Annotated in this window: 105 protein-coding genes (2 of these 105 cut by a window edge); 37 read left to right on the forward strand and 68 right to left on the reverse strand. The window is 35.8% G+C overall.

Annotated features, from left to right (window positions below; translation table 11 throughout):
* The 16 genes from BLT04_RS00245 to BLT04_RS00320 form a co-directional block, all read right to left on the reverse strand.
* Positions 1-596, reverse strand: partial view of an acetyltransferase gene (locus BLT04_RS00245; RefSeq protein ID WP_089752522.1) — the 5' portion only. It extends 7 nt beyond the left edge of the window; only the first 596 of its 603 coding nucleotides appear in the window; the start codon lies at positions 594-596; the stop codon falls past the left edge of the window.
* 19 nt (positions 597-615) lie between these two features.
* The gene (locus tag BLT04_RS00250; protein WP_089752524.1) at positions 616-1,221 is read right to left on the reverse strand and encodes a sugar transferase; all 606 of its coding nucleotides are present in this window, start codon (positions 1,219-1,221) and stop codon (positions 616-618) included.
* Positions 1,214-2,383 (reverse strand): glycosyltransferase family 4 protein, encoded by a 1,170-nt coding sequence (locus BLT04_RS00255; RefSeq protein WP_089752526.1) that lies wholly within the window; start codon positions 2,381-2,383, stop codon positions 1,214-1,216. The genes BLT04_RS00250 and BLT04_RS00255 overlap by 8 nt, the downstream gene beginning before the upstream one ends.
* Before the next feature lie 2 nt (positions 2,384-2,385).
* Positions 2,386-3,711, reverse strand: coding sequence for a polysaccharide pyruvyl transferase family protein (locus BLT04_RS00260; protein WP_089752528.1), 1,326 nt, complete (start codon positions 3,709-3,711; stop codon positions 2,386-2,388).
* Position 3,712: 1 nt separating this feature from the next.
* Positions 3,713-4,624 (reverse strand): glycosyltransferase family 2 protein, encoded by a 912-nt coding sequence (locus BLT04_RS00265; RefSeq protein WP_089752530.1) that lies wholly within the window; start codon positions 4,622-4,624, stop codon positions 3,713-3,715.
* Positions 4,624-5,787 (reverse strand): glycosyltransferase family 4 protein, encoded by a 1,164-nt coding sequence (locus BLT04_RS00270; RefSeq protein WP_089752532.1) that lies wholly within the window; start codon positions 5,785-5,787, stop codon positions 4,624-4,626. Before BLT04_RS00270 ends, BLT04_RS00265 begins: the two co-directional genes overlap by 1 nt.
* Before the next feature lie 360 nt (positions 5,788-6,147).
* Positions 6,148-7,185: an ATP-grasp domain-containing protein gene (locus tag BLT04_RS00275; protein ID WP_089752534.1), complete on the reverse strand. Its 1,038-nt coding sequence runs from the start codon at positions 7,183-7,185 to the stop codon at positions 6,148-6,150.
* 4 nt (positions 7,186-7,189) lie between these two features.
* A complete protein-coding gene (locus tag BLT04_RS00280) occupies positions 7,190-7,771 on the reverse strand; it encodes an acyltransferase (RefSeq protein ID WP_089752536.1) in 582 nt (193 codons plus the stop codon).
* Positions 7,749-8,999 carry an oligosaccharide flippase family protein gene (locus BLT04_RS00285; protein ID WP_089752538.1) on the reverse strand — a complete coding sequence of 417 codons (1,251 nt, stop codon included), beginning with the start codon at positions 8,997-8,999 and terminating at the stop codon, positions 7,749-7,751. The genes BLT04_RS00280 and BLT04_RS00285 overlap by 23 nt, the downstream gene beginning before the upstream one ends.
* Positions 8,999-10,099: a glycoside hydrolase family protein gene (locus BLT04_RS00290; protein ID WP_089752541.1), complete on the reverse strand. Its 1,101-nt coding sequence runs from the start codon at positions 10,097-10,099 to the stop codon at positions 8,999-9,001. Before BLT04_RS00290 ends, BLT04_RS00285 begins: the two co-directional genes overlap by 1 nt.
* Positions 10,096-11,472 (reverse strand): oligosaccharide repeat unit polymerase, encoded by a 1,377-nt coding sequence (locus BLT04_RS00295; RefSeq protein ID WP_089752543.1) that lies wholly within the window; start codon positions 11,470-11,472, stop codon positions 10,096-10,098. Before BLT04_RS00295 ends, BLT04_RS00290 begins: the two co-directional genes overlap by 4 nt.
* A gap of 123 nt (positions 11,473-11,595) precedes the next feature.
* On the reverse strand, positions 11,596-12,888 hold the full coding sequence (locus BLT04_RS00300) for a nucleotide sugar dehydrogenase (RefSeq protein WP_089752545.1): 1,293 nt from the start codon (positions 12,886-12,888) through the stop codon (positions 11,596-11,598).
* A 22-nt stretch (positions 12,889-12,910) separates the two neighbouring features.
* Positions 12,911-13,879: an SDR family oxidoreductase gene (locus tag BLT04_RS00305; protein WP_139166196.1), complete on the reverse strand. Its 969-nt coding sequence runs from the start codon at positions 13,877-13,879 to the stop codon at positions 12,911-12,913.
* Between the two features lie 2 nt (positions 13,880-13,881).
* Entirely contained in the window at positions 13,882-16,221 is a 2,340-nt protein-coding gene (locus tag BLT04_RS00310) for a GumC family protein (protein ID WP_089752548.1), read from the reverse strand.
* 8 nt (positions 16,222-16,229) lie between these two features.
* Entirely contained in the window at positions 16,230-16,946 is a 717-nt protein-coding gene (locus BLT04_RS00315) for a polysaccharide biosynthesis/export family protein (RefSeq protein WP_228421880.1), read from the reverse strand.
* Between the two features lie 308 nt (positions 16,947-17,254).
* Complete coding sequence (locus BLT04_RS00320; protein ID WP_228421881.1) at positions 17,255-18,976, reverse strand: polysaccharide biosynthesis protein; 1,722 nt, start codon at positions 18,974-18,976, stop codon at positions 17,255-17,257.
* Between BLT04_RS00320 and BLT04_RS19005 the strand changes: the two genes are divergently transcribed.
* On the forward strand, positions 18,975-19,241 hold the full coding sequence (locus tag BLT04_RS19005) for a hypothetical protein (protein ID WP_228421882.1): 267 nt from the start codon (positions 18,975-18,977) through the stop codon (positions 19,239-19,241). The two genes, BLT04_RS00320 and BLT04_RS19005, sit on opposite strands and share 2 nt — an antisense overlap.
* A 182-nt stretch (positions 19,242-19,423) precedes the next feature.
* On the opposite strand, the gene trxB is transcribed toward BLT04_RS19005, so the two are convergent.
* Entirely contained in the window at positions 19,424-20,365 is a 942-nt protein-coding gene (gene trxB, locus BLT04_RS00325; protein ID WP_089752554.1) for a thioredoxin-disulfide reductase, read from the reverse strand.
* Between the two features lie 163 nt (positions 20,366-20,528).
* A complete protein-coding gene (holA, locus tag BLT04_RS00330) occupies positions 20,529-21,566 on the reverse strand; it encodes a DNA polymerase III subunit delta (protein WP_089752556.1) in 1,038 nt (345 codons plus the stop codon).
* Between the two features lie 9 nt (positions 21,567-21,575).
* On the opposite strand from holA, the gene BLT04_RS00335 reads away from it, so the two are divergent.
* The 3 genes from BLT04_RS00335 to BLT04_RS00345 all read left to right on the forward strand — a co-directional run bounded on the left by BLT04_RS00335 (position 21,576) and on the right by BLT04_RS00345 (position 23,796).
* Positions 21,576-22,001 (forward strand): type I restriction enzyme HsdR N-terminal domain-containing protein, encoded by a 426-nt coding sequence (locus BLT04_RS00335; RefSeq protein ID WP_089752558.1) that lies wholly within the window; start codon positions 21,576-21,578, stop codon positions 21,999-22,001.
* Positions 22,002-22,075: 74 nt separating this feature from the next.
* On the forward strand, positions 22,076-22,687 hold the full coding sequence (locus BLT04_RS00340) for an HAD family hydrolase (RefSeq protein ID WP_089752560.1): 612 nt from the start codon (positions 22,076-22,078) through the stop codon (positions 22,685-22,687).
* Positions 22,688-23,052: 365 nt separating this feature from the next.
* Positions 23,053-23,796 carry a dienelactone hydrolase family protein gene (locus BLT04_RS00345; protein ID WP_089754144.1) on the forward strand — a complete coding sequence of 248 codons (744 nt, stop codon included), beginning with the start codon at positions 23,053-23,055 and terminating at the stop codon, positions 23,794-23,796.
* 54 nt (positions 23,797-23,850) lie between these two features.
* Here BLT04_RS00345 and BLT04_RS00350 read toward each other — a convergent pair whose 3' ends face one another.
* The 5 genes from BLT04_RS00350 to BLT04_RS00370 all read right to left on the reverse strand — a co-directional run bounded on the left by BLT04_RS00350 (position 23,851) and on the right by BLT04_RS00370 (position 26,507).
* The gene (locus tag BLT04_RS00350) at positions 23,851-24,207 is read right to left on the reverse strand and encodes a PEGA domain-containing protein (protein ID WP_139166197.1); all 357 of its coding nucleotides are present in this window, start codon (positions 24,205-24,207) and stop codon (positions 23,851-23,853) included.
* 214 nt (positions 24,208-24,421) lie between these two features.
* A complete protein-coding gene (locus tag BLT04_RS00355) occupies positions 24,422-24,787 on the reverse strand; it encodes a cupin domain-containing protein (protein ID WP_089752564.1) in 366 nt (121 codons plus the stop codon).
* A gap of 11 nt (positions 24,788-24,798) precedes the next feature.
* Positions 24,799-25,314, reverse strand: a complete 516-nt coding sequence (locus BLT04_RS00360; protein WP_089752566.1) for a GNAT family N-acetyltransferase — start codon at positions 25,312-25,314, stop codon at positions 24,799-24,801.
* Positions 25,315-25,360: 46 nt separating this feature from the next.
* Complete coding sequence (locus BLT04_RS00365) at positions 25,361-25,966, reverse strand: DUF2911 domain-containing protein (RefSeq protein ID WP_089752567.1); 606 nt, start codon at positions 25,964-25,966, stop codon at positions 25,361-25,363.
* A 28-nt stretch (positions 25,967-25,994) separates the two neighbouring features.
* Complete coding sequence (locus BLT04_RS00370) at positions 25,995-26,507, reverse strand: methylated-DNA--[protein]-cysteine S-methyltransferase (RefSeq protein ID WP_089754146.1); 513 nt, start codon at positions 26,505-26,507, stop codon at positions 25,995-25,997.
* Between the two features lie 398 nt (positions 26,508-26,905).
* On the opposite strand from BLT04_RS00370, the gene fucP reads away from it, so the two are divergent.
* From fucP to BLT04_RS19155, 10 genes are all read left to right on the forward strand, one after another.
* Positions 26,906-28,186: an L-fucose:H+ symporter permease gene (fucP, locus tag BLT04_RS00375; RefSeq protein ID WP_089752569.1), complete on the forward strand. Its 1,281-nt coding sequence runs from the start codon at positions 26,906-26,908 to the stop codon at positions 28,184-28,186.
* Positions 28,187-28,204: 18 nt separating this feature from the next.
* Positions 28,205-29,845 (forward strand): UxaA family hydrolase, encoded by a 1,641-nt coding sequence (locus tag BLT04_RS00380; RefSeq protein ID WP_089752571.1) that lies wholly within the window; start codon positions 28,205-28,207, stop codon positions 29,843-29,845.
* A gap of 81 nt (positions 29,846-29,926) precedes the next feature.
* Positions 29,927-30,691 (forward strand): SDR family NAD(P)-dependent oxidoreductase, encoded by a 765-nt coding sequence (locus BLT04_RS00385; RefSeq protein WP_089752573.1) that lies wholly within the window; start codon positions 29,927-29,929, stop codon positions 30,689-30,691.
* Between the two features lie 281 nt (positions 30,692-30,972).
* The gene (locus BLT04_RS00390; protein ID WP_089752575.1) at positions 30,973-31,824 is read left to right on the forward strand and encodes a fumarylacetoacetate hydrolase family protein; all 852 of its coding nucleotides are present in this window, start codon (positions 30,973-30,975) and stop codon (positions 31,822-31,824) included.
* Positions 31,821-32,150: an L-rhamnose mutarotase gene (locus BLT04_RS00395; RefSeq protein WP_089752577.1), complete on the forward strand. Its 330-nt coding sequence runs from the start codon at positions 31,821-31,823 to the stop codon at positions 32,148-32,150. Before BLT04_RS00390 ends, BLT04_RS00395 begins: the two co-directional genes overlap by 4 nt.
* A 27-nt stretch (positions 32,151-32,177) precedes the next feature.
* Complete coding sequence (locus BLT04_RS00400) at positions 32,178-33,002, forward strand: amidohydrolase family protein (protein ID WP_089752580.1); 825 nt, start codon at positions 32,178-32,180, stop codon at positions 33,000-33,002.
* Positions 33,003-33,170: 168 nt separating this feature from the next.
* Complete coding sequence (locus tag BLT04_RS00405; RefSeq protein ID WP_089752582.1) at positions 33,171-33,953, forward strand: L-fucose dehydrogenase; 783 nt, start codon at positions 33,171-33,173, stop codon at positions 33,951-33,953.
* Positions 33,954-34,081: 128 nt separating this feature from the next.
* Positions 34,082-34,336: a hypothetical protein gene (locus BLT04_RS00410; RefSeq protein ID WP_089752584.1), complete on the forward strand. Its 255-nt coding sequence runs from the start codon at positions 34,082-34,084 to the stop codon at positions 34,334-34,336.
* Positions 34,326-34,493 carry a hypothetical protein gene (locus tag BLT04_RS18820; protein ID WP_170828400.1) on the forward strand — a complete coding sequence of 56 codons (168 nt, stop codon included), beginning with the start codon at positions 34,326-34,328 and terminating at the stop codon, positions 34,491-34,493. The genes BLT04_RS00410 and BLT04_RS18820 overlap by 11 nt, the downstream gene beginning before the upstream one ends.
* On the forward strand, positions 34,486-34,620 hold the full coding sequence (locus BLT04_RS19155; RefSeq protein ID WP_394331107.1) for a type II toxin-antitoxin system RelE/ParE family toxin: 135 nt from the start codon (positions 34,486-34,488) through the stop codon (positions 34,618-34,620). The genes BLT04_RS18820 and BLT04_RS19155 overlap by 8 nt, the downstream gene beginning before the upstream one ends.
* Before the next feature lie 47 nt (positions 34,621-34,667).
* Here BLT04_RS19155 and carB read toward each other — a convergent pair whose 3' ends face one another.
* From carB to BLT04_RS00435, 4 genes are all read right to left on the reverse strand, one after another.
* A complete protein-coding gene (gene carB / locus BLT04_RS00420) occupies positions 34,668-37,847 on the reverse strand; it encodes a carbamoyl-phosphate synthase large subunit (RefSeq protein ID WP_089752585.1) in 3,180 nt (1,059 codons plus the stop codon).
* A 174-nt stretch (positions 37,848-38,021) separates the two neighbouring features.
* Positions 38,022-38,468 carry an IS200/IS605 family transposase gene (gene tnpA, locus BLT04_RS00425; RefSeq protein WP_089752587.1) on the reverse strand — a complete coding sequence of 149 codons (447 nt, stop codon included), beginning with the start codon at positions 38,466-38,468 and terminating at the stop codon, positions 38,022-38,024.
* A 24-nt stretch (positions 38,469-38,492) separates the two neighbouring features.
* Complete coding sequence (locus BLT04_RS00430) at positions 38,493-39,578, reverse strand: carbamoyl phosphate synthase small subunit (RefSeq protein WP_089752589.1); 1,086 nt, start codon at positions 39,576-39,578, stop codon at positions 38,493-38,495.
* Between the two features lie 168 nt (positions 39,579-39,746).
* Positions 39,747-40,637, reverse strand: a complete 891-nt coding sequence (locus BLT04_RS00435; protein WP_089752591.1) for an aspartate carbamoyltransferase catalytic subunit — start codon at positions 40,635-40,637, stop codon at positions 39,747-39,749.
* A gap of 244 nt (positions 40,638-40,881) precedes the next feature.
* Between BLT04_RS00435 and BLT04_RS00440 the strand changes: the two genes are divergently transcribed.
* The gene (locus BLT04_RS00440) at positions 40,882-41,343 is read left to right on the forward strand and encodes an Lrp/AsnC family transcriptional regulator (RefSeq protein ID WP_089752593.1); all 462 of its coding nucleotides are present in this window, start codon (positions 40,882-40,884) and stop codon (positions 41,341-41,343) included.
* A gap of 147 nt (positions 41,344-41,490) precedes the next feature.
* On the opposite strand, the gene argH is transcribed toward BLT04_RS00440, so the two are convergent.
* The 8 genes from argH to BLT04_RS00480 form a co-directional block, all read right to left on the reverse strand.
* The gene (gene argH / locus BLT04_RS00445; RefSeq protein WP_089752595.1) at positions 41,491-42,795 is read right to left on the reverse strand and encodes an argininosuccinate lyase; all 1,305 of its coding nucleotides are present in this window, start codon (positions 42,793-42,795) and stop codon (positions 41,491-41,493) included.
* Between the two features lie 272 nt (positions 42,796-43,067).
* Positions 43,068-44,150, reverse strand: coding sequence for a M20 family metallo-hydrolase (locus BLT04_RS00450; protein ID WP_089752597.1), 1,083 nt, complete (start codon positions 44,148-44,150; stop codon positions 43,068-43,070).
* A complete protein-coding gene (gene argB, locus BLT04_RS00455; protein ID WP_089752599.1) occupies positions 44,125-44,919 on the reverse strand; it encodes an acetylglutamate kinase in 795 nt (264 codons plus the stop codon). The genes BLT04_RS00450 and argB overlap by 26 nt, the downstream gene beginning before the upstream one ends.
* Before the next feature lie 121 nt (positions 44,920-45,040).
* Positions 45,041-46,015, reverse strand: a complete 975-nt coding sequence (locus BLT04_RS00460; protein WP_089752601.1) for an N-acetylornithine carbamoyltransferase — start codon at positions 46,013-46,015, stop codon at positions 45,041-45,043.
* Positions 46,016-46,036: 21 nt separating this feature from the next.
* On the reverse strand, positions 46,037-47,176 hold the full coding sequence (locus BLT04_RS00465; RefSeq protein ID WP_089752603.1) for an aspartate aminotransferase family protein: 1,140 nt from the start codon (positions 47,174-47,176) through the stop codon (positions 46,037-46,039).
* 313 nt (positions 47,177-47,489) lie between these two features.
* Positions 47,490-48,476: an N-acetyl-gamma-glutamyl-phosphate reductase gene (gene argC, locus BLT04_RS00470; protein ID WP_089752605.1), complete on the reverse strand. Its 987-nt coding sequence runs from the start codon at positions 48,474-48,476 to the stop codon at positions 47,490-47,492.
* 59 nt (positions 48,477-48,535) lie between these two features.
* Positions 48,536-49,729, reverse strand: a complete 1,194-nt coding sequence (argG, locus tag BLT04_RS00475; RefSeq protein ID WP_089752607.1) for an argininosuccinate synthase — start codon at positions 49,727-49,729, stop codon at positions 48,536-48,538.
* Positions 49,701-50,300: a GNAT family N-acetyltransferase gene (locus BLT04_RS00480; RefSeq protein ID WP_089752609.1), complete on the reverse strand. Its 600-nt coding sequence runs from the start codon at positions 50,298-50,300 to the stop codon at positions 49,701-49,703. Before BLT04_RS00480 ends, argG begins: the two co-directional genes overlap by 29 nt.
* A 441-nt stretch (positions 50,301-50,741) precedes the next feature.
* On the opposite strand from BLT04_RS00480, the gene acs reads away from it, so the two are divergent.
* The 4 genes from acs (at position 50,742) to nhaA (ending at position 56,719) form a co-directional block, all read left to right on the forward strand.
* Positions 50,742-52,652 (forward strand): acetate--CoA ligase, encoded by a 1,911-nt coding sequence (gene acs, locus BLT04_RS00485; protein ID WP_089752610.1) that lies wholly within the window; start codon positions 50,742-50,744, stop codon positions 52,650-52,652.
* A 200-nt stretch (positions 52,653-52,852) separates the two neighbouring features.
* Complete coding sequence (locus BLT04_RS00490) at positions 52,853-53,221, forward strand: hypothetical protein (RefSeq protein ID WP_089752612.1); 369 nt, start codon at positions 52,853-52,855, stop codon at positions 53,219-53,221.
* 108 nt (positions 53,222-53,329) lie between these two features.
* The gene (locus BLT04_RS00495; RefSeq protein ID WP_089752615.1) at positions 53,330-55,540 is read left to right on the forward strand and encodes a RelA/SpoT family protein; all 2,211 of its coding nucleotides are present in this window, start codon (positions 53,330-53,332) and stop codon (positions 55,538-55,540) included.
* A 3-nt stretch (positions 55,541-55,543) separates the two neighbouring features.
* Entirely contained in the window at positions 55,544-56,719 is a 1,176-nt protein-coding gene (nhaA, locus tag BLT04_RS00500; protein ID WP_089752617.1) for a Na+/H+ antiporter NhaA, read from the forward strand.
* Here nhaA and BLT04_RS00505 read toward each other — a convergent pair.
* Complete coding sequence (locus BLT04_RS00505) at positions 56,716-57,729, reverse strand: YihY/virulence factor BrkB family protein (RefSeq protein ID WP_089752620.1); 1,014 nt, start codon at positions 57,727-57,729, stop codon at positions 56,716-56,718. The genes nhaA and BLT04_RS00505 overlap by 4 nt on opposite strands.
* A gap of 125 nt (positions 57,730-57,854) precedes the next feature.
* Here BLT04_RS00505 and BLT04_RS00510 point away from each other — a divergent pair, with 125 nt between their 5' ends.
* A complete protein-coding gene (locus BLT04_RS00510) occupies positions 57,855-58,328 on the forward strand; it encodes a 23S rRNA (pseudouridine(1915)-N(3))-methyltransferase RlmH (RefSeq protein WP_089752622.1) in 474 nt (157 codons plus the stop codon).
* A gap of 52 nt (positions 58,329-58,380) precedes the next feature.
* Here the strand turns inward: BLT04_RS00510 and BLT04_RS00515 are convergent, their stop codons facing one another.
* From BLT04_RS00515 to secD, 6 genes are all read right to left on the reverse strand, one after another.
* The gene (locus BLT04_RS00515) at positions 58,381-58,836 is read right to left on the reverse strand and encodes a tRNA (cytidine(34)-2'-O)-methyltransferase (RefSeq protein WP_089752624.1); all 456 of its coding nucleotides are present in this window, start codon (positions 58,834-58,836) and stop codon (positions 58,381-58,383) included.
* A gap of 143 nt (positions 58,837-58,979) precedes the next feature.
* Positions 58,980-59,798: a tetratricopeptide repeat protein gene (locus BLT04_RS00520; RefSeq protein WP_089752626.1), complete on the reverse strand. Its 819-nt coding sequence runs from the start codon at positions 59,796-59,798 to the stop codon at positions 58,980-58,982.
* A complete protein-coding gene (locus BLT04_RS00525; protein ID WP_089752628.1) occupies positions 59,795-60,361 on the reverse strand; it encodes a phosphatase PAP2 family protein in 567 nt (188 codons plus the stop codon). The genes BLT04_RS00520 and BLT04_RS00525 overlap by 4 nt, the downstream gene beginning before the upstream one ends.
* 3 nt (positions 60,362-60,364) lie before the next feature.
* A complete protein-coding gene (locus tag BLT04_RS00530; RefSeq protein ID WP_089752630.1) occupies positions 60,365-60,700 on the reverse strand; it encodes a Sec-independent protein translocase subunit TatA/TatB in 336 nt (111 codons plus the stop codon).
* A gap of 449 nt (positions 60,701-61,149) precedes the next feature.
* Positions 61,150-62,376 carry a TCR/Tet family MFS transporter gene (locus BLT04_RS00535; RefSeq protein WP_089752632.1) on the reverse strand — a complete coding sequence of 409 codons (1,227 nt, stop codon included), beginning with the start codon at positions 62,374-62,376 and terminating at the stop codon, positions 61,150-61,152.
* A 385-nt stretch (positions 62,377-62,761) separates the two neighbouring features.
* The gene (gene secD / locus BLT04_RS00540) at positions 62,762-65,674 is read right to left on the reverse strand and encodes a protein translocase subunit SecD (RefSeq protein ID WP_089752633.1); all 2,913 of its coding nucleotides are present in this window, start codon (positions 65,672-65,674) and stop codon (positions 62,762-62,764) included.
* Positions 65,675-65,891: 217 nt separating this feature from the next.
* Between secD and BLT04_RS00545 the strand changes: the two genes are divergently transcribed.
* Positions 65,892-67,256, forward strand: coding sequence for a PQQ-dependent sugar dehydrogenase (locus BLT04_RS00545; RefSeq protein ID WP_089752635.1), 1,365 nt, complete (start codon positions 65,892-65,894; stop codon positions 67,254-67,256).
* A 156-nt stretch (positions 67,257-67,412) separates the two neighbouring features.
* Here the strand turns inward: BLT04_RS00545 and hemN are convergent, their stop codons facing one another.
* From hemN to BLT04_RS00565, 4 genes are all read right to left on the reverse strand, one after another.
* On the reverse strand, positions 67,413-68,771 hold the full coding sequence (gene hemN, locus BLT04_RS00550; protein WP_089754149.1) for an oxygen-independent coproporphyrinogen III oxidase: 1,359 nt from the start codon (positions 68,769-68,771) through the stop codon (positions 67,413-67,415).
* Positions 68,772-68,879: 108 nt separating this feature from the next.
* Positions 68,880-69,776: a sialate O-acetylesterase gene (locus BLT04_RS00555; protein ID WP_089752638.1), complete on the reverse strand. Its 897-nt coding sequence runs from the start codon at positions 69,774-69,776 to the stop codon at positions 68,880-68,882.
* 79 nt (positions 69,777-69,855) lie between these two features.
* Positions 69,856-70,869, reverse strand: a complete 1,014-nt coding sequence (locus tag BLT04_RS00560; protein ID WP_089752640.1) for a WD40/YVTN/BNR-like repeat-containing protein — start codon at positions 70,867-70,869, stop codon at positions 69,856-69,858.
* A 62-nt stretch (positions 70,870-70,931) separates the two neighbouring features.
* Positions 70,932-72,452 (reverse strand): APC family permease, encoded by a 1,521-nt coding sequence (locus tag BLT04_RS00565; protein ID WP_089752642.1) that lies wholly within the window; start codon positions 72,450-72,452, stop codon positions 70,932-70,934.
* A 164-nt stretch (positions 72,453-72,616) separates the two neighbouring features.
* On the opposite strand from BLT04_RS00565, the gene pnuC reads away from it, so the two are divergent.
* The 5 genes from pnuC to BLT04_RS00590 all read left to right on the forward strand — a co-directional run bounded on the left by pnuC (position 72,617) and on the right by BLT04_RS00590 (position 78,517).
* Positions 72,617-73,294, forward strand: coding sequence for a nicotinamide riboside transporter PnuC (pnuC, locus tag BLT04_RS00570; RefSeq protein WP_089752644.1), 678 nt, complete (start codon positions 72,617-72,619; stop codon positions 73,292-73,294).
* Positions 73,291-73,911 carry a hypothetical protein gene (locus tag BLT04_RS00575; RefSeq protein ID WP_089752646.1) on the forward strand — a complete coding sequence of 207 codons (621 nt, stop codon included), beginning with the start codon at positions 73,291-73,293 and terminating at the stop codon, positions 73,909-73,911. Before pnuC ends, BLT04_RS00575 begins: the two co-directional genes overlap by 4 nt.
* Positions 73,912-74,005: 94 nt before the next feature.
* Positions 74,006-74,773, forward strand: a complete 768-nt coding sequence (dapF, locus tag BLT04_RS00580) for a diaminopimelate epimerase (protein ID WP_089752648.1) — start codon at positions 74,006-74,008, stop codon at positions 74,771-74,773.
* 30 nt (positions 74,774-74,803) lie between these two features.
* Positions 74,804-75,829, forward strand: a complete 1,026-nt coding sequence (gene mltG / locus BLT04_RS00585; RefSeq protein ID WP_089752650.1) for an endolytic transglycosylase MltG — start codon at positions 74,804-74,806, stop codon at positions 75,827-75,829.
* Positions 75,830-75,997: 168 nt separating this feature from the next.
* Positions 75,998-78,517, forward strand: a complete 2,520-nt coding sequence (locus tag BLT04_RS00590) for a TonB-dependent receptor (protein ID WP_089752652.1) — start codon at positions 75,998-76,000, stop codon at positions 78,515-78,517.
* A 51-nt stretch (positions 78,518-78,568) separates the two neighbouring features.
* On the opposite strand, the gene BLT04_RS00595 is transcribed toward BLT04_RS00590, so the two are convergent.
* From BLT04_RS00595 to BLT04_RS00615, 4 genes are all read right to left on the reverse strand, one after another.
* The gene (locus tag BLT04_RS00595; RefSeq protein WP_089752653.1) at positions 78,569-79,021 is read right to left on the reverse strand and encodes an adenylyltransferase/cytidyltransferase family protein; all 453 of its coding nucleotides are present in this window, start codon (positions 79,019-79,021) and stop codon (positions 78,569-78,571) included.
* A gap of 12 nt (positions 79,022-79,033) precedes the next feature.
* Entirely contained in the window at positions 79,034-79,801 is a 768-nt protein-coding gene (locus tag BLT04_RS00600; RefSeq protein ID WP_089752655.1) for a methyltransferase domain-containing protein, read from the reverse strand.
* Positions 79,802-79,810: 9 nt separating this feature from the next.
* Positions 79,811-80,833 carry a UDP-glucose 4-epimerase GalE gene (gene galE / locus BLT04_RS00605; RefSeq protein ID WP_089752657.1) on the reverse strand — a complete coding sequence of 341 codons (1,023 nt, stop codon included), beginning with the start codon at positions 80,831-80,833 and terminating at the stop codon, positions 79,811-79,813.
* Positions 80,834-81,289: 456 nt separating this feature from the next.
* A complete protein-coding gene (locus BLT04_RS00615) occupies positions 81,290-82,414 on the reverse strand; it encodes a DegT/DnrJ/EryC1/StrS family aminotransferase (RefSeq protein ID WP_089752662.1) in 1,125 nt (374 codons plus the stop codon).
* An 85-nt stretch (positions 82,415-82,499) separates the two neighbouring features.
* Here BLT04_RS00615 and BLT04_RS00620 point away from each other — a divergent pair, with 85 nt between their 5' ends.
* The gene (locus BLT04_RS00620) at positions 82,500-84,113 is read left to right on the forward strand and encodes a S8/S53 family peptidase (protein ID WP_089752664.1); all 1,614 of its coding nucleotides are present in this window, start codon (positions 82,500-82,502) and stop codon (positions 84,111-84,113) included.
* A 228-nt stretch (positions 84,114-84,341) separates the two neighbouring features.
* Here BLT04_RS00620 and BLT04_RS00625 read toward each other — a convergent pair whose 3' ends face one another.
* Entirely contained in the window at positions 84,342-86,876 is a 2,535-nt protein-coding gene (locus tag BLT04_RS00625; RefSeq protein ID WP_089752667.1) for a phosphoenolpyruvate carboxylase, read from the reverse strand.
* Between the two features lie 123 nt (positions 86,877-86,999).
* Here BLT04_RS00625 and BLT04_RS00630 point away from each other — a divergent pair, with 123 nt between their 5' ends.
* From BLT04_RS00630 to BLT04_RS00640, 3 genes are all read left to right on the forward strand, one after another.
* Positions 87,000-87,449 carry an SLATT domain-containing protein gene (locus BLT04_RS00630; RefSeq protein WP_089752669.1) on the forward strand — a complete coding sequence of 150 codons (450 nt, stop codon included), beginning with the start codon at positions 87,000-87,002 and terminating at the stop codon, positions 87,447-87,449.
* A 135-nt stretch (positions 87,450-87,584) separates the two neighbouring features.
* The gene (locus BLT04_RS00635; protein WP_089752671.1) at positions 87,585-87,989 is read left to right on the forward strand and encodes a hypothetical protein; all 405 of its coding nucleotides are present in this window, start codon (positions 87,585-87,587) and stop codon (positions 87,987-87,989) included.
* 32 nt (positions 87,990-88,021) lie between these two features.
* Entirely contained in the window at positions 88,022-88,627 is a 606-nt protein-coding gene (locus BLT04_RS00640) for a hypothetical protein (protein WP_089752673.1), read from the forward strand.
* A 49-nt stretch (positions 88,628-88,676) separates the two neighbouring features.
* Here the strand turns inward: BLT04_RS00640 and lpdA are convergent, their stop codons facing one another.
* Entirely contained in the window at positions 88,677-90,077 is a 1,401-nt protein-coding gene (lpdA, locus tag BLT04_RS00645) for a dihydrolipoyl dehydrogenase (RefSeq protein WP_089754151.1), read from the reverse strand.
* A gap of 100 nt (positions 90,078-90,177) precedes the next feature.
* Here lpdA and BLT04_RS00650 point away from each other — a divergent pair, with 100 nt between their 5' ends.
* The 5 genes from BLT04_RS00650 to BLT04_RS00670 all read left to right on the forward strand — a co-directional run bounded on the left by BLT04_RS00650 (position 90,178) and on the right by BLT04_RS00670 (position 94,446).
* A complete protein-coding gene (locus tag BLT04_RS00650; RefSeq protein ID WP_089752675.1) occupies positions 90,178-90,579 on the forward strand; it encodes a winged helix-turn-helix transcriptional regulator in 402 nt (133 codons plus the stop codon).
* Positions 90,580-90,907: 328 nt separating this feature from the next.
* A complete protein-coding gene (locus tag BLT04_RS00655; RefSeq protein WP_089752677.1) occupies positions 90,908-92,071 on the forward strand; it encodes an iron-containing alcohol dehydrogenase in 1,164 nt (387 codons plus the stop codon).
* A gap of 216 nt (positions 92,072-92,287) precedes the next feature.
* Entirely contained in the window at positions 92,288-92,749 is a 462-nt protein-coding gene (locus BLT04_RS00660; RefSeq protein ID WP_089752680.1) for a lipocalin-like domain-containing protein, read from the forward strand.
* A gap of 62 nt (positions 92,750-92,811) precedes the next feature.
* Positions 92,812-93,465, forward strand: a complete 654-nt coding sequence (locus tag BLT04_RS00665) for a GDSL-type esterase/lipase family protein (protein ID WP_089752682.1) — start codon at positions 92,812-92,814, stop codon at positions 93,463-93,465.
* Between the two features lie 9 nt (positions 93,466-93,474).
* Positions 93,475-94,446, forward strand: a complete 972-nt coding sequence (locus BLT04_RS00670) for a tetratricopeptide repeat protein (protein ID WP_089752684.1) — start codon at positions 93,475-93,477, stop codon at positions 94,444-94,446.
* A gap of 28 nt (positions 94,447-94,474) precedes the next feature.
* Here BLT04_RS00670 and BLT04_RS00675 read toward each other — a convergent pair whose 3' ends face one another.
* The 3 genes from BLT04_RS00675 to BLT04_RS00685 form a co-directional block, all read right to left on the reverse strand.
* Complete coding sequence (locus BLT04_RS00675) at positions 94,475-95,827, reverse strand: DEAD/DEAH box helicase (RefSeq protein WP_089752686.1); 1,353 nt, start codon at positions 95,825-95,827, stop codon at positions 94,475-94,477.
* Positions 95,828-96,051: 224 nt separating this feature from the next.
* On the reverse strand, positions 96,052-96,555 hold the full coding sequence (locus tag BLT04_RS00680) for a hypothetical protein (protein WP_089752688.1): 504 nt from the start codon (positions 96,553-96,555) through the stop codon (positions 96,052-96,054).
* A 62-nt stretch (positions 96,556-96,617) separates the two neighbouring features.
* The gene (locus BLT04_RS00685) at positions 96,618-98,267 is read right to left on the reverse strand and encodes an ABC1 kinase family protein (protein WP_089752690.1); all 1,650 of its coding nucleotides are present in this window, start codon (positions 98,265-98,267) and stop codon (positions 96,618-96,620) included.
* A gap of 102 nt (positions 98,268-98,369) precedes the next feature.
* Between BLT04_RS00685 and BLT04_RS00690 the strand changes: the two genes are divergently transcribed.
* Together BLT04_RS00690 and BLT04_RS18825 are read left to right on the forward strand one after the other, a co-directional pair.
* Positions 98,370-98,591, forward strand: a complete 222-nt coding sequence (locus tag BLT04_RS00690) for a hypothetical protein (RefSeq protein ID WP_170828401.1) — start codon at positions 98,370-98,372, stop codon at positions 98,589-98,591.
* A 104-nt stretch (positions 98,592-98,695) separates the two neighbouring features.
* On the forward strand, positions 98,696-98,851 hold the full coding sequence (locus tag BLT04_RS18825; protein ID WP_170828402.1) for a bacteriocin-like protein: 156 nt from the start codon (positions 98,696-98,698) through the stop codon (positions 98,849-98,851).
* Positions 98,852-98,910: 59 nt separating this feature from the next.
* On the opposite strand, the gene BLT04_RS00695 is transcribed toward BLT04_RS18825, so the two are convergent.
* The 13 genes from BLT04_RS00695 to BLT04_RS00760 all read right to left on the reverse strand — a co-directional run.
* A complete protein-coding gene (locus tag BLT04_RS00695) occupies positions 98,911-100,410 on the reverse strand; it encodes a carbon-nitrogen hydrolase family protein (protein WP_089752691.1) in 1,500 nt (499 codons plus the stop codon).
* Positions 100,411-100,839: 429 nt separating this feature from the next.
* Positions 100,840-102,369, reverse strand: coding sequence for a glutamine-hydrolyzing GMP synthase (guaA, locus tag BLT04_RS00705; RefSeq protein WP_089752695.1), 1,530 nt, complete (start codon positions 102,367-102,369; stop codon positions 100,840-100,842).
* A gap of 219 nt (positions 102,370-102,588) precedes the next feature.
* The gene (purD, locus tag BLT04_RS00710) at positions 102,589-103,827 is read right to left on the reverse strand and encodes a phosphoribosylamine--glycine ligase (RefSeq protein ID WP_089752697.1); all 1,239 of its coding nucleotides are present in this window, start codon (positions 103,825-103,827) and stop codon (positions 102,589-102,591) included.
* A 128-nt stretch (positions 103,828-103,955) separates the two neighbouring features.
* Positions 103,956-105,473, reverse strand: coding sequence for a bifunctional phosphoribosylaminoimidazolecarboxamide formyltransferase/IMP cyclohydrolase (purH, locus tag BLT04_RS00715; RefSeq protein WP_089754153.1), 1,518 nt, complete (start codon positions 105,471-105,473; stop codon positions 103,956-103,958).
* 372 nt (positions 105,474-105,845) lie between these two features.
* A complete protein-coding gene (gene purN, locus BLT04_RS00720; RefSeq protein WP_089752699.1) occupies positions 105,846-106,409 on the reverse strand; it encodes a phosphoribosylglycinamide formyltransferase in 564 nt (187 codons plus the stop codon).
* Between the two features lie 154 nt (positions 106,410-106,563).
* Positions 106,564-107,556 (reverse strand): phosphoribosylformylglycinamidine cyclo-ligase, encoded by a 993-nt coding sequence (gene purM, locus BLT04_RS00725; protein ID WP_089752701.1) that lies wholly within the window; start codon positions 107,554-107,556, stop codon positions 106,564-106,566.
* 276 nt (positions 107,557-107,832) lie between these two features.
* On the reverse strand, positions 107,833-108,384 hold the full coding sequence (locus BLT04_RS00730; RefSeq protein ID WP_089752703.1) for an NADPH-dependent FMN reductase: 552 nt from the start codon (positions 108,382-108,384) through the stop codon (positions 107,833-107,835).
* Between the two features lie 181 nt (positions 108,385-108,565).
* On the reverse strand, positions 108,566-109,294 hold the full coding sequence (locus tag BLT04_RS00735) for a pirin family protein (RefSeq protein WP_089752705.1): 729 nt from the start codon (positions 109,292-109,294) through the stop codon (positions 108,566-108,568).
* A 181-nt stretch (positions 109,295-109,475) separates the two neighbouring features.
* Complete coding sequence (locus BLT04_RS00740; protein ID WP_089752707.1) at positions 109,476-110,876, reverse strand: MFS transporter; 1,401 nt, start codon at positions 110,874-110,876, stop codon at positions 109,476-109,478.
* Positions 110,876-111,391, reverse strand: a complete 516-nt coding sequence (locus BLT04_RS00745; RefSeq protein ID WP_089752708.1) for a nuclear transport factor 2 family protein — start codon at positions 111,389-111,391, stop codon at positions 110,876-110,878. The genes BLT04_RS00740 and BLT04_RS00745 overlap by 1 nt, the downstream gene beginning before the upstream one ends.
* A 105-nt stretch (positions 111,392-111,496) precedes the next feature.
* On the reverse strand, positions 111,497-113,353 hold the full coding sequence (locus BLT04_RS00750) for a glycoside hydrolase family 13 protein (protein WP_089752710.1): 1,857 nt from the start codon (positions 113,351-113,353) through the stop codon (positions 111,497-111,499).
* Positions 113,354-113,553: 200 nt separating this feature from the next.
* Positions 113,554-114,708 (reverse strand): hypothetical protein, encoded by a 1,155-nt coding sequence (locus tag BLT04_RS00755; RefSeq protein ID WP_089754155.1) that lies wholly within the window; start codon positions 114,706-114,708, stop codon positions 113,554-113,556.
* Between the two features lie 8 nt (positions 114,709-114,716).
* Positions 114,717-115,343, reverse strand: the 3' portion of a protein-coding gene (locus tag BLT04_RS00760; RefSeq protein WP_089752711.1) for a hypothetical protein. The gene runs 246 nt beyond the window's last position; the window shows 627 of its 873 coding nt (coding positions 247-873); its start codon lies off the right edge, out of view; its stop codon occupies positions 114,717-114,719.

Consider the following 115,343-nt stretch of genomic DNA (forward strand, 5'->3'; position numbering starts at 1 on the left):
TTTAAACTTCTACTTTTTATGATCTTACCTGGATTTCCGACGACTGTGCAACCATCCGGAACATCGCTGATAATAACAGCTCCGGCACCAATGGTACACCATCTTCCTATTCTTATTCCCTGGATTACACTTACTCCGATTCCGACATGGGTTCCTTCACCTACATATACATTCCCGCCGAGGGCAGCATTTGGAGAAATGTGCACATAGTCTTCAAGAACGCAATCGTGATCGATGGAAGCATTTGTATTCACAATACAGTGTTTTCCGACTCTTACCACTGCATTTATTGTAACACCGGCCATGACAATCGTTCCTTCTCCGATTTTTACTCTTTTAGAAATGACTGCTTTGGGATGAACCAGCGTAACGTAGCTGAACGATTCATTCTGCTCTACTATTCTTTTGCGTATTCTGTTATTGCCTATAGAAATAAGTATTTCTATGTCATGCTGCGGAACTTCGTGAAGAACCGGGTAACTCAATACCTTTTCTTTTGATAGATTTTCATCAATGTATGCTTCAATATCATAACCGCTTTCTTCAGCGACTTCAGCCACTACTTTCCCATGGCCGCTTGCTCCGTATAAATACATGCTCTATCTACATTTTAAATTAATTATTACCATTAAAAGCCTCTACTGTTGCCTGATCTGCCTGGTTTATGCCTTCTTTTTTAATCACTTTTTTTAAAGTAAGAAGTATCACCCTGCAGTCTGTTGCCAATGACATATGATCAACATACCATACATCCAATTCAAATTTTTTAACCCATGAAATAGCATTTCTGCCGTTCACCTGTGCCCAGCCTGTAATTCCCGGGCGTATACTGTGTCTGCGTTTCTGATTTTCATTATATAAAGAAAGGTATTGTGGCAAGAGAGGTCTCGGACCAATAATCGCCATGTCACCTTTCAGCACATTAATCAATTGCGGAAGCTCATCCAGGGAAGTCTGACGTATAAAACTTCCGACAGGTGTTAAGCGTTCCGAATCAGGGAGATAATTTCCCTGCCTGTCTTTTTTATCATTCATTGTCTTAAACTTGATGATATTGAATATCTTCTCATTCAAGCCAGGCCGTGCCTGTACAAAGAATGGTTTACCCTCATTTGCGAAATACAGTAAAACCGTGACCGCAATAAAAACAGGTGATAATACAATCAGCGCTGTTAATGCAATCAGAAAATCTATGACTCGTTTAAAAAAAAATTTATACACGATAATCCTTTTCTTTAATTAGTTTTTTGTATTCACTTAATATCGCATTCCAAACCTTTGACTGCTCGTAGCGGGATTCAATCATCGGTCGGGCATTCATTTTTAATTTTTGGTAATAATTCGTGTCCGATTTCATTCTTTTCATTGCCTGGCTAAGCTTTTCACTGTTTTTAACCGGAACGATCACTCCATTTTCACCTTCCACAATAATCTCGTTGCATCCGTTGATATCAGAAACTATGCTTGGTAATCCCATCGCTCCTGCCTGCATCACAACATTCGGAAAGCCTTCACGGTAACTTGGAAAAGCCAGCACATCCGAAATCGCGAAATATGGGCGTACATCCTTCTGAAAACCAACATCTATGATATCGGGATTATTCTTAATTTCATTTAAAATATCCTCAGGCAACGGATCTAAATCCTGCTCTAAAGGGCCGACCAGCAATAATTTAAATCGATCTTGCGAATTATTTTCCTTATTTAAAAGTGAAAAAGCTTTCACCAATTCATTAATTCCTTTGTCACCGACCAGACGGCCTACAAAAACAAAAACAAAGTCTTCATTTTTTATATGTAATTCTTTTTTTAAAAGCTCCTTCTGCGCTTCGGAAATCTGGTTGGATGAGAAATATTCAAGATCGATCCCATTTACATTACCATTTCCGATAACTTTTAAATATTTTGAAGTGATTTTATATTTAATCAAATCATTTTTCACGCCTTCGCCTTCCGGATAAATGTGGGTGGCAGCCGAGCACAATAATTTATCCATACCGATGAGAAGCTTCTGTACCGCACCCTTTCTCGTGGGAAAAATAAGCCCCGTAAAGGTGTGGATGCGGATCGGCACCCCCGCCATTTTCCCTGACAGCATTGTTAAAAGCCCTGCTTTAGGCGTTATAGAATGCACAATTACCGGTTTTTCTGTTTTTAAAATTTTATATAATTTATAGAGAGATGCCATATCTTTTAAAGGACTGATCCCTCTTTCCATATTTACTTTAATCGTTTTTATGCCTTCCCTTTGTTTTACTTCTTCGAGCAGCTCGCCTTCAGAAGAAATTCCTACAATATCATAAAACTCGTTTAAGAATTTCAGCTGCCCTTTCAACAAAACATTTAAGGACAATGGTATTGTTGATGTCCTGATTATCTTCATAATTAATACAAGGATTGAATATCTTTTATTAATCTGTTTCTGCTGTCTGTCACAAGACTCATCGACTGATCGAGCTGTGATTTTATAGTATCATATTCAGAGATGGCTTTATCAAACATTGTAATCAGCAAATCCGGCTGTACATCCTGAATCTGAACCACATAATCATCCAAATTAAAATCTCCCATAATACCCAAAGCCTTATTACCACCGTATCCGATCGCAATCGAAGGAACTAAAGAAGTCAATGAAAAAATAATTGAGTGAAAACGCGTTCCTATGAAAAAATAAAAATTGGAATACAGCGCTTTCAGTGTATCACAAGGCAGATTTTCATTAATCCAGATGATATTCGGATCTTGAACCTTTTCAAGCAAATCTTTGATGGCATTACGGTCGTCTTCATGAGAATTCGGGCCTAATGACTGATTGCATAAAGCCACTTTGTACCCTTTACTCAACATATGTTTTGTGAGCTCCACAACCGAGTCGATATACTTTTTGTATAACCCTTCCGGATTTGACAGCCCCGGAAAACGCCACGGCCGAATGGTAACCCCTACAATTTTGTCTTCTGGTGTTAAATTATATTTCTTTAAAACCTTCAAAGCTTCTTCCTGGCTTCCTTTTTCAAGGAAAAAACCAAGATCCATTTCTACCGGGATTTTTTTCTCTAACAATTCACCTAAACTTTTAGATGAAACATTTTCACGCGCGTACACCAAATCCAGTTGATTGAAAACCGTCCGTACTTGCTGCTTGACCGTCAATCCTATAAACGGACCATACGAATTGGGTAAAAAGACAACTTTCTTCCCTAATGCCTTCGCAAGCCTTACATAGAATAAAAAATACCACATTAAATACGGCGCCGTTTTTTCACCGTAAGCATGAATGAAACCGCCCCCTTTTACAAAAATGGTTTTCGCCTCATGAAACTGCTTAACCGTTTGATACGTTTTATTATCAAAGTCTTTCTTTACTTTTTCGAGATCATTACAGATTTTAATTAAATGCCTGGTGTTCTTAAAATCCAGCCCGGCATTTCTGATCTGCTTTAAAAGCTCTAATTTTGATTCTTTAATATGCTCTCCTGATTTATGCTGCCCTCTGCGGGGGTGTTTTAAAATATTATCTAATAACTTAAAACCGTGCTCCTCAGACTGTTTGCACAGCAATGCTCTTTCTTCCGCATTATCACCGGCATCCAAAATATACACTTCATCATACAGCCCGGTATCTTTGGCCAGCCTCCAGCTTTCCCAGACCAATGCCTGATCGCCTTTATTCAAATCTGTTACTCCGGGTACTATTATAGCATTATTCATTCTATATCAATTTTCCTTGTTTTATCCTGTGCGTATTTTGCTTTACCTTATAATTGATGTATACATTCAGCAGTATTCCGAAAGGAATGGCGATGAGCGTATATGTTTTGTTGGGGGAACCTTTAAAAAAATTCCATTTTTTGGCAAAAAGGCATGAGGATATGTAATGCACTGAGTTCTTTAGCACTACTTTTTTATTAATCCCATACTTCATTTTCATTTTTCTGTATTCTATGAATGAATTCGGGCTTTCTTTATATCTTTTATACAATCCGTTGGACAACCCGTCCTGCTGGTATTCTATGATACAGTAAATGTCATTGGACAAAAGAAATTTATACTCCTGATCAATCAATGGAAATATCCAGCTGACCTCATGAAAAATCTCATTTTCAAAATACGGGTACGGCAGATATTTTTTATATTTTTCTGTATCGAAAATATACTTCTTGTCCCCTTTAATTTTATAATGATCGACCAGGTCAGAATAAGTAGATTCTTTGATATCCGGTAAATGTTCACCCGCCACGGAACCGTCTTCATAGGCATCCAAACCGATAATTCCTGCAGAGTTGGCTTTCTTATTGGCCTTCCAGAATTTTATTATTTTTTCAACCCCTGCATCAGGCATATAATCATCAGAATCGATGCATGTAAACAATTCAGTATCAATATAATCCAGCGCTAATATCTGAGCTGCCAGCTTCCCTTTATTTTTCTGATAATGATATTGTATTTCTATCTTTCCTTCATCAATCCATTTTGCAACCTGGGCAGAAGTATTATCGCCTGAGCCATCATCCACAATGATCCATTTAAAATCCGGATTGCTCTGGCTGCACAAAGAGTCGTAAAGCCTTTTGAGAGTTTTTTCTCTGTTAAAGGTTGGGGTAAAAATGGTAATTGCCTTCATTACTGACCCAGTTTTTTAAATATTTTATCAAACTCTTCAACTTGATTTTTTTTACCGTAATTATTGACAATCAACGACTTTCCGTTGTTTGCAATGAATTGGTATAACTTTCTGTCATGATAAAGCTTATGGACATACTCGTAATAATCATCTACATTATTATGAGTCGTGATATAGCCCGTGAAGTTGTGTAAAATGTAATCGGTCACGCCACCCACAGGATTGGCGATAACGGGCATTTCAAAAGCCAGGGCTTCCATGATAACACGCGGTAAGCCTTCAGTATCAGACGGATGTATTAAAATATCGCTGTTTTTAAAAATGCTGTAAGGATCTTTTTGATTCAGAAGAATCTCTACATTATCTTCAAGCTTAGCCTGAATAATTTCACTTCGGATCTTTTTCAAAAAATTCTCTGAAACAGGCGTATCATAAACGGCACCCATTAAGATCATTTTGAAATTAATATTATTGTCTTTTAATCTTTTTGCCAGGGAAATTGACACATCCTGTCCTTTTGCCGGTAAAAAGCCTCCGCAATGTAAAATGACCATAGGATCATTCTCCTCACGTTTTTTTTTTCCGTTTCTGTATTGTTCAACTTTTGTTAAATCAATGGCATTCGGTACTACAAAAATCTTTTCCAAAGGCGCTAAACCTCCTGTATAAATCGCCTGTCTTGTAGATTGAGATACTCCGATAAAATAATCAGAATTATATTTAAACATTAATTTTTTAAGAAAACCGATAGAATTATACGCGAACCATCCTCTTGCAAAATAGGCTATCTTATAATCCTTCCCTTTTCTTAAGATAGAATTGGTTTTAATATTATTAACAATTACTACGTCGGGTTTAAAGGTCTTCTGAAAACTTTTAAACTCCTTTTTCAGCCTAAACCAGTCTGATAAAAACAAGGTGATATTTACAAATATCTTGACCGGATTTTTGGAGCTGAAAATCGCAATCGGGGTATCATTCTTTTTTAATATCCTGATTGAGATACCATTAGCTTTTACATCATCGACAAATTCGCTGCAATTACCCCAGAAATCTACGATAACCGAATTATGTCCCTCATCATTTAATCTTTTAGCCAATTCTATGGTACTCTTACGTGCACCTCCATGAATTTGAACGGCTTCAAGGAAAATTATATTCATTTTTTATATCACTTTCATTATTTATTATTGTCATAAGATAAAAATCGGTTATAGTTTTTTTAAGCTGACATGAATCAATAATTACAATTATTTAAAGGATATGAATCCTGAAAATGCTGTTATATTTTTATTAATGAAGATGATTTTTTTTCAGATCTGTGTGTTCAGATATCTATAGTAATGAAATAAAATTATTCCGAAAAAAACACAATTATATTAACATATTGCAATATAATTATATTTTATATTCATATATTTCTATATTTAAATCAAATATACAAAAAAAATAATAAATCACATCTTATAGAATAAATTTTAAGGCTGGATATCCGTAACACACTGATACTTATCAGACAAACATTAATATGTTAACGAAAATTCATTTAAGAAGCTTTCTATAATCTCAAATTCAAGATTAACCCTGGCTTCGTTCCAATTTAAATCTGTATCGTAAAAACCTACACACTGATCATACACATAAGGCTGAAAACCGTAGCTGATCTCCACCACCAGCGGCTGGTCTTCGGCATTAAATATAAAATCATATGCCACGCAAAACATATTGAGCTTCCTAGCTGCTTTAAAGGCTATATTTACTGCTTCAAGGTTGAATTTTCCGGGCACAAACTCAAGCATTCCGCTGCCCGAAGCCCTGAAATCATTATCTCTTGTATTTCTCTTCAGATAAAAGCACTTATTTCCGATAACGATAAGCCTTATATCATACGTAAGATCAGGAATAAACTCCTGAAAATAGACGTAATTTCTCTGTTTTGGGAAGACTTTGTACTGTTTATCCACAAAAATGCCTTTAAAACCCCATTTTATCACTCTCAGAAAATTGTGTGCGGTTTTCTGTCTCCGGAATCTTTCGATGGTGTCTGTAAAAACCGTCCATGAATCGAAAGCATCAAACCCACTTCCAAAAGCCTTTTTTACAAGCTTTCTTGCCTGTTCTTTTGTCTTTACAAGCTTTACATTGATCGATCCTGCGCCTCCTTTTAATTTAAAAACTTTCGGGAACGACGTATTTTCTATATATTTTTCCGCTTCTTTCTGATGATAAAAAACATCTGCTTTTACCAACGGGATATCGAGCGCTTCCAAAAGGTATTTCTGCGCCACCTTATCATCAAAATGCCAATATGCATCTTCATTAGGAAAGGTTTTTATACCGATCTGATTGACAGATCTGAACAAGGTTTTTGCATGCAGCATATCTTCAAAATAATTCTGATTGAAATGCCACATAAAATGCGTTACCTTATTTTCTTTTATCTGCTTAATAATATCATTATCAAAAGCATTTAATATCACATAAGGCATTTTTTTCTGTTCCAGATATTCAATCCAGCGGTCAGAAAAACTTCCTTTACGATGATGTATTCCTATCTTCATTTTCTTAATATTGTTTAATCACTTTAAATGCGTCTGTCCCGTAGATGCTTTTCGCGGGAACTTCGCCTTTAACCACGCTTCCTGCCATTATTACAGCGCCTTCTCTGATAATCGTTCCTGCCAGGATCATCACATTTGACCCGATCCAGACGTTGTCTTCAATGATAATCGGTCTTCCTTCATCAGCGATGCTCAACCGGTCAATCGGATTATTCATAGCCAAAATATGCCCATTGGAATCTATGATATTTGTATTGGCTGCAATCAGACAATTGTTCCCAATTTCAATTCTTTTTACGGCATGAATACAGGTACCGTGGATCCTGCAGTTTTCTCCAATAATTATCTCAGCTTGGGGTCTGTCTGCCAACAACTTACAAGGCGAGTGCATATTGATGTGATATTTCCTTTTTGAGGAATTGATCAACGTTTTTTTTCCTATTGTTATTTTGGCATCCTTATGCTTAAAAATCACAGGTATCCCTTTAAAATAGACTGTTCCTGAAAAATTAATTCCTTTTAATTTTTCATAATAGATACTTAAGAATAGGTTAACAGCCTTATTATAAATTTTGTTTATTATCATTTTTCAGCCATTTAAAAAAGAGGTTAAAACCGATCAGACATCTTACCAGGCTCAGGCTTATGGCAGACCCGAAAATGGTAAAATATTTTATCATTGGAATCGTAATAAAGAAGCCCAATAATGAAAATATTAATGTATTTTTCATTACCAATTTATCTTGTCGGTTCACAATAAAATAATTGAGCCCGAAAATATTATAAAGTGTGTAACCGAATAATCCTGCCGATAATATCAATAATATCCAAAAGGCATTATCATAGCTTACATTCAAATACCAGAAGATTAATTTATTGAAAACCAGCACCCCTAAAATCATAACACTTATCGTAATCAGCATCATTTTTTTATACCACTGGAATGCATCTTTTCTGCGATTCAAGAAAGGAAAAAATACACGGGAAAGAATTTCAATTAAGGTTACGATCAGATTTACAACCGTTAAAATAGCCTGATAAATACCTACCAATTTGGCTGTTCCTAAAATTCCCAGCACGAAAGTACTTGTATTGTTATATAAAGTCGGCACAAACTGATTGATGAAAATCGGAGAATTAACTTTAATAGATTTAACAATTGTTTTATAGGGCAGTAAAATAAATTTCAGCTTATATTTTTTCACCAATACATACTGTCCCACTAAACCGGCCCCAATATATCCGGCGCTCTGCAAAAGTGGGTAAATCCAGAAATCACTTTCTTTTTTAATGAAAATAAAAACACATAAGGTGAAAAAAAGTTTAATTCCTAAATTTAAATACGTGATATAACGCATTTTTTCAATGCCCTGAAAAAACCATTCAGGAAATAAGACGTAGCCCAATAAAAGCAAGCTTGTATAGAAATAAATTTCTTTATTTTCCCAAAAAGGCGGATAGAAAAACACCGCTATTGCAATTAACAGCCAGGAAAGTAATAAAAACAGGGTTTTAATGGTTAAAACTTTACTGTAGATAATATTCAGCTTTTTCGGGCTGTCTCTGTTGAGTGCCACATCACGGGTCGCTGTGATTCTAAAGCTAAAATCAGTGAGTGCTGTAAAATAGGCGATCAACGATGCCGAAAAAACGATAACTCCATATTTTTCAAACCCGATTACCCTTAAAATATAAGGCAGAGAGATCAATGGCAGCAACATTCCTATCAGCTGCAATGCAGATAATGAAACGAAGTTTTCCAGCAACGCTTTTTTATCTTTGGTATTAAAAATCTTCTTTATTCTGTTGATCATTATTTCAAAGTGATTGTTTCATCATTATTTTTAAACTTTTGATCATATCCATTTGCATTTTTTGAAGACGTACCACTTATTTTCTGTAGGTCAATATTCACATTTACCTGATGCGGAGCCCCTTTAAATGATCTGAATTTTGCCGTTGCGTTATTTTGTGAAGAAAAATTACTTACACTTATATTTCCGTTTAGCTGAGGAAAACCCTGACTAAGCTTGTCTCTGGTAACAGCCATTCCGAAGCCTATTTTAGAACCGCTGTCCTTAAAATTGTTAATTGCAATTGAAATCGCTTTTTGTTGTTTACCCACCATATTTCCGGGTGAAATGATGATTCCGTAGTTTCCGTTATTTTGGGTTTCTATGTTATTGAGCTTAACGTTTTTTACATCGTACGCATTGCTGTCCGGCTCGATATCAATTCCCGCCTGAGGATTGGTTCCTGATGTATTGGCAATGTAAGCGTTTTCTACAACCAGATTGGTGACACCTCCGATGGTCAATCCGTTTCTGCGGTTGTCTTTTAAAATTATATTTTTAAGCGTTATATCTGAAGAATTGATATTGTTTCTGCCACCGATGCAAATCCCGTCTCCCCACGTACTTTCGATGGAAGACCCTGTGATATTGATGTTTGTGGAGGACAATATGTAAATTCCCATTCCCCATTCTCCTTTCGTTGACAGGTGCTTGTGCTTGTCTCCGATCAGACTTGGATAATAAATATCGACATTCTGAATACCAAACAGATTAAGAATACCGTTACGGTCCTTAGCATTCGGTTTCATAATCAATTTTGAATTTTTCTGAAAAAGAATTTTCTGATTTGATTTTAATGTTAATCCGTTTTCATTAACCAAAACCGGGAAATCCGGCATGATAATCGTTGAATTTTCATTGATTCCTTTCTGAATAAATTCAGTATAATCTTTATCTCCTTTGTTCGAATATCCTTTCGGCAGATATGTCGTAAGATCTTTTGCTGTTTGAAAATATCCGCTTTTTACAGTTGAATAGCCCGAAAAACGGTCTTTAACATAATATTGACTACTTCCCAAAAAATATATCAATACAAACAATAACAATATTACATTTTTCATTTTGCTGAATTTAATTTATTAATCATCATAAAGAATGGTATAAATACAACCAGGTTGATAAACAGTGTCGCAGAAAGGGAACCAATATTAATCATCATTGAAGTTGCGCAGCCAAATGCCAGAATAACGTATAAAAAAAACAGCACCGGTGACTGTGTAGAATATGCTTTTTCTTCAAATTTAAAAGCTAAAATACTCAGGATAAATATATAGATGTAAAAGAAATATATCGAAAAATGATAAAGCCCCGCTACAGAAACCGGCACAATCTGATCTCTCGAACGTCCGGCTCCGTAAATCTGATTATTGAATTTAATGTTGGTCTTATAATTATCATTTGAAAATTTAGATAAAACAGGAATATTTTGCGTGATGTCAGAAATAAAATAATAATACTGATCAAAAACACTTACCTGATTCCTTTTATAAGAATCATAACCGATCGCATAATTGCCCACTCCGCCGAAATAAGCATTTAAATCATGCAGGCTGAAGAAACCTCCTACATCGGCTTTTTTTGTATTTCCGGAAAACTTGGCCACTGAAGCCAGCAATAAAATCAATCCAAAGAAAACAGAGGTATACGTAATCACTTTTCTCTTATAAGAAGGATAAAAGTAAATTAATAAAAGCACCAAAGGAAAAGTAGCATATACAATACTGAACCGGCTGATCCCGATAATAATCGTAGCATTGATTAACACGACAAGCACAGACAGCATAAGCTTTGTGCTTTGCTTTAGCTTAAATGAATTGATGACCGAAAAGATAAAAACAACAATATATGCCCTCATCACAGGAAACATAATGCTCACGATGGGCGAAATGGTTTCCAGATCACCAGAGACTTTAAGCTTTAAATACTTTGAAATATCCCAAACAAAGCTCAGTTTCTGCAAAAAGCTTGTGTTTGACACAATAATCAATATAAAAAGGAAAAATAATCCTGTATTAATGGTATTTAACCTTAAAAAATTTAACTTCCTTGCTTTGGCATTTATCTCTTTTGAATACATGCATATATGATATGCAATTAATATAAATACCAGCTCGATAAGCATCATCGAAACCGCATAAGGTTCATTAAGTGTCATGCTCCCGAACCTGAGCTCATCACCTGCTAAAAAAAGGCACGGAATAACAATATACCGTATCATCTGCTGCACTGTAATGATCCAGAAGATAAAATACGATTTAAGCTTTACGAAAATATCTGAAATAAATAAGGCAAAAAAGCCCAATCCTACCGGCAAAAAATAAACATCTGAATATGAAGTATTCGCCACCTTTCCATAGATCACAAAACCTATGAAAAAGAACAAAAAGCTTATCATGAATAAAGCTAATTTTGGTGACAATTTATTTACTTCCATACTCAATAGATACTTTCCTCCTAGCTAAAATATTTATTATTGTATTAATTTTACATGTGAATGAATGCTGTAAAAACCAAGAAAAAAGTAAATTTTACTTCTTTCTCAGCTTTATCTTTTTTATTATAATCTGGAATCACATTCTTCCAAAACTCCTTTTACATCATAAATTACCCCGCCTTCCTTGAGGTTATGATTAAGATCTATATTCATGAATTCGTTGTGCGCAACAGTCAGAATAATTGCATCAAACTTCTCATCCGGAATCTCATTCACGACCGTAAGACCGTATTCATGCTGTACCTCTGCAGGATCAGCCCAAGGGTCAAAAGTCGTTACCTGTAAAGCATAGTCCTCAAGCCCGTGAATTACATCTACTGCTTTTGTATTGCGTACATCCGGGCAATTTTCTTTGAATGTTATTCCGAGATTTAAAACTTTAGCATCATTAATGGTAAGCTTCTTTTTGATCATCGTTTTCACTAATTGAGAAGCCACGTACTGCCCCATCGAATCGTTCAGACGGCGTCCTGCCAATATAATTTCCGGATGATAACCGTTTTCCTGAGCTTTTTGTGCCAGATAATAAGGATCGACCCCGATACAGTGACCGCCTACCAATCCCGGTTTGAACGGTAAAAAGTTCCATTTTGTGCCTGCTGCTTTTAATACGGCGTGGGTGTCAATTTCCAGAAGATTGAAAATTTTCGCCAATTCATTAACAAAGGCAATATTGATATCTCTCTGTGAGTTCTCAATGACTTTGGCAGCTTCTGCGATCTTGATTGTCGGCGCCAGGTGAGTTCCGGCAACAATTACAGATTTATATAAAGAATCTACAATTTCTCCGATTTCGGGCGTTGAGCCGGACGTAACTTTTAAAATTTTCTCAACGGTATGCTCTTTATCTCCGGGATTAATACGCTCTGGAGAATATCCTGCAAAGAAATCTTCGTTAAATTTCATCCCCGAAACCTTTTCCAAAACGGGAATGCATTCTTCCTCAGTAGCACCGGGATATACGGTAGATTCGTAAATTACAATATCTCCTTCAGATAAGACCTTGCCCACCGTTTCCGAAGCTTTATACAAAGGCGTCAGATCAGGGCGGTTGTGCTTATCAACCGGAGTCGGAACCGTAATAATGTAAATGTTTGCATCCTTAATATCATTGATATCATGAGAGCAGTACAACCCATTTTTACCGGCTTGATTAAAAGGGTTTTCCTGTGTTAACACAGTTTCCAGCACGTCTTTTTCGACTTCCAGAGTACTGTCATTCCCTGTATTGAGTTCCTCAATCCTGTTTTGATTGATATCGAAACCTACAACCGGATACCGGGTTGCAAATAATCTCCCCAAAGGCAGACCTACGTATCCTAATCCGATAACGGCAATCTTAAATTGTTTTTCCACAAAGATTCGATTTAAAAATGTTTTATTTTAAATTTTCCCAATACCAGCTGATGGCTTCCTGTAAGCCTTTTTCTATAGTATGGGTAGGTTGATATCCTAATAACTTTTCTGCTTTTTCAACTGAAGCCAGCGAGTGCGGTATATCACCGACACGGTTCGGTCCATAAGTAGGCTCTATGCCGGCAATTTTTTCATCAAATTCGCTTAAATATTTTTTAAGGTATCCGATCAGATCATTCAATGTTGTACGATCGCCGACTGCTGTATTGTATACTGTATTGATCGCTTCGGGATTTTCCGTTAACATCGCCAGCTCATTCATCTGAATAACATTGTCAATGTAAGTGAAATCACGCGAATAATCTCCTGTTCCATTAATTTTAGGAGATTCATGATTCATAAATTGTTTTATAAATAATGGGATCACGGCTGCATAAGCTCCGTTAGGGTCCTGTCTGCGCCCAAACACGTTGAAATATCTTAAACCGATACACTGCATTCCGTATGTTTTTGAGAATACATCAGCGTATAATTCATTGACAAATTTGGTGATTGCATATGGTGACAATGGTTTTCCGATAACGTCCTCCACTTTAGGTAATGAGGCAGAATCCCCATAGGTTGATGAAGAAGCAGCATATACAAAACGTTTTACATTGGCATCACGCGCTGCGATAAGCATATTTAAAAACCCTGAAACATTAACATCATTGCTTGTTATAGGATTTTTAATAGACCTCGGAACAGATCCCAAAGCTGCCTGATGCAATACATAATCTACATTTTCCACTGCTTTTTGACAGGCTTCCAAATCTCGTATATCTCCTTCAATTAACTTATAATTCGGGTTTTGAAGAAAAGGCTCGACATTATGACGGTGACCTGTTTCAAAATTATCCAAACAAATGACGTAATGGCCTTTATTCAGAAAATATTCCGTTAAGTTGGAACCTATAAATCCTGCTCCGCCTGTAATTAAAATTTTATGCATTTCTATGATTTAAACATTTTCTTCCACCAATTTTTCTTATCCTTTGTCTGACTGTAGCCATAACCATAGCTGTAGTTGTAGCCGTAGCCTCCTGCGCGTTTTGAAACATCATTAATCACAAAAGAGACGTTGGTTAACTTAGAATCTTTCACAAGATCGTTTGCAAAATCGATCAATATGTTTCTGGATTCCCCGGATCTTACCACATATAATGTTGCGTCGGCAGTATCAGCGATACTCAGCGTATCCGAAACCAGCATAAGCGGTGCAGAGTCAATAATAATATAAGAATACTGAGAAGACATCTGCTCGATAAGCTTCTGATACCTTCCGTTAGAAAGAAGTTCCTGAGGATTTGGAGGAATTGTTCCTGCATAAATCACGTCGCATGAAGGATTGGTCGTTGATGTATGGATAAGCTCCTCTACCACTACCGAATCATCATATAAATATTCTGTAAGACCTTTTCTTTTTGTCGGTTCGCTGTCGTACCTCTGGATTTGAGGATTACGAATATCAGAACCGATCAGAAGAGCTCTTCCGTTTTTGTTGGCTAAAGTAAGGGCAAGGTTCACAGAGACAAGGGTTTTTCCTTCTCCTTTTACCGAAGAGGTCACTATAATTACTTTGGCAGAATCTTTTACCGGCAAAACAAATTTAAGGTTGGAAACAAGTACCCTGAATGCTTCCGCCAATTCCGAAAAGTCGTTTTTCTGTACCAGATGGCTTTCGCTGTCTTTAAGGGATGGTATATCTACTAAGATACCCAATGCGGAACGCTCTTTGATATCATCTCGAGAATAAATTTTGTCATCTAACCCAAATAAGATATAGAAAATAGCAAAAGGAATTAATAAACCCAGGAAAAAGGCTCCCGGAAGGATAATACCTCTTTTAGGCGATACCGGAGTGTCTTCTGTAAAGGCAGGATTTACAATTTTGGCTTTCGGTACATCGACAGAAAGATTGATTGCATTTTCTTCCCTTTTTTGCAGTAAAAATAGAAATAACTGCTCTTTAAGGTTTTGCTGACGCTCGATTCCTCTGTAGATCTTAGACTGTCCCGGAACTTTTTCTATAACACTATTGCTGGTTGTGATTTGATTTTGAAGCTGTGAAATACCCGCCTGAACGCTTTCTTTCTGCTCACTGATATTGTCACGGATGATATCTTTTAATGAAGCAATTTCTCTGTTCATTTCAATGACCGCAGGGTTTTCATTGGTTGCCTGCTTCATTGTTTTATTTCTTGTAATCAAAAGCTGGTTATATTGGGCAATTGATTGTTCCAGCGAAGGATTCAGTCCTAAATTTGAAGGCATAAGCTGGTTGTTGCTTTTTGAAGCTTCTGCCGTAAGAGAATTCAGGAGGTCAAGCTGCGTTTGCTGCAGAAGAAGAGCTTTTGTATTTTCACTTGTATTTTGAAGGGCTAATTCTGCCTGCGCCTGAAGATCAACAATACGGTTTCGGTTCTGGAAATCCTCTTTTTTATTTTCTACCCCGGAAAGGTCGCTGGTAATCACTTCCAGTCTTTTATCGATAAACTTTTGGGTATTCTCCGCCTGAAGGTTTTTATCTCTCTGGCCGTCAATATTATACTGTTTTGTAACTTCATTTAAAATGGCTTCAGATTTTTCAGGAAGAGATCCTACAAGGCTGATATCCATTAACATCGCCTTTTCATCCGGTAAATTTACCTGAATTGCTTTTTCAAGCTTTTTTACTTTTTCAATCGGATTCCAGAAAATGATTTTATATTCAGGCTTAAAAGCAAGAGAAGGATTTCTTTGTACGATTACGGTTCCAAAATCCAATTGTAAAGGAATATTGAATTTTCCCGTAAAGCTTCCTTTTTTCTCACTTTTAAGAGTAAACTCATCACCTTTTACACTTGTTACAGTGTAGGGAGAGGATACAAACTTTTTATTTTTATTGTAAGTAATGATCTTTGCCGTTATAGGGGCGTTGGCAAATAGCTGCGAATCTTTAATTTCTCCCGAATTGTAATATTCTACATTCAAGTTAAGATTTTTTACAACCTGCATCAATATGGGCCTCGAATTGACAACGGCGGCCTCACTTTTCAGCTCATCAGCATTCCCCAATCCTATTCCGAGGTTATCAAGATCTGCAAGAGCTGAGGAAAGATCATTTTGCTTTTTATCAAATTTAAGCGTTGTTTTCGACTGATACTGTGGAACGCTGTACCTTAAATAAATGTAAGCACCCGTCACAAATAACAAAACAGAGGCAATAAACCACGGCCATTTGTAGAGGTATTGAGAAACAGTTTTCCTAATGTTTAATTTTTCTTCCTTTGCCTGAAATTCTGTCTGCTGCATATTTCTTATTATCTTGTTAAAGCAACAATAAGCGTCCCCGCCGTTAATAATGCGCCAATAATCTGGAATGTAAGCGCTCTGTTAGGGTTTGTATTGGCCTGAACCTGTTTATTTTTATCCGGCTGCACATACAATATATCGTTCTGCTTCATGTAATAATAAGGCGAGCTTACAATATCGGACCTTGTAAGGTCAATATTCACGATCTGATCAACGCCGTCATCTCCTGTACGGATGAGCTTTACATTGGTACGGTCACCAAAATCCGTCATATCCCCCGCAAGACCCAATGCCTGAAAAACATTGATTTTTTGGGAAACACTTTCCTTCTGTCCCGGATCTTTTACCTCACCTAAGATGCTTACATTGAAATTTTTCAGCGTAATGGTCACCATAGGATCTGCAAGGTATCTTTTCAGACGGGTTTCCAGGTCTTGTTTTAGCTGTACCTGAGTCATTCCTTTGGCATAAACATTTCCAATAACCGGAAAATATATATAGCCTTCCTCATTGACCAAATACTCACTTGGCTGTACATATTGATTTATACCGGTCCCGGAATCGCTTCCTACTTTATTTACCGTATTAAGATTGAAAGGCTTTACCGCAATTTCGTCCAATGCGGAAACTAGAATAAGAAGAACATCCCCTTCCTGAATATGCAGGCCCTGGAATTTCGCTTTGGTAACTTCTTCTGTCATATCATGCTTTGATACATATACCATATTCTGTTTGGGCTTACATGATAATAAAGTAACCGATAAAAGGATTAGGTATGTAATAATAGTTTTGTTCATATGTATATAACCTTCTGGAGTATTACTCAATTTTTTATAATTATTTTATGAAAAAATAAATCAATTGAGTATAATTTTCTTTAATATTAGAAATTCACTTAAGTGTGAAACGTGTATTAATACAATATATTATTTTAAGATCAATTCTTTTTGTAGCAATTTTCGTTCCTATTTTATGTAAAACACTAAAAATATTTATTTATTTTTAATCAATTAACAGCATAATTTCAACTATGTTATTGATATACTTCATGTTCCGGTGTTTTATCTAGAACTTCAAATTCTGAGTTATTACTTATAAATTCCGGCACAATTGTTTTTAAAATCTTAACAACTTGTAGCCTGTCTTTTTTAATTGCAGACCGGATAATCTGTTTACATAAGATTTCTATATCTTCAAATTCCATTAAAGGATCTCTTGATATCATAATTTTCTCATGATGTGTAGGAATTGTAGTAGAATTATCCGTTAAAAGTTCTTCATACAGTTTTTCGCCAGGTCTTAAGCCTATAAAATCTATTTTAATATCAACATCCGGGGTAAATCCTGATAATTTGATCATTCTTTTGGCCAGATCAAGAATTTTGATCGGTCTGCCCATATCGAAAACGTAAATTTCACCTCCCTGCCCCATGGTTCCGGCCTGAAGCACCAACTCACAAGCCTCCGGAATTGTCATAAAATAACGGATAATATCGGGATGAGTAATGGTTACCGGGCCGCCTTTTGCAATCTGTTTCCTGAAATGCGGAATCACAGAACCGTTGGAACCCAACACATTACCAAAACGTGTTGTTATGAATTTCGTATTATTATCGTAAGAATTTTGCAAAGACTGCACAAAAAGCTCGGCCGCCCTTTTTGACGCTCCCATAACATTGGTCGGGTTCACAGCTTTGTCTGTGGATACCATGACAAATCGGTTGACATTATATTTCTTGGATAATAATGCTAAATTCCGGGTTCCGGCAATATTGACAAAAATGGCTTCATGCGGATTGTCTTCTATTAAAGGCACATGCTTGTATGCCGCTGCATGATAAACTATTGAAAACCGGTAATCTTCAAATAATTTTTCAAGCCTGTAGCGATTGGAAATATCTGCCAGCACAAATTTAAAACTCTGATTCGGAAACCTTTCAAGCAGCTCAAGCTCAAGCTCATACAAAGGAGATTCCGCCTGATCGACAACTACTATAACAGACGGATCAAGCTGAGAAACCTGCCTTACAATTTCGCTTCCTATAGAACCTGCGCCCCCGGTTACCAGAACGCTTTTATTAAAATGACGCCTTCTGACATCTTCGCTTTCTATTTTAATAGGGGTACGGTTTAATAAATCTTCAATCTGAAGCGGGCGAATCCCTCCAATAATACCGCCTTCATTCATTTTATTGATAACCGGCGCCTTTAATATTTTTAGCCCTTTTTCTAATGCAAAGGCCGTCCATTCTTCCATTACGGGATTTGATGTCATTTCTTTAATTAAAATTGCATCAAACTGTTTGGCAAGATTACTATCTGTAAGAAATTCTCTTTTATGATAAATTTTGTGCCCGAGAAGCATAGCTTTTTTGAAATCTGCCCTTGCGCTGAGAAATCCGGATAAATGATAAGGATGAGTGGGATTGTGAATAATCGCATTCGCTAAAGAAACAGATTCATCATCGATTCCTACTACAGCAATTCTTATTTTGGATGAAGAATTCTTAGAGCTCATAAATATGCTGAAAAACCTTTTGGTGAGCATTCTGAAAAAGAACATCAGAAAAACGGAAATGAAAAAAAATAAGAACAAACCAAGATACACATAGACCGTTTTACCTAATTTCTGTTCTGATACAAAATTGAGCACCAGCAATACAAAAAGTGTACTTCCGGATGACCAGACAATTTTAAAAAAATCAGAAAAAGTGGAATGTCTTATAATTCCTGCATATGTTTTAAACAGGAACATGAATAAAATATTAACACCAATAATTGCAGCTATTTTTTCTGGACCGTATTCGGTAAAATTAATTTTTACATTTAGATTTATTAAGGAAAAATGTGAAATTACTACAGAAAAAGATACAATTGAAACATCTATAAAAAAAACTAACCATCTGGGTATATACCTTAACTCCTTGATTTTAAAAACATTTCCCATACTACAAATTAACCTAAAAATATTATTTTTATTTAATTCATCATTTGGTGGCTTTTTTAATAAGCAAATATAACTAATTATTATTAATATTTTTCACTAGACATGTTAATTTTAATTAAAAATGTAAACTTCAAAATGGGAAATATTCTTACATTTTATTACCACAAATACTATTTTTGCTTTAGCAATTGCTTCAATTAAAAAACGCATCCTCAAAGAATGCGTTTAAATATGTAAATTAAAATTATTTAATTATTAGTTCAATTCTGCAAGATACTTTTCAGCATCCATTGCGGCCATACAACCGCTTCCTGCAGCCGTAATTGCCTGTCTGTAAATATGATCCTGAACATCTCCAGCCGCAAAAACTCCCGGAAGATTCGTTCTTGTAGAACCTTTTTCAGTTTCAATATATCCGTTTTCGTCAAGATTGATTTGTCCAACAAAAATATCTGTATTCGGCTTGTGACCGATTGCGATAAAGATCCCGTGCACGTCTACCGTTGATTTTTCCTGAGTCTGATTGTTGATGACAACTGCTCTTTCCACCAAATGATTTTCACCTTCAATTCCTATCAATTCATGATGGAATTTAACTTCAATATTCGGTGTATTTTCAACCCTGTGGATCATTGCTTTAGAAGCTCTGAACTCCCCTTTTCTCACCAACATCGTTACTTTATTCACCAGTTTTGCAAGATAAGTTGCTTCTTCTGCCGCTGTATCACCGGCTCCTACAACCACAACATCTTTTCCTCTGTAGAAAAATCCGTCGCAGGTTGCGCACGCAGAAACTCCGCCGCCGTTGTATTTTTTTTCGTCATCAAGACCTAAATATTTTGCAGTGGCTCCAGTAGAAATAATGACAGTTTTGGCTAAAATTTCTTTATTTCCTGCATATAATTTGTGGATGCCGCCTACTTCTTTAGACAATTCTACCTTAGTGATCATTTCGTAATGCACTTTGGTGTCGAATCTTTCAGCTTGTTTTTGCAAATCCATCATCATTTCAGGACCTGTAATTCCTGCCGGATACCCTGGGAAGTTATCAACCTCAGTAGTTGTAGTCAATTGTCCGCCCGGCTCCAAACCTGTGTATAATTCAGGTTTTAAGTCTGCTCTTGCTGCATAAATTGCCGCTGTGAAACCAGAAGGCCCAGATCCAACGATCACACAATCTAAAATGTTTTGCTCCATAATTTGCTTTTCAAAAGATTTAAAAATTTCCGAGTGCTAATTTCGTAATTTTTAATATGTAATTAAAGTTATTTTAATGATACTTGTCAATATCTAAGATGTCGGTTTTCGATTAAGAGTGTTAATAAGTCAATAGTCAATTTTTACTTTTACCATTCACCTCTTAAACTTTCATCTTAATCTTATCTACATTAATAATCTTGTAAACCAGCTCCTTAATCAGTTCAGCTTCACTCATATTCACGGCGCCCAAGCCTTTTCCTTTCATATCAAATTCCCTCAAAATTGAAATCACCCGTGTGGCATGCTTTAAAGGATATAATCGTGCGCTTTCCGCGTAATCTTTTATAAAATAAGGATTTACACCCATTTGAGACGCAATTACCTGCGGTGGCTGCCCGATCATCGTATTATAGATGATCACATTGGAAAAATAATTGTACAAACTCGCCAGCATCATCACAAAAGGATTGTTTTTAGGATTTTTACCCATAAAATGAGCAATTTTAAATGCCGCATTGGCATTTTTTGTTCCTAAAGCCTTCTGCAATTCAAAAACATTGTATTCCTTGCTGATTCCGATGTGGTTTTCGACGATGGTTCCGTCTAAAATTTCTCCCTGTTTAAGGATGATTTTTAATTTATTCAGTTCATTTGCGATTCTGGAAAGGTCATTTCCAAGATATTCTGCCAATAAATGAGAAATATTCGGGGCTGTTTTAATATTTAATTTAATGCATTCATCGGCGATCCATTTCGGAAGCGTATTTTCTTTGATCGATTCACTTAAAAATAATGCATTGGATTTATCTAAAGATTTCGTAACCTTTTTTCGGCTGTCTAACTTCTTGTGTTTGTGGGCAAAAACCAAAACCGTCGACGGAACAGGATTTTGAACATACATTTCTAAAGCGTTGCTTTCACTTTCGGTTAATTTCAAATCCTGCGCTTCTTTTACGATAATTACCTGCTTGTCGCCCATCATCGGAAACTGTCGCGCCAAAGAAAGAATTTCCTGATAAGTTGTATCTTTTCCGTAGACAACCGTTTGATTGAAAGCCTTTTCGTCTTCATCTAAAAAGTCGTGCTCAAGGGCTTTTACGGCAAGATCAATAAAGTAAGCTTCATCTCCGTGGAAAAAATAAATCGGTAAAACTTCTTTATTTTTAATATTTTTGAGGATTAAATCTAATTCTTTCATCTTATATTAATGGAACTTCCAAAACTCAATTTTCAGGAAACTTTTGATTTTAAATTCAAGAAGGACAAAGATAAGTTTTTTATTTATGATTTGGTTCGTAAAAGTTACCTTTTGCTCACTCCCGAAGAATGGGTACGACAGCACTGGATCCACTATTATCTCACCGTAAAATCCTATTCTCCATCGGCTTTAATTACCGAAAAGAAGATCGTTCTGAACGGTTTAACAAAGCGAATTGACCTTTTGATCACAGAAAAAGCACAACCCGTAATTTTGGTTGAATGTAAGGCTCCGCATATTAAATTAACCGAAAAAACGTTTGAACAAACGGCAAGATATAATTCCATTATCGGAGCAAAAGAAATTGTTTTGACAAATGGTTTACAGCATATCAATGCATTTTATGAAAATGAACAGTATCAATTTTATAAATAAATAAGATTGAGGTTGAGACTAAGATTAAAACTTTGCGTCAACCTTAACTTTAACCTTAACCTTAACCTAAAAGTATGAAAATTAAAAACATCGTATTCGATTTCGGAGGCGTTTTAGTGGATTGGAATCCAAGATATTATTTCAAAGAATACTTCAATGATGATGAAAAAATGGAATATTTCCTCACTGAAATCGCACAAACCGAATGGAATGAAGAACAGGACAGAGGAAGATTATTATCAGAAGGAACTGAAATTCAGGTTAAAAAATTCCCTGATTGGGAAAAAGAAATCAGAGCCTATTATGACAACTGGACAACCATGTTGAGAAGCGACATTCCGCATAATGTAGAAGTTTTAAAAAAGCTCGGAAAAACTGATTATCAGCTATTTGGATTAACCAACTGGTCAGAGGAAACTTTTCCTTACGCCTTGGAAAATTATGATTTCTTCAAATTATTTGACGGAAAAATTGTTGTTTCAGGAACAGAAAAATTAATCAAACCCGACCCGAAAATCTGGCATATTTTATTAGACCGATATAAAATTCACGCCAATGAAACGGTTTTTATTGATGATAATCCGAAAAATATTGAAATGGCAAAATCATTGGGTTTCGAAACTGTGCATGTAACTCCTGAGACAGATTTGGAACAGGAATTAATTGATTTAGGTATAAAATTCTAAAAAACAGAAACTTTATAATATTCTATTAATCCTCATTGTAAGTTATTTTTATTAATTTAGATGAGGATTTTTTGTTTTCCATGAACAACCACTCTGTTTGTCATCCTGAAAGGATCTAGACTCAGTTTTCAAATAATGCTGTTGAGATCCTTTCAGGATGACAAACAGAGTGTTGAATTGATTGAGAGCCTTGTCAAGGTTTTGGACGTTGAAGAAACAACAACTACCTAACCCCGATCGACTCTATATTTTATATTTATAGAATCGTCGAAACTCGTTCCTCGTTTTGCAGTGGAAATCCTTTTTTGAAAAAAAAGATTGTAACGGAAAGCGGGATTAAGCTCCTAAAAAATAAATTACAAAATATGATACGATCAACCTTATTAACAGCATTTCTTATGACTTCAGGAACAATTTTCAGTCAAAATCTCAAACCGGTTTCTTATCAGGACGGTTCACAAAAACTGAACGGTTTGGTGACTTCCAATGCAGGAAAAAAGCTTCCGGGAGTCTTGGTTCTTCCAGCCTGGAAAGGAATCGATGATGAAGCAAAAAATGCCGCCGCAGAACTTGAAAAACAAGGCTATATAGCTTTTGTTGCCGATATTTATGGTGAAGGAAACATTCCGGCGGATGGTGATGCTGCTGCAAAAACTTCAGGCTATTACAAAAAGAATTTTGAGGCTTATCAGAAAAGAATTTCGTTGGCTTTAGAACAACTGAAGAAAAGCGGTGCCACTTCAGATAAAATTGCCGTGATCGGATATTGCTTTGGAGGAACCGGAGCTTTGGAGTCTGCAAGAGGAAGTCTGCCTGTTGCAGGCGTTGTTTCTATTCATGGAAGTATCGGGAAAGATCAAACCAGAAAAAACGGACCGATTTCGACTAAAATTTTAATTGAAAATCCGGCAGACGACAAAGGTGTAACCCCGGAAGACTATAATAATCTGATCAAAGAAATGAATGAAGGAAATGCGGATTGGCAGATTATTACGTATGCCCACTCAAAACATACTTTTACCGATCCGAAATCACCGGACTACAATGCAGTAATGGCAAAAAGAGCCTGGAATCACACGCTGATGTTTTTAAAGGAGATTTTGAAGTAATTGTAAACTTGAAAAGATGCTTCGTGAACGAATGTTACGAAGCATCTTTTTTTATTATTTAGCTTCTAACTCAACTGTATATGCTTTTGGAGAATATTTGATTAAAGAGCCTGTTGCAGTATCAACCCCAAGGCCGATAACTCCACCAAGAAGTATATTCAATAATGTTACCGGGTTAAAAGTTTTTGTTAGTTTAACCTCTTTGTTGTTAAAACCTTCTTTTTCAAAGGTAGCCATTTGCTTACCTAATCCTCTCGAAATTTCGGTAGTACAAGGCGTAGTACATTTTTCGATTCCTTTGTGGAATACTTTGGCACCTTCAGGAGTTGAGCTAAAAGATATTTTATCTTTAGTTCCTGTAAAAATCGTTGCGCATGAAGTTGTGGAAAGTACAGTAACTGATACTGACACGATTAACAATGTTTTTTTCATCTTTTTGTATTTATAATTTAAAGGCGCGAAAATACAAATATTTTTTACAAAATAATCAAAAAAACCTCAAATTATTGAAGTTTTTTATTTTAACTGATTCACTGCAGCCCCAATTTGAAACACTGGAAAATTCATCATCAATATATCAAATGAAAGAATTTTTTTCACATTTTGGGCAAATTTAAGTTGCCGATTAATTCTCCTCTTCCCTATTCACCAACTCCATTGAAAATGCAGGGAGACAGATTGCAATATATTCACAAGGTTCTGAAAACGGATTGCTGTAGCGTACCCGAGCTCCTTTTTCAACCAAAATACTTTGTCCTTTTTCTAAAATAACAACTTCGCCGTCAATTTCAAATTGCTTTTTACCGGAAACAATAATGGTAAATTCGTCAAACTGTGGAGTCTGATGAGGCTCGCTCCAATCTGGCGGTGCAACCATGTGAGCGATTGAAATATTTGAATTTTGGGTAGAATTTCCCCAATGCTCTTCGATTAATTTTCCATCGGTTGTCGGAACTACAAATGGTGATTTTTGGATTTTAAATTTTTTCATATTGATATGGTTTATTTTTTTATTTCATACACGAAATTAGTTCTCGTCGGTTCGCCGAAATAGGCTACTTCTTCTTCCGCAATTTTCTGTCCGCCAAGTCTTTCCATCGCAATTTGTGAACGGAAATTTTCTTTTCCGATATGAAAATGAACCGTATCGACAAACTGGAAAATATAGTCCAGCATTAATTTCTTAATCTTCGGATTAATCCCTTTTCCCCAGGATTTTGTCCCGTAAAAAGTATATCCTATAAAAATGCTGTTTTTATTTTCGTCAAAATCATAAAAACGGGTACTTCCCAAGACATTTCCGGAGACTTTTTCTACGATTTTAAAAGCACCTTTGCTTTCCATTGCGCCTTTGAAAAAGTTTTCAAAAACTTCTCTTTTGTAGCGGTCTTTGTTAGGATGCTGTTCCCAGACTTCCGGATCGGAAGCCACTTCGTATAAAGACTCAAAATCCCCTTGCTGTAAGGGGATTAATTGGTATTCCTGATTTTCTAAAACAGGTTGAATAGAAAAATTCATCTGTATTAATTATTTTTTTAAGTCGATGAAATCTATGATTTCATTCTTAGCTTTTTGCTTTTGCAGCGTCAGATTCTATTTTTTTGATTTCCTTTAATTTGTCAGCAATTTTAGTGACTGCTTCAGGGCTTGAAGGCTTTAAAGCTACCTCAGCCTGAGCCATATCCCACTTCAATACAAGATTTGCAGAATTTTCACCTGTCGGGTTTAATGTAATTTCAAACCATTCCTGTTTGTCTGCCAACTTATTAACAGGCACGGTAACGTCTACCACATCCTGTTTTGGGTCATAAGTGTAAGCGCCCCACTGCTGGAAATCTTTATTTAGGATCACTTTCCATTCTTTTTCTGTAGGAACGATGAAAAGTCCGTAAGTTCCTGCAGGAACTATCTTTCCGCCGAAATTAACTGCCTGACCGAATGTAACTTTTGTAGATGAATTCGCTCCCGCTCTCCAAACCTGTCCGTAAGGCACCAGTTCACCAAAAATTTTACGTCCTTTTACGCCCGGTCTTCCGTAATCGATCGTAATTTTAGACATTGAAAACTGTTGCTCAACCTTCTGACGCGGGCTCGCTGCCGGGACAGAATAATCTTGTGCAAAACTTAAAACTGAAGCAGATATGCAAAGTGCAAATAGTAATTTTTTCACGTGTAAATTTTTGTTTAAAAATACGAAATCAAAACAAAATGGCCTTCTCCAATTCCAATAATTTTTGCTTTCTCCAGATTCCGCCTGCGTAGCCGACCAATTCGCCATTTGACCCGATTACACGATGACAAGGGATTAAAATGGCAATTTTATTAATTCCGTTTGCCGTTCCGACAGCCCGGATTGCTTTAAGATTTCCTAATTTTTCAGACTGTTGCTTATACGTTCTGATCTCTCCCATGGGAATTTCTCTCAATAATTGCCAGACTTTTTCCTGAAATTCAGTTCCGGTGATGAATAATGGAACTTCGAATCTTTCTCTTTTACCTTCAAAATACTCTTTTAATTCTTTTTTAAGCTGAATAAAATGATGGTGCTCTTTTTCAACAATTTCGACATTTAAACTTTTAGATAAAGACTTGAATTGTTTTTCCATATTTTTTCTGTCGGTGAACTCCAGCAGACAAATCCCTTCGTCAACGGCACACGCAAACATATCTCCTAGCGGAGTTTGTATGGTTGTAAGGTGTATGATTTCCATTGAATTAAAATTAATAACTTCTTCAATCAAAAACAAAGATTTAAAATAAATTTTAACTTAATCCCATATTTTAAGAATAAAATAAAATCTCTGAAATTTCTTCTGTCTTGAACAATCAAAATTGTAACAAATAGAAAACAAAATAATAAATTCTCAACAAATTGACAGTTTATTTAAACTATCTTGTACCATCCTGTACGATCAATTTTTTATTCGGAAAATTTTTATATTTTTAAAAAGTGGGAAATATCCAGGCTAAGAAATTAATAACAAGTTAAAAAAGTTATGCAATCGATTAACCTGTATTAAATTTTTTCTGAAAATAATAAAAACAGATTAAAATACACCATCAAATGCGATAAGATCATGGAATACAAATTTCATAAATAATATAACTAATGAATAATACCCAACCCGGAAATTCGTTTTCTTCTTCTTCAAAAAAGAAAAATTACTACTTTCCTTTAATTCTTATAACGAGCTTATTTTTCTTTTGGGGATTTATCCATAATCTTGATCCGATCTTAATCAAGCATTTGCGAAGTGCTTTTCATCTGAATCATTTTCAGGCTTCTTTGGTAGATTCATCTGTTTTTGCAGCCTACTTTTTACTGGCCATTCCCGCCGGTATGATTATTCAGAAATATGGTTACAAAACCGGAATTTTGGTGGGTTTGTTCTTTTTCGCGGCAGGATGTTTTCTGTTTGTTCCGGCAGCCAATACAATCAGCTATCCCTTTTTTCTGGGGGCTCTTTTTATCCTGTCATGTGGTCTTGCCATTCTCGAAACAGCAGCAAATCCTTATATTACCGTTTTAGGCGCACCTGAAAAGGCAACCCAAAGATTAAACTTTGCCCAGTCTTTTAACGGTTTGGCAGCTTCCATTGCCCCTATTGTTGGCGGAATTTTTATTCTAAGTGAAGAACCGAAATCACAGCAAGAGCTTGCCGGACTTGATCAGGCTGCAAAACAGGCCTACATTCACGCAGAAACCTCATTGGTAAAAGGTCCATACATCATTTTAGGACTAATTATTTTATTGGTGATGTTTTTATTTTTATTGGTAAAACTACCGGAGGTAACAGAAAATAAAGAAAAATCAACAAAAAGTTTTCTACAGGTTTTAGGCGTAAAAAATGTCGGATGGGGCGTTCTTGCACAGTTTTTTTATATCGGTGCACAAATTTATGTTTTCAGTTTTCTCTTGGTTTTTGCCGAAGATGCAGTCAATATGAAAGGTCAGGAAGCTAAATATTATGCGGGTGTAGCAGGATTTTTATTCATGGTCGGGCGTTTTGCAGGAACTTTTTTTATGAAATACATTTCACCACAGAAATTATTGAGAATTTACAGTATAATCAGTATCATTCTCAGTCTCTGGGTGATTGCTGGATCAGGAATTTCAACATTATATGCACTGGTTGCGCTTACCTTTTTTATGTCAATTATGTTTCCGACGATTTTTGCCTTAGGAATTGAAGGGGCAGAATCTGACACCAAGCCAGCCTCTAGCTTATTAATCATGTCCATTGTCGGAGGTGCTATCATACCACCGATAGCAAGTAAAATTACAGATATTTCAGGGAATATTCATTTTTCTTATGTTGTTCCTTTAGTATGTTTTATCATCGTTTTTCTGTTTTCATTAAGATTCAGAAATAAAAAAATCTCATCATAATAAATGTAGAAGCTTAAAATGAGCAATTTAATTTTAAAAATAAATCAAAAAGACAATGTTTTGGTCGCTTTGCAGGATATTCCGGCAGAAACCGAAATTATTTTTGAAGGAGTTACCTACACAACTTTAGAAGCTATCCCCGCGAAACATAAATTCTTCATGAATGACATGAAACAAGGAGACGAAATCTTTATGTATGGTGTTTTGGTAGGTAAAGTACAGTACGATCTCGCAGCGGGAATCCGAATGACGACAGATAACACAAAACACGCTGCCGAACCTTACTACTACCGTGATGTTGATTATCACTGGACAAAACCCGATGTGTCAAGATTTCTACATAAAACTTTTAAAGGCTATCACCGTTCAAATGGCGATGTGGGTACGGCAAATTATTGGCTTTTTATCCCTACCGTTTTTTGTGAAAACCGTAATCTTGATATTATTAAAGAATCCTTGTATAATGAATTGGGATACGCGGTGGATGCAAAATACAAAAGCTACACTCACCAACTGGTAGAAGCTATTTCAAAAGGAGAAAATTTGGATGATATTAATTTTTCACCCTCCAATATTCCTGCAAAAGACAGAGTTTTTAAAAATGTAGACGGCATTAAATTTCTCAATCACACAGGTGGTTGCGGTGGAACAAGACAGGATGCAGATACGCTCAGCAAACTTTTGGCAGCTTATGCAGATCATCCAAATGTCGCAGGAATCACTTTGTTAAGTTTGGGATGTCAACATCTTCAGATTGATAATTTTAAAAAGGATCTATACAATCGAAATCCCGATTTTGATAAACCTTTACTCGTTTTTGAACAGCAAAAGGCAGTAAGTGAAGAAACCATGATCAAGAATGCCATTTTTGAAACCCTGAAAGGTCTTTTAGAAATCAATAAAATTGAACGTGAAGATGCACCGATAAGTAAACTTTGTGTAGGTGTAAAATGTGGCGGAAGCGACGGGTTTAGCGGTATTTCAGCCAATCCGGCTGTTGGACATCTTGCCGATATCCTTTCGGTGTTGGGAGCTAAAGTGTTATTGGCCGAGTTTCCGGAACTATGTGGTGTCGAACAGGAATTAATAGATCGGTCTGTAGATCGACCAACTGCAGAAAAATTCATCAAGTTGATGACAGAATATGATGAACTTGCCCATGCAGTCGGTTCAGGGTTTTATATGAATCCTTCACCGGGAAATATTAAAGATGGACTCATCACAGATGCCATAAAATCCGCAGGCGCCGCGAAAAAAGGAGGTTCTGCCCCTGTTGTAGATGTTTTGGATTATACAGAACCTGCAACCAAACCAGGATTAAGCCTTGTCTGCACACCGGGAAATGACGTGGAAGCGACCACAGGAAAAGCGGCTTCAGGGGCAACTTTAATTCTGTTTACAACAGGTTTGGGTACACCGACAGGAAATCCGGTTTGCCCCGTTATCAAAGTGGCTACCAATACGGTTTTAGCAACAAAAATGTCGGATATTATTGATATTGATACGGGTGCGGTTGTTCGTGGTGAAAAAACCATTCAGGAAATGGGAGAAGATATTTTGGATTTCTGTATCGAAGTTGCCAGTGGAAATATCATTCCTAAAGCTGTAGCATTGAATCAGGATGATTTCATTCCCTGGAAAAGAGGAGTGAGTCTTTAAGAAAGTAAATCTTAATCTTTTAATCTTTTAATCTTTTAATCTTTTAATCTTTTAATCTTTTAATCTTTTAATTAAATAAAAATGTTTTCTTTAAAAAATAAAAAAGCAGTCGTAACGGGCGGCGGAAGCGGAATCGGACAAGCGATTGCGGTTCAGCTCGCAGCCAGTGGTGCAGAAGTTCACATTCTCGAAATAACAGAACAAAACGGACAAGAAACTTTGGAAAAAATACAATCTTCCGGAGGAAATGCAACAGTGTATGCCTGTGATGTTTCAAAACAGAAAGATGTTTTAGCCGTTTTCGAACAGATTGGAGCGATCAATATTCTTGTCAATAATGCCGGAATTGCGCACATTGGAAAAGCAGACACCACTTCAGAAGAAGATTTCGACAAAATTTATAATGTCAATATTAAAGGAGTTTATAATTGTCTATTTGCGGCGATTCCGCACATTAGAAAATCAGGAGGCGGTGTTATCATTAATATGGCTTCCATTGCTGCATTGGTGGGAATTCCTGACCGTTTTGCATACAGTACAGCAAAAGGTGCTGTGAAAGCAATGACAATGAGTGTTGCTAAGGATTACATATCTGAAAATATCCGTTGTAACTCTATTTCTCCGGCGCGGGTACATACGCCTTTTGTAGATGGATTTTTAAAGAATAATTATCCCGACAACATCGAAGAAATGTTTGAAAAATTATCAAAAACACAACCCATCGGAAGAATGGCTCAGCCTGAGGAAGTTGCTTCATTAGCATTATATTTATGCAGTGATGAAGCTTCATTTATTACGGGTGTAGATTATCCTATCGACGGTGGTTTTACAACTTTGAATAATTAAAAATAAACTATTTGTTATTTTCTTTAACACAATGCTCGCAAAGATTATAAAATTTAAACTTAAAAATTACGATCGCAAAGGCGTTTCACTCAGCGAATGATAGCAATATCCTTGTGTTAAAATTTTAACAGTATAATTAAAGTAAATATAAGAATCAGTTATCATTCGCTGAGTGAAACGCCTTTGCGAACGAAAAATACACATAATAATATTAAAAAAAATCTTTGCGAACTTTGCGTTAAAATTAATTTAGACATTTAAAACAGGCAAAAAAATTAAAAATGAAATTAATAAAATTCGGAAAACCTGGACAAGAAAAACCGGGAGTAATTATCGGCGAGAAAAGATATGATGTTTCCCATCTGGTAAAAGATTACGATGAAAACTTTTTCTCCGATGATGCTATAGAAAATTTAAAAGCAGAAATAAATACGCAGAATCTACCTGAAATTTCTGCTGATGAAAGGCTGGGTGCTCCTTTAGCTAGACCATCCAAAATTATCTGTGTCGGACTGAATTATAAAGATCACGCCGCCGAAACCAACGCTCCGATTCCGCAGGAACCTATTTTGTTTTTTAAGGCTACAACGGCAATTGTTGGTCCAAATGATAATTTGATTATTCCTAAAACCAGTACAAAAACCGACTGGGAAGTTGAATTAGCCATCGTTATCGGAAAAAAAGCAAGCTATGTTTCTGAGGAAAATGCGCTTGAACACGTTGCAGGTTACGTTTTGCATAACGATTATAGTGAAAGAGCCTTTCAACTGGAAAGAAACGGACAATGGGTAAAAGGAAAAAGCTGTGATACTTTTGCACCACTCGGTCCTTTCATTGCAACGCCGGACGAAATTGAAGATGTTCATAATCTACGTTTATGGCTGAAAGTTAACGGACAAATGCTGCAAGACGGAAGTACTTCCAATCTGATTTTTGATGTCCCTTTTATGATAAGTTATATCAGTCAGTTTATGACTTTGCTTCCGGGGGATGTTATCAGTACAGGAACGCCTGCTGGTGTAGGTTTGGGGCAAAAACCTGAGCCTTGGTATCTGAAATCGGGTGATGTAGTAGAATTAGGAATTGACGGTTTGGGAAGCAGTACTCAAAAAGTAAAAGCGTACGGAGAATGAAAAAATATTGTCTCGCTCTCGACTTGATTGATGATTCTGAATTGATTGCAGAATACGAAAAGTATCATGAAAATATCTGGCCGGAGGTCAAACAAAGTATTTTGAATTCGGGAATTATAAATATGGAGATTTATCGTATTCAGAACCGATTGTTTATGATGGTGGAAGCAGATGGAAATTTTTCTTTAGAAGCTAAAAATGAAGCCGATAAAAACAATTCAAAGGTTCAGGAATGGGAAGAATTGATGTGGAAATTTCAACAGCAGTTACCCAATTCTAAACCGGGAGAAAAATGGCAATTGATGGATAAAATATTTTCATTATAAATTTCATTTTAGAGAAAATTATTAAAAATGATTATTGATTCTCACGTACATTTTTGGAGATTTGATCCGATCCGGGATGCCTGGATTACAAAAGCTATGACCGCAATCCGGAAAGACTTTCTACCGGAAGATTTTTCTTTATATTTAAATGAAAACCATATTGAAGGCTGCATTGCAGTTCAGGCTGATCAAAGTGATGAAGAAACGGCTTTTTTGGTTAATTTAGCGAAAGAAAATCCTTTTATTAAGGGCATTGTCGGCTGGATTGATTTAACTTCTGACAAGCTTGAACAGTCACTTCAAAACTATCAGTCTGAAAAATTGATTAAAGGTTTCAGACATATCGCTGAGGGAGAAGAAATTGGTTTTTTACTTCAAAAAAATGTGCTTAACGGAATTTCTGCACTTCACAAATATAATTATACTTTTGATATTTTGTTAAGACAGGATCAGCTTTCTGATGCAGTAAAACTTTCGGAAAAATTACCCGATCAACCATTTATCCTGGATCATTGTGGAAAACCGGATCTTACAACCAATGATTTTAAGGACTGGAAATCTAATGTTTCTGAACTTGCTCAAAATCCTAATATCTATTGCAAAATTTCGGGACTTTTAACCCAAGGAAATTGGAATAATATTGAGGAAAAAACAATTTTTGAAATTTTGGATTTTATTTTTTCACAGTTTGGAATTAAGCGTGTAGTTTTCGGAAGTGATTGGCCTGTGATGTTATTAGGAGGAAATTATGCTTTGTGGCTGGAGTTGATTTCAAAATATTTAGGACAATTTTCAAAAGAAGAACAGAAACTTTTTTTCTCAGGAAGTGCAGTGAATTTTTACAATTTATAATTTTTATTACCGCAAAAGAGACAAAAGATTAACGTGATAAAACTCTGTGGTCTTTGCTGAGTGAAATCGAAGATTCGACGTAGTCAAACGCCTTTGCGAACTTAAAAACAGCTAGTAGTCAAAAAATCTTTGCGCCCTTTGCATTAAAAAAAAACATAACCCAAAATTATGAACCTAAATCTTGACCATAAAATAATCATCGTAAGCGGCGGTGCAAAAGGCATCGGAAACGCCATTGCCAAAATCTTAGCTGAAGAAAAAGCATTGCCAATAATTATCGGCAGAAACGAAGAAGACAACAAAAAAGCCATTCAGGAAATCGAAAATCTTGGAGGAAAAGCTGATTTTGTGACTGCCGAACTTTCCCAACCCGATGAATGCAAAAAAGCCATTGAAGAAGTTGTAAAAAAATACGGAAAAATTGATGGTATTGTCAATAATGCCGGTGTAAACGATGGTATTGGTCTGGAAAATGGCTCGTATGAAGGATTCCTTGCATCATATCACAAAAATGTGGTGCATTATTACCTTTTGGTGCACCATGCTCTTCCCTATCTTAAGGAAAGCAAAGGTTCAATTGTAAATATCGGCAGCAAAACCGCAGAAACCGGACAAGGCGGAACGTCAGGCTATGCTGCAGCCAATGGTGCAAGAAATGCTTTAACAAGAGAATGGGCGGTTGAACTTTTACCTTACAGTATTCGTGTAAATGCGATTATCGTTGCAGAAGCCTGGACACCGCTTTACCAATCGTGGATTTCTACCTTCGAAAATCCCGATGAAAAACTGAAAAGCATTACCTCAAAAATCCCATTCGAAAAACGCATGACAACCTCTGAAGAAATTGCTGATATGGTAGCATTTCTTTTATCGGAAAGATCTTCGCATACAACAGGACAACTGATTCATGTAGATGGTGGTTATGTGCATTTGGATAGGAGTTTGGGGTAATTCAGGACTTTTCATTCAATTTTAATGATACTTTTTGAAATTTAGAATTAAAAAATTGATTGAAAAATTTGAAGATAATAAACTTTATCTCTTATTTAAATTTATTAACTTTGATAAAAATAAAACCAATGAGTTCTAATACATTACATATCATCAACCAAAAACTTAAGGGTGAACCGGAGGAAATCCTCAAACAAGTTTTGGGATATTTAGATGGAATTCTTGAAAATAAATCTGAAAAAGATTGGTATGAGCACAATCTAAATTACCAATTGACAGACGAGCAAAAACGCGAATTGGATACAATGGAAAATTTGACAGATGGAGATTTTATGCCCGCTGAAGAATTCCATAAAAGGATAAAGGAAAAATATGGCTTTTAAGGTTGAATATACTCTTCAAGCTGAAAATGATATCGCAAAAGCTATTGATTATTATCTTGAAGCTGCTTCCAGCAAGATTGCAAAATCCTTCTATAAAAATCTTATTAGTGCCGAAAAAAGTTTAGTTAAAATTCAGCATTTTCAAAAAAATACATAATGACTTTCACAAATTACCACTTAAAATTTTTCCTTATGTCTTAATCTATAAAATAAACAAAGAAAAAAATATTATCAGGATTTATCGTGTTTTCCATACTTCACAAAATCCAGAAAAATATCCATAAAAAAAGCGGAAGAAAAAATCTTCCGCTTTTTATTTATCTTACTTCGATTACATCGTCTCCATTTTGAAGCTCATGCTTTCGATTACTTTCAAGATCGCTTCAACCGTATCCATTGATGTTAAACAAGGAACACCGTTTTCAACACTCATTCTTCTGATCTGGAAACCGTCTCTTTCAGACTGTTTTCCTTTCGTCATGGTATTGACAACATACTGCACTTTTCCTTTTTGGATCAAGTCGATTAAGTTGACACTTTCTTCTCCGATTTTGTAGCCTATTTTACAAGGAATTCCCTGTTCTCCGAAGAATTTTGCTGTTCCTTCCGTTGCCCAGATTCTGAAACCAACCTCATGGAATCTTGCTGCTAAATCTGCCGCTTCCTGCTTGTGCTTATCAGCTACAGTAAACAAGATTGAACCGTGCATCGGCACTTTTCTTCCGGCTGCGATTAATCCTTTGTAAAGTGCTTTTTCAAGTGTTGTGTCTTTCCCCATAACCTCTCCTGTAGACTTCATTTCTGGTCCCAGAGAGATGTCAACTTTCGTTAGTTTTGAGAATGAGAAGACAGGAACTTTTACAAAGACGCCTTCTTTCTTAGGGACCAGTCCGTTTTTGTAACCTAAATCTTTCAGTTTTTGGCCTAAAATAGCTTTTGTTGCCAGATTTGCCATCGGAACTTCTGTGATTTTAGATAAGAAAGGAACTGTTCTTGATGAACGTGGATTTACCTCAATTACAAACACATTTCCTTCAAAAAGAACATACTGGATATTCATTAATCCGATCACATTCAATCCTTTAGCTAATCTTTCGGTATAATCTACCAAAGTGTCGATTTCTGCCTGAGAAACATTCTGTGGCGGATAAACTGCGATTGAATCTCCTGAGTGAACTCCGGCTCTCTCGATGTGTTCCATAATTCCAGGAATGATTACTGTTTCGCCATCGCAGATCGCATCTACTTCAACCTCTTTTCCTGTGATGTAACGGTCGATCAAAACCGGCTGATCCGGGCTTGCTTCTACCGCAAATTCCATATAATGAGCGAGTTCACTTTCTGTGTAAACAATTTCCATTGCTCTACCTCCTAAAACGTAACTTGGACGAACCAACACCGGATAGCCGATTTCGTTGGCAATTTTTATCGCTTCTTCTTTTGAAGTTGAAGTTTTTCCTAAAGGCTGAGGAATCCCAAGTTCCTGAAGAGCTTTTTCAAATTTATCTCTGTTTTCAGCTCTGTCAAGGTCTTCCAGAGAAGTTCCTAAGATCTGAACCCCGTGAGCAGCCAATTTATCTGCTAAATTGATCGCCGTCTGACCTCCGAATTGAACCACAACTCCCATTGGTTTTTCAAGATCGATGATATTCATTACATCTTCTTCCGTTAAAGGCTCGAAATATAATTTATCTGAAATCGAGAAATCTGTAGAAACTGTTTCCGGGTTATTGTTGATGATAATTGCTTCGTAACCCATCTCTTTGATCGCCCAAACCGAGTGAACTGTCGCGTAGTCAAACTCAACGCCCTGCCCGATTCTGATTGGTCCTGAACCTAAAACGATCACTTTTTGCTTATCTGAAACTACACTTTCGTTCTCTTCTTCGTAAGTTCCGTAGAAATATGGGGTTTCACTCTCAAATTCTGCGGCGCAGGTATCTACCATTTTGTAAACCGGCATTACTCCGTTTTCTTTTCTGAAGTTGAAAATCTCACGCTCTTTCACCTCCCAAAGAACTGCAATATTGATATCTGCGAAACCTAATTTTTTAGCCTGAATTAAAGTTTCCAGGTCGAATTTATTATCAGCGATCACTTTTTCGAAATCAATTAATTTCTTGATTTTCCAGATGAAGAATTTATCGATTTTACTCCATTCTACGATTTGTTCCCAATCGTAACCTCTTCTTAAAGCATCTCCGATGATGAATAACCTTTCGTCATCACAAATTCTGATTCTTCTTTCGATTTCTTCTGCTGTTAAAGCTGCAGCCTGCTTGGTTTTTAAACCGATATGTTTAATTCCGGTTTCAAGAGAACGGATGGCTTTTTGTAAAGATTCCTCGAAATTTCTTCCGATTGCCATTACTTCTCCCGTCGCTTTCATCTGCGTTGACAATCTTCTGTCTGCCGTTTCGAATTTATCGAATGGGAATCTTGGAAATTTAGTCACAACATAATCCAAAGCCGGTTCGAAACAAGCATATGTTTTACCTGTTACCGGATTCATAATTTCATCTAAAGTTAATCCTACCGCGATTTTTGCAGCGATTTTTGCAATCGGATAACCAGTTGCCTTACTTGCCAAAGCCGATGAACGGGAAACTCTCGGGTTCACCTCTATGATGTAATATTCAAATGAATGTGGATCTAAAGCCAGCTGTACGTTACATCCTCCTTCAATTCCTAGGGCTCTGATGATTTTTAAAGAAGCATTTCTCAGCATCTGATATTCTCTGTCAGAAAGCGTCTGAGAAGGTGCAACAACGATCGAGTCACCTGTGTGAACCCCAACCGGATCTATATTTTCCATGTTACAAACCACAATCGCGTTGTCGTTTGCATCACGCATTACTTCGTATTCAATTTCTTTGAAACCTGCGATTGATTTTTCGATAAGACATTGAGTAACAGGGCTGTATTTTAGACCTAATTCTGCAATTTCTTTCAATTCAGCTTCGTTGGAAGCGATTCCGCCACCTGTTCCACCCATCGTAAAGGCAGGACGAACGATTACCGGATAACCGATATCATCCGCAAACCTCAATGCCCCTTCAACCGTAGTTACGATGTCAGATTCAGGAACCGGTTCATTTAATTCTCTCATCAATTCACGAAACAAATCTCTGTCTTCCGCTCTATTGATTGCGGAAAGCTTTGTTCCCAACACTTCAACTTTACATTCTTCAAGAATTCCCGATTTTTCCAGTTCTACCGCCATGTTCAAACCTGTTTGTCCACCAAGAGTCGGTAAAAGCGCATCCGGACGTTCTTTTCTGATGATGTGACTTACAAACTGAAGTGAAATCGGCTCGATATACACTTTATCAGCGATCTCAACATCCGTCATGATCGTTGCAGGGTTTGAATTAATCAAAATAACCTTGTAGCCTTCTTCTCTCAAAGACAGACAAGCCTGCGTTCCCGCGTAATCGAATTCTGCCGCCTGACCAATGATGATAGGTCCTGAACCGATTACTAAAATTGTTTTTATGTCGTTTCTTTTCATTTTTTCTTTTTATTGTTCCATGGATTTCATCCGTGGCTATTATTGTTGAACCATTTCATGGTTCTTTTATTTCTGGGCAGCCACGAAGTGGCTGAATTTTAATAGCCGTAGGTGAAACCTATGGATTTGATAATTAACCAATTCCGACAACCCATGAAATGGGTTGAATATTATTTACCACAGATATTTTTCATCAAATTCAACTCCATGAGAGATTAGCAAATTTTTATATTCATCTTCAAAAGATTCATTTTTATGATGTTCTTTTTGATTTTTAATATAATTGATGATCGTATCCTTTTCTCTTTCAGAATAAGTAAATGCACTGTAACCACTTTGCCATTCTTCAAAATCGGGAAATAATCCGCTTTGCTTAATCCATAAGTTGCTTGAAACCTTAATATCTTTTACAAAACTGCTTAAAGAAACTGATGGGTGTAGATCTGCAAATAAATGAATATGATCAGGCATTCCATTAATCCTATAAAGTTTACAGTTTTTATTTTTCACAATTCCCCAAATGTATTTATATAGTTGATCTTCATCTTCAATATTCAACACAGGATTTCTGTGCTTTGTACTGAATACAATCTGATAATATATTTGGCGAAAAGTTGACATTTATATTTTATTTTTTTAGATAACTTACTGATTCTTCTTATTCTTAAAATCTTCCATTAAGTGGATGAAATCATCAAACAAGTAGTTTGCATCTTCTGGGCCAGGGCTTGCTTCCGGGTGATACTGAACTGAGAAGCAAGGGTGAATTTTGTGCTTCAAGCCTTCATTTGTTCTGTCGTTCAATGCGATGTGTGTTTCAACTAAATCTGTTCCTTTTAAACTTTCCTGATCAACTGCATAACCGTGATTTTGAGAAGTAATGGCTACTTTATTTTTCTCTAAATCCAAAACCGGGTGATTTCCTCCTCTGTGCCCGAATTTTAACTTGAAAGTTTTCGCTCCACAAGCCAAACCTATTAATTGATGCCCCAAACAGATTCCGAAGATCGGAACTTTTCCTAATAATCCGCGGATCATTTCCAAGGCCTGTTGATTATCTTCCGGGTCACCGGGACCGTTTGACAACATGATCCCATCTGGATCCATTAATAAAATCTCTTCTGCCGTTGTATCTTGCGAAACAACGATGATGTCGCAGTTTCTTTGAGATAACTCTCTGATAATCCCTAATTTAGAACCAAAATCCACCAATACCACCTTAAAACCTCTTCCTGGGTTTGCGTAAGGCGTTTTTGTAGAAACCTGCTCCACCTGATTGGTTGGGAAGGTTGTTGATTTTAATTCTAAAACGATTGAATTTTCATCGGCATCATCGTTTACGATTTTTCCTTTCACAACGCCGGAATTACGTAGAATTCTTGTCAGTCTTCTGGTATCGATTCCTGAAATTCCTGAAAGGTTTTTCTTTTTAAACAATTCATCTAAAGTAATCTGAGTACGAAAGTTTGACGGCAAATCACAAATTTCTTTTACAATAAGACCTTTAATAGCCGGCTCAATACTCTCATAATCATCCCTATTAATCCCATAGTTTCCGATAAGCGGATACGTCATGCAAACAATCTGACCGCAGTACGACGGGTCAGAGATCAGTTCCTGATAACCTGTCATTCCCGTATTGAAAACTACTTCTCCTGCAGTTTCCAGGTCTGCTCCGAAACCTTCTCCATGAAATACTTCACCGGATTCCAGTATTAACTTTTTCTTCATTTTTTAAATTAGATATTAGATTTTAGAAATTAGAAGTTAGACTTCTTCATTCTGTTATTTTATTCTTATTCTTTCTATTTATCAGCATGGATTTCATCCATGGCTATTGATATTTCGCCCCTTCAGGGCTCACCAAACTTTATTTTAATCTGTAAACCTGGCTCTTTCTTATTTAAAAGTATATCCATCTTTTTCAAGAGCTTCCTTTAAAATGGCCATTCTTGCGAAAACCCCGTTCTGCATTTGTTTAAAAACTCTTGAACGTTCACATTCCACTAAATCAGTGTCAATCTCAACTCCCCTGTTGATCGGCGCCGGATGCATGATGATCGCTTGTTTTTTCATTGCTTTTTCTCGCTCTTTCGTCAAACCATATTTTTTGTGGTATTCAGAAGCTGAGAAGCTCATTTTTGCGTCGTGTCTTTCGTGCTGGATTCTTAATAACATTAAAACATCCACTTCTTTAATTAATTCGTCTACAGATAAATACGTCCCGTTAATTAAAGCTCCTTCATCAAACCATTGCTCAGGCCCTGAGAAATATACTTTTGCACCTAATCTTCTTAATGCTTCTGCATTTGAATTCGCTACACGGCTGTGTTTTACATCTCCTACAATTCCTACTTTTAAGCCTTCAAACTTTCCGAATTCCTGATAAATTGTCAATAAATCCAGCATACATTGTGAAGGGTGGTTTCCTGTTCCGTCGCCACCATTTATTATCGGGATTTTAATACCTTTCAATTCATCAAAATACCGGTCTTTCTTATCTCTGATCACGACTAAGTTTACGCCTAAGCTTTCAATTGTTTTTACAGTATCATATAAGCTTTCACCTTTGTTTACCGAACTGTGAGACGCATCGAAAGGAACAACCTGTAAACCCAATTTTCTTTCGGCAATATCAAAGCTCGTTTTGGTTCTCGTACTGTCTTCAAAAAAGAGATTTGAGCAAAAAACTTCTCCTTCAATTCTGGCAGTTTTTCCGCTTGCAAAAGCCATTGCTTCTTTTACTATACTGTTGATTCTCTCTGTGCTTAGTTCTGTAATCGTAAACATAATTTCTTAATTTTTCCACAAAAAAAAAAGCGAAGAAAATATCTTCGCTTAAAATAAATAAATATCGTAAAGGGCGTCTACGCCCGGTAATTCTAATGATATAAATACTGTGTTATTCATTAGGTGCAAAGATACAACAATTTTATAAACTGACAAAACCAAAGTTTTAAATAAATTAAAAAATCTTATTCTCTATATATTTTCATTTTTAAATACTATTTTTGTTAAAACTCAAAACCTTTTTATGGATTTAAAAGACAAAATGATTCTCAGTATTATTCAGGAAGACTCGACGTTATCTGTTAAAGAAATTTCAGAAAGAATCGGTCTTACCTTTACTCCGACGTATGAACGCATCAAACAACTGGAGAAACAGGGAGTTATTGAGAAATATGTTGGTCTTCTAAATCGTGAAAAACTGGGTTTAAATATTGTCGTTTATTGCAATGTCCGTCTCAAAGAACAATCCAAGAAAGTGTTGGAAACTTTTGAGAAAAATATCATGCAACACGATGAAGTTCAGGAAATTATCAGTCTTTCCGGCGAATATGATTATATGCTGAAAATCATTGCGAAAGATATTAATTCTTATAATGATTTTACGGTGAATGTGATCTCAAATATTCCTAATATCGGGCAATATCATAGCTCTATCGTGCTTCATGAGGTAAAAAAATCTACTAAGTTTAAGATTGATTTAGCTTAATTTTTTTAAATTAACACTGAATCCTTTCTTTTATAAATTAAAGATGCTTCGACAGGCTCAGCATGACACCGCTACAAATAAATCGCTGACAAAACGGTTGGTATTAGAGATGTCATGCTGAGCTTATCGAAGCATCTAGAAAATCCATCAACCAAATAATTTGTTTTTCAATTTATTAAACTGATATTCTATTTTATCCAAGCAAAGATTTCCTATACTTCCCTGATGGGTATGATTTAGGTTTCCGATTTCAAAATCAAACTCATTATTTTCAATTTCCTGCCCTACTTTTACATACGCATCACGGAATGAGCTTCCATTTTTCACCTCTTCATTAATTTTTTCAACACTGAAAAGATATTTATACTTTTCGTCTTCCAGAATTCCATCCTTTACCTGAATATTCGGTAATGTATAACTTAAAATTTCAAGACATTCTTTCAAAGAATCAATTGCAGGGAAAAGAATTTCTTTTGTCAGCTGCATATCCCGGTGATAGCCTGAAGGAAGGTTATTCGTCAACAAAATAAACTCATTCGGCAACGATTGAATTCTGTTGCAACGCGCACGAACCAACTCAAAAATATCAGGATTTTTCTTGTGTGGCATAATGCTGCTTCCGGTTGTAAATTCCTTTGGAAAGCTTATAAAATCAAAGTTCTGACTTAAATATAAGCAAACATCATACGCAAATTTCCCTAACGTTCCTGCTAAAGTCGCCATTGCCATCGACAGCATTTTCTCTGATTTTCCACGTGTCATTTGAGCATAAACGGAATTATAATTCATCGATTGAAAACCTAAATTATACGTTGTACTTTCACGGTCAATCGGGAAAGACGAACCATAGCCCGCCGCCGAGCCCAGTGGATTTTTATTAATGATATTTTTAACCGAATAAAGCATTTCTACATCATCCAGCAATGCTTCTGCATAAGCTCCAAACCACAATCCGAAAGATGAAGGCATTGCAATCTGCAAATGGGTATAACCAGGAAGAAGAACATTTTTATGCTGATCTGCTAATTTGATTAATATTTGAAAGAATTCGTCTGTCAATGTTGTTATTTCACGGATTTCATCTAATAAATACAGTTTAATATCCAATAAAACCTGATCATTTCTTGATCTTGCTGTATGAATTTTTTTTCCTATATCTCCTAATTTTTCAATTAAAATAGATTCAACTTGCGAATGGATATCTTCCGCGTTTTTATCAATTTCAAAAATACCATCTTCAATATCCTGCAATATCGTAGCTAAGACAAAAAGGATTTTTTCCGATTCTTCTTTTGTGATAATTCCCACTTCAGCCAGCATTATGCAATGTGCAATCGAACCTTTAACATCGTATTTTGCCAGACGCTCATCAAAGTCAAGATCTTTCCCTACTGTAAATTTATTAACTAATATATTGGTAGCATTATCGTCTTTTTGCCATATTTTTTTCATATTTTTTTCTTTAAAACATTAATTTTTCTTTTGTCTTGAAACAAAAGAAACAAAAATTCAAGACTGGAAACTCCGGCTAAAAATTGAAATTGAATCCTAAAATCCCCAAAACTTGCGCGAATTCAAAATTTGTTCTTCGGTTCAAAATTAGTGTCGCGCTTCAAACAGTGGGAATTTTTAACGGATTAAATTTCAATTTTATTAACGCCTCCGTTCCCTAAGTCATTTATGCGTACTACCAACCTTCTAGCATCCCTCTCCCATCTTCCGGCCTACAAAATCTTTTCTAAAATCTTAATATAAATATCAATTCCTTCTTTTATTTCATCTATATATATGTATTCATCTGCGGTGTGGGAGCGTGTGCTGTCGCCAGGACCAAGTTTTACCGATGTACAGGGAATAATCGCCTGATCGGATGAAGTTGGCGAACCGTAAGTTGTCCTCCCGATTTCCAGACCTGCCTGCACAAAAGGATGTTCCATTTCGATTTTTGAGGAATTTAGCCTGAAAGATCTTGCCATTAAAGTTGATTTCATCTGTGACTGAATAATTTCGAATGCTTCTTGATTAGAATATTCATCGGTAACCCTTACATCCAAGGTAAAAGTGCACGACTCCGGAACTACATTATGCTGAACTCCCGCATGAATTCCCGATAACGTAATTTTAACTTCACCCAAATAATCCGAAACTTTTGGAAATTTAAAGCTTAAAATCTGCTGCAAATCTTCCATACATTTTACAATGGAGTTATCGTTATTCGGATGAGCGGCGTGAGAAGGAGTGCCTTTCATTTCCCCATCAATAACCAATAATCCCTTTTCCGCAATCGCCAGATTCATCTGCGTGGGTTCTCCTACAATGGCAAGCTCGATATTTGGTAGTTGGGGAAATAAAGCTTCAATTCCTTCAAAACCTGAAATCTCCTCCTCCGCAGTCAAAGCAATCACTAAATTATAATGTAAATCTTCTTTATCATAAAAATGTAAAAAAACCTGCGCCATCGAAACCAAAGACGCTCCCGCATCGTTACTTCCCAATCCGAACAGCTTTCCGTCTTTTTCAATTGGTAAAAACGGGTCTAAAGTGTAAGCTTTGTTTGGTTTTACCGTGTCATGATGCGTATTCAACAAAATTGACGGCTTGAAAACATCAAAATTTTTGTTCACCGCCCAAATGTTATTTTTAAAACGTTTTGTCGGAATCTGATGTTTTTTGAAAAAATTTTCAATCTCCAAAGACGTATTATATTCATCTTTGCTGAATGACGGAATCTCAATCAGCTTTTTCAACAAATCCACTGCGTTATTCAGTAATTCTTCTTTACTATAAACAGATTTCAGTTCCTGCATGATGGTTTTCTATATGGTTTTTTAGTTCGGTTTCTTTAATCAAGAATACCTTATTTACATTATTTTTTATGGCTCCAAGAGCGTTTTCCAACTTAGGAAGAATTCCTTTATGAAGTTTTCCTCCATTTTTTAATGTTGAAAATTCTTCTTCCGAAATATTTTTAATGATAGATTCCGAATTATTTACATCTTCCAAAACACCTTCTTTATCAAAACAATACAATAATTCAACATCATATTTTTCAGATAAAGCCTGAGCAATTACCGAAGCAATCGTATCTGCGTTGGTATTGAAAAGATTTCCTTTTTTGTCATGAGTGATTGCTGAAAATACCGGAACCAACTCAAGTTTAATCAATTTAGAAATCAATTTTTTATTCACGCTTTTTTTCTCAATATCTCCCACAAATCCGAAATCTATCTCCGCATGCTGTCTTTTTTTGGCTTTAATTAAATTGGCATCAGCTCCTGAAAATCCTATTGCTTTGCATTTTTTCTGCTGAAGTTTTGCTACGATATTTTTATTGATACTTCCTGCATAAACCATTGCTACAATATCCAGCGTATCTTTATCCGTGATTCTTCGTCCGTTGATCATTTTCTGTTCAACACCTAATTTATCAGCTAAAGTAGTTGCTAATTTTCCGCCTCCATGAACCAAAATTTTTCGTTCTTTAATTTCAGAAAACTGATCGAGAAACTCGTTCAATAATTCTTCATCATCGATTAATGCTCCGCCGATTTTTATGATGTATAATTTGTTTTTCATTTTTTAACCATTTAATAGGATTGCATCCTATTCTGATTTAAGTCGTCCCTTCGGGGCTTCTAGTTGATTCGCAAATCCTTGTCAAGGTTTAAAACCTTGACAAGGATTGAAGGAGTTTCCATTATTTAGAATTCAATTCATCTAAAATTTCAGAAAATATCGCCTGAGCCGAGAAAATTCGGTTTTTTGCCTGCTGATAAATGATGGAATTCTCACCATCCATTACTTCATCACTCAATTCCACGTTACGACGAACCGGAAGACAGTGCATTACCTTTGCCTGATTGGTATTTTCTAATTTTTCATTCGTCAGCATCCAGTTTTCTTTCACTTCAGGCATTGCAGCATAATCATCAAAGGACGACCAGTTTTTCACATAAATAAAATCGGCATCTTTCAACGCTTCATCCTGATTGTGAACTACTTTCACATCTTTTGTGAAATTTTTATCCAAGTCATAGCCTTCCGGATTTGCGATTACGAATTCAACACCCATTTCCTGCATCCATTCTGCGAAGGAATTTCCCACCGCATGAGCAATCGGTTTGATGTGAGGCGCCCAAGTCAGCACCACTTTTGGTTTACGCTGCACACTGAGCTTGTCGAAGTGCCAGTTTTCTGTAATTGTGATACAATCAGCCAAGCTTTGTAAAGGGTGACGTGTAGCAGATTCCAGAGAAATAACCGGAACTTTCGCATGTTGTTCGAACTGACTTAAAATGCTTTCGTTAACATCATCTTCCTTGCTTTTCATTCCTGCAAAACAACGAACTGCGATGATATCACAATATTGATTTAATACTTCAATCGCATCTTTGATATGCTCTACCGTATCACCGTTCATTATGGCTCCGTCAGCGAATTCCAGATTCCAGGCCTCTTGAGCTGCGTTTAACGTTAATACATTTAAGCCTAAATTTTGCGCCGCAATCTGACTGCTTAAACGCGTTCTCAAACTTGAATTTAAAAATACCAGTCCGATTGTTTTTCCTTTTCCTTTCCCGGTTTCCGAAAGAGGATTTTCTTTAATTTGTAATGCTTTTTGTATGATTTCCTGTAAGTTTTTAACATCGCTTACAGAGGTGAATTTTTTCATTTGAGAATTTTTGAATTGATTTTAAAGATTTTCTAAAACAGTTTTCAAAGCACCGATAAATAAATCGGTTTCTTCTTTTTTAATGTTAAGTGCCGGAAGAATCCTCAACACAGCCTTATCATTGGAGTTTCCTGTGAAAATATGATGATTGTACAACAGGCTGTTCCTCACCTCTGAACAATCTCTGTCGAGTTCAATCCCAATCATCAGGCCTTTCCTTCGAATCGTTTTAATATGTGGAAAATCTTTAATTTTATTTTCAATATACTCGCCCATTTTCTGAGCATTTTCGATGAGATTTTCATCTTTCATAACGTCTAAAACCGCAATTGCAGCGACACAAGCTAAGTGATTTCCTCCAAAAGTTGTTCCCAGCAAACCGTTGCTTGCCTGAAATTTAGGGTGAATTAAAACGCCACCGATTGGGAATCCATTCCCCATTCCTTTTGCGGTTGTGATGATATCAGCTTCAATTCCAAATTCCTGATGTGCAAAGAAATATCCGCTTCTTCCGTAACCTGACTGGACTTCATCCAAAATCAAAACAGCATTATGCTTTTGACATAGTTCTTTGATTTTAGTTAAAAATTCAACAGTTGGAATCATAATTCCGCCAACTCCCTGAATTCCTTCGATAATGACAGATGAAATTTCATTTCCTTGTTTTTCGAAAACTGCTTCCAACTGTTCGATATTATTCCATTCAGATTTGATGAATCTTTCGTCATAATTTACAGGAGCTACAATTTTTGGATTATCTGTCACAGAAACTGCTGCCGAAGTTCTTCCGTGAAACGAACCTGAGAAATACAACACTTTGCTTTTCCCATTGTGAAAAGAAGCCAATTTTAAAGCATTTTCGTTCGCCTCAGCTCCTGAATTACATAAAAATAAGTTGTAATCTTCCAAACCTGAAAGTTTTCCTAATTTTTCAGCCAGTTCAGTCTGCAATTCATTCTGAACCGAGTTTGAATAAAAAGATATTTTATCTAACTGGTTTTTTAATTGAGTTTGATAATGCGGATGGTTGTGCCCGATAGAAATTACTGCATGACCTCCGTAAAAATCAAGATATTTTTCTCCTTTATCGTCCCAAAGAAATGATCCCTGAGCTTTTATTGGATTTATGTTAAATAATGGATATACGTTGAATAAATTCATGTCTATTTATAAATGATAATTGATGTTTGATGAATTATTTACAACTTCATCTTTAAATTCTATAATTTCTTTTGCCTTGAAAAAAGAAACAAAAGTTCAAGACTGGAAACTTCCGCTAAAAAATATTTTTGTTCTCTAAAAATTCTAAAACTTGCGCGAAATCGACATTTGTTCTTCGATTCGACGTTTTTCTCGCGCTTCGAACAGTAGAATTTTCTTAACGTTCACAAAAATATTTTTCTTAACGCTCTATTTTCCTAGGTCGGATTTGATTCGAGTTTTTAATTCACGATTGACTTATTGACAATTGACATTAAAACGCCACAGGCTTCAAGTTCAATCCTGAATTCTCTTCCCAACCCATCGCAATATTCATATTTTGAATGGCCTGTCCGGAAGCTCCTTTCAACAAATTGTCAATCGCTGAGTGAATTACCGCAACATTTCCACTCTTTTCGATATGAATCACACAGCGATTTGTGTTGACAACCTGTTTTAAATCAATTGCTTTCTCACTTACCTTTACAAAAGACTCATCTGCATAAAAATCCTGATACAATTGATAAATATCTGAAAGTTCTACATCTGTTTTCACCGTTGAACTCGTAAAAATTCCTCTCGCAAAATCCCCTCTCCATGGAACAAAATTCAGACTGATTTCATTTGTATTAAAAGAAATTAATTGCTGTAAAATCTCATCTACATGTTGATGTGTCAAAGTTTTATATGCTGAAATATTATCGTTTCTCCAGGTAAAATGTGTCGTTGCCTGTAAAGACTGACCTGCACCTGTTGAACCCGTAATTCCCGTTGCGTACACCTCATTCAACAATCCTTTTTGAGCTAATGGAAGCAAGGCCAGTTGAATTGCCGTTGCAAAACATCCCGGATTTGCAACACTTTTTGCTCCTAAAAGTTGTTTTTTGTTGATTTCGGGTAAACCATAGATAAAATTTCTGTTTCCTAAATTACCATCTAAACGAAAATCATTTCCTAAATCGATCACTAACGTTTCATCTTTTACAGCATTTTGAATCAGCCAATTTTGACTTTCTTTGTGAGGAAGACATAAAAATAAAATATCAACATCTTCAGGCTGATCTGTTAAAATCATTTCACAAACCGTCGTTAAATCCGGGTACAAATCTGAAATTTTTGTCCCGGAATTTGAACGACTATATAAAAAACTCAATGACACATAGGGATGAAAAGCCAGCAGACGAACTAATTCGCTTCCTGTGTAACCGTTGGCACCGATGATTCCTGCTGTTTTTATTTCTTTTTGATTAATCTCAATCATTTTATTTTTTCCACAGGTTATACCTGTGGCTATTGTTATTGAACCCTTCGGGTTCTCTGTTAAAATCCAGAATTTATCTGATGATATATATTTAAGGAATTGCTCACGATTTTTGTGTAGCCTTTCACATCTTCACCTGTCCATGCTCTGTTGGCCTCACCGTAACTTCCGAATTTATCAGACATTAGATCATGTTTAGACTCAATTCCGTTTAAGATAAATCTGTATGGATGAAGGGTCACAAATACTTTTCCGCTTACCGTTTTTTGAGAATTACTTAAAAAAGATTCGATATTTCTCATCACAGGATCTAAGAAAAGCGCTTCGTGAAGCCAGTTTCCGTACCAATCGGATAACTGAGACTTCATCATCTGCTGGTATTTTGAAAGCGTATGTTTTTCCAATAAATGGTGTGCTTTGATGATAACAGATGCCGCTGCCGCTTCGAAACCGACTCTTCCTTTAATTCCGACAATCGTATCACCAACGTGGATATCACGACCTATTCCGTACGCAGAAGCCAATTCTTCAATTTTCTGAATGGCATAGACTGAATGTTCAAAATTTTCACCATTTACACCCACAACCTCTCCATTTTTAAACTCAATTTCCAGTTCTGAAGGCTTAGTTTCTTTAATTTGTGATGGAAAAGCTTCTTCAGGAAGATAATTTCTGGAAGTCAACGTTTCTTTTCCACCAACTGAAGTTCCCCAAAGTCCTTTATTGACAGAATATTGTGCTTTCTGGAATTCCATTTCGTAACCGTGGTTTTTCAAAAATTCAATTTCTTCTTCACGAGATAAAGATAAATCACGTATAGGTGTAATAATCTCTACATTTGGGCACATTACCTGAAAAATTAAATCAAAACGAACTTGGTCGTTTCCTGCGCCTGTACTTCCGTGAGCAATGGCATCAGCTCCAATTTCAATGGCATATTTTGCAATTTCCTGCGCCTGAATGGTACGTTCAGCACTTACAGACAAGGGGTACGTATTGTTTTTCAACACATTTCCAAAGATCAAATATTTTACGCAAGAATTGTAATAATCTTCCTGAGCATCAACGCACCTGTATTCTTTTACCCCGAGATTAAAGGCTTTTTTTTCCAGTTCTTTTTCCTCTTCTTTAGAAAAACCTCCGGTATTTACAGTGATTGCATATACCTCATATCCAAGTGTTTCATTCAAATATTTGGCACAGTAAGAGGTATCTAAACCTCCGCTAAATGCTAAGATTACTTTCTTGCTCATTTTGATATTGATTTTCGGGTTGAATACTTACAACACCATTTACTTTATTATTATCAGGAACGAAAAGCATTGCTGTACAAAGGCAATTCTTACGTTCTTTTTTCATTAAAATTTCATAATTCACACAGTTTCTGCAACCGTTCCAGAATTCTTCATCCTGTGTTAATTCAGAATAAATTACCGGTTTATACCCTAAATCACTGTTGATTTTCATGACGGCAAGACCAGTCGTCAATCCAAAAACTTTTGCAGTCGGATATTTATTTCTGGACAGTTGGAAAACTTTGTTTTTGATTAAAGTTGCAGCACCTCTTTCCCTGAATTTTGGAGAAACGATCAATCCTGAGTTGGCCACAAACTGACCATGCGACCAGGTTTCTATATAACAGAAGCCCACCCATTCTCCGTTTTCAGTGGCAACAACAGCGTTACCCTCTGAAATTTTTCTGCTTAAATATTCTACGGAACGTTTTGCGATCCCCGTTCCTCTCCGTTGTGCAGAATCATACATTTCCTGCTGTATTTCACTCACATACATCAAATGTTCGCATGAGGAAACTTGTATTTCCATTTATTTATCTGAATTTTTTGGCAAATTTAAATTAAAACAACTTTAAAAACCAAATAAAAAAGATATTTTTTTTGTTTAATCAGGATAAACAGGTAAAATTATCTTAATTACATTTCCATCCTATCTCCTTTCAAATTTTAATTTTAAAATCTATAACCCTTTAGAAATAAACAAATTAAATAGTAAAAAATTAAAAGTCATTTTATTCAATAATAAAAAAATAAAACCGGAAGTAGTTTAAATGAATATTAAAATAATTTACTCTTATAAATTAAATTTAGTTTACATTAAATCCCATTCAGAAATAAATAAATTATCTGTTTAATATCAAAAGACAAGATAAATTATTGGAGAAAAGTTTAGAAAAAAATTGAGGATTGCAGGGCTTAATTCACAAATTAAACATAAATTTAAATTCAAATTTCAAAAAAGCGAAAGGATATGAGAAATTATCTAATAGAAGATCTGCCACATTATTTTGAGGAATATAAAAAGTCTATAAAAAATCCTAAAAAATTCTGGGACAAGATTGCTGATCAAAACTTCGTGTGGTATCAAAGATGGAGCAAGGTTGTAAAATACGACATGAATGAGGCCAAAATCACATGGTTTAAAAACGCAAAATTAAACATCACTAAAAATTGTTTAGACAGACATCTTTCCGTAAGAGGCGAAAAAACCGCAATTATCTGGGAACCAAATGATCCAAAAGAAAAAGCACAACATATTTCCTATAACGAATTATACGCCCGTGTTAACAAAACTGCGAATATTTTACGTGAAATGGGCATCGAAAAAGGCGACAGAGTATGTATTTACCTTCCCATGATTCCGGAGTTGGCGATAACGATGCTGGCCTGTGCAAAATTGGGCGCCGTTCATTCTGTTATTTTTGCCGGATTTTCCGCTTCTGCCGTTTCTTCAAGAGTCAATGACTGTGGCGCAAAAATGATCATCACATCAGACGGAAGTTATCGGGGGAACAAGGTTTTAGATTTAAAAAGCATTGTTGATGAAGCCGTTGAAAAAACACCAACCGTAGAAAGCATTTTGGTCGTCAAAAGAACCCACAACGAGATTAAAATGAAGGAAGGAAGAGATTTTTGGATGGCAGATTTATACGAAAAAGCTTCTCCGGATTTCGTGACCGTAATTATGGATGCGGAAGATCCTCTTTTTATCTTATATACTTCAGGTTCTACTGGAAAACCAAAGGGAATGCTCCACACTTCCGCGGGATACATGGTTTACACGGCTTATACTTTTAAAAATGTATTTAATTATCAGGAAAATGATATTTATTGGTGTACCGCAGACATCGGCTGGATTACAGGACATTCTTACATCCTTTACGGACCACTTTTAAATGGTGCAACAACCGTAATTTTTGAAGGTGTCCCGACTTATCCCGAGCCAGACAGATTCTGGGAAGTTATTGAAAAACATAAAATTACACAATTCTATACTGCACCAACAGCAATTCGTTCGTTAGCAAAAGAAAGTGCAGAATGGGTTGATAAACATGATTTAAGTTCGTTAAAAGTGATCGGATCTGTCGGTGAACCTATTAACGAGGAAGCCTGGCATTGGTTCAACGACCATGTTGGAAAGAAAAAATGCCCAATTGTTGATACCTGGTGGCAGACTGAAACGGGAGGAATCATGATTTCTCCGCTTCCTTTTGTCACCCCGACAAAACCGACTTACGCTACTCTACCTTTACCCGGAATCCAGCCTGTTTTAATGGATGATAAACGTAATGAAATCACCGGAAATCAGGTTACAGGAAATCTCTGCATCCGTTTTCCATGGCCGGGAATTGCCAGAACGATTTGGGGCGATCATCAAAGATATAAAGAAACTTATTTTTCAGCTTTTCCTGGGAAATATTTCACGGGCGACGGCGCGTTGAGAGATGAAGTCGGATATTACAGAATTACGGGTCGTGTGGACGATGTGATCATTGTTTCCGGGCATAACCTAGGAACTGCCCCGATTGAAGACAGCATCAACGAACATCCTGCTGTAGCGGAATCCGCGATTGTTGGCTATCCTCATGATATTAAAGGAAATGCGCTTTACGGTTTTGTTATTTTAAAGGAAACAGGAGAAAGCCGGCAGAAAGAAAACCTTAAAAAAGAGATCAACCAATTGATTTCTGATCAGATTGGTCCGATTGCAAAACTGGATAAAATTCAGTTTGTTTCAGGGCTTCCGAAAACGCGTTCCGGGAAAATTATGCGTAGAATTTTAAGAAAAATTGCGGAAGGAGATTTTAGCAACTTTGGTGACATCACGACTTTACTGAATCCTGAAATTGTAGAGGAAATTAAAAATGAAAGAATAGATTAATATTAAAATAAAGCTTAAAGAAGTCTAGCTAAAACTTAAATCTCACATACAGAAACTTAAACGCCCGTTCAATAGATATCCTCAAATATTTTAACATAATTCTATAGATAAAACAACTATATGTTAATTTTATTAAAAATAATTTAACATATATGAAATTTTATTAGTATCTTTAAAGTACAAATTTAAAACTATTGCTTATGTCAAATATATTAGCTGGATTATTTGAACACCGCAGCGATTACAAGAAACTCGAAACTGATCTCGAAAGCTCAGGTTTCGGAAATTCAGATTACATTGTATATCTTAATGACACAACTCATAACGGATCTCAGTATCTGGCGAGCGTTGTTGTAAAAGATAACGGACAGATAGATGATGCAAAAACTATTTTTACTCAAAATTCTGTTCTAAAAACGTACTTATTCGAAAATATGGGAATTGAACAGGCCCATTACAATAATTTAAAAAAATATATTGATGCCAGAAGCAAAGCCGAAATCCATAATAGTCCGGATGTTAAAATCAAAGCTTCCAGCAATGGCATTGACTCAGAAGTTAAATTCTAAAAATTAAAATCTAATAACCGAAAATCCGCAGAACCTTCTGCGGATTTTTTTGTGTTTGAAAAGTGCGAAAAAATTCGTATTTTCGTCTAAATATAGGCTTTCACACAAATGAGTTACGACTTAGAACAAGAAAACAAAGAAATCTTAGCAAGATATAAAGATCTGATTTCTAACACATACAGGACTTTGGATGAGGAAAACAATAAGCTTATCCGAAAGGCATTTGATATCGCATTAGATGCCCACAAAGACCAAAGAAGAAAATCAGGCGAACCATACATCTACCATCCCATCGCTGTCGCAAAAATTGTTGCCACAGAAATCGGTTTGGGAGCAACTTCTATTGCCTGTGCGCTTTTACATGATGTAATCGAAGATTCAGACTATACTTATGAAGATCTAAAAAAGATTTTTGGCGGAAAAATTGCTGACATCGTTAATGGATTGACGAAAATATCCATTATGAATCATCAGAATATTTCCGTACAATCCGAAAACTACAGAAAACTTCTGCTGACGCTTTCTGAGGATTTCAGAGTTATTCTGATCAAAATTGCAGACCGTCTTCACAATATGCGGACGCTGGAAAGCATGGCTCCCGATAAACAGAAGAAAATCGCTTCTGAAACGGTTTACATTTATTCTCCGATGGCGCACCGTTTGGGTTTATACAACATTAAATCTGAGCTTGAAGATCTTTCATTAAAATATAATAATCCGGAAGTTTACAACGAGATCACGGAAAAATTGGAATTAGCCAAAGAAAATCGTGAACGTTATATTGAGGAATTTAAAAAAGAGGTTTCTGAGAGATTAAAAGAAGAAGGTTTAAATTTCACCATAAAAGGCCGTGCAAAAGCAATTTCTTCGATTTACAGAAAAATGCTCAAGCAAGGCGTTTCTTTTGAAGAAGTTTTTGACAATTACGCGATCAGGATTATTTATAAATCTGATGCTAAAAACGAAAAATTCCTTGCCTGGAAAATCTACTCTATTGTAACGGATGTTTATCACAGCAACCCTTCAAGGATGCGAGACTGGATCACCCAACCACGTTCTACGGGCTACGAAAGCTTGCATTTAACGGTTCTTGGGCCTGACCGAAAATGGATTGAAGTTCAGATCCGTTCCGAAAGAATGGATGAAATTGCCGAAAAAGGCGTTGCCGCCCATTACAAATACAAGGAAGGCTACAAACAGACCAATGAAGACCGAAATTTTGAGAATTGGGTAGCAGAAATCCGCGATGTTCTTGAGCAGCAGCAAGATCTTTCTACTACCGAACTTTTGGATAATATTAAGCTAAACCTTTATTCAAAAGAAGTTTTTGTATTCACTCCTAAAGGTGAGATTAAAATTTTACCGACCAACGCCACGGCTTTGGATTTTGCATTTGCCGTTCACTCCGACCTGGGAATGAAATGTTTAGGCGCAAAAATCAATGGAAAATTGGTTCCGATTTCCTATACTTTACAAAATGGAGATCAGGTCGATATTCTTTCCTCACAAAACCAGAAACCAAAATCAGACTGGCTGGAATTTGTCGTTACTTCAAAAGCTAAATCTAAGATTAAGAGTTATTTAAACTCACAAAAAAATCAAATCGTAGAAGAAGGAAAGGAAATTCTGCAACGAAAACTTCGTCACGCCAAAATCAATTTTAATGATGAAGAAGTTAATAAGCTTCAGAAATTCTTTAATCTAAAAAGCTCACAGGAACTGTTTTTGAAATTCCAGACTAATGAATTGGATGCAAGCAGCTTAAGAAAATATATCGAAAGTAAAAATGTATTTAATAATTTACTTTCAAGATTCAGAAAATCTCCTGCAAAAAATCAACACTACGAAGAGCCGAAAGAGCAAAATCTCGACATGATCGTCTTCGGAAAAGATGAAGAAAGACTGAATTACAGCTATGCAAAGTGTTGTACGGTAATTCCTGGAGATAAAATTTTTGGTTTTATTACCATTTCAGACGGCATCAAAGTACACAGCGACAACTGTCCGAATGCGATTAATCTTAGGGCCCAATACGATTACAGGGTGATTCCTGCAAAATGGGTAAATGCTGAAAGCTTTAAAAACAGAGTGAAAATTGAGATCGAAGGGCTTGACAGAATGGGAATGATCAATGATATTACTACTGTGATCAGCGGCGCCATGGGAATGGATATGAAAAGTATGTCTATTGAATCAAACGATGGAATTTTTACAGGAAATATAAATCTTGAAGTAAAAAACAAAGGCCAATTAGAAGAAACGTTTAAAAAATTAAAGGATATTAACGGAGTTTCAAGAGTGAGACGATTACAATCCTAAAGCATGAATTTAAGCCTATATTTTAAAAGATTTTTCAACAGCAGCCAGTCATCAGGAATTATACTTATTTTTTGTGTAATTATCTCGTTGTTAATTGCAAACTCATCTGCCGGTGAAGGTTTTCAGAAATTATTAGATACAGAAATCGGCGTTCATCTTTTTCATTTCAAATATCCTGTAAGCATTTGGATCAATGACGGATTGATGGCTATTTTCTTTCTTTTGGTAGGTCTTGAAATCAAACGGGAGATGGTTGAAGGCGAGCTTTCTTCTTTTAAAAATGCGTCTCTTCCGATTTTTGCAGCTATCGGCGGAATGTTGGTTCCGGCGGTGATATATTCAATCTTCAATATCGGCACAAAATATGGTAATGGCTGGGGAATTCCGATGGCGACGGATATTGCTTTTTCACTGGCAATTATTTCCATGTTGGGAAAGAGAATTCCGAATTCAATTAAAATTTTTCTTGCAGCATTGGCAATTGTAGATGATTTGGGAGCCATTTTGGTAATTGCAATATTTTACACTGAACAGATTCATTGGATGTATTTATTACTATCTTTTGGAACAACCGTTTTATTATTTTTATTAAATTATTTAAAAGTAACTAAAATTATTTTCTATATTATTCCAGGATTGTTTTTGTGGTATTTTCTGCATCATTCCGGGATTCATGCGACGATTGCAGGTGTTTTACTGGCATTTTCGATTCCGACGAATGCTTCCCATGTAGAAATTTCACCTTTGGAAAAATTAGAACATAAACTCCATTTTCCTGTAAGCTTTTTAATTATGCCGATATTTGCATTAACCAATACAAATATTGCCTTCAATAGCGGAATGATTGCCGGCTTAACAAGCGCTTTAGGCCTGGGAATTATCGGAGGCCTGATTTTGGGGAAATTAATCGGAATTAACTTATTTTCTTTTATAGCCATTAAAGCAAAACTCAGTTCGCTCCCACAAAACAGCTCGTGGTCTCAGATGTTGGGCGTTGGTTTTCTGGCAGGAATCGGTTTTACAATGTCGATTTTCATTGCATTACTTTCATTCAGAGGAGAAATTGAAATTCAGGATGAAGCTAAATTTGCGATTTTAATTGCTTCTTTTATTGCGGCAGTCTTAGGATTTTTAATCTTAAAATTAAGCTCTAAAAAAAATCAGATCGAAGAAGATTAATCCTTTTTCTCAATATCAAAGGGTCTCTTGTGGTCTTCATCACTTTCTAAATTAGGCTCTGTATTTAAAGCCTGATAATAGGTGGCGCCTTTTTTAAGCTCATCAGACAGGAGTTTTTCTATCCGTAATTTTCTGATCGCCATATTCAGCTCATTTCCGAAAAGGAGGAGATAAACGTTTACATTTACCCAAACCATCAATAAAATCATGCTTCCGATGGACCCGTACAAAACGTTGTAGCGGGCAATATCTTTCACATAAATGGCAAAAAAATACGTTGTCACCACAAATAAAACAGTCGTCAGAATGGCACCCGGAACTGCCTGTCTGAATCTCATAATTTTCACGGTTCCCAACCAGTAAAATAAGGTCAGCAAAATGAAATAAAAGACTGGAAAAGAAACAAATCCGATGATTTTTGAAAGGTTTTTTGACAGCCAGGTTACGTCATAATTTGGGGTAAATAATTTCAGCACCACTTCCGAATAATAAACCCCGAAAAGCGTCATAATTACAATGGTTATAAAGCCGATTGTGATAAAAAATGAAAGAATAAATTCCTTTACATCAGTCAGTTTTTCTTCTGAATTTTCATTAAATCCGTTAATTAAAGAAAAAGTTCCGTTGGTTGCGAAAATCAAAGCCAGGACAATCGTTAAATTACTGATTCCCTTCATATTGGGAATGATATTGTGTTCGATATATCCCCGAACATCGGTTTCCATATTGGAAGGAAAAACATTATGAATCAAAACCTCGAAAATATAGAACTGAAGCTTATCATAATGTGGCATATATGGTAAAACAGAAAGCAAAAACAACAAAAACGGGAATAAGCTTATCGTAAAGCTCCACGAAATAGAAGCAGCCTTTCTCCCAATTTTGCCTTTAAAAATTCCTGAAATATAAATCTGGAACATCTGCCAAAGCGATATTCCTAAAACGGGAATATGTATATCGTCAAAAAACTCTTGAATTTTCAAGATAAATCTGGGAACTTTTATTGCCATGCTCAAATGCTGTGACTACAAAAATACTGTTTTTTATATTTAAAATTATACTTAAAACGTCCTTTATTATGTCGTTTTTTAATTTATGAATATCTTTGAGGCTTCAATTATTTTAAAGACAAAAAATGCAGATTAATTTGCTTTGTATCGGTAAAACAGACGATAAGGAAATCAATTCTTTAATCAATTATTATCTTAAACGTCTCCCAAAACACTGGAATTTCGAGATTATAGAAATTCCGGACATTAAAAATGCCAAAAATATTTCTTCTGATCTTTTAAAGAAAGAAGAAGCAAAATTATTTTCAAATCATATCGATAAAAATGACCTTGTTGTGATTCTCGACGAAAAAGGAAAACAATTTACCAGCCGTGAGTTTTCACAAAAAATTGACAGCTGGATGAATTCTTCTGTGAAAAAAATTCATGTTTTAATTGGGGGAGCTTATGGTTTTTCAGAAGAGATTTACAGCAGAGCCAATGAAAAAATGTCGTTATCTAAAATGACATTCACCCATCAGATGATCCGGTTGTTTATTGTGGAGCAATTGTATCGTGCAGATCAGATTCTGCAGGGAAAGCCTTATCATAACGATTAAACGAGATTTCAGATGATAGATTTCAGATATCAGACTTGGGATTTTTAATTATTTAAACTTTTAAACCAATCTGTCTTTTTGCTTCACCAACCACAAAAGCTACAGAATTTGCAATATTAAAGCTTCGGATTAAATTTGACATCGGGATCGTTAAATGATTATCAAAACGAGATAAAACGTCTTTGCTTAAACCAACACTTTCTTTCCCGAAAACCAACCAGTCACCATCCTGAAAATCAGTCTCTAAATATGATTTTTCAGCATGTGAGCTCATCAAAAAAACACGGGATTGATCAGGAATCTGTTGAATCCATTCATCAACATTTTCATATTCCGAGACATCAAGATGAACCCAATAATCCAGGCCGGAACGTTTCAGGTTTTTATCATTAATTATAAATCCAAAGGGATGAATAAGGTGTAATTTACTTTCAGTGCCTACACATAACCGTCCGATATTTCCAGTGTTATTCGGTATTTCAGGCTCTACAAGAACAATATTTAACATGTATATTTTTTATGGCTTCAAAAATAGGTAAAACTGAGGATTTTAACCCATTTAATCTTTAGATAAAGGCTTTCATTATCATTTAAAATAAATAAAAAAGTACCCAAAAGGATACTTTTAAGTTTTATATTAAAGTTGATTTATTATTTTACAGCAGTCGTACATTTAGCATATAAATCTACCAAAAGACCTTTTTCATAGCCTAATGTAACGGCTTTATTGAGATTATCGCAGGCTTCTTTTGGTTTCGCGGAATCAAATAAAATCAGTGATTTTGTAACGTAAGACTGGGCAAATTTGGGATCGATTGAAATGGCTTTATTTACATCCGTCAGAGCTTCTTTTGATTTTTTCATTTTAAAATAAACATCGGCTCTTCCGTTGTACAAAAGAGATTCCGGTTTTTCTGAAATAAGCTGGTTGTAATCTTTCAATGCGCCTTCCAGATCACCATTATTTTTCTTAAGATTAGCTAAACCTGTTCTTGCATAAATATTTTCAGGCGCAAAACTTAGAATTTGATTTAAATCTTTTACAGCCAGTTCTTTTTTACCCTGACTGTCATAAATTTTAGAACGGGTTAAATAAAGATTTGCATTTTCCGGCTCGATCTGAAGACCTTTATCAACGTATTCCAGTGCTTTTACCTTGCTTCCTTTCTGACTGTGCAAGGACGCCAGATTTTCATATACCAAAGCCGATAAAGGGTTTGCTTTTAATGCTGATTCATAAGATTTGAAGGCTGAAGCTGTCTTTCCTAATCTTCTTTGAGATGTTCCCAGATTATTGTAATATTCCGATTGAAATTTCTGGATCTGTTCTTTTTCCGCTAGCTTTGAATATTGCTCTTCTGCACATTTGTAATCGGCTTTTTTAAAGCATTCGTCTGCCATGGCTTTGTTCTGCGCGTAAAGATTTAATGATGTGATAGCAAAAGCTAAGAGAAGTAAATGATTTTTCATGAAGTTATAGTTTGTTTATTGATTACTTTTTTTGCGAGTGCACCAAAAATCACTCCCAATAAAGTACCAACAAACGCCCCCACCAAAATATCTATCGGGAAATGCACTCCTAAATAAATGCGGCTGTAAGCAACTACTGCAGCCCACACAAATATAGCATAAGGAATCCATTTAATTTTATTTTTTAATAAAATACTTAGATATGTAGCTAAAAAGAAGGTATTAGAAGCATGTGCCGAGTAAAAGCCGAATTGCCCGCCACATTTTACAATTCTCATGTGATGTTCCAAAGCCGGGTCATGACAAGGTCTTAACCTTGCAACGCCATATTTAAAAACGCCCGCCAGCTGATCGGAAACAAGAACGCCTAACGCAATGAATATCAGTATAAAAACTAAAGATCTTAGTTTATAATTTTTGTATAGAAAGTAACATAAAATAATATACAGCGGGACCCAGATCCAGGTGCTTGAAATCAACATCCAAAACTGGTCGAAGGAAGAATTTCCCAAATTATTGAGAAACAAAAACACCTTTTTATCTTCCTGAATGATCTCCTCCATCGGTTATCTGCTTACAGGGCCTTCGTAAGTCTCATCTTCTGAAGGCTTTACAACCGGAAGCTCATTAGAAGATGTCGGCTCCGTTAAAGCATCTTTCTGAATGTCATTTAAGGGATTAAAATCTTTCGCGGCATCTTTTACTTTCTCAATTTCACGCTTGATTTCCGAAACGGGGTTGTCTGTTTCTTTCATGATCTCAGTTTTGATATCCTCCACTGCACCACGCATTTTTCTAACGCCTGCCCCTAAGTCACGCGCTATCTGAGGAAGTTTATCCGGTCCGAATAATACAACGATTGCCACTGCAATCAATGCCATTTCTCCAATGCTTAATTCCATGATGTAAAATTACGAAAGATTATACATATGTAATGCAGTTATGTAATATTTTAAACAAATTTTAAGATTTACACATTAAGTTCTGAGCTTTGAATCATGCATTTTAGTTTGTGTATGTTAAAATTCTTTTAATTATTTATTATGAAATAAAAAATTAACAAATAGTTAATTCACATCGGAAGGATTTATAGGCCAATTTTAGTTACATTTAATTAATATTATTTCCATAAATACTAAATTCTTTCAACGAAGCAGGGAACCGAAGCTCGATTCCCTGTTTTATTTTGAATAATTATTTTTAGTAATAATGCTTTAACACAAAGTTGACAAAGATTTTTTACTAACTGCTTTAAGTTATACAAATCAGAGATTCATCGATAAATGTATTTAGATAAAGGCGTTTTACTTAAAAAGAACAACAAGTTTTCTCTAATTAAATAGTTTTTAAATCAAATCTTGTTTTTAATTCCTTTCTTAAAATTAAAATAAGTAATAACCACACTGACTGCCATTAAAATAAATGCCAAAAAGAACGGCGCTCCTGAAAATTTAAACGGAGCATCATCGTGCGTGAAGAAATAGAATAAATTCGTCATCATCGGAGGTCCGATAATAGAAGTTGCGCTCATTAAACTCGTTAAAGCGCCCTGCAATTCACCCTGCTCATTTGACGGAACACTTTTTGTGATCACCGATTGAAGAGCCGGTCCGCAAATCCCTCCCAAACAATAAGGAACGAGGAACGCGAACATCATCCAGCCTTCAGTTGCAAAAGCAAATAACAGCATTCCGATTGCGTACAATGCCAATCCGTAATAGATACTTTTTTGTTCGCCTAATTTCGGGGTCGTCCATCTGATAAGAACTCCCTGAACCAATCCTACCAATAATCCTACCACTCCAAGGGAAATCCCGACCATTCTTTCCGTCCAGCTGAATTTGTACATGGTAAAAAAGCTCCAGTTGCTTTGAACGGCGTGTCCCGCGATATAAATTAGAATTAAAGAAACAATTAATCCTGAAATTTCCGGATGCTTTCCTAAAAATTTAAATGAACCGACGGGATTTGCACGCTTCCAGTCGAATTCCCTTCTTTTATCTTTATCTAAACTTTCAGGAAGAATAAAATATCCGTAAAGGAAATTGAGCAAACATAATCCAGCTGCTGCATAAAAAGGAACTCTGGCTCCGTAATGTCCTAAAAGCCCGCCCAAAACAGGCCCAATAATGAAACCCAATCCGAAAGCGGCACCAATTAACCCAAAATTCTTGGCTCTGTCTTCATCCGTAGAAATATCAGCAATGTAGGCACTTGCTGTTGTGACGCTGGCTCCCGTTATTCCTGCAATAATTCTTCCCAAAAAAAGCCACCAGATTGTGGGTGCCAAAGCCAGGAAAATATAATCAATCGCAAAACCGAAAAGTGAGATCAAAATAATAGGCCTGCGTCCATATTTATCGCTCAAATTCCCAACAACGGGGGAGAAAATAAACTGTATAAATGCATACGCAAAACCTAGCCAGCCACCATATTTTGCGGCTTCACTAATATCTGCGTGGATAAGTTCCTCAATCAGTTTCGGAACCACAGGAATAATGATACCCCATCCTGTAATGTCAATCAGTAACGTAATAAATATGAAGCCAATGGCCGCTTTTTTCCTCGAGTTTTCCATAACGGTGCAAAAATAACGAAATAAGAAAAAATAATGATTCTAAATTATAGTATTGTTGATGGTTTTTAGTTGATGGTTAATAGTTTACATTATACTGTTTTTATTTTGAATTGAGATCCTTCGACTGCTTCGCGCTCAGGATGACAAAGATTGTGGATACTTTCAAATGTTGAAATAAACGACCGCAACCTAGCCCTGATTGTAACGACATCCTTTTTGGTTGCGGGCGGAGCGAAGCGGAGGCCGTAACCAAAAAGATACAGTGGAAAGCAGGAATAGCTTCAAATAAAAATTTAATATAATATTAACCACCAAAAATCAGCACTATGCATAAAAAAAGCCTTTCAAAATTGAAAGACTTTTTTCTTATTTATTGTAGTATAAATTATTTTGAAGCAAGTACTTCTTTTTCTGAAGTCGTTTTACCGTGTACTTCTCCTTCTTTCCCTGTTTTAAGGAAGTCGTAGGCGATTGCCGACGCGATGAAGATTGATGAATACGTACCGAATCCTATACCGATTAACATCGCAAACATAAATCCTCTCAGGTTATCTCCACCAAAAATGAAGATCGCCAAGATCACAAGGATCGTCGTAAATGAAGTGTTGAATGTTCTACCCAAAGTACTGGAAATAGAGTCATCAAACAATCCTGCTAATGTTAAAGATTTCTTTTCTCTTAAGTATTCTCTGATTCTGTCAAAGATAATTACCGTATCATTTATCGAGTAACCTAGTACTGTCAAGATCGCGGCAACGAAATCCTGATTGATCTCCATGTTGAACGGCATGAATTTATGGAGCAATGAATACGCCCCCAAAATGATAATCGCATCATGGAATAGCGCCGCAACAGCTCCCAAAGAGAATTGCCATTTTCTAAATCTTATCAAAATATAGATGAAAATACCCGCTAAAGCCGCTACAACAGCAAGAATACCGTGAGTTTTGATATCATCTGCAACCGTAGGTCCTACTTTTTCAGAAGAAATGATTCCCGCATGCTCTTTATCAGCAGCTTTGAAATCATGCAATGTAGTATTTGCCGGTAAGTTTGCTTTTAAGCCTTCGTATAGTTTTTGCTCAACAGTCTGGTCAGCTTTTAAAGATTCGTCTTCGATAAGATAATCTGTAGAGATTTTCAGCTGCTTGTCATTTCCGAAAGTTTTAGCTTCAACAGAAGAGTTTTTACCGTCTTCGGTTTTGAATATTGTTGTTAATTTCCCTTCGATATCTTCAGCATTAACCGCTTTATCAAATCTTACCACATAGTTTCTACCTCCTGTAAAATCGATCCCGTATTTGAATCCGTGGATTGCAATCGAGCCGATACATACTAAAGTTAAGATCCCAGAGAAGATATATGCATATTTTCTTTTTCCAATGAAGTCGATCCACGTATTTCTGAATAAGTTTTTTGTAGGAGCCGTCCAAACGGAAAGTTTTTTTCCTTTATTTAATCTTGAGAAGATCATTACTCTTGAAAGCAATACCGAAGTAAATAAAGTCATTGCGATACCGATCATTAAGGTTAAAGCAAATCCTTTGATAGGTCCTGTTCCGAAGAAGAACAATACAACCGCCGTAAGGAAAGTCGTAGAGTGACCATCGATAATTGCATTTAAAGCGTGTTTGAAACCGTCTTTATAGGCTTCAAGGATACCTTTTCCTGCGAATAATTCTTCTTTTGTTCTTTCGTAAATAATTACGTTTGTATCTACCGCCATCGCCATTGTCAGTACAATACCCGCGATACCAGGAAGCGTCAACGTAAAGTCTCCGGAATCCATAATTCCGAAAATATAGAATAAGTTGATGATCATTGCAATTACAGCGTACACTCCTGCGCCACCGTAATAGAAAATGATATAAACGATAATAATCAAGAATGCAATAGCAAATGAAATAACCCCTGCATTGATAGATTCCTGTCCTAATGAAGGTCCTACAACAGTAGCCTGAACCACTTTTGCACCTGCAGGCAATTTACCGGCACCTAAAACGTCTACCAATTCTTTAGCTTCTTCCTGAGAGAAGTTACCGGAGATCTGGGTTCTACCGTTAGGAATGGCATTTACAACATTCGGAGCCGTATAAACTCTTCCGTCCAATGTTACCGCAACCGGTTTACCAACGTTTCTCTCGGTTAAGATTTTCCATTCTTTAGCACCTTTAGAATCCATCTGCATGTCTACTACTACTCTGCTCAGCTCGTCATAGCTGATATTGGCAGTTTCAACAGCACCGTCTACAGGAGCTTTTTGGTTGACATTACCTTTGATTGCGTACAATACCAAGCTTTCAGCATCGGTAGCTTCAGGCTTGTAACCCCAAAGGAACTGTGTATATTTAATGTTTGACGGACGTAAAGACTGAGCAATTTTGCTGTTCAAAATCTTGTTTACAGCAGCAGTATCAGATAATTTTACACTTCCGACAGAGCTTGGGCTTCCGGATTTGCCACCTTGTAGCATTGCTATAAGATTTGTATTTTTTGCAACTCCCATAGAATCACCTTTAGCAGCAATTACTGTAGATAATGTCTGGAAATAGGGATAAATCTCAGGAGACTGCTGTACTTCCCAAAACTGAAGCTTTGCTGAAGTCTGAAGCATTTTTTTCACCTTATCGATGTCTTTCATACCCGGCATTTCAACAGAAATTCTTGCTGTACCCGGTACTCTCTGCACGTTCGGCTGGATAGCTCCCAATTTGTCAATTCTGGTTCTGATTACCTCAAAGGCAGTACCTACAGAAGCATCAATCTTTCTTTTCACAATGCTCTTTACCTGCTCATCAGAAGTATTGTACTTGATCTCAGTAAGCGTTGTTGTTCCAAACAATTCAGGGTCAGCAAGCTTAAGGTTGGTACCTTTCGCTTTGTTGATCGCCTCGAACTGATCGAAGAAATTGTCGATATAAGCTTTTGTAGAATTCTTCTGAACTTCATCAGTCTTGTTTAAAGCCTCAATAAGAACAGGATTCGTAGAATAATTGGTAAGATCGTTTACCAAATCTCTTTGGTTGATCTCCAATAGAACGTTGATCCCTCCTTTTAAGTCAAGACCAAGCTTCATTTCCTTGTCTTTGGCTTTAGAGTAATAAAGTTTTGTGAATCCTAGATTCAAAGTATCCTTAGAAAGTCTTGCGATTTCTTTCTGATACTTTTCCGGATTGTCTCCTGCAACAGCAGTTGCCTGCCTTTCAATTTTGCTGGCGTACCATGTTGGTAATAGCTCGTTTAAGCAAATTAACCCTAGTACAATAGCAACAATTGTAATAAGTCCTTTTCCTTGCATTTTGATATAACTACGTTAAATTAAGTCGGCAAATATAATCATTTTTTAATATTTTATGAATTTTTAACAACAGAAATGCTTTATTTTCAGATATTTTGATATTCTCATTTATATTAAATATTTATTACTATTTCTTTATTATTTTAATCGATTTTTCATTTTGATTGGTATGAAATTTTCATTCTAACTATTTCAACACACTAAATATCAAAATATTATGAAAAAACTACTATTTTCATGGAGCATTATTTGTTCCTTAATCCTTAATGCACAAAGCATTAATTTACAAGAATTTGCCACGGGATTCACGGCCCCGGTCGAGATTACCAATGCCAATGACACCAGATTGTTTGTCGTTCAGCAGAATGGAATCATCAAAATCGTACAGCCCAACGGAACGGTTAATGCCACGAATTTCTTAAACATCAGCTCTAAAATCCTTTACGGAGGTGAAAGAGGTCTCCTTGGTTTAGCTTTTCATCCGCAATACTCAACAAATGGGTATTTTTTTGTGTATTACAACAATACAGCCGGCAATATTATCGTCGCCAGATACACCGTAAGTTCGGATGCAAACGTCGCAGATCCCAATTCCGAAAAGATTTTATTTAATATTCCCAAACCATTCGACAATCACAATGGCGGAAGTATCCATTTTGCACCCGACGGAATGTTATGGATCGTGACCGGAGACGGCGGAAGCGGTGGAGATCCCAACAATAATGCACAAAATAAAAATGCTTTTTTAGGAAAAATGCTTCGTGTAGATGTAAATACTACGGCAGCTTATGCAATTCCTTCTGACAATCCTTTTGTTGGAGCAGTCGACGGACTGGATGAAATCTGGTCGTACGGATTGAGAAATGCATGGAAATTTTCATTTGATCTTACGACAGGAAATGCCATGATAGCAGACGTCGGTCAGGGACAGATTGAGGAAATCAACAGAATGCCCATCACCCAAGCCGGAATCAACTACGGATGGCGTTGCTACGAAGGAAATAATGCCTACAACACCGCAGGATGCGCAAGTTCTTCTACGATGACTTTCCCGATCGCAGTTTATGATCATTCAGGAGGAAAATGCTCGATAACAGGAGGTTATGTCTACAGAGGCAATGTTTATCCGGCTTTACAGGGAAAATATTTCTTTGCAGATTATTGTTCGACACAAATCGGAATATTAAATTCGGATAATTCAATTACCTGGACACCAGCTTTTTCCGGAAATAATTTCTCTACTTTCGGACAGGATTCTCAGAAAGAATTGTATGTAGCCGCCGTAAACAACGGAAAAGTTTATAAAGTCACCACAGGAACTTTGGCTACAGGGGAAATTGCTAATTTAAATCAGATTAAAATTCATCCTAATCCTGCTTCCGGTAAAGTTTTTGTTGAAGGCTTAAAAGATAAAAACATCACCGCCGAAATCATCAGCGCAGAAGGCCGAAAAGTATTGGAAAATGCAGCCATCAACAACGACAACAGTATTAATATTTCAGGAATTCCTGCCGGAGTTTATTATTTAATTTTAAAATCAGGTGAACTAAAATCTTACAGTCAGAAACTGATTATTAAGTAGCTTTAGGCGATCAGCAGAAGGCAGTAAGCTTTAATTATAACGCGGGGAGTCCCGAAGGGACGACTTAATCGAGAATTGGATAAAATCCAATTAAACTAATAAAATTTATATTTTAATTATAAATAAAAAAGCGATTCAGATTGAATCGCTTTTCTTTTATATTGTCATTGAGAATATCCTTGTTTCAGGTTTGTTTCTCATCATTCTTAAATCGAAAACCATGGCGACATTTCTTGTAAATGCTCTTCCTTTTTCGGTAATTTTAATTTGATTGTCATTAATTTCAACCAGATGATCATTTTCCATTTCTTTCAGCATTTCAAAAGCATTTTCCAGTTCAGGAAAAGAATTCTGGGAATCAAAAGTTGTTTCCAGCTGACACATTAAATTTAAAATATGTCTTCTTACAATTAAATCTTCTTCATTCAAAATATGTCCTTTCACAACAGGAATTTCGCCTTCTTCAACTATTTTCTGATACTCTTCCACTGTTTTCACATTTTGTGCGAAGGCATACCATGAATCTGAAATAGCAGACATTCCAAGACCCACCATCAATTGCGTATTGCTTGAGGTGTAGCCCATAAAATTTCTGTGTAATTTTTTATGAATTAAAGATTGATACAAATCGTCATGTTCCAAGGAAAAGTGGTCCATTCCTACTTCGATGTATCCTAAATCTTCCAATAATTTTTTCCCGTCTTCATACAGGCGGCGTTTTTCTTCTCCACTTGGCAGGTCATTTTCATCGAAACCTCTTTGTCCGACACCTTTCACCCATGGAACGTGAGCGTAAGAATAAAACGCCAAACGGTCCGGCTTCAATTCCATTGTTTTACGAATAGTGTGTTCCATCGCTTCCCAACTTTGATGCGGAAGTCCGAAAACCAAATCATGGCTGATTCCTCTGTAACCGATCTCTCTCGCCCATTCCGTCACTTCCTTCACCTTTTCAAAAGGCTGGATTCTGTTGATTGCTTTCTGAACTTTAGGATCATAATCCTGCACGCCAAAACTCACTCTTCTGAATCCTAAATTATATAAAGTCTGAAGATGATCTTTTGATGTATTATTCGGATGTCCTTCAAAAGAAAATTCGGGATGCTCGGCAATTTCAACGGTCTCAAAAATACCTTCCAGTAAAGTTTTTAAATTAGCAGGAGAGAAAAAAGTAGGCGTTCCTCCACCTAAATGAAGTTCTTTTAATTTTGGCTTTTCATTAAAAAGTTCAAGATAAAGCTTCCATTCTTTTAAAACGCTTTCCAAGTAAGGTATTTCTACGCTGTGCTGTTTCGTAATACGCTTATGGCAAGCACAAAACGTACATAAAGCCTCACAAAAAGGCAGGTGAATATAAATAGAAATTCCTTCCTTCGAATTACTTTCATTGAAAGTTCTAATCACGCTGTCCTTCCATTTTTCGGGCGAAAAAGTACTCTCGTCCCAATAAGGAACGGTAGGATAAGACGTGTAACGAGGTCCGGGAATATTATATTTATCTATTAAAGAATTCATTAAAATTTTAAATTTATAAGAAAATTCTACAGTGAATTTCACAATGCAAAATTAACTATAACTTCTGAATTTTAAATCATGAATTATAGTAGGCTTTATCTATCCTAATTATTTTATAATGAGTCTAAATACCGCTTCTGCAAAATTCTTCCCTAAATCGATGTAACCTGCACTGTCATAATGCCAAGGATCATTTCCGTAATTGTATTTTACGGTTGAACGGATAATGGCCGCTTTTTTATCATTTTTGACAAATTTTTCCTGTGCGTATTGCACCAGCTCGCCTGTTGGCCATACTTTTCCCTGTTCATTTTTCCCTGAGTCTGAAATTTTTCCGATCACGACAGGTAAATCGTCTGTCAGCAAACTTGCTCTCATTTGATTCATCAACGTTTTCAGGTGATTGTAATAATTATTGGCGATTTCTTCGGTGTAGCTTGCATCGCCCTCGCCCTGCATCCAAAGAATTCCGGATGGAACGATCTCATCTTTTTTACCGTTTCCGTCAATATCTGTTTCAGATAAAGCATTTTTTACGGTTTTTAAAAAGTTATCATATTGGTTAATTCCATTTTTACCATTAAAATCTGCATCCCAGCAACCGAAGTTCGCCGCAGCTAAACTATCAATTGAAGTTCCTTCTCTGGCGTATTTTATTAATGCAATTTTATCATTCGGGAAAAGTTCTTTCATTTTTTTAGCGAAAGAAAGCTCCAATCCGAATCTGTCTGAAAGTATATTCGTTTTCCCGTCAGTTTTAAATCCGGTTCCGTTTCCGGGTCTTAAAATATCCCATTTTCCTACTCCGCCATTTAAATCACCGTCCGGAACAGAATTTCCCTGAAAAATATAAACATCTTTAAAGGTTTTTAAGTCATTCGGAAGATCTTTGTTGTACCCAAAGCCATTCATATTCGATTGCCCGGCAAGAATGAAAACTCTTATTTTTTGTGAATAAAATAAAGCCGGAAGTATAATTAACAGGAATATTTTTACATTTTTCATTCAGAAAATTTTAATCAAAATTAAAACAAACAAATGATAACGAAAGGTATTTAACAAAGAAATGCTCTATATTTTACATCTAAAATTTTAATTTCAGTAAAGAAATTTTATCTTTTCCGGCAAGAACGACTGTATTTTTATTTACCCATTTACACACGAAAAATCCTTTTTCATCAGAAATTTTCTTCCATGTTTTCCCATAATCTGAAGAATAGCTGATATGCTGATCACCAACGGAAATAATTTCTTTTCCTTTAGAATTTGGTTTAATTTTTACGCAAGTTGTATATCCTGCATTTTTTCCGGAAGCCTGAATTTGCCAGGTTTCGCCACCGTCAGTTGTTGTTGCAATGTTGTTTACGTTTGCCTCCTGTTTTGTGTAATCTCCACCGACCGCAATTCCGAATTGATGATCATAAAAATCTATTGAATACATTCCCTGAGAAGATTCTCCCTGAATAAAAGGGGTGTTAAATGTTTCAATTTTTTCATTTTTAAAATTTAACCTTAAAATTCTTGATGCTTTTCCACCGGTTGCAATCCAAAGATATTTTTTTGATGAAGCAATGTTGGTATTACTTGCTGCAAATGCTGCTTCACCTTCATTTAGTTTAATTTGATTTTGAAATATTTTCCATTTTTCATTCTTAAAAACTGCCAATTTCAGATCATTATTTTTATCCGCATCACTGAACGTAAAAGCAAGCTTATCATTTACAAAATGAAGAGCATCATAAAAAGCTGTTTTAACGGTGTCTGTGAATACAATTTCAGATTTCAATGTTTTCTTATCAACTTTAAAAAAATAAGCCGGACTTTCAATATTTATGGCGAAAAATGAATCTTTATTTTGAGCTAACGTTCTGAACTGCAATTTCTTTTCCGACAACTTAATCTGCTTTTGATTTTTAAAATTCTTTACATCAACAAAGCCAAACTTAGAATCTGTTCCGCTGTACCAAACTTTATTATCGTAAATTTCGAGCGCACGAATGCTTATTTTATCATTAAAAATCGTTTCAAAACTTTGAATTTGTTGTGAAAACATGAATATTCCGAGAAATGAGAATAAAAATGGCAAAATCTTTTTCATGCTCACAAAAATAAAAAATCCACAGACTTCTCTGTGGATTTTTTGAATTTATATTAATTAATTTATAAATCTAAATCAGGTTTCTGTAAAGGCTCCTGTTCTGCTTTGAACGTTTCGCCGTAACCGACCTTGTGGAGCTTACTGTTTCTAAGACTGTATGTGAAATAAATAATCACACCCAGACCAAGCCATGCCAATGAAAGGTATTTTGCTTCGTGGCTCAGGTTCCAGATCAGATAAACATTGATAAGGATTCCCAATGTTGCAATAACAGGTAATGCAGGAACTTTAAATGTTCTCGGCATATTCGGTTCTTTTTTTCTTAAAATCCAAACCGCTACACAAACCATTGTGAAAGCAAACAAAGTTCCGAAACTCGTCATATCCGCCAGCTTGCTGATCGGAGTAAGAGAAGCTATCGTTGCAATAACAATACCTAAAAGCATTAAGCTTTTTGCCGGAGTTTTTCTTACCGGGTGCACATCACTGAACATTTTTGGGATCAATCCGTCTTTAGACATTCCCAGGAAAATCCTTGACTGTCCCATGATCATTACCATCAATACAGAGATCAAACCTACTGTTGCAGCAATGGTAATAATATAACCGGCCCAACCCTGACCTGCAATTTCAAATGCATAAGCCACAGGAGCTTTAATAGCATCAGGATATTTACCGTGAGGATCAAAATCCTGATAATTCATCATTCCAGTAAGAACCAATGATACCAAAATATACAATCCTGTACATACCAAAAGTGATACAATGATCGCAAAAGGCACATCTTTTTTAGGATTAATCGCTTCACCAGCCTGTGTAGAAACCGCATCGAATCCTACATAAGCGAAAAATATAGCCGCCGCTCCGGAAACAACTCCCTGGATACCGTAAGCTTCTTTCATATTTTCACCTTCCATTACCATTTTCTGTGCAGGAATAAACGGATCCCAGTTTGCAGTATTAATAAAGAATACACCGGCAATAATTACAAATAATACCGCTGAAACCTTCATAATTACAATAAGGTTGTTCGCTTTAGCAGCTTCCTTCGTTCCTTTGATCAGAATAGAAATTACAAATAAAACGATCAGAAAAGCAGGTAAATTCATTGAAAAACCTTCTCCTGTGTAGCTTGCAGGATCAGAAGTAAGATAATCCGGTAAGTGAAGACCGAACATCTTGAGTAGTTTATTAAAGTATCCGGACCAGGATACTGCCACCGTCATAGATCCCATCGCGTATTCGAGGATAAGCCCCCAGCCGATGATCCAAGCAAAAATCTCACCTACAGTTCCGTATGCATAGGCATAAGCAGAACCTTCTACAGGTAAAATGGATGCAAATTCTGAATAACACAGCGCTGCAAATACACACGCCACTCCGGCAATGATGAAAGAAAGAGCCAATGCAGGTCCTGCATGATAATAAGCGCCGGTACCAGTAAGTACAAAAATTCCTCCACCGATAATTGCTCCGATTCCGATAGCTGTAAGACTCCATTTACCTAGTACTCTTTTGAGCTGACTGCTTTTCATGTCATTCTCAAAAGCACTCATGGGTTTTTTGGTCCAAATTTTAGACATATTTCATTTTATTTAAAGATTTACGAAAATATAAAAATTTTACGGACCTTTACGTTTATTGACAAATTTTAATGATTTATTTTAAATTAAAAAACTTAAAATTCTGATTTACATATTATTTAAAGCATTTTCAGGTGTGTAAATTTTTGTTTATTTTTGATCACATGAATTTATATGATCTTTTCGTAAAACCTTACGAAAGCTACACTACATCACAAATTCTCCTTGAAGCAAGCGGAACTTTCTTCGGAATCCTCAGTGTTTATTTTTCCATTAAAAAAAACATTTGGGTTTATCCTACCGGGATTATTTCCACATTAATTTATGTTTACATTCTTTTTAACTTCGGATTGCTCGGAGATTGCATGATTAATGTGTATTATACGGCGATGAGTATTTACGGCTGGATCTTGTGGTATAGAAATTCAAACGATCATGTGCATGTAGAAGTAAGCTGGGCAACGAAAAAAGAATGGTTTTTTGCAATTTTTCTTTTTATCGTAAGTTTGCTGCTGGTAACGGTCATTTATTATTATAAACCTTTTATTGACAATCATTTTTCGATGGAAGGGACAACGCTTGGTTTGTATCATCTGGATTGGGCAAACTGGCTGGATGTTTTCACGACTTCCCTATTTTTAGTCGGTATGTGGTTTATGGCGAAACAGCGCATTGAGAACTGGATTTTCTGGATCATCGGAGATTTTATTTGCATGCCCATGATGATTTTTAAGGAGCTCGGAATCACTTCGGTTCAATATTTGGTATTTACAATAATGGCGATCATAGGATTCGTCAACTGGAAAAAAAGTTTAAAAGAAAAAAGTACAATAAAGTCATGAAAAATTTACTTAGAATAGCATTAAGTCTATTTACTATAGCTACTTTAACATCTTGCCTGGCCTATTCTGACGGATATGCAAATAATGGCGGATATGGCGATCCATATTATAATGATGGATATTACTATGCTCCACAGGGATATTACGGTGGCGGAGGATATTATGGTAATGACGGATATTACTATAGAAATGATGTCAATTATTACTATGATAACGGGGTTCCTTATTATTACTATAATTATAACAACTCCCGTAGAAAAGTGTATGTAGAAAGAAGATCTACAGGAACAACTACTTCACAAAGACCAAACAACGGCTTCAGAGGTGGTGTGAATGACGGTACAAACGGAAATTCTAATGGTAACGGTTTCAGACAGCCGAATTACAACAATAACTCCAACAGACCGAACAGGAATAGCGGAGGGTTCAGAAACAACCAGCAGCAACCAACCCAGCAGCGACCTCAAAACAACTCCGGTGGCTTTAGAAATGAATCTTCCAACAATAATTCCAACTCAAACAGTGGGTTTAGAAATACTCCTCAACCGAGTCCTCAACCCAATAACACCCCGCAAAATAACACTCCAACGAGAAACGAAAGCGGAGGATTTAGATAAAACGATTATAAATAAGAAAACGAGCAGCTTACCCTGTTCGTTTTTTGTTTTAATTGTAGTAATTTTGCAAGTTCATTTTTAGACAAGATACAATATGGAATTTTATAAATATCAAGGGACGGGAAATGATTTTGTAATGATTGACAATCGTGATCTGCAATTCCCAAAAGACAAAGAAATGATCGAAAAGCTTTGTGACAGACGTTTCGGGATCGGTGCGGATGGTCTTATTTTATTGGAAAATGACGACAACTACGATTTCAAAATGGTTTATTACAACTCAGACGGCGGCGAAAGCACCATGTGCGGAAACGGCGGAAGATGTCTCGTTGCGTTTGCTTTTTTCCTTGATATATTTGAAAATAAATGCAAATTCATCGCGATCGACGGTGAGCACGACGCAGAAATCCACAACGGAATCGTAAAATTAAAAATGATCGATGTCAATACCATTTCTAATGACGGAGAAGACGCTGTTTTAAATACCGGCTCGCCTCATTATGTAAAATATGTAGAAGACATCGTCAATTATAACGTTTTTGCAGAAGGTCATGGTATCAGAAATTCAGAAAATTATAAAGAAAAAGGCATCAATGTAAATTTTGTTGAAAAAATTACTGATGATGAAATTTTCGTAAGAACCTATGAACGAGGCGTTGAGGACGAAACTTTCAGCTGCGGAACAGGAGTTACAGCGTCGGCTTTAACTTTTCTTGAAAAAAATAATCTAATCTCTGTAAAAGTTAAAACTTTAGGTGGAAATCTTAAAGTGTATGCTGAGAAAAACGGAAATTCTTTCCAGAATATCTGGCTTGAAGGTCCCGCAAAGCAGGTATTTAGAGGAAAGATAGACTTATTGTAAGCAAATAACTTTAATCAACAATTTTTAATAATGAAAAAAGCTATTCTCATTATCATTCTGCTAATTTTTGTTGTGGCAGGATTTTTTGGTTTTAGATTTTATGCTAAATATTACGGGAACAACGTAGAAAAAGACGGATATGTTTTAATTCCTCATCATGCGAATTTTAAGCAAATCCTTGATTCTATTACTCCGTATGTAAAAAATAAAGAATCTTTTGAAGCCGTAGCTCAAGATAAAGACCTTGAAAAATATTTTAAAGCGGGCCGTTACCATTTCCAAAGCGGAATGGGAAACACCAACCTTGTCAATATGATCAAAGCCGGAAATCAGACTGAAAACTCTTTCAGAATCGGGGATTTCGGGGATATTTATCAGATGGTAGGAAAAGTGACCAAGAAAACGGAAAAAGATTCTTTACAGTTTGTAAAAGATCTTAATTCGATCGCTACAGAAAAAGGATATAATAATGCTGAAGATTTAAAAAAATACTTTTTCATTGATACGTACAACTTCTTTTGGACGGTGACTCCGAAAGAGTTTTTTAAGAAATTCAATGATCAGTATGATGATTTTTGGAACAGCGAAAGAAAAGCAAAAGAACAGCAGTCAGGCTTGACGAGAGATCAGATTTATGCATTAGCTTCTATTGTTTATAAAGAATCAGGCGGGAAAAAGGATGAAATGAGAACGATTGCCGGATTGTATTTAAACCGTTACAGAAAAGGCATGAAGCTACAATCTGACCCGACCGTAATTTATGCCATTAATAAGCAGACAAATTTTAAAGAGTCAATAAAAAGAGTTTTATATAAACATTTATCTACGCCGTCGCCTTACAATACGTACGCGAATGCAGGAATTCCTCCGGGACCTATCTGTATCGTAGACAAAAACTCGGTAGATGCCGTTCTGAATGCCGAAAACAACAACTTTATCTTTATGTGTGCAGACCCTGCAAGATTCGGGTATCACAAGTTTACGGCAAGTGCAGAAGAGCATGCTATCAATGCAAAAGCGTATCAAGACTGGCTGAATTCAAAGAATATAAAATAAAAAATAAATTTAACTTTATTTTAACAATTTAACAATTAACATTTAGCTTTTTAAAGCGACATATACATTACAAATAATAAACAAATCGTATTATTTTGATATTTATCTTATTAATAATTTCATAATATTAAGAAGAATATTTTCACGATTTTACACAAACAATACCTTATGAACCAGACGGAAATTATCAACATTTTCACTAAAAAAACCTTAGGGCTTACTTTTGTACTTTCGGCGGCAGCTTTTGCTTTTGCACAGGAAAAAGTAGGTGTTTCGGGCAGTGTTGTTAATAAAAACAATCAGCCAGTGCCTTATGCATCAGTTACTTTCAGCAATAAACAGAATAAGATGTTTAGTGACGCTGCGCTTACCGATGAAAAAGGGCAATACAAAGTGGATCTTACTCCCGGAAATTACGATATAACAGTAGAGGCAATCGATTACAAAAAAAATGTAATCGCCAATAAGCAGGTTACAGCTGCAGGAAGCATCGGTGCTTTCTCCATTGAGCCTGAAACAAGCGCTACCAATATCAAAACAGGAGAAATCCAGGGCATTGTACTTACTGCTCCCACTACGAAAGCTTATAAGGTAGAATTAGACAAAAAAACGTATGATCCTTCTCAGGATATTGTAAGTAAAGGAGGAAATCTTCAGGATGTACTTTCAAATGTACCTTCAGTTTCTGTGGATACTGACGGAACTGTTTCAATGAGAGGAAGTTCAAACGTAAAATTTTTAATCAACGGAAAACCTTCTGCCCTTCTGGGAATTGACGATGGAGCTAACGCTTTACAAAGTATTCCTGCTGATCAGATCGAAAAAATTGAGGTAATTACCAATCCTTCTTCAAAATTTGAAGCAAGCGGAACTGCAGGTATTTTAAATATTATTTTAAAGAAAAATAAGAAAACCGGTTTCAATGGTAGTGTAACGGGAACTTTGGGATATTTGCCACAAACCAGTATGAACACAAATCTTAGCTGGAGAAAAGGAAAATTCAACTGGTTCTTAAATGGCGGCGGCGGTTACAGAGAGTCTAAAAATACTAACAGAAGCCAAACTTGGTTCACCAATGCTATAAATCCTACGGACGGTACTTATACAGATCAGGAATCAATCACAAAAAATAAAAGTAACAATTATAATGCTTCCGGAGGTTTAACGTTCGATATTACCGACAAAACTTCTGTAAATGCTTCAGGAACGGTAAGAACTTTCGATAGTGATAATTTAGGAACTGTAAATTATAATTACGATTATTTAAACGGTTCAAGCGCATTCAGACAAAGATTAAATACAGGAAGCAATAACAACCTTGCATTCCAGGGAGATTTTGGTTTGGATCATAAATTTGACGATAAAGGTCAGAATATTTCCTTATCAGTAAGTTTACAAAGAAACCGTTCAAATAACGGAACTGATGTTAATGATTCTTCGAACGGAGCGTTCTTACTTCAGGATAATATAGATCAGAAAACGATCAATAAAACAGTTGTAGCAAAAGCAGATTACGAGCTTCCGATTGGTGAAGTTTCAAAAGTAGAAGCGGGTTATAGATTAGACATCAATAACAACGATTACGACAATATGGTAATGGAAACTCTTGCTCCGAGTACTATTCCGGCTTATCTTGGAGATTATTCTTACAATGCGAATTATAAGGAAATGTTTAATGCATTCTATCTTCAGTTTAAGAGTAAAGTCGGGAAACTTGGATATCAGTTAGGGTTAAGAGATGAAGTTTCTAAGGTTGATATTAATTATTTAAATCTTTCAGGTTTAGCTAAAAATCAAACTAAAAATTACAACAATCTTTTCCCAAGTGTTTTCTTAAGCTATGATATTGCGAAAGACAATCAGTTTTTGATAAATTATTCTAGAAGAATTGACCGTCCGCGTTCTTTCTTCATGATTCCTAACCCAAGTTATAATGATAACCAAAACATCTTCGACGGAAATATTGATCTTAATCCTTCTTATGTAGATTCATACGAATTTGGTTACAGCATTTCTAAAAAGAGTTTTACACTTAATCCTACTCTTTACTACAGACATTCTACAGATGATGTGAAGATGCTGGTTTTCAAAACAACAGAAAATGGTCTTCCGGTTTTCCATACAAAACCTATCAACTTAGGTAATGATGACAGATATGGTATGGATTTCAACTTTAACTGGGATGCTACTAAATGGTTAAAATTCTTAGGGAATGTAGACTTATTCGGTTATAAAACTACAGGTACTTACTATGATCCTTCAACAATGGATAAACCAATGTCTTTCGAAGGTAGTGGTTTCTCTACAAGAGCGAGATTGACATCAACATTTAAAGTTGATAAAACTTTCAGCTTCCAGATTCAAGGTTTTTATAGAGGTGGACAAAAAACTGAAAGTCAGGACAGAAAAGATATGTACGCAATCAACTTCGGAGCTTCAAAAACAATCTGGAATGGCAATGGAACGATCAGTTTCAATATTCAGGATATCTTTAATACAAGAGCTATGCAGTCTACTACATATTCTACAGATTTCACAAGAGATTCTTATATGCAATGGCAGCCAAGACAATTTGCGCTTTCGTTCACTTACAGATTCAAACAGGGAGAGAAAATAGAGCAGTCTAAGAAGAAAAAAGACATCAATGCCAATGATACGGGCGGCGATGAGCAAGGCGGGCCAATGTAATTCGCTTTTATGATAAAACAAAACTCCCGAAAATTAATTTTCGGGAGTTTTTTATTTTACTTTTTCAGCTCTTGAAACTTTTTCCATTTCAGCTTCATAGATCCTTTTTCTCAGATCACTCGAGGAAAACCTGTGATCTCTTTTGTTATAAAAGATTTCTATTCCTTTTTCTTCACAGTATTTTTTTCCTGTAAAGTCCTTATCCATATAATCATCACCAATGATTCTTACGTCTATAACGAAAGATTTTAAGATATCTTCCAAATCCTGTTCAGTATAATAAGGAATAATTTCATCTACGGCATTCACGGCTTTTAGCTGGATATACCTTTCTACAATCGTTTGAGTAGGTTTGTTTTTGGTAGGACGATCATGTGAGGGGTCGATCTGGAGGCCAACAATAAGATAGTCGCAAACTGTCTTAGCCTCTTCCAACATTTTAATGTGGCCCGCATGCAGCAGGTCAAACGAAGAAAATGTAATGCCTATTCTTTCTGTTTTCATATATGCATTTTATTAAAATTTCGCTGATATAAACGTTCTTTTAAACGGATAAAAGACCGGAGATTCAGGAAACACGTTTTCTAATTCTTTTTTATAATCTTGTTTAAATTTTTCTTTTAAATCATCGCCCGGAAGATTTTCAATATACGGAATCATTGCCGTACCTGAAGCCCAAGTGTAAATTGCTTCTGCATCCTGCATCACGTGAGGAAATACTTTTTCAAAAACGGTAATATCTCTTCCTTTATTGTCGAATAAAATCTGAGCATAATTTTCAATTTTTAAAACGGTATATGCTCTTGTCCAGGAATTGTAAGCAGATTGATAAGGTTCGGTTTCGGCAACTTTTCTCAATAGCTGATGAACGATAAATTCATGATTTGAAGGGATTTGCACTGCCATTTGACCGCCAGGATTAATCATTTTGATAATTCGCGGAAACAATTCCTTATGATTGTTACACCATTGAATTGCTGCGTTGGAGATTATTAAATCAAAAGTATCATTTAAATTTAACTGATCTTCGATATTGCGCTGAATAAATTTCAACCGGCTTGTTTCAAAATTTTTAGCTTTTTCAAGCATTTCGGCAGAAGAATCGATTCCCAGTATATGAGAATCCTGTAGATAATCCAGTAATTTCGAGGTTAATTCGCCTGTTCCGCAACCCAGATCAATCACCGATAAATTATCTTTTGATTCAACCAGATTCAGTAAATCAAAAAAAGGCGCAGAACGCTCATTTTTAAACTGATCATAAACTTCCGGATTCCAGGCCATAGCTTTATTTTAAACTGTTCTTGAATCTAAATATTTCTGCCATTCCCAAACGGTTCTCAAGGCTTCTTCCAATGATGTTTCAGACTTCCAGCCAAGCTCTTTTTCAGCTTTATCAACATTGGCGTATGCCACTGTAATATCGCCTTCTCTACGGTCACAAATCTGATAAGGAACCTCCACATTATTTGCCGTTTCAAAAGCTTTTACCACTTCTAAAACAGACGAGCCTTTGCCTGTTCCCAGATTGTAAATATCGATCATTGCTTCGTCAGACTGCTCATTCATTAACCTTTTTAGAGCCGCAACGTGCGCTTTGGCAAGATCAACAACATAAATATAATCCCGAACCGCTGTTCCGTCTTCTGTTGGGTAATCATTTCCCCAAATACTCAATTTTTCACGAATTCCGGCGGCCGTCTGCATCACATAAGGCACAAGATTATTCGGAATTCCGATGGGTAATTCACCCAATTTCGCGGAAGGATGTGCACCGATCGGATTAAAATACCTCAACAAAGAAATTTTTCTGCTGTATGCCTTTGCAAAATCAATCAAAATTTCTTCACCCATCTGTTTTGTCTTTCCGTAAACGCTTTCAGGCATTTTCAACGGGGTATTTTCATTGATCGGCATTTGATCCGCCTGGCCGTAAACCGTGCAAGATGAACTGAAAATAAAGTTTGAAATTTCTCTGCTTTTAAATTCCTGCAAAATATTTATTAATGAAAATAAATTATTCTCATAATAATCCACCGGTTTTATCTGGCTCTCTCCCACTGCTTTAGACGCCGCAAAATTGATACATCCATCAATCTGATGTGCCTCAAAAACCTGCGTAAGAAGCTCTTTTCTTTTTAAATCAAAAGGATAAAAAACAGGCTTTTTGCCTGCAACCTCCTCAATATTTTTTAAAATAAATTTCTCTGAATTGGATAAATCATCTACGATAACCACTTCAAAGCCGTTATTCAAAAGTTCTACAACCGTGTGCGAACCAATATATCCAAGACCTCCCGTAACGAGTATTGCCATTTTTTAGTAATTGTTATTTTTAATCATTGTGTTTTCCTATTTCTTCAATATTTTCATATTGTATCTCTTTGTATTTGAATTTATTGATTAGGTAAATTAAAATTACTAAACTGGAAAAAATAATAAAGCTATATTTAAAGTCATTATATGTAATTTCGTCATTTAGATATAGCCGCTTCCTTATTAGTCCTATAACTAAAAAAAATATGAGAAACGAATAATAACTATTTAAAAATTTAATAGTAATAAAGGATTTTCCTATCAATAACATCAACCCAATAAAATTTAAAGAAAATATTAAAATAGCTATATACAGCATTAAATGATCTGATATTGGATTTTTATTAATCTCATCAAGTTCATTAATGATTCCATATCCAAATAAAAAGAATATAAATAAAGATAATAAGAATATTAATACCCAAACACTCTTATATTTGAAAATCTTTCTTTTCATTATCCCATAAATTCCAACACAGCATCCGTAATATACTTCAGCTGCTCATCATCCAATTCCGTGTGCATAGGAAGTGAAATCACCTGATCCAAAAGCTTATCCGTATTTACAAAATCTGCGTCGTTACTCTCCTGATAATACGCTTTCTGCTTTCTCAACGCTACAGGATAATAGATCATTGCAGGAATTTCTTTTTCCGTTAAGAATTTTTGTAATTCATTACGTTTTCCGTTCAGAATTCTCAATGTATATTGGTGAAAAACATGACTGGAATTTTCTGCTCTTTTTGGCGTTAAAATATTTTCATTAGCCGCAAAAGCTTCATCGTAATAATCTGCCGCTCTTTTTCTCGCTTCGTTATACGTATCCAGATGAGGAAGCTTTTTTCTTAAAATTGCCGCCTGAATACTGTCTAAACGTGAATTTACCCCTACCTCATCATGATAATATCTTTCGTACATTCCGTGGTTGACGATGCCTCTTAAACGATGCGCCAATTCATCATTATTGGTAAAAATAGCACCTCCGTCACCGTAGCAACCTAAGTTTTTAGATGGAAAAAACGAAGTTGTTCCCACTGTTGACATTGTTCCCGCCTGTTTTACGGTACCGTCAGAAAAAGTATATTCAGCACCGATTGCCTGTGCGTTGTCTTCAATTACATAAAGATTATGTTCTTCGGCAATCTTTAAAATTTCCTCCATATCGGCACATTGTCCGAAAATATGTACAGGAATAATTGCTTTTGTCTTCGGAGTAATCGCTTTTTTGATCGCTTCCGTTGAAATTGTGAATGTATCATAATCCACATCTACCAAAACTGATTTAAGTTTCAGCAAATGAATCACTTCTACTGTTGCTGCAAAGGTAAAATCTGCCGTGATAATTTCGTCGCCTTCCTGCAGGTCAAGAGACATCAAAGCGATTTGCAATGCATCTGTCCCATTGGCACAAGGAATAACGTGCTTAACTTCTAAATAAGACTCTAATTCATTCTGGAAAGACTTTACCTCAGGGCCATTAATAAAAGCCGCTGAATCCATTACATTTAAAACTGCATTATCTACATCATTCTTTATTTTGTAATACTGACTTTGTAAGTCAACCATTTGAATCTTTTTCATAAATAAATATTTCTGTAAAAATAAGGATTTTAAAATCCTATCAAAAATTTTATTGATTTTGTTTTATCTTTATCAAAAATAAAATATGAAAAAAATCTTACTCTTTTGTCTTTTAGCGGGTTACTCGGTTGCTTTTGCGCAGACTCAGCTCGTTTTTGTGTATTTTACAGATAAGCCTAACAAGGCTGCATTTTATGCCAATCCGTTGTCTGAGCTTACCCAAAAGTCCCTCGACAGGCGTACAGCACTGGGAATTGCTCTTAATGACCAGGATGCACCAATTGAGCAGTCGTATGTCCAGAATATTCAGAATTTAGGGTTTACGGTGACTGATTATTCAAAATGGCTGAATGGTGTTGCCGTAAATGCTACCCCTGCACAAATTGTTACGATTCAATCTCAACCTTATGTACAGTCTGTAGAAAGTTTTGCTAAAAATAATTCTTCAGGAACAAAGATTCAAAATACCAATAAATGGGATGAATTCAATAACACGAATTCTACCGGTAAAACATTGACAACCTTTAATTACGGCTCGGGTTCGGAACAGATCGATCAGATTAATCTTCGTCCGCTTCATCTTGCGGGTTACACAGGAACCGGAGTTACGATTGCAGTGATTGACACAGGATTTCCAACCGTAGACACCGGTTCTGCTTTTTCAAGATTATGGACGAATAATCATATCAAAGGCGGTTATGATTTTGTCAGCAAAGGAACCGATCTTTACAATCCTTCCCTCAACGCTCACGGAACGGTAGTTTTGGGTGCGATCGGAGGTTTTATCCAGGATACTTTTGTGGGGTCAGCGCCGGATGCAGATTTTTATTTGTATCGAAGTGAAAACGCCAATATTGAAGTTCCGGAAGAGGAATTATATTGGATCGAATCTGCTGAAGAAGCCGATAGAAAAGGCGTTGACCTCATCACCACATCGCTGGGATATTCTACTTTTGATGATCCGAGATATAGTTATGATTATTCGGATATGAACGGAACCACTTCTTTTATCGCAAGAGGTGCTGAAATAGCTGTCAATAAAGGCATTGTAGTACTTGCCGCCGCCGGGAATTCGGGTCAGCTGCCTTGGCATTACCTTTTAACTCCGGCTGATAATGCGAAAGTTTTCACGATTGGCTCTGTTGATTCTGCGGGAGCTTCTTCCGGTTTTTCTTCTTACGGCCCGAACTCTTCAGGCGTTGTAAAACCCGACGGAAGCACAAGAGGAACCAATACAACAACAGTAAATAACAATTCTACGACTTTAGTTACCGGAACTTCAATCGCCACACCCGTTGCAGCAGGCGGAGTTGCCTGTCTGATTGGGGCTTTTTCTACAATGAACAGAGATTTGATGAGAAACAGACTGAGAGAAACGGCATCATTATATCCGGGTCACACGGATCAAATGGGCTTTGGAATTCTTAATTTCGGAAAGTTTTATAATAATGTGCTGGCAACTTCAGAGCTTGTCAAAAAAGAAAAAATCGCTGTTTTCCCAAATCCGGTTAAAAATATCTTGAATGTTGCTTCTGAAAGTGAAGTTTTATCATTGGAAATTTACGATAATCTTGGAAGACTGATTAATAAAGTGAATAATCAAAAGTCTGTAAAAGTTGAGGATTTTGCGAAAGGCGTTTATTATCTGAAAATTCAGACGAAGGATAAAGTTTATTATGAAAAATTCATAAAAGAATAAAAGTCTTCTAAATTTGGAAGGCTTTATTTATTCTTAATACAGATGCTTCGACAAGCTCAGCATGACACCGCTAAAAGTTTACTGTTATATAAGACAGTTGGTATTAGGAGTGTCATGCTGAGCTTGTCGAAGCATCTTAGTATAATTTAAAAACATATCTGTCATTCCAGAAGCATTTAAAATAATTTTCGATTACGCTTCTTTGTGAATAACAAATAAACCTGATATTTACGCTGAATTCCTGCTCGCATTAATATTCCCAAACAGAGAACGCGTCACCAGTTTTTCATACGCTTCTTTATTACCCTCACCTTTCTGGATTTTCATTAAAGCATATTGCTGAATACTCAACAACGGCAGTACAATTCTTTCACGGATCTTAACCGATTTTCTTGATAAGGGGTCTTCTTCCTGTAACATTTTAAAGCCTGTCAGTTCAAGCATAATATTTTTAGAAAGATTAAATTCATCAAAAAGGACATTCCAGAATTCGCCGAATTTCGGATTGTTTTTAATATAATACGTTAATGGAAAATATGATTTATTCATGCTCATCATTGAGTTCAAAACCAATGTTTTAAAGAAATCCGAACCTTTATACAATTCTCTAACCTCATCAAATCTTCCCTGCTCTTTCATCTGCTGCATCGCAAAACCGAATCCGAAGAATCCGGGAACATTTTGCTTCAGCTGCGACCAGGAACCAACAAAAGGAATGGCTCTTAAATCCTCAAATTTCAATTCACTTCCGCCACCTCTTTTTGACGGACGGCTTCCGATATTGGTTTTTCCGTAATATTCCAGCGTACTCATTTCCTGTAAATAAGGAACAAACATTGGATGCGCCTTTAAATCTGAATATTTTTTATAGCTGATGTCTGCTAATTCGATGATTAATTCTCTTTCTTTTTCGGTTAAATCTTTTTTAGAATTTTTGAAAACATCATTTTCAACTCCGGCTGTTAAAAGTTGTTCGAAGTTGTATTTTGCCTGTTCTTTATTCCCGAAAATACTTGTGATCGTCTGTCCCTGAATCGTTAATTCAATTTTATTATTCGCAATCGTTTTTCCCTGAGAAGCGTAGAAATCGTGGGTTTTTCCACCTCCTCTTGCGGGCGGACCGCCTCTGCCGTCGAAGAACACGACTTTAATTCCGTTTTGCTCGGAAAGTTTAGTTAAAAGTTCTTTTGCTTTGTAAATTTCCCAGTTGGCTTTCAGATAACCGCCGTCTTTCGTTCCGTCCGAGAAACCAAGCATAATTGTTTGTTGATTTCCTCTTTTTAAAAGATGCTTTTTGTAGATAGGATTTTGATACAAATCACTCATCACATTTTCTGCATTGGCAAGACCTTCCATCGTCTCAAAAAGCGGAACAATATCCATATTGATTTCTTCGTCCTGATACCCGCAAATTTTAAAAAATGCATACACATTCATCACATCTTTTACCGCATCGGAATTAGAGATAATATAGCGGTTCATTCCTCTGAAACCGTTTAATTCCTGGATTTCTGAAATCTGTGTAACCGTTAATAAAGTATCCTTTACAATATCTTCAAAATCATCAGGATTGACTTTATCTGAAATTTGAATCAACTGATTGAATTTTTCCTCATTACTCGCTTCAATATTTCCAAAAACTTTAGTAAAAACCTCATTAATAACCTGTTGATGAATCCTGCTGTCCTGTCGCACATCCAATGTTGCAAAATGAGTCCCGAAAATTTTCACACGGTCTTTGAAATTCACCAAAAGATCAAGAAATAATGAGTTATGTTGTTCGACCAAAATTTTTTCAGCTTCTTCAAGTCTGTTAATAATATCTTCTGCTGTAATTTTTTCATTTCTGAAAATGGCAGAATACAGTTCATTACTCAGCTTTGTCAACACATCAGAAACTCCACGGAAACTTAATCTTCTTCGTACAGATTTAAGATTATTATAGTACGCTTTTAAAATCGCAGAATGAAGTTCTTCCGCTACTCTTTTTGTAACATCTGCTGTTACAAAAGGGTTTCCGTCGCGGTCGCCTCCAGGCCAGAAGCCAAGCTGGATCAAATCTTCATGCAAATGAAAATGGTCGTTCCCAAAAGTTGTTTTCATTTTTGTGAAAAGCTCACCAATTGTGTCATAATAAACATATCTCAGATAATAAATGATGCTCAAAGCCTCATCAATCGGAGTCGGTTTTTCTTTATTGACAAACGGGGTTTTTCCCAGCTGCTGCAATAGCATATCAATATCAGTAATAGAATCCGTCGTAATCGCGTTTCTAAGATCATGAAGAATCCTTTGAACTGAATTTGGGTAAAACTGCGTCGGGTGGGCCGTAAAAACAATTTTCACTGCAAAATCCTTAAGCTTTTCACGAATTTTTTCCAGTTTATGATCCTGTAATGAACGTTCGTACATATTGGTTACCGTTCCGTTGTCACTTTCAGAGTGCATATTCGGAAAGGCGGCATCTTCGATACTGTCAAACAAAACCACCTGTCTTTCAATATATTGTATGATTTTAAAAAGCAGTTCGGTTTTCTGCTCTTCGGTCTGTAAATCGGTATGATTTTTAAAGAATTCTTCAACGATTTCTTCAGGAGTTTTTCCGGCTTCGTAACCTACTTTGCTTTCCTCACAAAGAAATGGAAGCAACATCCCGATATTCGTCATTTTATCATAAGGCAGGCTCATAAATAATGAATTGTAGATCTGGAATTTATTTTCCACGATCTGCCTGAATTTTTCTGCGCGTTGGTCGTGTATCATATAACAAATGTAGGGGATTTTGGGATGAATTCAAATGGTGTTTAGTTTAAAAAAAAATTAATTTATATATCTTAATATACTTTCTTAGAATTAATTCAATAACTTTATTTAAAACTATTTACCATGAAAGAAGATTCTATAACAGATCCTTTTTATCTTCAGACACAAAAGGAAATCAACAGGATTGAAAGAAAAGCCGATCATTACATCTTGCTTTTCTATTTTATCAGAATTACTCAAATTATTTTTGCAGGAATAATTACTGTTTTGGCGGGAATGTCGGAAATTAATGATCTCAGTGAATCCAAAATTATTTTGATTCTGGGAGCTGTAACAACTGCAATTACAGCATTTGATACTTTATTTCAGGTTGACAATAAGAAAAATACTTATAAACTTGTTTTATTCGAGCTCAGAACTATCAGAGCCGAGATCGTATATGAATTTATGAAATCAGGAGGAATTAATGATGAATTTAAAGCCACATTTTTAGGAAAATACCAAAAGGCTACTTCATATGCAAGGGACCTGATTAGTACAGATATTGATAAATCGAAAGAGGTTAAAAAATAATAATTTTGACATTACTAATTGCCAGCTTGCACAGGTTTTAAAAATATTTAGGGCTCGTCATAATAGCTCAATTTTATTATAATTTGAATACAAAAATTTAAATGATTAATTTTACACATCACAGAAATTAATCCTATGAAAAAAATATTCATATTCCTTGTAATGGCTTTTATTTTCACCGCTTGTGGAGACGATTGCTATAACGCGCCTCAGCCGATTGCCTTTAAATTCGTTGATTCCAATGATCAAAATTTAATCACGAACGGAACGCTAACAGCGTATTCGGTTAAAGAAGAAAATCAAACCGGAATACAGCTCACAAAAACCAATGATGATATGGTCATTTTAGAAAATGTGGGAGCTTATAACGGTACAAAAAATTATACTTTTAACTCTAATATAAAAAACTTTAATTTTTCAATTCAATCTTCTGAATTTAAAGGAGGCTGTGATGGTTATCAGATCAATAAATTAACGTTTACAGGCATAAATATTGACGTAACAGACGAAAAAGGATACTATAAAATTGTATTGGAATAAATTTTGACCTTGCTCAATTGCAAAACAACAGCATGAAATTATTATTTCCCACTTTATTATTAATATCCGGTTTAGTTTTCAGTCAGAAAGCTATTCCTTCTGATTTCGAAAAAATCCCTGAGATCCTCGATAATACCGAGTTACTCTACCCTTTTATCGTTCCCGACAAAAAATTTGATTATTGGTCCGTCCTTCGCAATAATCCTGATCCTGATAAAGCCATTATTTATGAAAGTCAGATGCCTAAGTTGATGACGATCAATGATTCGGCACCGGAAAAAGGTTTCTTTCAGAAATGTTTGGGAGAAAATTGCTTTTCATATATCATCGCTTGTGAAAACAGCCAGTCAAAATATTTTTCGAATGAACAGCAATTAAGAGATTTTATAGGATTTGTTGATAATCTACCGGAAGCGATTTTAATAGCAAACACTTATGGTTACACCGTTGACAGCACAAATAGGCTGAGCAGTTCGTACAAAATCGAAGATAAAAATATTTCGTTATATCTTTCAAAAACGAAAAACTGTCCGCTCACCAAAGAATCTTTTTTCATCAAGATCAATAGAAAAACCGGAAAACTGGAAGCAAAAAGCAACGGAATTTATTTCAAAAGCGAAGATTGCACCACTCCATAAAAAACAAAACCGCCCCATTTCAGAGCGGTTTCTTTATTTTAATAAATTCTTAAATATTAATCGCACCTTGTCCGGAAGCAATTAAATAAGCATCTTTCAACGTTTCAGAATACGTCGGATGCGCGTAAGAAATTCTGAACATATCTTCTGCTGTAATCTCATATTCCTGGGCAATTACGCCCTGAGCAATCAAATCGGCGGCTCTGGCTCCAATTATATGAATGCCGAGAACTTCACCATATTTCGGATCAACCAGGACTTTTGAAAAACCATCCATATCCATTGACGCTCTCGCTCTTGCACTCGCAGAAAACGGAAATTTTCCGACGTTGTAAGGAATATTATTTTTCTTCAAATATTCTTCGGAATAACCTACAGAAGCGACTTCCGGCCAAGTATACACCACAGAAGGAATTCTGTCGTAATGAATATGATGCTTTTGTCCGTTGATCGTTTCCGCCACCAAAACACCTTCTTCTTCCGCTTTATGAGCCAACATTGCACCGCCAATTACGTCACCGATCGCAAAAATATTGGAAACAGCAGTCTGATTATTTTCATAAACTTTAATAAATCCTCTTTCATCCAGTTCAACTCCGGTATTTTCCAAGCCAAGATCTTTTGTGAAGGCTTTTCTTCCGACTGCGACCAAAACATATTCTGCTTCCAGTTCGTTTTCTGTACCGTTTTTATCTTTAAATAAAACTTTTGCGGAAGATCCCAAATTCTCAGCTTTGTAAACGCCTTGATTTAATCGAATATCAATTCCTTCTTTTTTCAGGATTTTGTGAAGACTTTTTCCTAATTCCTGATCCATTGTAGAAATCAGATTATCAGCGTATTCTAAAATTGTTACCTGAGTTCCGATACGATTGAAAATTGAAGCCATTTCTACGCCGATCACTCCTCCACCAATGATTACCATTGATTTTGGCTGTTCTTTTAAAGATAAAGCTTCGGTCGATGTGATGATTCTCTGTTTATCAATTTCAACCCCGGGAATTGTGGATGGTTTTGAGCCTGTTGCAATGATATAATGTTTTGCTGTAATGTCAATTGTTTCATTTTCACTGACAATTTTTATGGTGGAATTATTGACAAAACTTGCCGTTCCTTTCAATCGGGTGATTTTATTTTTATTCATTAAAAAATCAAGTCCTGCGGTGTTTTTTGCGACCACTTCTGATTTTCTTTTGTACATCCGCTGAAAATCGAGCTCGATTTCATTTAATTTAATTCCGTGTTCGTTAAATTTATGATGAGCTTCAGAAAAATGATGAGTACTGTCCAGCAAAGCCTTTGTAGGAATACAACCAACATTGGTGCAGGTTCCTCCCAACGTATCATATTTCTCAATAATTGCAGTTTTGTACCCGAGTTGTGCCGCTCTGATTGCAGCAACGTATCCACCAGGTCCTGAGCCGATTACGGCAATGTCATAATTTTGCATTTGATTTATTAATTTTTTATGATTAAATTTACTTTTATTTTGCAAGTAAAATTAAAACAAAAACTTTCATTTTGCAAGCAATATGTTAACTATTGATAGTATGAATAAAAAGAGATCAGACTGCCCTATCAGTTGCTCCCTGGAAATGTGGGGTGATAAATGGTCATTATTGATTATACGTGATCTGATGATCAAAAAAGAATGTACTTATGGAGATTTTCTGAAAGCCAATGAAAAGATTGCGACCAATATTTTAGCTTCCAGACTTCAAAATTTAGTGGAAAACGGAATTATCGATAAAAAAAATCATCCTGATAATAAATTGAAATTCCACTACTTTCTCACAGAAAAAGGGATTGATCTGATTCCTTTGATTGTTGAAATAAATCTTTGGAGCGATAAATACATGACGATTCCTGATGACAGAAAAAAACTGGTGGAGGATATCAAAAAGGATAAGGAGAAATTTATTGAAAGAGCAAAGGCGTATCTTTCTAATTGATTTTAAATTTAAAAAATTTACACCACGTTTTTATTTCCGTAGGAATCTAAACAATGATTTTTACAATTCAATCTCTACAAAATAAGTCTAGATTCCTACGGAAAGACAAACGCGTTGGTTATCTTGATGGTTTAATATTATATTGCTTAGTATCAATGAGATTGCTTCGTCGCTTCTGAAATACTTTCGCAGACCTTCTGTCTGTTCGCAATGACAAGCAAAAAACTAAATAGTTTTAATAAAAATCAATCATAACAATTTTAAAACTTCCTTAACTTAATTTTCACTTTGCATTCCGTAAATTTGAATAAAATAAATTTAAGAACAAATGCTTAATTTCGAGTTTAAAAATCCAACAAAAATACTTTTCGGAAAAGGTGAAATTGCTAAAATTTCAAAAGAAATCCCAAAAGACGCTAAGATTTTAATGATTTACGGTGGCGGAAGCATCAAAAACAACGGCGTTTACGATCAGGTAAAAGAAGCTCTGAAAGATCATGAATTATATGAGTTCGGTGGTATTCCTGCTAATCCTGAGTATGAAGTCTTAATTAATGCTTTAAGTTTCATTAAAGAAAAAAACGTTACTTTCCTTCTGGCTGTCGGTGGTGGTTCTGTAATTGACGGAACAAAATTCCTTTCTGCAGCGGCAAATTACGCCGGTGAGCCCTGGGAAATCCTAAAAAAGCCTGTACGAACTTTTGAAGGTGAAGGAATGCCTTTCGGAAGTGTTTTAACATTACCGGCAACGGGTTCTGAAATGAATTCGGGATATGTTATTTCAAGAAGAGAAACTAATGAAAAATTGTCAGCAGGCGGTCCGGGACTTTTCCCACAATTTTCGGTTTTAGATCCGGAAGTGGTGAGATCAATTCCGCAAAGACAGATCGTAAACGGATTGACAGATGCTTACACGCACGTTTTGGAGCAATATATGACAGCACCTTCTTCGGCTGATCTTCAGGAAAGAATCGCAGAAAGCATTTTAATCAGCTTGCAGGAAACTGCTCCAAAAGTGTTGGCTGATGATTTTGATTATGATGCTGCAGGGAATTTCATGTGGTGCTGCACAATGGCTCTGAATGGCTTAATTCAGAAAGGAGTTATTACAGATTGGGCGGTTCATGCGATGGGACATGAATTAACGGCTTATTTCGGCATTGATCATGCAAGAACACTGGCTGTGATCGCTCCGTCTCATTACCGTTATAATTTTGACTCTAAAAAAGGAAAATTAGCTCAATATGCTGAACGGGTTTGGGGAATAAAAGACGGGACTGTTGAAGAAAAAGCCGAAGCAGGAATTAAAAAATTAGAAGAATTTTTCCACAGCTTACATATCCAGACTAAGCTTTCAGAATATACGGAAGACTACAAAGGAACCGCAGAAAGAGTTGAAAAAGCCTTTACAGAAAGGAATTGGCTAGGTTTGGGTGAATACAGAAAACTAACTCCGCAGGACGCTTACAAGATTGTTGAGATGAGTTATTAAAATGAGGGTTTAGATAATAGGAATTAGGATGTAGAGTTAATTTTTAATGTTAAAATTTTATTTAACTTGTTTTAAGCTAAACCCTAATTCCTATCACCTAAGCCCTATCCTTTTCTCTAAATTATATTTTTTACAAACATTCGTTTAAAAAACCTTAATTTCATTACAGATATTTCAAATTTATTTATATTTTAGCATATTCTTAAATTTGTGAAAATGAAAAAACAGCTACTTTTATTTGCCTTTTCCGCGATGGCGCTTACTTCTTGTGAAGATGATGATATTCAGGGATATGAATTAGATATGATGAAGGGAGACTGGAAAACAGCCAAAACAGAAGTAATATCAGGAAAGGATAATAAAACTGTCATTAATACCAGTATACCGTCAGGTTGTAGTGCTAAAAACAATACGTATTTCAGAACTGACTATTATACATCTTATACCGCTTATACAGGAGCTGGGGCAGATTGCCAGGTAAACGGAACATCTGAAGGTACTTTTACCTACGATACCGAAACAAAAAACCTGAACATCAAGTATAATAATGACACCGAAAGACCTTACAAGGTTGTGATACTCACGAGCACAGAATTAAAAGTAATGGAACTTTTTGATGCAATCGACCAGGATGGCGACCTGATAAAAGACAACGTTTACATTACTTATAAAAGATAAAAACCAGACTCTCGAATTTTTCGGGAGTTTTTTATGAGACGTATTACTTAAATTATTGAACAATGAAGAAGATGTTATCGGCATTCTTAATGCTGACTTTTGCCCTTTTCTTTTCACAGGAAAAAAAGCCGATGTTCTGGCAAGACATTCAGAATTTCAAAAAATCAGATCAGGAAAACCCACCGCCGAAAGATGCCATTCTTCTGGTCGGAAGCTCGTCTTTCACAAAATGGACGGATGTTGCCAGCTATTTTCCGGATAAAACAATTATCAACAGAGGTTTTGGAGGTTCGCGACTGACAGATCTTAATTATTATGCAAATGATCTTTTAAACTATAAGCCTAAACAGATCATCATCTATTGCGGTGAAAACGATTTTGCCGACAACCACAAATTAAAGGCAAAAACGGTGGTAGAAAGATTTAAAACTTTTTATCAGAAAATCCGTGAAAAATTTCCCAATATTGAAGTTGATTATATTTCAATAAAATATTCTCCAAGCCGCGAGAAGCTTTGGCCACAAATGAAAGAAGCCAACAACAAAATTGCCGCATTCATGAAAAAACAACCTAATGCAGAATTCATAGACATCACAAAAGTAATGCAGGATTCCAACGGAAATGTAAGAAAAGACCTTTTCGTAGAAGATATGCTTCACATGACACCGGAAGGCTACAAACTTTGGACGTCTGTAATGAATCCTTACATGAAATAATTTTTAAACATGATAAAAAAACAACTAACCATTTTAATTACGATTTTCATTTGTTCTTTTGCATTTGCTCAAAAAGAAAAAGACAAATTACCATCATCTGAAAAAATTCTTAAAGAAATTTCTGAAAAAGCCTGTAAATGTATCGATTCTATTAATGGATATAATAAGGCGAAAGATGCTGTTAATAAAGAAATCAGTGCCTGTATTGACAAAGATGTACTTGTCTATTCGATGACCAAAACTTTCGCAAAAACAAGCGATGATATTGAAAGCGGGAAAATTAAAGATAAAAAAATTGATGTAACTATTAATTCTAATCCTCAATCTGACGAATATAAACAAGCTTATTACGAAATTGAAACGGCTTTAATGGATAACTGTACAAGTATTAAAGAATTGGTTTCAGCAGCGGAAACCAGTCATGATTTAGTGTCAAAAGATCCTGTAGCTCTTGACTTTTACAATAAGGCAATTGAGGCTTCCGGAAAAGAAGACTGGAAGGAAGCAATAAAAAATTACGAACAGGCAGTGAAAAAAGATCCCAAATTCATCTACGCATGGGATAATTTGGGAATTTGCTACAGAAGAACAGGAGAATATGATAAGGCACTTGAAGCATATAGAAATTCATTAAAAATAGATCCAAAAGGTAAAATGCCTCTTCAAAACATTGGTCTTACCTATGTTTATAAAAAAGAATATCAAAAAGCAATTAATGCCTATTTAGATTTTGATAAAGTACATCCTAACGATGCAGAAGTCTATTACGGAATCGGTCAGATTTATTATGATCATTTAAAAGATAATGAAAAAGCCTTAGATTATATGTCTAAAGCTTATAATATTTATACTGAACAAAAATCACCCTACAGAACGGATGCCGAAACAATCATCGGATATATTTATAAAAAGATGAAAGATGAAGGTAAAACAGATAAATTCAAGGAAATCCTACAAAATAACAAAATTCGTTTAGAATAGACAAAAAACTCCCGAATTGGGAGTTTTTTTATTTCTTTCTTTTAGACTTTGAAATCGCTTTCTGTTGCGCTCTGTTGGCTCCGAACTTCTTGGGAGCTTTTCTTTTTGTTGGCCCGCCCCAGTTTTCTTTTTTATTTTTCTCCTTTTTCTCATGAAAAGCACCTCCACCATCAAATAGCTTGACTTGATTTGGATTTTTCATAACGATCTGATCTTCTTCGGAAGCGATCTTTTTAGGATTAATTTTAACCGTTTCAGGGAAATCAATGAATTTTAATTCTTTATCCATTAATAATTCGATATCAAGAACTAGCGGCTCTTCTTTTTTCGTTACAAAAGTGATCGCTTTACCATCCTTGTCTGCCCTACCCGTTCTACCGATTCTGTGAATATACTGTTCCGGAACTTCAGGCGTTTCGAAGTTGATAACATGGGTAATATCCGAGATATCAAGACCTCTCGCCATAACATCTGTTGTAATCAAACCTCTGATCTCTTCATTTTCAAAGCTTTTCATTGCTTTTAATCTGTAATTCTGAGATTTATTAGAGTGAATTACGTCAAACTGATCAGGGAAAAGCTCATCAATTTTAATAAATAATAAGTCTGAATTCTTTTTATTATTCGTGAAAATCAACACTTTGGACATATCCGTATTGTTTTTCAATAAATGTTCAAGCAAATTGATTTTTGTATTGAAATTTTCAACTTTATATGCTGTCTGATCAATTTTTTCAAGCGGAGTTCCTGATTTTGCCAATGAAATTTCGATCGGACCTGCAAAATACTGCTCCAGCATTTCATCCACAGCATCAGTCATCGTTGCAGAGAAAAGAATGTTTTGTCTCTTGTCTCTCATCATTTCGAAAATGTGTGTTAATTGTGGCCTGAAACCTAAATTAAGCATCTCATCAAACTCATCGATGATCAGTTTCTGAACTTCTTTCAGTGAAATAGCATTATCAATCGCTAAATCCATAATTCTTCCCGGTGTTCCTACCAAAATATCGCAGCCATCATTAAACAGCAGCTTTTGTGTATTGATATTTTTACCACCATAAATTCCGATCACTCTTGCAGTAAGATTCTCCGTTAATTTTTCAACAATTTCAGTTACCTGCACTACCAATTCTCTTGTAGGAACCAAAACTACAACCGTTGGATTTCCGGTCTTGTTATATTTCCAGGTTTTAAGAACAGGCAGCAGATACGCCAATGTTTTTCCGGTACCTGTCTGTGCAATTCCCATCACATCTCTCCCGGAAAGTATAGGTCCTATACTCTTTTCCTGAATAGGCGTGGGTTCAAACAATTCAAGGTCTGCCAAAACATCCAGAACCTTAACCGGTAAATCAAAGTCTGCAAAAGTGAGTTTTTCCATTTTGCAAAGATAGGCAATTAATTTATTTGTAAAATTTAAGTTAAAAAAGCTTTCAGACCGGAAGATATTTAGTTTAAAATTCTAGATTTTGGATTTAATGTTAAACTATAAATGCTTCGACAGGCTCAGCATAACATTTCTAATACTAACTGTATTTTAACAGCAAATTTTTAGCGATGTCATGCTGAGCCTGTCGAAGCATTTTATATACAAATCTATTAAAATTAATTAACCTTCACACTTTTGCTGATAATTTTAATATCATCATCCTTCCAGACACTTGTCGTAATAATTACATAACCTTTCTTTTTCGGATCTTTTTTAATCGGGAATTTTTCATCCTCCCACTGCGAACAATGAGTAGAAATCGGTGCTACCAAAGGTTGCCAATCATTATTTTTATACGTATAAACATAAAGCGGATGCCAGCAACTTGTACACCAATCGGGATAAAAACCGATGTCATCTTTTCCGTCGTTATTTAAATCTTTAAGATTGTACAAAGTTCCGTTTTTAGCAGGTGCAATCGTGAACGGTTTAATTTTTTTATCACTAAAATAGATGATCGTTTCGCATTTTCCATCACAATCATCGCTGCAATCGCTTACTTTTGTGTAGGCATATTCTTTTGTTCCGTTTCCGTCGTAGTCACCTAGAGTTCCTTCATCTTTCTGACCGAAAATTAAAGAACTGCAGAATGTTAGAGCGAATAAGATTAATATTTTCATTGGTGCAAAATTTTATTTAATAGTAATTGACGCAAACTGGTGTGATTTTTCTTTTTGATAAATTATTTCCTGGTAATTCTCAGCAAAATAATAATCACCAATAAGATTGAAAAAATAAAACCCAAAACCGCAACCAACGACATCTCACCTATTCTCGGACCCGATTCTGAAACAAAAACAATGGCTGTCGCAATAATATTTGCCCCCAAAATCATGGCTAAGATCAGATTAACAATACTTGATTTTATTAATTGATTGGTCTTTTCAATATTCTTAATTTCGCTTGAAACGGTGAATTTATTTTCGTCTAATTTTTGTAAAACAGAACGCAGCTCTTTTGGGATTTCATCTACATTATCCGTGAAATTCATCATCCGGTCCATTCCGGTTTTTAAAATATTCTTCGGACTGATCTTTTTTGTGAATATTTTTTTTGTGTACGGATGAAGGCTTTTAACAATATCCAAATCAGGATTAATGGTTCTTCCAACGCCTTCAATGAGGCCGATTCCTTTAAATAAAAGATAAAAATAATCCGGCATATGAAGTCGGTTATCTTTTAAAACATCTTTCATTTTATTAATAATCAACTGAGGATTAATCTCTTTCAAAGACGAGCTGTGAACGAAATTCAAAATATCCTCAACATCATTTTCAAATCTCCTTTCATCCGGAATCTCATAGCTTATCGCCATTTTCTTAAGATATCTTACAATTTTATGGGCATTTTTAGCAACAAAACTTACAATTAAATTTTCAAGAATTTCTTTATCATTCGGTTGAATTTTTCCTACAGCACCAAAATCGATGAAAACTACTTTTTCGTCTTTTTTCACCAAAATATTTCCCGCATGAGGATCAGCATGGAAAAATCCGTAATCTAAAATCTGCGAGACAAAAAGTCTTAATCCGGTTTCTGAAACCTTGACCGGATCAATATTATTAGCTAAAAGTCCGGCTTTATCGGTAACTTTTATTCCATCGATAAATTCCATACAAAGAACATTGTTGTTGGAAAATTCTTCATAAATCTTCGGAACATATGTTTCTTTATTATTTTTAAAATTTCTGGCAAATTGTAGAATATTATCCTTTTCATTAATTAACGAAACTTCTTCCAGTAAAGATTTTTCAAAAGTGGAAATCGCCTGCTTTAAATTCAGCTTTTCTCCTATTTCAGAATAAGAGGAAACAAGTTTTTCCAAATCTTTGATTAACAATAAATCATCTTCGATAACCGTCTGTACATCAGGTTTTTTAATCTTTAAAATCACCTCATTTCCATTCAGCAATGTTGCCTGATAAACCTGTGCAATTGAGGCTGTTGCCAAGGGTTCTTTCTGAACATCCAAAAAATGCTCTTTAACAGAAATATTAAATTCATTTTCAAGAATTTCTTCGACATTCATTTCAACTTTGTCTACCTTATCCTGCAGTTTCTGCAATTCCTGAACAAGCTCAGGCGGAAGCAGATCTTCCCTGTTGCTGAAGGTCTGCCCAAGCTTCACAAAAGTGGGTCCCAACTCCTCCAAAACTAGCCTGATTCTCTCGTAAACCGTACCTTTTGATATGATTTCATCAGGATTATCGGACACATCTTCGTGTTTATTTCCGCCATTCATCCTTGCCAACATATCTTTAAAGCCATATTTACTTAATACGGAAATTAATCGGGCTGATCTTTTGAGTTTTCTGTGTTGCTTGTCAAACATATTGTATGAAATAAGAGTGCAAATTACTCCAAAAATTGTTCCTTAAGATCATATTTTACTTAAATTATCTAATTTTAAAACTTAAATTAAAATAGAATCCTAATGACTGAATTAGAATTGAAAAACATACTTGAAATTTGTAACAATGCAACAAAAGCTCCTTGGAAATCATACGTTGAGGGAAGAGATTTTACTTCAGGTTCTAATTTTATAATGACTGGAGAAAACGAAAATCAAGATTATAATATAGAATTTTTAAAAATTAAACCTGAAGATCAGGATTTTATTGCAATGGCAAGAAATGTAATTCCTCAATTAAATTGACGAAATCATGAAACTTAAATCTCAACTATAAAATAATTAATTCATAAATTATTTTTAACTTTATAATCACCAAATATTAAAACTAACCTATAAAAAATATTAAAATGAAAAATTTAAAGAAAGTATCAAGACAACAAATGAAAAGTATTTCCGGAAGCGGAATTATCAGAAACTGCTCAAACAAATGCTGTCCGGATGACGGAAGACCAAGATGCCCGGGATTGATCTGTCCGGCCGTTCTTTGTCCGCAATTAGCTTAAAATCAATAAATTGTTAGATAAAACAAAAAAAAGACTGCACCTTATGATGCAGTCTTTTTTTACTTCAGATACGTTTCGTACAAATCTTTTCTTCGGTCTTTCATCACCTGAACCGAGCCATGATGATGGAGATCTTTTAATAAATTTAAATCTACATCCACGATCAAAGTCATTTCTGTATTTGGTGTTGCTTCACCTTTAACTGCGTTCGACGGAAAGGCAAAATCGGAAGGCGTAAAAACCGCAGCCTGGCCAAACTGGATATCCATATTATTAACTCCCGGAAGATTTCCGACACAGCCGGCAATCGCCACATAACATTCGTTTTCAATAGCTCTGGCGGCGGCGCAATGGCGAACACGCATATAAGCATTCTGAGTATCAGTTAAATAAGGAACAAAAAGGATTTTCATTCCCTGATCGGCTAAAATTCTCGGAAGCTCCGGAAATTCAACATCATAACAGATCACAAGACCAATTTTCCCGCAGTCGGTATCGAAAACTTTGATCTCATTTCCGCCTTTCATTCCGTAATATTTTCTTTCGTTGGGCGTGATATGAATTTTCCGGTACTCATCAATTCGGCCGTCACGGTGAAGAAGATAACTCACATTATACAGATCATTATTTTCAAAAACAGGCATGCTTCCAGAGATGATATTAACGTTGTAACTTATCGCCAATTCTGAGATTTTCGCCTTAATCTCTTCTGATAATTTTGCCAGCTCAATCATACTATCACGCTCCGAAAGATTGTTGAAAGGCGCCAGCAAAGGCGTATTAAACAGCTCCGGAAATAAGACAAAATCCGATTTATAATCGCCCATTACATCTACAAAAAATTCCACTTGCTCATAAAATTCATTTATATCTTTGAAATGTCTCATCTGCCACTGTACCAATCCAAGACGAATGATGCTGTCCTGCATTGTGTTGGGTTTTTTACTGTAATAAATATTGTTCCATTGCAGTAAAACGGCATTTTCCTTTGAAGATTCGTCTTCCGGAAGATATTTCTTCAACACTCTGATTGGCAGAAAGTTGTTGGAGAGCTGGAACGACAAAACGGGATCATAGATTTCCTTGTCTCTCACCCTTCTGATATATTCTCTTGGTGATAGTTCGCTATGTTTATGATAATTCGGGATTCTCCCGCCTAAAATGATGGACTTAAGATTCAGTAATTCGCATAATTCTTTTCTTGCATCGTACAATCTTCTCCCCAATCTCAGTTCACGATACTCGGGATCAACGAAAATTTCGATTCCGTATAAGACATTTCCGGTTGATAAGTGGGTGTTAAAAGTATAATTTCCCGTGATATCGCTGTATGTATGATCATCACCAAATTCATCATAATTCACAATAATGGAAAGTGCAACAGCTGCCAATTTTCCGTCTACTGTTATGCAGATCTGTCCTTTAGGAAATATCTTGGTTAATTTTTCGATGCTTTTTTTAGACCAGACATATTCTGACATTTGAGGATAGGCGCGTCTCATTGTTTCGACCAATCCGTCATAATCCTGAACTGTCAGGGTTCTCGTTTCTATTTGCATTTGAAGTAATTTTACTTAAATTTAGGGAAAATTTAAACAAATCCTATTTAAATAGAATTAAAGATTTTATTAAAAATTTCTTATAACAAATGAAAATCTACGCGTTAATTCAAACCATAAGTATTACAATTATTTTTGCCTTAAGAATTTTTTATGCTGATTCCACAATTAATGTTTCACATAATTTGAATTTATTATTTAATTCAAATATCAATACTGGTGATGCAAAAAGTTTTGTTTATTTTTATTTAATGTTGTCAATGATATTAAGCTATCTTATTTTCCATAAGCACTGGATATTTAAAGCTATTTATTGTTTATTAATTTGTATAAATATTTTACTGATTGTATTTTCATTAAAGCAATTTTAAGCTTAAAATAAAAAATCCCGCCCAAAGGCAGGATTTGTATTTAAAATTCAAGTCAAAATTATTCCCACTCGATGGTTGCCGGCGGTTTGCTTGAAATATCGTAAGCTACTCTGTTGATGCCTCTTACTTCGTTAATAATTCTGCTGGAAACAGTATCTAAAAACTCGTAAGGAAGTCTGCTCCATGTTGCTGTCATAAAGTCGATGGTGTTTGCAGAACGAACTACAGCTGTGTATTCGTACGTTCTTTCATCACCCATTACTCCGACGGATTTTACGGGAAGAAGCACTACAAAAGCCTGAGAAACTTTTTCATACAAATCATTTTTATACAATTCTTCGATGAAAATATCGTCTGCTTCCTGTAAAATTCTCACTTTTTCAGCATCTACAGCTCCTAAAATTCTGATTCCCAAACCAGGACCAGGGAAAGGGTGTCTGTGAACCAAATGATGAGGAATACCCAATTCTTCACCCACTTTTCTTACTTCATCTTTGAATAATTCTCTCAAAGGCTCCAATAATTCGAAATCCATTTCTTCCGGAAGTCCGCCAACGTTGTGGTGAGATTTGATTACTGCTGAAGGTCCGTTTACAGACTGGCTTTCAATTACATCCGGATAAATCGTTCCTTGAGCTAAGAATTTAGCACCTTCAATTTTATGAGATTCTTCATCAAAAACGTGAATAAATTCATTTCCGATGATTTTTCTTTTGGCTTCAGGATCATCAACTCCTGCTAATTTTGATAAAAATCTTTCAGAAGCATCCACCAATTTAATGTTCATATGGAAATGTTCTCCATAATTGTCCATTACTTTTTTGCCCTCGTCTTTTCTCAATAAACCTGTGTCTACGAAGATACAAGTCAATTGATCACCGATCGCTCTGTGAATTAAAACTGCTGCCACAGAAGAATCTACGCCTCCTGAAAGCCCAAGGATCACTTTGTTATCACCTACTCTTTCACGGATTTCTGAGATTGTTTTATCGATATAATTGGTCAGCTTCCAGTTTTTCTCTGCATTACAGATTCCGAAAACGAAATTCTCCAACATTTTCCCTCCTTCTTCGGTATGCGAAACTTCAGGGTGAAACTGTACACAATAGATTTTTCTTTCTTCATTTGAAATAGAAGCAATTACACCGGATTTTGCGTTTAATTCAAAACCTGCAGGCAATTCTCCAACTTCGTCAAAGTGACTCATCCAGACAATAGAATTCTGAGTAACGCCTTTTAACAAAGAACTTTCTTTAATGATATCTAAATGAGCTTTTCCATATTCACCTTTTACGCCTTTATGAACCTTTCCGCCCAAAAGATGTGCTGTCAACTGCATTCCGTAGCAAATCCCCAAAACCGGAATTCCCTGCTCGTACAATTCTTTTTTAACCAAATGAGCATTTTCCGCGTTTACAGAACTTGGTCCGCCGGAAAGGATAATTCCTCTCGGCTGTTTTTCTAAAATAGTTTCTAATGGTGTATTGAAAGGCAAAATTTCAGAATATACCCCCATCTCACGGATTCTTCTTCCGATAAGCTGGTTGTACTGTGATCCGAAATCTAATATGATAATACCGTTATTCATTTTTATAATTGATAAATGATGATTGATAATTAATTGTTCCGGGTTTCACCCGGAGCTATTGTTGTTTCGCCCTTTCAGGGCTCTCCAAACTCTTTTAAGTTTTGGCTAAAGCCTATTCTATAATTTAACTTTTTAATCGGGCTAAAGCCCGATCCTATTGATGAAATCTTTACAAAAAAAGACTTGGAAACTGCTCCAAATCTTTTTTCGTGATTTATTTTAAAACTTTCCGATGTCTTCTCTGTAGAAGCCGTAATCGAAATGTACATGACTTGCATCTTCATAAACTTTTTTGCGGGCGTCGTCGTAAGTTGCTCCGGTAGCTACGATGTTTAATACTCTACCACCGTTAGAAACTACTTTATCACCTTTTCTGACTGCACCGGCATATAGAAGTTTGCTGTGTTTCATTTTATCTTCGCCAACGATTTCAAAACCTGTCTCAATGTTTCTTGGATAACCTCCCGAGCACATCACAAGGCAAACCGCTTTTTCGTCTTTAAATTTAAGCTCGATGTCTTTTCCTTCCATACAGTCGTTGATCACGTCTAACAGATTGTTTTCCATTAAAGCCATCAATACCTGAGTTTCAGGATCTCCGAATCTCATATTGTATTCAAGAAGGTAAGCTCCGTTTTTGGTAACCATTAATCCGAAGAAAATGATGCCTTTAAAGCTGAAACCTTCCCCTTTAAGACCTGCAACGGTTGGCTGTAAAATATTTTTCTCGAAATCTGCATAATGTTCCGGAGTAAATTCAGGGCTTGGAGCCACTGAACCCATCCCCCCTGTATTGGGTCCCGTATCACCGTTTCCTGCTTTTTTGTAATCTTTAGCAGCAATACATGGGAATAGCTTTTCACCGTTTGAGAAAGCGATGATAGAAGCCTCAAAACCTTCTAAATATTCTTCGATAACTAAACGAATTCCGGCATCACCATAAATTCTACGAATCATGAAATCGTGGATCGTGGCTTCAGCCTCTTCTAAAGTATCGCAGATGACAACTCCTTTTCCACCAGCCAAACCGCTGGCTTTCACTACCAAAGGAAATTCCTGGGTCTGCACATATGCTTTAGCTTCATTATATGAATCAAATACTACAGCTTTTGCTGTTTTGATATCATAGGTCTGCATAAATTTCTTAGAGAAAGCCTTACTTCCTTCTAAGCTTGCTACTTTTTGAGTTGGACCAAATACTTTAAGATCATGCTTCTTAAATTCATCCTTCAGACCAGCTACAAGCGGTGCTTCCGGACCCACGATCGTAAGATCTACTTTTTCCTTAATGGCAAAATCTCTAAGTTCTTTAATCTCTGATAAATGAACATTTTTTCCTATTACATCAGTGGTAGCGTTTCCGTTGGCAAAAAACATTTTAGTAACTCTGGAGTCATTCTGAAGCTTTGCTGCCAGAGCAGATTCTCTTCCACCTTCACCTATGATTAATATTCTCATACTTTATTTAATTATCTAGTCTATACTTTACAAATATATAATTTAAAATTAAAAAATTGAAAGATTAAGGAATTAAGAAAACCGCATAACGGCCTCTTAATTCCTAAATATCTGAATCTCTTATTATTTTAATGGAAAAAATGTCTGATTCCAGTAAACATCATCGGAATTTTGTGCTCGTTTGCCGCATCGATGCTGTCCTGATCTTTTACACTTCCTCCCGGCTGGATGATCGCTGTGATACCTTCCTGAGCGCAGAAATCAACTACATCACGGAAAGGGAAAAATGCGTCAGAAGCTAAAACCAAATCACCTGAGAATTTTTCTTTTGCTCTTTCAATTGCCTGTTGAGTTGCCCAGATTCTATTCACCTGTCCGCCTCCGATTCCGAAAGCCTGAATTCCGTTTGAAACAACAATTGCGTTTGATTTAACGTATTTTACCACTCTTTGAGAGAAAAGTAATGCTTTTTTCTGTTCTTCTGTCGGCTGCGTTTCAGTAACCACTTTAATATCATCAGAGAAGATACTGTCGTTGTCCTGAACTAAAATTCCGCCGTCAACCTTCACCCAGGTCTGCTTGTCAGAAACAGGGTTAACGATTTTTATAATTCTTAAATTTTTCTTTTTTCTTAAAATTTCCAGAGCATCCTCATCAAAATCCGGAGCCATTACGATTTCCAGGAAAGTTTTGTTTAATTCTTCAGCTGTTGCAGCGTCAACCTTGTAGTTGGTAGCAACAATTCCGCCAAAGATGGATACAGGATCACATTCGAAAGTTTTCTGATAGGTTTCCAATGCTGAAGTTCCGATTGCAACGCCACAAGGGGTAGAGTGTTTTACAGCACAACAAGCCATTTCTTCTTTGAATTCGTTTACTACTTTCCAGCAAAGATCCATATCACGAAGGTTATTGAAAGACAATTCTTTACCTCCCAATTGCTCGAAATCTTTCATCGCTCCGTTCTCGAAAGTCGAAACATAATACGCTGCTGTCTGATGAGGGTTTTCACCGTATCTTAAATCAGCAACTTTTTTATAAGATGCATTTAAATAAGTAGGATAATCTTCTTCTAAAAGCATTCTCGAAATAGCCGCATCATAAGCAGAAGTAAGGTTAAATACTTTTCCTGCCAGCTTTTTACGTGTTTCAATGTACGTGTCACCGTTTTGCTCCATTTCGATTTTTACGGTTGCATAATCTTCAACATCAGTAATTACGGTTACAGAATCAAAATTCTTAGCCGCCGAACGAAGCATTGAAGGACCTCCGATATCGATGAATTCCACCTTTTCATGAAGAGAAATGTTTTTGTTAACATTTTCAAAGAAAGGATAAAGATTTACGATCACCATGTCGATCAAATCAATTCCGTGCTCCTGAACCGTTTTCATGTGCTCTTCGTTGGAACGAACCGCCAACAATCCGCCGTGAACTTTCGGATGCAGTGTTTTCACTCTGCCATCCAACATTTCAGGAAAATTGGTAACCTCATCAATCTGAATTGGATTTAAACCAGCGTCATTCAAATGTTTAAACGTCCCTCCCGTAGAAATTAATTCATAGTTCTGGGCTTCTAAAAACTGTGCAAATTCGATTAATCCGCTTTTGTCAGAAACACTGATTAAAACTCTCTTTTTACTCATTTTACTTTCGATTTTTTTCATAGGATCTTCTCCTATGCTTGTTTAAATCGTTCTTACTCTACAATCTGATAGGATTTTCATCCTATTCTGATTTAAATCGTCCCTTCGGGACTCTTTTTAGCACAAGAACTTTTACTTCAATTTTTACTTTTTACAGCTATTCCAAACTGTAAACCGGGTCTTTCACTTCCGGTTTTACTTTATTTTACTTAGATTTTTCTTTTTTATCGAAATATTTCAAAATCTAAATGTGTCTTTTCTTAATTTTTAAAGAGATGCTTCGACAAGCTCAGCATGACATCTCTAATATTAATCGTCATTTTGTAGCGTTGTCAGGCTGAGCTTGTCGAAGCCTTTAACACCTTATTATTATTAGTTTCCTAATACTTTATTGATTGCTTTCGGGAAAATTTCGTATTCAATTAAATGAACTTTTTCCGCAACGCTTTCGGGAGTATCGTTTTCCGTAACTTCAAATGATTTCTGAAGAATAGCTTCTCCTTCATCGATTCCTGAGGTTACAAAATGTACGGTTGCTCCACTTTCTTTTTCTTTAGCTTCAATAACGGCATTGTGAACATGGTGTCCCCACATTCCTTTTCCTCCAAATTTTGGAAGCAAGGCCGGATGGATATTGATGATTTTACCTTTCCAGTTTTCACAAAATTCAGGTTTGAGGATTGATAAAAATCCTGCCAATACGATTAAATCTGTATTTTCTGGGATGATTTTACTCAATTCGCTGCTGAAATTTTTTCCTCTCGGAATCAGAACGTTGTCTATGTTATGATTTTTTGCTCTTTCCAGTCCGTAACATTCTCTGTCAGCCACCACCAAAGATACTTTTGCATTCTGGATTTCTCCGCTATCAATGGTATCGATGATTCTCTGAAGATTGGTTCCCGAACCGGATACTAAAATGACTATATTTTTCATTTTTATTTTGTGAGCCTTGTTAAGGTTTAAAACCTTGACAAGGCTTTGACTGTTATTTTACTAGCCCCGATTGCAGCGGCATCCTTTTTTGTTGCGGCCGGAGCGAAGCGGAGGCCGTAATAAAAAAGATATAGCGGAAAGCGGGATTAAGCTCCTAAAATTTTAAATCTATTTTTTCGCTTCCTTCTGTAATTTCTCCGATCTCGTAAGCATCGTCGAGAAGATGCAATACTTTTTCTGCGTGTTCTGCATCCACTACAACGATCATTCCGACACCCATGTTGAATGTTCCGAACATCTCTTCACGAGCGACGCCACCTCTTTTTTCCAATTCCAGCATAATGCTTGGAATCTTGATTTTTGAAGCGTTGATTGAAGCACAAAGTCCGTCACCGATAATTCTTGGAATGTTTTCGTACAAACCACCGCCCGTAATGTGAGCGATCCCGGCAACCTGCACTTCTTCAATCACTTTGTGAATATCTTTATAATATAATCTGGTCGGAACTAAAAGTGTTTCGTATAAAGGTTTTCCTTCAAATTCTTCTTCAAAATTAGGGAATACTTTTCTTACCAAAGAAAATCCGTTTGAATGGAACCCTGAGCTTGGCAACGCAATAATTTTGTTACCCGGTTTGATCTTTGAACCGTCGATAATCTGGTCTTTTTCAACAATTCCTACGCAGAATCCTGCAACATCATAATCTCCAGGCTGATACATTCCCGGCATTTCAGCAGTTTCGCCACCAATCAATGCACAGTTGTTGTCTTTACAAGCTGCTACCATTCCTAAAACGATTTCTGCAGCAATTTCAGAATCTAATTTTCCGCAAGCCAGATAATCTAAAAAGAACAATGGTTTTGCACCGTGACAAAGAATGTCATTCGCACACATCGCAAAACAATCTACCCCGATAGAATCATATTTTTTGGAGTCTAAAGCTACTTTAAGCTTCGTCCCCACACCATCGGTTCCTGAAACCAAAACAGGATTTTTGTATCCTCCGATCTCATAGAACGCTCCAAAACTTCCCAAATGATTCAATACATTGGAATTGTGAGTTTCCCCAACCGCTTTTTTGATCTTGTCAACGGTTTTGTATCCTTCTTCTTTGTCTACTCCTGCAGATTTGTAAGTGTTGCTCATGTTTTATTTAGATTTTAGATGCTAGGATGCTAGATTTTAGACTTACGGTCTTGGATCTGACATCTGATGTCTATTTGTCTTTATTTATATACTTTTATATATCAATTTTAGAAAATAAAAAAGCCGACAATCTTGGTAGATTATCGGCCAGTATTTTATCTGAGAATTTCAGAGCCCACAGTTTTTCCTTTTATGGAGAAACATTCTTTGAAAGTGGACTGAATTTTCATCTTTTTTCTTTTTGCAAAGATATTAATTTTATATTAATATTCAAATCTATTTTTCAAGGATAGATTCAATAGCCGAAATTTTTTGAATTTTTTCTCTTAACTCGCTGTCTTTCTCTTCATTGGAAATCTTCTGATTAGCTTTATCAAAATTATCATTGAAGAAAGGAAGTGTAAAAGTATCAATGATATTTCCTCCGTGCAAAGGAAATCTTTTTTCTGCGGCTTCTAAAACACCTAATCCACCTCTCGCGCCCGGTGCTGTGGCCATCAATAGCATAGGAACTTCATTCCAAACTGCTCTGGGCTTTATTCTTGACGTCCAGTCGAACACATTTTTAAATGCTGCGGAATACGTTCCGTTATGCTCTGAAAGGGCAACCAAAAGAACATCTGCGTTGTCAATTTTTGAGGCAAAATCCTGTGCCTGCTGCGGAATTCCGCTTTCCACTTCTCTCTGATGCTTATAAATCGGCATTTCAAAATCATTCATATCAACGATTTCCACTTCTGCATTTTCGAATAATGTTGTGGCATATGTTACGAGCTGTTTATTAATTGATGCATCAGAATTACTTCCTGCTACGGCTAAAATTTTCATTGTATTTTATCTGTTTAAGTATTGTTGTTTTGTTTTTCTTAATTTTGACGCAAAGGTCGTGAAGATTTTTATAATTTTATAATTATTATTTTTTAATCACAAAAGTCAGAAAAGATTTTAACACATTAGTTATTTTTAATTTCCTAATTAAAAGCTTTTGTGACTTTTGCAGAAAAATTATTTATCTTAAATAAGAAGGCAATTCCATCGGGACTTCCATTAAAAGGATTTCTGTGTCTTCAACAGCTTCTATATTAAAGCTTTGAGTATCCCAAATTCCTAATCCGTCTCTTTCATTTAAAATTCTGTCACCCACTTTTGCGCTTCCTTTTAATACAAAAGCATAAACGCCGTTTCCTTTTTTGTTAAGGGTGTAATTTTTACCGTTTCCTTTCGTAAAATTGGCCAAATTAAACCATGCATCCTGATGAATCCAAACGCCGTCATCATTTTTATTTGGTGATAAAATCTGCTGAAATCCGTTGATCTTTTCACCTTCTTTGATGCTTTTCTGATCGTATCTCGGTTCAACATTCTCTTCTTTCGGGAAAACCCAGATCTGTAAGAATTTTACAGCTTCATCTTTATTTTTGTTGTACTCGCTGTGCATTACACCCGTTCCGGCGCTCATCACCTGAATTTCTCCTTTTTTGATCACGGCAGTCGTTCCCATCGAATCTTTATGCTCCAAATCGCCTTCCAAAGGAATGGAAATGATTTCCATATTTTTGTGCGGATGTGTTCCGAAGCCCATTCCCTGAGAAACGGTGTCGTCATTCAAAACCCTCAACACTCCGAAATGCGTTCTTTCCTGATTCTGATAATTTGCAAAACTGAATGTATGGTAACTGTTTAACCAACCGTGATTGGCGTGCCCTCTTGTATCTGCTTTATGATAAACTGTTTTCATATTGTTAATTATTTATAGTACAAATTTACGGCTTGCAGACTGGGAAAATGTTGACGTAGGATAAGAAAGGGGTTTAGGGTTTAGGGTTTAGGGTTTAGGGAAAATAGTACTTATATTAAAACTAAATTTTTAATTTGACTATTATCAAAAATTAATTCCTAAACCCTAAACCCTGATTAAATCAAAAATGAACCTGCTGAATTTCCTCTTCAATCTCTTTTGGTGTTTCGTCTTCTGATTTAATGAAAATCATGGTAAGAACCGCTCCCAATAACATACAAACACCTCCAACGACAACATAATCCATTGCATGATTTCCGAACATATTGCTTACAATCGGACCTCCGAAAAGTCCGTTGATGATTTGAGGAATGACAATAAAGAAGTTGAAAATTCCCATATAAACACCCATTTTCTTTTGCGGGATTGAATCAATTAACATCGCATAAGGCATCGCTAAGATACTTGCCCAGGCAAAACCTAATCCCACCATTGAAATCCAGAGATTGTTGATATCTTTAATGAAATACATTGAGATCAAGCCTAATCCACCGCAAGTCAATGCTAATGCGTGAGTTTGTTTTTTACCTATAAATTTCGCAATCGGGGTTAAAGCAAATGCAAAGAAAATGGCGTATAAATTATACCTTCCAAACAAATGCCCGGTTAAATCCCCTGCTTTATTAAATTCCGCGGAATGTGTATCATCAGGCGAAAGTCCGAAATGATGTGTTGCCAAAGCACTTGTCGTGAAAACCCACATCGTAAATAATGCAAACCACGAAAAAAACTGTACAATTCCCAGTTTCTTCATCTGAGAAGGTGCATTTTTAAAGTCTTTAAAAATATCCGAGAATTTCGATTGATCTTTTGCAATTGGTTTTCCGCCTTCAAATGATGCAAATTCTTCAGGTGAATACTCTTTAGTAGTAATAATTGTGTATAAAATTGACAAAATCAAAACCGCCGCACCGATGTAAAAAGCATAAATCACATTATCCGCCACAAAACCTTTTGGAGCTTCATTGGAAATGCCCCATTTTGTTAACCAATTGGGTAATTCAGAACCGATAACTGCGCCGATTCCAATTAAAATGGTCTGAACAGAAAACCCGATCGTTGCCTGATGTTTCGGCAGCATATCTCCTACCAAAGCCCGAAAAGGCTCCATTGCCACATTAATTGAAGCATCCATCATCGCGAGAAAAATCACCGCCAACAATAAAACATTGGCAGCCATCATTTGCGTTGCAGAAGCTGCATTCGGAAGCATGACCAAACCGATCGCACATAAAACAGCACCAATTAAAAAGTAAGGTTTTCTTCTACCCAACGGGCTCCAGGTGTTGTCGCCCATGTGGCCGATAATCGGCTGAACGATCAATCCTGTGATTGGAGCAACCAGCCAAAACCATGATAATTCGTGAACATCTGCCCCGAAATTGGCCAAAATTCTGCTTGCATTTCCGTTTTGTAAGCCAAAAGCCATCTGAATGCCCAAAAATCCCATGCTCATATTGATGATTTGAGCCATGGAAAGATTCGGTTTTTTTCTTCCTGAAAGTGAACTGTTTAACTCCATTATTCTGATCTTAATTTTTCAATTAATACATCTTCAATCGGAGCTTTTTCTACCACGACTTTATCTACAATCTCGTTGGGAACCGTTACTGAAAGAACATATTGCTTCACTTTCCATTGTCCGTCTATTTTTTCGACCACTCCGGAACCGCGGCAGATTTTCATTTGTGTGTCCAATAATTCATCGAACCAAGCCAATTTTCCGTCTTTGCTGAAGTAGATATTTCTTTTTAATGAAGTAAAATTCCAGGTTTTCTTTTTATCAAAATAAGGTTTAGCCCAAACCATAAATGCTTTTTTATCCCAAATTTCAGTCGCATCCGTTCCTATAAATGTAGATTCATCAGCATAATAATTAAAATAAGCAGTAAAATCAGCTTTTTCCGCAGCGGCGTTAAAACCGTCGAGCATTTTGCCAATTTCTGTCTTTTCCTTTTCAAATTTTGACTGTGCAGAGATTGTTGTGAAGCTTAATACAAAGAATATTAAGGCAAAAAATATTGTCGTTTTTTTCATATTAAAATTATCTTGTTGTTTTCTAAACACAAATAGCTCTAATTTTTTCACGAATGACACTAATAATTGTGAAAATCCGTGTAACTAATTATGCTTTTTAGCGTTTTACTTTAATTCAATAATCATCGAAGTTTTTGCGGGTATTGTTAAATTATTTTGTAATGAAAATTCTTTATCGGAAATGATGTCTTTACCTTTTGTAAATCCGTTCAGAGATTCTGCGAAATGTTTTAAATCCAATATTTCCTCTTTTTCATTATTATTTAAAGCCACCATTACACTTTCTTTTTCATTATATCTAAAATACACAAAAACATTATTCTGGGGAACGAAATTTTTAGTTTTTCCGGTGTGAATGACTTCTTTTGTTTTTCTCCAGTTCAATAATTTTTGTGTAAACTGATAAAATTTTTTCTGCTCGGCAGTTTGGGTTGAAGGATTCAAAGCATTTTGCGGGTCCGATTTCCAGCCTCCCGGAAAATCTCTTCTGATGTCTGCGTCGCCACCTTTATTTTTGTCACCTCGCATACCGACTTCAGAACCATAATAAATCTGCGGAATTCCGCGAACAGTTGAAATTAAAGTTAAGCCTAATTTATACGCTTTCGGATCAGCATTAAAAATCTCGTTCCATCTTTCGGTGTCGTGATTTTCAAAGAAAACCATTACGTTATTAATATTCGGGTACAAAAAATCACTGCTGAAACTATTGTAGATCCGGTTCATTCCCGTATCCCAGCTTTCTTTTTCTTTCAATGCTTTCGGCAGATCTCCGTACAGCATAAAATCCATTACAGACGGAAGATAAGAATTGTAATTTGCCGCTTCTCCCGTTTTTGAATCCTTTTGCCATGCTGAAATTTGTCCCGCTGTACTCAACCATGTTTCTCCGACAATATTGAATTTAGGATATTCATCGGTGATCGCTTTTGCCCATTTTGCCATCCCTTCTTTATCGTTGTAAGGATAAGTATCGACACGGAAACCACCTAATTCAGCGTATTCTATCCACCAAATCGCGTTTTGGGTTAAATATTTTAAAACTAAAGGATTTTTTTGATTAATATCAGGCATTGTTGTATCAAACCAGCCATCCAATGCGACTTTCTTGTCAATTTCAGAAGCGTTGGTATCGAATTGTGTCGTCGTTTTGTAATTGGAACGTTTAAAACCATTTTCGCCATCATTAAACCAGTGAATCCAGTCTTTTGTTGGCAGATCTTTGATCATCCAATGCGAAATTCCCCAGTGATTGGTCACATAATCCATCACCAGCTTCATGTTTCTTTTATTTAATTTTTGGGAAAGCTCTTTGTATTCTTCATTGGTTCCGTAACGGCCATCGATTTTATATAAATCGGTTTGAGCGTACCCATGATACGAATAGACTTTTTCGTTGTCTTCATTCACCGGCGTTAACCAAACTGATGTCGCCCCCAAATTTTGAATATAATCAAGATTGTTGATGATTCCGTGTAAATCTCCGCCGTGACGACCATTGGGCAAAGTTCTGTTGGTTTTTTCTGTCAAATCCGGCATTGAATCATTTTTTTCATCACCGTTAGCAAAACGATCTGGCATGATGAGATACATTACATCTTTTGAAGTAAAAGATTCTCTGTTTGCGGAATTTGGCTGTCTTTCTTTTAATTCATAAGTATAAGAAGCAATATTTTTTTTACCTTTTTTAATATTGATCTTAAATTTCGGAATGTTGATTTCGTTTGTATTTAAGGTAAGAAAAACATAGTTCGGATTTTCAACTTTCTCGATATTTTTAGCTTTAATCCCATCTGAAAGTTCAATTTCATTGTTGGCAACATCTTTTCCGTAGACTAGAATCTGGAGTTCCGGATTTTTCATTCCTTTCCACCAAAAAGCAGGCTCTACTCTGTCCAAAGGTTTTTGTGAAAAAGCAATTGATGCCACCGATAAAACGATTATTGAATATAATTTTTTCATTTTCAGTTTATTTTAATGTTTTTTGATTAAGTCAATCTTCATTGTAATTAATTTGTATTTAAAATAATTATACCTCAAAAAAAACATTTCAGAATATATCATTTCTTCATCAATTTTATAAATTTTGGCTTTAAATATATGGTATTTAAATAAAAAAACTACCTATAAAAAGTAGTTTTAACAAAATTCTTAGAGTATAATTACTTGAGCTCTGTATATTTGCTGTTGATCAACGTATTGGGTTTTAAGTAAATCATATTATTTTGAAAATCCAGAAATACATTAAATCGTTTTAATATTTCGTTTCCTACAATGTGCATCCTTGATCCGCTAATCATTCGGCTTTGGGACATGAGCTGGGCAGGAACATTTTTAAGCTGATAATTTCCTAATGAAAAAGTCTGAAGATCTGAAGTAATAACAGGAATTTCATTGCCTTCTGCATCTTTCATGACAACTTTTTTGAGAACCTTCATCTTATCTGCGGGAAAATTCTGTTCCTTAAGTAGCGAGCCGTCGAGCATTAAAGTTCTCTGATAGCCCGTGTCAAAAAGATACCAGTTTTTATTCTGAACACCGTCTTGTGAAATTGTACTTTCGGCTAAGAATACATTGTTGAAATATTTCATTTTAAGCCTGGAATAATCATCATTTTTTACATATTTCGGAATTTCTGAGTGTACGACCATAATTCCCTTATCGTAGTTTAGTTCAACGATCATCCCATCAAACAAATCCCATCCGAATCTGCCGTCTGTACCGTGACCTGTAAGCTCTGCCGGATATATTTTAAAACCCTGATATTGTTTGTTTCCAATTTGTAAAACATTTACACCGGATTTTAAAGATTGCTTAATTTTATTCTTTAAAGTTTCTCTTGTAAGAACAAGATCACTCGTTCCTGTATCAAAATTAAGAGTAAGAGTATCTGTTTTGTTTAAAGCAGCCTTTATAGACATTGTATTCTGTTCGTTGATCTGCATTTTAATTGTATCTCTAAAAATAGGATCGCTTTTACCAAGATTTTTCGGTGGAAGACTTTCAATTCTTGTCAAACACGAATCTTTACCATTTAAAAGAATAACAAAATCTTTCTTTTCTCCACTCTTGATCTTGATTTTTATTGAATCTATATCCGTTTTTATCTTCACAATTTTATTTCCTGAGCTGATTTTGGAAACGGTATAAGTATCTAATTTAATAGTGGGATCAATATTCCATTCCGTTACCAATCCGTTGTCTTCTTCCAATATTATCGCACTTGTTCCATTAGCTTTGATCACCGGAAGCTTTTTCTGTGCAGAAATGAAACCGACAGACAAAAATGATGCTATAATCGTAAAAATATTTTTCATAAAAATCATTAAATAACGAATTTTCCTAAATAAGTAATAACAATATCCAACGAAGTATTTCCGAGTGTAGATCCGTCATGAAAACAGTTGTCGGTGGGCGCAATATAATAATGATAAGGTTTTTGCTCCACTCTCAACATCGGATAATCAGGAAATAATTTCAGGAAAAAAGATGTTATATTTTTATTATTAACATTGTTTTCTTTTACGTCTATTTTTTCTTTGATCATGTTATAAGCCTGAATCATAGAAAGATTTGTAAACAATAAATAGCGTGATTGCTCACCTAAATTTATGGTCAATCTATTTCCACATTTATGAGCGCTGTGCAGCGTCATTTTTTCGGAACTATCTTTGTGAATTCCTATGTACTGAAGGTCTTCAACCGTATAATTGGCCGGCAATTTTCTTTTATCCAATGATACGATCTCACTGTTAGGATAATTCGTTGCAATGCTCATAAAATTAAATGGAGCCAGCGAAATATTTTCAAGGAAATTATTTAATTCTGAGTTTAATTTTCCTACAGAATTACTATTACTTCTAAATTTCTCCAAAACCTCTATTTCTGAATGTGCAGAATGCAGATCCAATTCATTAAAAATCTTTTGAATTTTCAACGGAATTTCTCCTGT

It is taken from the genome of Chryseobacterium soldanellicola (assembly GCF_900100115.1).
GTDB lineage: Bacteria > Bacteroidota > Bacteroidia > Flavobacteriales > Weeksellaceae > Chryseobacterium > Chryseobacterium soldanellicola.

Excerpts from the sequence above, each read along its gene's own strand:
- BLT04_RS00255 (WP_089752526.1), bottom strand. The coding sequence starts at position 2,383 with ATGAAGATAATCAGGACATCAACAATACCATTGTCCTTAAATGTTTTG.
- BLT04_RS00260 (WP_089752528.1), bottom strand. The coding sequence starts at position 3,711 with ATGAATAATGCTATAATAGTACCCGGAGTAACAGATTTGAATAAAGGC.
- BLT04_RS00265 (WP_089752530.1), bottom strand. The coding sequence starts at position 4,624 with ATGAAGGCAATTACCATTTTTACCCCAACCTTTAACAGAGAAAAAACT.
- BLT04_RS00270 (WP_089752532.1), bottom strand. The coding sequence starts at position 5,787 with ATGAATATAATTTTCCTTGAAGCCGTTCAAATTCATGGAGGTGCACGT.
- BLT04_RS00275 (WP_089752534.1), bottom strand. The coding sequence starts at position 7,185 with ATGAAGATAGGAATACATCATCGTAAAGGAAGTTTTTCTGACCGCTGG.
- BLT04_RS00280 (WP_089752536.1), bottom strand. The coding sequence starts at position 7,771 with ATGATAATAAACAAAATTTATAATAAGGCTGTTAACCTATTCTTAAGT.
- BLT04_RS00285 (WP_089752538.1), bottom strand. The coding sequence starts at position 8,999 with ATGATCAACAGAATAAAGAAGATTTTTAATACCAAAGATAAAAAAGCG.
- BLT04_RS00290 (WP_089752541.1), bottom strand. The coding sequence starts at position 10,099 with ATGAAAAATGTAATATTGTTATTGTTTGTATTGATATATTTTTTGGGA.
- BLT04_RS00295 (WP_089752543.1), bottom strand. The coding sequence starts at position 11,472 with ATGGAAGTAAATAAATTGTCACCAAAATTAGCTTTATTCATGATAAGC.
- BLT04_RS00305 (WP_139166196.1), bottom strand. The coding sequence starts at position 13,879 with ATGCATAAAATTTTAATTACAGGCGGAGCAGGATTTATAGGTTCCAAC.
- BLT04_RS00310 (WP_089752548.1), bottom strand. The coding sequence starts at position 16,221 with ATGCAGCAGACAGAATTTCAGGCAAAGGAAGAAAAATTAAACATTAGG.
- BLT04_RS00315 (WP_228421880.1), bottom strand. The coding sequence starts at position 16,946 with ATGGTATATGTATCAAAGCATGATATGACAGAAGAAGTTACCAAAGCG.
- BLT04_RS19005 (WP_228421882.1), top strand. The coding sequence starts at position 18,975 with ATGAATAAAATATTAACACCAATAATTGCAGCTATTTTTTCTGGACCG.
- BLT04_RS00320 (WP_228421881.1), bottom strand. The coding sequence starts at position 18,976 with ATGTTCCTGTTTAAAACATATGCAGGAATTATAAGACATTCCACTTTT.
- trxB (WP_089752554.1), bottom strand. The coding sequence starts at position 20,365 with ATGGAGCAAAACATTTTAGATTGTGTGATCGTTGGATCTGGGCCTTCT.
- holA (WP_089752556.1), bottom strand. The coding sequence starts at position 21,566 with ATGAAAGAATTAGATTTAATCCTCAAAAATATTAAAAATAAAGAAGTT.
- BLT04_RS00335 (WP_089752558.1), top strand. The coding sequence starts at position 21,576 with ATGGAACTTCCAAAACTCAATTTTCAGGAAACTTTTGATTTTAAATTC.
- BLT04_RS00340 (WP_089752560.1), top strand. The coding sequence starts at position 22,076 with ATGAAAATTAAAAACATCGTATTCGATTTCGGAGGCGTTTTAGTGGAT.
- BLT04_RS00345 (WP_089754144.1), top strand. The coding sequence starts at position 23,053 with ATGATACGATCAACCTTATTAACAGCATTTCTTATGACTTCAGGAACA.
- BLT04_RS00355 (WP_089752564.1), bottom strand. The coding sequence starts at position 24,787 with ATGAAAAAATTTAAAATCCAAAAATCACCATTTGTAGTTCCGACAACC.
- BLT04_RS00360 (WP_089752566.1), bottom strand. The coding sequence starts at position 25,314 with ATGAATTTTTCTATTCAACCTGTTTTAGAAAATCAGGAATACCAATTA.
- BLT04_RS00370 (WP_089754146.1), bottom strand. The coding sequence starts at position 26,507 with ATGGAAATCATACACCTTACAACCATACAAACTCCGCTAGGAGATATG.
- fucP (WP_089752569.1), top strand. The coding sequence starts at position 26,906 with ATGAATAATACCCAACCCGGAAATTCGTTTTCTTCTTCTTCAAAAAAG.
- BLT04_RS00380 (WP_089752571.1), top strand. The coding sequence starts at position 28,205 with ATGAGCAATTTAATTTTAAAAATAAATCAAAAAGACAATGTTTTGGTC.
- BLT04_RS00385 (WP_089752573.1), top strand. The coding sequence starts at position 29,927 with ATGTTTTCTTTAAAAAATAAAAAAGCAGTCGTAACGGGCGGCGGAAGC.
- BLT04_RS00390 (WP_089752575.1), top strand. The coding sequence starts at position 30,973 with ATGAAATTAATAAAATTCGGAAAACCTGGACAAGAAAAACCGGGAGTA.
- BLT04_RS00395 (WP_089752577.1), top strand. The coding sequence starts at position 31,821 with ATGAAAAAATATTGTCTCGCTCTCGACTTGATTGATGATTCTGAATTG.
- BLT04_RS00400 (WP_089752580.1), top strand. The coding sequence starts at position 32,178 with ATGATTATTGATTCTCACGTACATTTTTGGAGATTTGATCCGATCCGG.
- BLT04_RS00405 (WP_089752582.1), top strand. The coding sequence starts at position 33,171 with ATGAACCTAAATCTTGACCATAAAATAATCATCGTAAGCGGCGGTGCA.
- BLT04_RS00410 (WP_089752584.1), top strand. The coding sequence starts at position 34,082 with ATGAGTTCTAATACATTACATATCATCAACCAAAAACTTAAGGGTGAA.
- BLT04_RS18820 (WP_170828400.1), top strand. The coding sequence starts at position 34,326 with ATGGCTTTTAAGGTTGAATATACTCTTCAAGCTGAAAATGATATCGCA.
- carB (WP_089752585.1), bottom strand. The coding sequence starts at position 37,847 with ATGAAAAGAAACGACATAAAAACAATTTTAGTAATCGGTTCAGGACCT.
- tnpA (WP_089752587.1), bottom strand. The coding sequence starts at position 38,468 with ATGTCAACTTTTCGCCAAATATATTATCAGATTGTATTCAGTACAAAG.
- BLT04_RS00430 (WP_089752589.1), bottom strand. The coding sequence starts at position 39,578 with ATGAAGAAAAAGTTAATACTGGAATCCGGTGAAGTATTTCATGGAGAA.
- BLT04_RS00435 (WP_089752591.1), bottom strand. The coding sequence starts at position 40,637 with ATGTTTACGATTACAGAACTAAGCACAGAGAGAATCAACAGTATAGTA.
- BLT04_RS00440 (WP_089752593.1), top strand. The coding sequence starts at position 40,882 with ATGGATTTAAAAGACAAAATGATTCTCAGTATTATTCAGGAAGACTCG.
- argH (WP_089752595.1), bottom strand. The coding sequence starts at position 42,795 with ATGAAAAAAATATGGCAAAAAGACGATAATGCTACCAATATATTAGTT.
- BLT04_RS00450 (WP_089752597.1), bottom strand. The coding sequence starts at position 44,150 with ATGCAGGAACTGAAATCTGTTTATAGTAAAGAAGAATTACTGAATAAC.
- argB (WP_089752599.1), bottom strand. The coding sequence starts at position 44,919 with ATGAAAAACAAATTATACATCATAAAAATCGGCGGAGCATTAATCGAT.
- BLT04_RS00460 (WP_089752601.1), bottom strand. The coding sequence starts at position 46,015 with ATGAAAAAATTCACCTCTGTAAGCGATGTTAAAAACTTACAGGAAATC.
- BLT04_RS00465 (WP_089752603.1), bottom strand. The coding sequence starts at position 47,176 with ATGAATTTATTCAACGTATATCCATTATTTAACATAAATCCAATAAAA.
- argC (WP_089752605.1), bottom strand. The coding sequence starts at position 48,476 with ATGATTGAGATTAATCAAAAAGAAATAAAAACAGCAGGAATCATCGGT.
- argG (WP_089752607.1), bottom strand. The coding sequence starts at position 49,729 with ATGAGCAAGAAAGTAATCTTAGCATTTAGCGGAGGTTTAGATACCTCT.
- BLT04_RS00480 (WP_089752609.1), bottom strand. The coding sequence starts at position 50,300 with ATGGAAATACAAGTTTCCTCATGCGAACATTTGATGTATGTGAGTGAA.
- acs (WP_089752610.1), top strand. The coding sequence starts at position 50,742 with ATGAGAAATTATCTAATAGAAGATCTGCCACATTATTTTGAGGAATAT.
- BLT04_RS00490 (WP_089752612.1), top strand. The coding sequence starts at position 52,853 with ATGTCAAATATATTAGCTGGATTATTTGAACACCGCAGCGATTACAAG.
- BLT04_RS00495 (WP_089752615.1), top strand. The coding sequence starts at position 53,330 with ATGAGTTACGACTTAGAACAAGAAAACAAAGAAATCTTAGCAAGATAT.
- nhaA (WP_089752617.1), top strand. The coding sequence starts at position 55,544 with ATGAATTTAAGCCTATATTTTAAAAGATTTTTCAACAGCAGCCAGTCA.
- BLT04_RS00505 (WP_089752620.1), bottom strand. The coding sequence starts at position 57,729 with ATGGCAATAAAAGTTCCCAGATTTATCTTGAAAATTCAAGAGTTTTTT.
- BLT04_RS00510 (WP_089752622.1), top strand. The coding sequence starts at position 57,855 with ATGCAGATTAATTTGCTTTGTATCGGTAAAACAGACGATAAGGAAATC.
- BLT04_RS00515 (WP_089752624.1), bottom strand. The coding sequence starts at position 58,836 with ATGTTAAATATTGTTCTTGTAGAGCCTGAAATACCGAATAACACTGGA.
- BLT04_RS00520 (WP_089752626.1), bottom strand. The coding sequence starts at position 59,798 with ATGAAAAATCATTTACTTCTCTTAGCTTTTGCTATCACATCATTAAAT.
- BLT04_RS00525 (WP_089752628.1), bottom strand. The coding sequence starts at position 60,361 with ATGGAGGAGATCATTCAGGAAGATAAAAAGGTGTTTTTGTTTCTCAAT.
- BLT04_RS00530 (WP_089752630.1), bottom strand. The coding sequence starts at position 60,700 with ATGGAATTAAGCATTGGAGAAATGGCATTGATTGCAGTGGCAATCGTT.
- BLT04_RS00535 (WP_089752632.1), bottom strand. The coding sequence starts at position 62,376 with ATGGAAAACTCGAGGAAAAAAGCGGCCATTGGCTTCATATTTATTACG.
- secD (WP_089752633.1), bottom strand. The coding sequence starts at position 65,674 with ATGCAAGGAAAAGGACTTATTACAATTGTTGCTATTGTACTAGGGTTA.
- BLT04_RS00545 (WP_089752635.1), top strand. The coding sequence starts at position 65,892 with ATGAAAAAACTACTATTTTCATGGAGCATTATTTGTTCCTTAATCCTT.
- hemN (WP_089754149.1), bottom strand. The coding sequence starts at position 68,771 with ATGAATTCTTTAATAGATAAATATAATATTCCCGGACCTCGTTACACG.
- BLT04_RS00555 (WP_089752638.1), bottom strand. The coding sequence starts at position 69,776 with ATGAAAAATGTAAAAATATTCCTGTTAATTATACTTCCGGCTTTATTT.
- BLT04_RS00560 (WP_089752640.1), bottom strand. The coding sequence starts at position 70,869 with ATGAAAAAGATTTTGCCATTTTTATTCTCATTTCTCGGAATATTCATG.
- BLT04_RS00565 (WP_089752642.1), bottom strand. The coding sequence starts at position 72,452 with ATGTCTAAAATTTGGACCAAAAAACCCATGAGTGCTTTTGAGAATGAC.
- pnuC (WP_089752644.1), top strand. The coding sequence starts at position 72,617 with ATGAATTTATATGATCTTTTCGTAAAACCTTACGAAAGCTACACTACA.
- BLT04_RS00575 (WP_089752646.1), top strand. The coding sequence starts at position 73,291 with ATGAAAAATTTACTTAGAATAGCATTAAGTCTATTTACTATAGCTACT.
- dapF (WP_089752648.1), top strand. The coding sequence starts at position 74,006 with ATGGAATTTTATAAATATCAAGGGACGGGAAATGATTTTGTAATGATT.
- mltG (WP_089752650.1), top strand. The coding sequence starts at position 74,804 with ATGAAAAAAGCTATTCTCATTATCATTCTGCTAATTTTTGTTGTGGCA.
- BLT04_RS00590 (WP_089752652.1), top strand. The coding sequence starts at position 75,998 with ATGAACCAGACGGAAATTATCAACATTTTCACTAAAAAAACCTTAGGG.
- BLT04_RS00595 (WP_089752653.1), bottom strand. The coding sequence starts at position 79,021 with ATGAAAACAGAAAGAATAGGCATTACATTTTCTTCGTTTGACCTGCTG.
- BLT04_RS00600 (WP_089752655.1), bottom strand. The coding sequence starts at position 79,801 with ATGGCCTGGAATCCGGAAGTTTATGATCAGTTTAAAAATGAGCGTTCT.
- galE (WP_089752657.1), bottom strand. The coding sequence starts at position 80,833 with ATGGCAATACTCGTTACGGGAGGTCTTGGATATATTGGTTCGCACACG.
- BLT04_RS00615 (WP_089752662.1), bottom strand. The coding sequence starts at position 82,414 with ATGAAAAAGATTCAAATGGTTGACTTACAAAGTCAGTATTACAAAATA.
- BLT04_RS00620 (WP_089752664.1), top strand. The coding sequence starts at position 82,500 with ATGAAAAAAATCTTACTCTTTTGTCTTTTAGCGGGTTACTCGGTTGCT.
- BLT04_RS00625 (WP_089752667.1), bottom strand. The coding sequence starts at position 86,876 with ATGATACACGACCAACGCGCAGAAAAATTCAGGCAGATCGTGGAAAAT.
- BLT04_RS00630 (WP_089752669.1), top strand. The coding sequence starts at position 87,000 with ATGAAAGAAGATTCTATAACAGATCCTTTTTATCTTCAGACACAAAAG.
- BLT04_RS00635 (WP_089752671.1), top strand. The coding sequence starts at position 87,585 with ATGAAAAAAATATTCATATTCCTTGTAATGGCTTTTATTTTCACCGCT.
- BLT04_RS00640 (WP_089752673.1), top strand. The coding sequence starts at position 88,022 with ATGAAATTATTATTTCCCACTTTATTATTAATATCCGGTTTAGTTTTC.
- lpdA (WP_089754151.1), bottom strand. The coding sequence starts at position 90,077 with ATGCAAAATTATGACATTGCCGTAATCGGCTCAGGACCTGGTGGATAC.
- BLT04_RS00650 (WP_089752675.1), top strand. The coding sequence starts at position 90,178 with ATGAATAAAAAGAGATCAGACTGCCCTATCAGTTGCTCCCTGGAAATG.
- BLT04_RS00655 (WP_089752677.1), top strand. The coding sequence starts at position 90,908 with ATGCTTAATTTCGAGTTTAAAAATCCAACAAAAATACTTTTCGGAAAA.
- BLT04_RS00660 (WP_089752680.1), top strand. The coding sequence starts at position 92,288 with ATGAAAAAACAGCTACTTTTATTTGCCTTTTCCGCGATGGCGCTTACT.
- BLT04_RS00665 (WP_089752682.1), top strand. The coding sequence starts at position 92,812 with ATGAAGAAGATGTTATCGGCATTCTTAATGCTGACTTTTGCCCTTTTC.
- BLT04_RS00670 (WP_089752684.1), top strand. The coding sequence starts at position 93,475 with ATGATAAAAAAACAACTAACCATTTTAATTACGATTTTCATTTGTTCT.
- BLT04_RS00675 (WP_089752686.1), bottom strand. The coding sequence starts at position 95,827 with ATGGAAAAACTCACTTTTGCAGACTTTGATTTACCGGTTAAGGTTCTG.
- BLT04_RS00680 (WP_089752688.1), bottom strand. The coding sequence starts at position 96,555 with ATGAAAATATTAATCTTATTCGCTCTAACATTCTGCAGTTCTTTAATT.
- BLT04_RS00685 (WP_089752690.1), bottom strand. The coding sequence starts at position 98,267 with ATGTTTGACAAGCAACACAGAAAACTCAAAAGATCAGCCCGATTAATT.
- BLT04_RS00690 (WP_170828401.1), top strand. The coding sequence starts at position 98,370 with ATGACTGAATTAGAATTGAAAAACATACTTGAAATTTGTAACAATGCA.
- BLT04_RS18825 (WP_170828402.1), top strand. The coding sequence starts at position 98,696 with ATGAAAAATTTAAAGAAAGTATCAAGACAACAAATGAAAAGTATTTCC.
- BLT04_RS00695 (WP_089752691.1), bottom strand. The coding sequence starts at position 100,410 with ATGCAAATAGAAACGAGAACCCTGACAGTTCAGGATTATGACGGATTG.
- guaA (WP_089752695.1), bottom strand. The coding sequence starts at position 102,369 with ATGAATAACGGTATTATCATATTAGATTTCGGATCACAGTACAACCAG.
- purD (WP_089752697.1), bottom strand. The coding sequence starts at position 103,827 with ATGAGAATATTAATCATAGGTGAAGGTGGAAGAGAATCTGCTCTGGCA.
- purH (WP_089754153.1), bottom strand. The coding sequence starts at position 105,473 with ATGAGTAAAAAGAGAGTTTTAATCAGTGTTTCTGACAAAAGCGGATTA.
- purN (WP_089752699.1), bottom strand. The coding sequence starts at position 106,409 with ATGAAAAATATAGTCATTTTAGTATCCGGTTCGGGAACCAATCTTCAG.
- purM (WP_089752701.1), bottom strand. The coding sequence starts at position 107,556 with ATGAGCAACACTTACAAATCTGCAGGAGTAGACAAAGAAGAAGGATAC.
- BLT04_RS00730 (WP_089752703.1), bottom strand. The coding sequence starts at position 108,384 with ATGAAAATTTTAGCCGTAGCAGGAAGTAATTCTGATGCATCAATTAAT.
- BLT04_RS00735 (WP_089752705.1), bottom strand. The coding sequence starts at position 109,294 with ATGAAAACAGTTTATCATAAAGCAGATACAAGAGGGCACGCCAATCAC.
- BLT04_RS00740 (WP_089752707.1), bottom strand. The coding sequence starts at position 110,876 with ATGGAGTTAAACAGTTCACTTTCAGGAAGAAAAAAACCGAATCTTTCC.
- BLT04_RS00745 (WP_089752708.1), bottom strand. The coding sequence starts at position 111,391 with ATGAAAAAAACGACAATATTTTTTGCCTTAATATTCTTTGTATTAAGC.
- BLT04_RS00750 (WP_089752710.1), bottom strand. The coding sequence starts at position 113,353 with ATGAAAAAATTATATTCAATAATCGTTTTATCGGTGGCATCAATTGCT.
- BLT04_RS00755 (WP_089754155.1), bottom strand. The coding sequence starts at position 114,708 with ATGAAAAATATTTTTACGATTATAGCATCATTTTTGTCTGTCGGTTTC.